Consider the following 115,343-nt stretch of genomic DNA (forward strand, 5'->3'; position numbering starts at 1 on the left):
GTGGTTCGTTCTGGTTTAAAGCAACCAACCATGTTTATCAGTCGTGAAGCTAAGTGGATGAAGATGGAAGGGTGGTCGAAAGAGGATATAGATAAAACTCAAATAACTATGAGATCGGTTTACAAGAAACTGCCGAAAGACGGTTACTTAGTTTTGATACCTGGCACTTTTCACGTAAACTTTTCCGATGCGCCACTTTACTCACCACTGATGTCGTGGGCAGGCCTAACCGGACCAATCGATGGAGATCGGGCAAACAATATCATTAATTCTTACACATTGGCGTTCTTTGATAAGTACCTAAAGGATCTACCATCAAAACTGCTTGATGGACCACCAAAACAATATCCTGAAGTGCACTTTGAAAAACGGTGATCCTAGGTGGCACTAGGAAAATATAAGTCAATTATAATAAAGAATATGTACGCACGCTCGACTAAAAACGGAGAAACGCATGTCTGGTAAATGTGGTTCAGACTGATGGCGGGCGGGCTGTTAAGCAGGATAGTTATAAACATCCTAATAAGATATTGATGTGTGTAACCGTTTAAAGATTGATAGGTGGTTCTGTTTCATAAGATGGAAAAGTACATTTAATTTTAGGTGTAACCTCCAATATGATGATTTGGGGTGATGACGAATGAATGCTGGTCTAGTTATGGCTGCATGTGTTTTAATTGGTGGTGCGATTGGATATTTTACTGGAAATTATGAAGTGTGGGGGGGACTCGGAGTCGCAGTAGGGTTATTAGGTATGGCTTACATTCAGATGAAGAAGAGATCGAAGAAAAAAAATGACTCAATGTGATATTTCAACAACAAGTCCCTAAAAAGAAAGCGTAAAATATCCCTAACTACCTTCATTTAGACTCAGCACACATTCCTTAATCCTTTCAGATTGAACCTATCAGGATACGATAGTTGAATTGCATTAGGGGCTGCCGCATGGCAGCCTTTCTCACTAACGCTGCAAGTTAGCGTGGAGTAAAATACTTTTAAGACATAACCATTGTATATCAGGCAGATTGATGATATACTATCCGAAATTCCAATATATTCCTGTTAAAGACACTGATGAGAGAGAGTAGTTGGACATTATCTTTTACAGAGAGCCCCTGTATGCTGAAAGGGGGTAAAGATGAGCCCAATGAAGATGGTCTCTGAGCTGCACTTCGAAACCGCTTTGGGAGTAGGATGTGACGAGCGCACCCGTTATAGTGCTAGGGTATATTCAATTATTTAAATTGTCGTACCTGAAAAAAGATCGATGCGTAAGCATTGGTGAACTTGGGTAGTAACACGGAGTCTAGCTCTCGTCCCTTTATGGGGGACGGGAGTTTTTTATTCTCAATTTAATAAGGGAGGTTAGTGAAATGGAACGAAAAAACATCTTTAATGAAATCGCGAAAGAGTACGAAAAGTACAGACCACCGTATCCTGAGCAACTTTTCAGAGATATTTTAGATTACACAGAATTAAAATCGAATGATGAAATACTTGAAATTGGCTGTGGTACTGGTCAAGCAACGAGAGGATTCGTGAATTTTGGATATTCCAATATAACCGCAATTGAGTTAGGCGAAAATTTGGCGGAACTTACTCGAGAGAAATTTAAGGATAGACCAAGCGTCAGAATTATTAATTCTCAGTTTGAGACTTGGAACAATGAAAATGCAAAATATAATCTGGCGATTTCAGGTACAGCGTTTCATTTCATTCAGCCGCAAGAACTCGGATACAGAAAAGTCTTCGATTTGCTTGAGAACCAAGGATCAGTCGCATTTTTTTGGACTGTCCATGTACCATCATACAATGGGCCTTATAACGAGATTCGCGAACTTTATAGAAAGTATGCTCCCCAACTCGATGATTCTCAAAACCCTTCTTTGGAACAGATTATTGAGGACAGGTCAAAATTGACTTTAAAGGACGGTTTGTTTACGGACCTCGAAGTTAAACACTATACTTGGGATCACCTCTTTACAGCCAGTGAGTATATTTCCTTGTTAAATACGAATTCCAGGCATAGATTAGTTCCAGAAGACATTCGTAATGAATTATTTAGAGAAATTAGAGAAGTAATTGAAAGTCACGGAGGAAATCTTGTAAAACCACATGCAGTTGCTTCATTCCTGGCAAAAAAGAAACCATGTTGAGGGACATTACGCTAACGGGCAGATTAGTTGAATTATTAGAGATTAATTAAAGTCCCCAAATACCACTTTTATGGTAAATTATAGTTGTGAAAAGACGGAGATTAGATACAATGGCAAAGAATAAAGAGGGGGGTTGAATTTGAACAGGTTTGTACTCTATATAACTGCTAGTATTGCATGTCTTATCATACCAATACTCGGTGTATTGTATGGAATATGGGATAGCAATCAACCTAAAATAGGACCAGTAGGAGATAGTAATGCAAATCCTACTATATTTCAATTGATACCAATTTTTACGACTTTTCTTCTAGGAATCATAAATTTACCCATTGCTATTATTCGCTATAAGAAACATAAAGAATCAAAAAGCAGAGAGAATTGAAAATGAACTTACAATAAAATTGTTCCGCTAACGGGACACGATAGTTCAAAATTAGGGAGCAGAATGCCATGGACCGGTAGCTGTTCCTTTTTTATTGAAGTAACGGGCAGCATAGAATAATAAGAAGTGCCTAGGAACTAATTGGATTACAAACACACATGATGTATATAAAAGTAATATTTGGAGGAATCGGATTTTATGGTAATAGGTCGTTTTCCTGAGCGTATTGTAGTTATTGGGGCAGGGATGGCGGGTTTGGTATGCACTTTGGAGCTTATGAAACAAGGATATAACGTGCGTTTATTAGAGGCAAATAGTCAACCGGGTGGTCGCATATACACGATGCGGGATCAATTTGCCGACGGATTGTTTTGTGAAATCGGGGCTGCCTTCATTGGAGCGCATCATTTTCTCACATTGAGTTATGCCCAGCAAGCCGGGGTTCAATTAATAAATTTACCAGTCCCCAATAGAAGTTTGTCATATATCGACGGGAGATTAATAATAGATTCTCCGGCTGAACCTGCACTATGGCCTGTTTCACTTACAGCCGAGGAAAGAATTTTAGGATATGCGGGAATGTTGGAAAAGTATCTCAGGCCGGGGCTTAAAGCGACGGGTAATCCTTTTTTGCCGGGCTGGCCCACAAAACAAGCGGCACAGCTCGATTCAATGACAATGGAAGAATATCTTAAAGGTCAAGGAGCATCTTCGGGTGCGATTAAGCTGTTTGAAATCGGATATATGCAGATGTTAGGTGATGGTATTCGTAAAGTATCTGCATTACAGCGACTGCTTGACCTAAAAATGGCCAGTTCCGAAAGAAGTGCAAAGACTATAGTAGGTGGAATGGATCAACTGCCGAAAAAGCTTGCCCTTACAATTGGCTCTAATATCAGTTATGGATGTGCTGTGACGCATATTGAACATAGTAATAAAGGAGTAACTATCCGATTTAATAATTCTGGCGAAGTTATCACTATCTGCTGTGATCGGGTCATTGTGGCCATTCCCAATACAGTCTTGCGTACAATTCATTTTTCTCCGCCACTTAGCAAAGAAAAAAATAATGTCATTCAAAATCAACTTTCAACTTCCGTTACGCGTACCGTCATACAAAGCAGAACTAGATTTTGGAACAACTTAAGTTCCTTTACTACAGTAAATACGGATCTGAAAATTGGATGGTTGCTTGATGCTACATTCACTCAAACGACATCAAGGAGGGGGTTAATTTGTTCGTACTCCTCCGGTGAATCGGCGCGAGAAATATCTAGAGCTGGTAATATTAATTCAGCTGTATCAGAAATCAAACAGGTGCTTCCTGAATTGTCGTATAATTATGAAGGTGGGACGGTCTTTTCTTGGGATCATAATCCTTACTCTCGAGGTGCGTATGCTTGGTATAAGCCGAAACAGATGATTCGAATGCTCCCAACACTGTCTGCCGAACAAGGTAGAATTTACTTTGCTGGCGATAATACAAGTCTTTTTCCCGGTTGGATTGAAGGTGCGATCTCTTCTGCGTTACGAACTGTAAATCAAATTATTGCCGGAAACAGCATATAATACGGTAATGTATGTATTAATAACTAGTACGAGACAATCGTCAGATGCGTTTCTCCATTCCTTGTTACCTTCTATCGTAGGGCATGATTCATCGTGTATAAATTCATAGACAAAAAAAGCCTAAGCATCGTACGCCTGCGCTTTGATCTACAGGACCTTGCCGGATTACGCTACAATTATGTGCAAAATTTGGTTCCCGATCAGAAAGTTGGTTTATTTTAGGATGAAGTTCAAGAGCTTATTATTTTAGAGGAAGAATGGAAAAAAGAATGGCACGAAACGGTCATAACGGTCAAAACCGCAAGGTGAAAAACATTTTGTGCATACTGATTTCATGTTTTTTTGTTTAACTTTAATATTTTTGTTTGAGCTTATCCGCACATGTTTTTTGTTGGCGTATTTCATCTATTTATCACCTCCTTGTTTTATTTAGTAAGTCCAATAAGTTGCACTGATTGGACGAGCGTTTATTTGAGATTAATATAAACTTCTATACCGCTGGGTAAAGGTTTTTTTTTAAAATGAATCAACAGTTGTTCTACTAACGGGACACGTTAGTTCAATATTGACTCTTGAAGGCAGCCGGCTTTTTGTGTCGGCTGCCTTTACTTAACTAACGGGCTGTATAGTGCAACAAACTTTATCCAATTGCGTCTTCTTAATATGGGGAAAATGTTACTGTTTTCCAAATTTTTATAAAAAAAGGAGCTATCATTAGTGAAAAAAGCATTCTTTGTTGTTTTCCTATCAATTTTTCTGTTTATTTCATCGTCAACTACTTATGCAGCAGCAATTCATATCAAGGTTGACGGTGTTGCTATTGCATCCGATGTGAAGCCCGAAAATAAGAACAAACGTATAATGGTACCTCTACGTGTTATTAGTGAAAATTTGGGAGCTACCGTTGAATGGTCCGATTCCAAGGTTATTCTCGCTAAAAGCGGTATGAAAGTAATATTAAAACTGAACAGTAGTACAGCAGAGAAGAACGGTAAAAAGATGCTACTTGATGTAAAACCATACATGAAAAACAATCGAATATTTGTTCCACTTCGTTTTATTGCAGAGACGTTTGGATCCAATATCAATTACAGCAACTTTGAAGTGACTGTCGATACTAAACCATTGTTCATAGATGATGTACAAGTAAAAGCATTGCAAGAAGAATACCATATGACTATGGGCGGTGTAGTTCAGCAAGTTTATGGTAATGCATATAACGAAACGATTTTTAATATTTTTGTAGAAAACAAAGGTGAAAAGGTTGAAACACCTGAAAACTACTCTTGGAGCCTAACCATTGACACACTTGGGTCTTATTATAAAAATGCACAATATGATTTTCTAGGCCAAAAAGGGGACAGCTTAGTTCGTTTTGATATTTATTCTTTAATTCGTACTTTTCCATCTGAACTTTTATCAGGATACCCAGAGATTTTACTTCATGACGTATCTAAAGATGAGTGGTATTTGTTTAGCGATACCGCAAGACAATCCATAAATCGGTTAATTGATACCGCTACAAAGAACGGTTTTCAGACGACTATAAGTAATACCGTTGTATAAGGGGAATCGAACGAACATGGACAAGGAAAAAAACGAGCAGAGGGTTAAGGAGATCCGGCAGCAACAGCAACCGAAGGACGGCTAAGGAAGAACTACCCCATAAAAGAAAAGAACAAACAAAAGATTCAACAAAAAACACAACGGGCAGAATCGTGGAACAAATTAGAAGGATTTTGTGCTAGGCCTATAGAATGTTTTTAATGGGTAAAAATTCCAAACATCAATAGAAAGAAGGAATGAAAGTGGGAAAGGTTGTTGGTTTTGAGTTAAATAGTCAGGATGCAGAAAAAGCATCGAAATTTTATTCTACTGTTTTTGGCTGGGAAGTTAGTGAAAACAAATGGGGCTATCGTGAAGTAACTACTGGAGGTATTTCAGGCGGAATCGCCCAAGGTCCAAATGACTACCCTCATGGAACTCGTATACAAATTGAAGTTACTTCAATTGACGAAGTCATTGCTAAGGCTAAGGACTATGGTGCATTGATTGTACGAGATAAAATGGAGTTCGACGATTTCTTTCTTGCATACTTGGTTGACCCAACAGGACTTGGGCTTGGACTTATTCAAAAAAAATAAATTTTGATTAAGCCAATGATTAACTACCGGAAAACGTTAGCCTTAATAAATAGTGGCAGTCTAAGACTTTGCTCTCATATTACAAAAGCGCCCTTGAGATGGGCGCTTTTGTGTTATGAGACGTTGTAGGTTTTGTGAATGTGTTTCCAGCCTCCGACAAGCCTGGCGACCGTTTTCATAAGGCCCGCCATCATTTGCGGTCTACCATCGGCAGCCTTATTGAAATAGCTGGCAAGTGACAACGCGGTGCAGCCTCTTTATCCGGCTCCATATTTAGCGAGATACTGCGGATACGAGTGAAGATGGACAGCCCTGGCCTTGCGCTGGGCCACCTCCCGATGCTCCGGCACCTGCTCCGCCTCGACATAATCGGCCAGCACGTCGATCACGTCGTCGAGCAGCTTCGCCCGAAAATACAGTCCCAACCGCTCGACGGCCGCAGCCCCTGCTCCTGCCAGCACTTTATCCCTCCATATTGGCCATGACGGATCATGCGTTAGTGGCCAAAGCAGTACCGAGTAGTCCATTGCCGCATCTCCCTGACCGGACAGGTCGTCCCAGTCGATGATCCGGAAGCCGTCCCTGCTACATGTCAGTACGTTGTTACCGTTCAGGTCGTTATGAACAACATCGCCAGTAGGAAGTAGAAATGCAGGTGACTGCCGGACTGTTTCCCTTAGCCTCCCGATCTCCTCCCCGAACCACGAAATCGTCTCATCTGACACGAAATCCCTGAGCAGCTCTCGCGACCCGCGGATTCCTTCGAGATCATCCGTAAACCGAGAAATGTACTCGTCCTCGAATGCCTCCGCATAAGTGCGCGTCTCCACCATAGGCAGCATACGACGAAGACGATCGTCGCGATGGAGCCTCGCGATGTTCACCATGACACCAGTTAGCACAGCCTCGGGATTCCGCGCTTCCGTAAGCGGGGTTGCATCCTCGATATATTCGAAAACAAGGCCGTACGGATACCCCGGCACGATCTCGCGATCAATCGTATGGATCAACCTGGGCGCGGTGTAGTGCTCGGCAAGAATATCGCTTACGCCCGCCCACTGACGCAGCCGCGCCGATTTGCTAGGTGGAGCCAACTTGACATGAAGCCGTGTGCGGCCGTCCGTCAAACGGATAGACAAGTTGCCGAAGCCTCCGGGGTTATATATATATGACGCCCGGATCTTATTCGGGCATATGCCAATCACATCGGCGTTCGCTGATGCCCACTCTGCAATCATTCGTTCTGCTAGTCGTACATCCATATCTACAGTTCTGCCTCCTCGCCATATTCCAGTCTATACCGGATATTTTAGCATGGAACAGATCATTAGCGTAGGTAAAGGGAGGTTAGGAGTCCGTGGTGATTATGGTTAAATGGAACTAATATAGCTGTCGGAATGACTGGCAGTCAGAGGAATCCCGAAGAACATGTGGAAAATGGTTAATTTTAGGATAATAACGCCGTAATATCAGTCTTAAGTCGGAGGTGAACGATGATGAGATCGGTATAATTAGGAAATGGGAGGAGAGTCATACCATGATTCAAGATGAGCATCTTTATAGAAAAATGGAGGTTGAAAAGATTGAATAGGCACGAAAAAAGCACGAAAGCACCAAGCCTTCTTAGCAATCGGTTTCTGCAGACGATATTATTATCAAACGTGCTCCTGCAGATCGGCATTTGGGTACGTAATTTCGCTATCCTTCTGTACGTTGCCGATAGAACAAACAATGATCCATACGCCATTTCGCTAATCAGCGTAGCAGAATTCGCACCAATTTTTGTCTTTTCGTTCATCGGAGGTACATTTGCCGACCGTTGGCGGCCAAAGCGAACGATGATCTGGTGCGATTTATTATCCGCGGTATCGGTATTCGCAGTACTTCTGACCATACATTTTGGTTCGTGGCACTCCGTCTACCTTGTCGCATTCATCTCAGCTATTCTTTCGCAGTTCTCGCAGCCTTCAAGCATGCGATTGTTTAAGTATCATGTGCCTGAAGAACAGCTTCAGCAAGGGATGGCTCTATTCCAATCTCTGATGGCCATCTTTATGGTACTTGGCCCTATGCTTGGTACTTTCATTTACAGCACATTTGGGCTTGAAACATCGATCGCTATCATGGGCGTGGTTTTTCTGCTATCCGCTCTCGTCCTTATTCGCCTGCCTGAGGATAATATGGAATCTCAAACGGTTGCTGTCAATGGGCAGTTCCGTAAAGATTTCATTGAAGGCTTCCGCTATGTTTGGCAAAGCCAAGTACTGCGTATGCTCGGACTCGCGTTTATTCTCGCCGGACTCGCTGTTGGCGTAGCCCAAGCGCTCAACCTGTTTATCGTAACGGAGCGGCTGGGCAGGAGCGAGGAGTTCCTGCAATATCTGCTGATGGTGAACGGCGCAGCCATGCTGATCGGTGGCGGGGTTGTAGCCGTCTTTGCGAAGCGGGTTCCGCCGCAGTTACTTCTTGCAATAGGCATGCTGGCAGGCGCGGTCTGCACAGTCATTGTCGGGTATTCGACGAGCGTTCCGGTCACGCTGACCGTTCAATTTCTGAATGGGCTTGTTTTCCCTTGTATTCATATCGGGATCAGCACGATGATTCTGAAATGGTCCCATGCTTCCATTGTAGGACGGGTAAATGGGGTTCTGAATCCGATGTTTGTTGGCATGATGGTCGTTTCGATGTCTTTCGCTGGCGCATTAAAGGACAGCTTTTCGCTGAGTACGATCTATAGCGGAGCAGGATTATTATTTCTTATTGGGGCACTGGTCATGGTGCCGATCATGAACCAAAAAGCGCCGGATCATGCACTTACTGCACAAGAGTCATAATGTCACGATATTTATAAGGTTTTAATGTAGAAGAACCGACCATGTAAAAAGTAGTCGATTCTTCTACATTCTTCGTGGTTAACTTCCAGCTTAATATATGTATTGAAGCCGCGGAAATCGCGGTTCTTTATTATAACGGTATAAGACCTCGACGCTTCGGCTTGCTTCCAGCAACAGTCGTCCTTTATTCATATCGCAGACCATTGGAGATCTCATCCAAACGTACCCAATCCAACACGATTAATTTTTTCTTTTCTTTTTTTAGTATTTTCATATCAGTTAACTTCTGAATAACACGGTTTAAATGGCGAGGAGTCGTGCCAATTAGGGAAGCAATCTCAGGAAAATACGGTGTGAGAATTTCTTTTCCAAACGGTTGTTGGTTGCGAGTTGTTAATAAATAGCTTGCAAATCGTTCATCAACCGAGGCTAATAAATTGATTCTTGATGCTGTCGTACATGTTTGGAGCTTATAAGAGAGATGTTTCAGAAGCTCATTCAAAAACTTATGATCCTGCATGAGCTCTGTTTCAACGGTATGTTTGTTAATGAACAGGAAGGACGTTTGTTCTACGGCTTCTACCTGAGACTGTATAACAACCTTTTGTATAAATTCAATATCACCAAAGACAGCAAGTGGGTGGCAAAATCGCAACAGTAATGACTTCCCCGTTTCTACACTTGATGATACCTTCGTTCGACCTTCCACTTGAAAATAGAGACCATCTAGTGTGTCTCCTTCTTTCAATACGACCTCATCGCACGAATAAACACGAAGTTGAAAGGGAAGAGATTCTGGCTTGGATAAGATTTGATCCAATTTATATTGGGACATATAATGTTGTATCATAGCCTGCTCTTGAATGTATTTCATCGTACTCTCCTTTTTGGGACATCTGTCCTTTTCATTATAAAGGAAACTGCTAAGATAAAAAATGAGGAGGACGATACGATGAAATTAGTATTTGATTTAGACGGAACGATTTGCTTTAGAGGCAAGCCATTAAGTGAATCAATGGTACAAGCATTAGACACCGCTGTGAAAAAAGGGCACGAAATCATTTTTGCCTCAGCCAGACCAATTCGTGATTTATTACCTGTTTTGCCGCCTCATATGCAGCGCTATTCCATGGTTGGCGGAAATGGCGCGTTTGTTGCAATAGCTGGAAATATCGTTTCTACAATTCATTTCGACCAATGGATCGCTGATACGATCATCAGTTTAATAACAGAGTACGAGGCAGGCTATTTAATTGATAGTCAATGGGACTATGCTTATTCAGGTAGTAATGAGCATCCGATTCGACGTAATGTGGACCCTGAGCAGCGAGCGAAGAATATTCATTTACATGAACTGAATGAGATTGTAAAAGTGGTTATTTTATACAGCCATCATAAAGATCAATTGCTAGAGGAACTTCAAAAACTACCGATCGTTACCTATATCCATGGTGATGAAGGGATTATTGATATTAGCCCTACAGGTGTTGATAAATGGGTGGGGCTACAGCGAATTGGTGTTGAGCCACAGCAATTTATTGCATTTGGTAACGATGCAAATGATGTATCCATGTTCAAGCATGCTCACCGCTCTATTTGTGTTGGAGAGCATGAATGTCTTTTACAATTGGCGACAGATCAGGTTAGTAATATAGAAGATCAAGTAGTAGAAAAAATAATGAAACTATTGGAAGAAACACACTAAACACAATTCAAATACATAATGAGGAGAGTGGTATAATGGATTCGTTTTTGGAAAAGCGGCATTTGTCATTACGAGAAGCTGAACGGAAAGCGGAAGAACTATTTAGAACTATCGAAGAAAAAGGTATTTTGCGGAAAGGCGTAACCGAAAAGCAGATCAATCGTGAGATCTATGATCTAGCATTCCAGATGTATGGCATTAAGAAGTACTGGCACAAACGTATTGTTCGAGCTGGGAAAAATACGTTGTATCCTTATCAAGAGAATCCTCCTGATTTAACGGTTCGTGAAGATGATATTATTTTTCTTGATTTTGGTCCGATCTTTGATGACTGGGAAGCTGATTTTGGCAGGACATTTGTGCTAGGTGAAGATCCAATCAAGATAAAGCTTTGTAATGATATCGCCCTAGCTTGGGCGGAGGGTAAGCAATATTTTGAATCTCATCCTAACATGACGGGGAGCGAGCTATTCTCGTTCGTCTCTGCACTTGCCAGAAAATATGGTTGGGAATATGGAGGACCGCACGCGGGACATCTTATTGGTGAATTTCCTCACGAACAAATTCAAGGAGATGAAGTGGAAAATTACATTCATCCCGACAACCACATTCCCATGAATGCGTCTGATCAAAACGGGTGCCCTCGAGACTGGATTCTGGAGATCCATTTCGTTGATAGGGAACTCGAAATCGGGGGATTCGTGGAACAGTTACTTACGGTCGATTAGAAGTCCAAATGCGTAATTACTAGAAATAATTCAGAGCTGGTACGCAGGTATGATACGCTAATAAAAATTATTACTAATTCGAGAGGTGATTCGAATTGAATGATTCAGTTTTAAAGTTTTATGATGAACTGGCGGAAGACTATCATCTGATATTTGTGGATTGGAATCAAGCGATTTCATCGCAAGCGAAAGTTCTTGACAGAGTCATTCAATCAAAGCTGCCTGTTGCTACTGCGCATAACATTTCATTATTGGATTGTTCGTGCGGCATTGGTACACAAGTAATCGGATTGGCGAAATACGGGTATAACGTAAGTGCGACTGACATAAGTCCTGTTTCTGTTAAAAGAGCAGAAAAAGAAGCATTAACTCACGGCGTTAATATAAACTTTGGCGTGGCAGATTTTCGCTCGTTGGATAAAGATGTATCGGGTTTATTTGATATCGTCCTGTCGGCGGATAATGCTATACCGCATCTCCTTACAGATGGAGATTTAACTAGAGCTTTTCAAAATATCCAAGCAAAGCTTAATTCGAATGGCTTGCTTATCGTTACGATAAGAGACTACGATGCATTGGTACAAGAAAAGATAACAATCACACAGCCGCGTGTTTTCGACGAGGGTAAACGGATCGTTTTTCAAGTGTGGGATTGGGCGGATGACGGTAAAACCTATACGATAAACCATTATATTATGCAGGAAGTTAACGGGAAATGGGAAACAAAACATAATAAAACGGAGTACAGGGCACTGTTGCGGGAAGATATTAATAAAGTGTTAGGTGAAACGGGTTTTACGGATATCGAGTGGCATCTCCCCGCGTATACGGGCTATTACCAACCTATTGTGACAGCTCGGAAAATGTAGAAATCTATCTGTAAGCTGGAAGATCACTGCCGAGCCACAAGCGGGCAATTCCTGATGAAATCACCTTTTAAAAAAACATATACTTTAGGCCTACACGAGCATAAATTGTGACTCTTGTAGGCTTTTTTTGTTTGCAGTCCAATATGTTGACAGGACAAGCATTGGAAAAATATAGTAATAATAAATCAAATTTACACGAGTAAATTTTTCTGAAAACCATTTGAATCAGGAGGAATGCAAATTGACAACGATTAAATCATTTAATTCTGAATGGATCCAGAAGTTTAATGATGAGGGTTATCTGTTGCTTAAGGGTGTATTGAGCGAAGATAAGGTAAGACGGTTAAATGCTGCTGTAGACGTAATATTGGATGAAGAACCTGAATCACTTTCATACAATGTGTATAACAGTGTAGAACGTCATGACGAAATTGCCTCATTAATCGATGAACCTTCGGTGCTACCTCTTATCGTTCAATTGCTCGGATATAATATTCAATTGCATATCTCTCACCTGACCGTTCGGAAGCCTAATCCTGGGGATGTTCAGACAGCGACGAATAGCTTTATAAACTGGCATCAAGACGGACCGCATCCTCAGTTTCCAAAGATCGGAGGTCTTACAGCGACTTACTATATTAAAGTCTGCTATATCCTAAGCGATATGTCCGAACCGAGCCGTGGGAATACGAAGATTATCCCGAAATCGCATAACCGAGCATACCGACCTGAATCGGACAATGTGAGAGAAACACTGACGGATGAAATTCAAATTTGCGGTGATCCAGGAGATGTATTTATTTTCCCACAGAATTTATGGCATTCAGGAGCACCGAACCATTCAACGGAAACCAGACGTCAATTGTTTCTCGGATATAGCCCCATTTGGATGCGACCTATTGATTATAAAGTTCCATCGGAACGACTGCTGAAGGATGCGAGCCCCATTCGCAAGCAGCTGCTAGGTAGCATTAGTGATAATCCGTTTAACTATTATGTACCTGACGACTCGATGGTGCCATTGAAAGAATGGTCATGGTAACAAGACAGGAAGTAGCAGATCGTGCCGGTGTATCCGTAGCCGTTGTCTCCTATGTGCTCAATGGTCGTAAAATCGTGAAGGAAGAAACCATGCGAAGGGTACAAGAAGCGATTCGAGAGTTGGGCTATCGCCCAAACCAGACAGCGCGGAGCCTGAAGACGAAGATATCACAGCAAATTGCCGTGCTGATTCATTATATCGGCAATCCGTTCGAGGCAGGCTTGTTGCTTCACATCGAAGCGACTGCCAAGCAGCATGGATATTTCGTATTCGTGCAGACGTACGATCCGAACCGAGAAGAAGAGTTGCGAGGTTTACTCATGGGCCGGGTAGACGGGGTTCTGCTACTAGGCCCATGCTTTAGCCAAGAGACATTCGAGTATTTCAATTCGCTCGAGATCCCTATTGTATCCGTGATGCAGCCTTCAACTTGGGGGGGAAAGAACGATGTTCCTTATGTTGACATGGAATGGCTGCCTGCAATGAGGAACCTTATCTCTCACTTACGACAGCAAGGGCATGAACGAATCGCCTTTATGTCTCAGGGGGGACAAAACCTTCATTACGCCGTTCGATATCACGCTTTTTGCGAAGTGATGCGGCTTGAAGGGCTAGATACTGATGCAGCTGTATCCAGATATCTGGATGGCTCAGGTCGATTCGAACAGGCGCAAGAGGTGCTTGGTCGATTACTTGACTTCGTAGAGGGAGTCCATACAGACTTCACGGCTATCGTATGCGCCAACGATTTAATGGCTGCAGGATGTCTAGCCGCATGTCGTGAACGAAATATCCGGGTACCTCAAGAGTTAGCCATTGCGGGCTGCGAGAATATCTTGATGTCATCGCAATGTTCACCACCGCTAACCGTTATCGACTATCCCCGTCAGCTAGCAGGAGAAGCGGCGATGAAGATGTTGCTTGACCGAATGAATGGCATCGAAGCAGATCCAATTCTCCTTTCAGGTAACCTTATCGTCAGAGGATCAACCCATTTGAATGAATGAAAGGGGAATACTAGCATATCTATTAAATAGATGCTTGATACTGACGGAGGTATACAGATGATGAAGTTCAGCCTATCGACGAAAGTGATGTTGATCTATGGGACCGTTTTTTTAGTGATCATCACGCTGACATTCGGGTTATCTTACACAGGAACGGTAGGTAAGCTAGAGAATGATTTGAATGATACGAACCTTGCCTTATTGAAACAAGTGGACCAAAAAATTGAAGTGACTTTTCGTCAGACAGAGAAAGATCTGCTAACACTAATGAATGATCTCGAGTTCGTTTATTTTATGTACGATAGTTATAGGGATGATGGCCAGAAGTATAGCAATTTTTATGGATTAAACACAAAGTTGAGAGATTTCATAAATACGAACCCCCAGTTCTCATCAATTTTTGTATATTCAGCGGTAAGCGGCCACTTGTTGACAGATAAAGCTTATATAAAGGATACACCTTTGATTCATAATTGGTTGGGCGATTATTTGGATATGCCCGTTTATTTGAAATGGTTAACGACACATCAGATCTCGGACGGTAACGCGAACAAAGACGTCATTACGTTGGTGAGACCCTATCCGACGATCAGTAGTCCCGAGTATCGCAAGGGAATGGTAGCGGTCAACATCAATGAAAAGGTCATCTACGATATGGTGAATGCGGTATACGAAGATCGTAAAATTGGCCATCTATTTATTATCGATAGCGATGGGAATATTGTAACCCACGATGATAAGACGCAAATCTACCGTAATATCAAAGAACTTCCTCATCTCAAAAGCGTACTTTCTAGGAAAGGCAGCGGCACCTACACCGGTGAGCTCGATGGTGTTCGTCAATCGATATTCTACCGTGACTCCAATTATACAGGTTGGAAATTGATCAGTATTATGCCGGAGTCACAAATCTATGAGCCGCTCAGGGTGACACGCAATCTGCTGATTGTACTAGCTGTAAGTATGATTTTTCTTGTACTGATCGTACTCTTCTACGTGAGTCGTTGGACTTTTAAACCGCTTCATCAATTGATTGGTAAAATATCGGGAACCTATCATTTCACCCATGCACAGGAACATAGGGATACAGGACTTACCTATCTAGAAAGCGTATTTGATCAGCTATTGCTGGATCGGGAACATCTTGAGCAACACGTCAGGGACTCGAAACCGGTTATGAAGTGGAGAGTTATGATGGACATGCTTCTCGGCTATCGAACGGATTATTGGGCCGTCCTACACCATTTGGAGTTCGTAGGTGTTCATTTATTTCCAGAAAGATATCTTGTCTGTACGGCAGAGATCAGCAAAGAGGGGATGGACTTAAGAACGCCGGATGAAACGCTATACACGTATGTATTCTGTAATGTAGCAGAGGAATTGATCAATAGTGAGAACGCAGGCATGGCGATTGATGTAGGAGGAGGGCGTGCAGCAGTCATATTTAGTTTTGCTGAAGGGAATGCGGAGCAGAATCATATGCGTGCGCTTGCGATCATGGAGCTTATCCTCGATAAGATGAAGAAGCAATTCAATCTGGTCGTGACGGTCGGCGTAGGTCGTGGTTATCGTGAGATGAAGGATATTCCCAAGTCGTATGACGAATCACAAAAGGCACTTCATTACAAAATCGTATTCGGTCCACACGCTGTCATCTCGATTGAAGAACTGCAACCCCTGGATAGTCAAGATTATTATCGACTCTTACGTATGGCGGATCGTATTACGGATGCACTGAAACTTACCGATTCGGTGAAGTTAGAAGCGTATGTACAAGAAACTTTTCGTGAGGCCATGGATCGAAATGTATCCCCTGATCTAATACGTCAGCTTTCTTTTGATCTCATCGTCAAGTCGGTGCAGTCTGTTAGTTCCACCGGGATCGATCTGAATGAATCCATGAGCCAACTGGAGAGTATGTATGAGCGAATCAACCGTAGCGGGAACTTGAAAGAGTTGGAAAGATTCGTCTTCCTATTCCTGGAGGAGATGTCTTCCAAAATCAAAGTCAAGCGAAGTCAAAGAGGAAGTAACGATACCATTGAACGCATCCTCATCTATATCGGAGACCATTTCCATGAGAACGATCTTTCTCTGGATAGGCTTGCACAAGAATTCCATTTGAGTTCGACCTATATTAGTAAACAATTTAAGGAATACACGGAAAGCAACTTTATTGATTATCTCATTGGTATACGAATAAATGCCTCCCAGAAACACTTAGCGGGTACGGATATGAAAGTAAACGAAATTGCTGAAGCCGTTGGTTATCAGAATGCGCGCAGCTTCATTCGGATATTTAAAAAGTATACAGGGATGACCCCATTAGAGTACCGCACCCAGTTACAGATGGAGAATTCGAATGAATTGAGTCTTGAATGCGATTGAACTTATAAGACATGTATAGGACATAATCCTTTTTCATGTGAGGGATTAACTTGTACATGTTTTTTTGTCCCATATCACAAGAATTGAACCCAGTATAAGAATGGTGACTGTCCAATTTGCAAGAATAGTGATCGTGTTCAGAACGTGTCTATTTCCAATCATTTGATCTCACGGTAGGATCGATTTAGCCACAAACGAAAGGATGAACCAGATGGAGGATCAACGTTCCACTTTCCGTCATCGATTCTTACGCGATCGACACTTGTACTTGATGCTGCTGCCTGTGATCTTGTTTTATCTCATATTCAAATATGCTCCAATGATCGGCGAGGTAATCGCGTTTAAAGATTATCGCTTGGGAGATGGAATATTCGGGAGCAAATGGGTGGGATTCAAACATTTCGAGAGTTTATTCGGAAGTATTGATTTCTGGCGAGTTCTAAGGAATACGTTGGTACTGAATGTATACAGTCTTGTCTTTGGCTTTCCGGTACCGATTGTATTAGCTCTTCTACTTCATGAAGTACGTAAAGAATGGTACAAGAGGACCGTACAGAACTTGCTCTATTTACCCCATTTTATATCATGGGTCGTCTTGGGGGGGATTTTCATCGCGCTTCTTTCCCCGAGTACAGGTGTCGTGAATACGGTCCTTGAGCATGTATTCGGTATGGAACCGATTTACTTTATGGCAGATTCGAGATGGTGGCCTGTTGCATACACGTTGTCCGGGATTTGGCGTGAAGCTGGCTGGGGTACCATTCTCTATTTAGCAGCTATGGCTTCGATTGATCCTCAGCTCTACGAGGCAGCTAAGATGGATGGAGCGAGTAAACTCCGCCAGATTTGGCATATTACGCTTCCAGGAATTCGAAGTACGGTTGCCATCCTTCTCGTTCTACGAATGGGCAGTATGCTCGATGTCGGATTAGAGCAGACACTCATCTTACAGAATCAGTCCGTATTGGATGTGGCCGATGTGATCAGTACCTACGTCTATCGAGTCGGTCTGCAAAATATGAATTATAGCTATACGACCGCATTAGGCTTGTTCCAATCCCTAATTAGCTTAATTCTGGTCGTCGGTGTCAATCGGTTAACCCGAGCGTTCGGGGAAAGGGGGCTCTGGTAACCCATGAGCATTCGGAATAACATCCAATCTGTCTGGTCTCGTGTAGGGACGACTGCTAATTATACCATGCTGGGTATCTTTTCACTCGCAGCCTTATATCCGTTGTGGTATGTCATCGTTTCTTCATTTAGCAGTAGTAGGGCGATAACGGCAGGTGAAGTATCTTTGTGGCCCGTTGAGTTTAACACACGGGCATATCTACGATTATTTGATGATGGTCAACTCTTCGTCTCGATGGGGAATACGATCGTCGTAACCCTTGTAGGGACGCTGTTGAATATGGTATTAACGACATTAGCAGCTTATCCGCTATCCAGAAAAAGGCTTAAAGGTCGTAATTACCTACTTATGTTTATCATTTTCACCATGTTGTTCACATCAGGTGTCATACCCAATTTTATACTCGTGAAATCGCTGGGACTCATGAATTCTTATTGGTCCTTATGGTTGCCGGCACTCCTCAGTACCTATAATATGTTCGTCATGAAAAGTTTTATGGAAGGTTTACCCGAAGAAATAGAGGAATCAGCTGCGATTGACGGAGCGGGAGACTGGCGGATTCTGGTACAGATTATTTTGCCTTTATGTAAACCCATTATGGCTGCGCTTTCCTTGTTTTATGCCGTAAGTTGGTGGAATTCCTATTTCAACGTGTTGCTATATATTACGAAGAGTAGCCTGCAGACATTAACCCTTAAGCTCTATCAGATGATTCTACAAGTGAATCAGAGTCTTTTGAATAGTGGCTCTGGAAGTGAAGGAGTCGATCAAGTCATGCTAACACCGGAAGGGATCAAAGCCGCGGCAATCGTGATTGCGGTTACTCCGATTCTCATTGTGTATCCGATTTTGCAGAAGCATTTTGTCAAAGGTGTGTTAATCGGTTCCGTGAAAGGATGATATCATCGGAACCTAGGTTCCTGATATATTTCGTAAGGACTACGACTTGAAAAGGGGATGAGAAGATTGAGAATGTCGAAGCGTATGTGGAAATCGGTTCTAGTGGTGAGTTTATGTGTCATGGTGTTGGCAGCTTGTAGTAGTAATACCACATCAGTGAAACCTTCGGAATCACCTGAAAAAACGACTCCCGCAGCTACAACGGTAGATACGAAGTCAACAGAAACGAAGAAAGAAATCAGTATTTCAGCCTTTGATCGAGGGAGTGTGCCTACGGAAGAAGGAAGCTATGAGAGCAATCGTTGGACCAAATGGATCGATGAGAATTCACCTGCTACCGTGAAATGGATTCCGGTTGACCGAGGGCAAGCACAACAGAAACTAAGCACACTTATTGCATCCGGAAGCGCACCCGATCTGATCTGGGAATACGATCGGAATTATATCGCTCAATTGGCAAATCAGGGTGCGATCCAGCCCATTGATAGTTATATCGAACAATATAGTATGACCTTGAAGAAATATTTAGAGGAACACCCTCAGTTAAAATCAGCGATGACGATTAATGGAAAAATGTATGCGGTTACAAGTGAACGAAGTATTGAATCGATTGCCAATAATGGCATGTGGATTCGGCAGGATTGGCTGGATAAGCTGCAATTGAAAGCACCAACAACGGTGGAAGAATTGATCGAGGTAGCTAAGAAGTTCAAAGACGCAGACCCGGATGGGAATGGTCAAAAGGATACTGTACCTATCGTATTTAACGGTAACGCGGTCCAAATTATGCGTGCGTTCTTCTTCACGAATGAGAACCAATGGTACTTGGAAGATGGCCAAATGAAATACGGCAGAACGTTAGATCGTTTTACGGATTCACTTGCATTCCAGAAATCATTATTTGACCAAGGACTGATTGATAAAGAGTATATCACGGATAGTAACTTCCAACATGCACGTCAACTATGGACGACGGGGAAGGCAGGGATCTATTTCGGGAATTGGAGTATGGATAATGAAATGCGTGATCTTAAGGCGAATGTTCCTGACGCCAAGTTCACTCCGCTAGAGTCTGTAGCCAGTAAATATGGTAAAAATGGTCTATATCAAGAATTGCCTTCCAATGTGTTGGTCGCATTCAATAGCAACATGGATAAGGATCGAATTGAAACAGCGGTTAAATTCCTGGATTGGATGTTGGAAAAGGGCTGGATGTCTATGAAGTTCGGTGAGGAGAATGTCCATTATAAGCTGGTGGATGGTAAAGTTCCGCAAAGGCTGGATTCAGACAAATATCGTCAGGAAGTAGCCTACGCGAACGAATATGCTATTCTGAGTCAATGGAATACCAAGCCGGAATGGATTCCCATCATGGCGGCACAAGATGCACTCTCCCAAGAAATCGCTCTTGCTAAATCTAAGGCATTAGAAGTAGCGCTTAAGAATGAATATCGAAGAGATATCGCGTTTAGCCCAGATCTTCCTGAAGTGAGTCAGCTTATTGCTACGTTTGCCCCGATTGCAACACAAATTGAAGTCAAGGTCGTGACAGGTGGAAATGCATTAAGTCCTGAAGAAGGAATGAAGCAGGTTCGCGAGGAATGGAAACGCCTTGGTGGTGAGAATGTAGAGAAGCTAGCGCAAGAATGGTATGAGAAAAATAAAGAATTCTTACAATTAAAAAAGTAATCTTAAGCGAGGATGGATTCTAAGGATTAGGCTGGGATCCATCCTCCAGCACAAGACTTCTTATACCAAAGGAGTGATATACATGGTCAGATGGAAGCCTATCCTTGCCAGTTCAACGGTGTTTATTCTCCTATTTTCCTTATTCTTTGCCTCTTTCCAAATGAGAACCCCCGAATCTACAACCTATGCAGATGATAATTCTCCTGAATTGACCGTAGGTGATTTCGAAAGTACTGACGAAGCTTGGGATTTCTTGATCGGTAGTGGGGGTGCGCTTGGCAACGGTGAATTCAGCCTTGACTCTGCGAACTTTCACACGGGGAGTTCTTCGGGGAAGCTGCAGTTAGATTTCAGTAGCAAATCAACGTATACGAACAGCTATGTCTCTTTAGAGAAGTATTTATTTAAACGTGTTCTCCCTACGAACGCGCTGGAACTTAGCTTTTGGGTGAAGACAGCGGATATGGCGAAGTTCGATCTGATATTGGTCGACAATTCGAATCAGAATCATCAACAAACGATCCTATTGGATCCAACAGCGGAGTGGCAAAAAGTGACGGTAAGCTCCTTTACATCGGGGATCAATTATACGAAGTGGGGCGGGAGCAACGATGGTGTGTGGCATGGCCCGTTAAAGAAAATGTATTACAAACTGACCAAAGCATCGATGAAATCAGGGAAAACGATGGGTTCGATCTGGTTAGATGATATTCGAGTGAAGGTCGAAACCCCTGATCTGGCAATTGCTCAGGTACAAGTTGGAAACGTCTTTGCAGGTGATCGATTAGCCGCTTTTGACATCCTCACCACAGGTAATGTGATTCATTGGAGTACGCAAAATGCGTGGGGGGAGCCGATATCTTCGGGAACCGTTCCAGTCACCGGAAGCAAACTTCGGCTAAACCTTCCGATGTCTGTAGAGGGATACTATAGATTGAAGGTAGAAGCGTATCAAGCAGAAGCCTTAGTCAAGACAACAGAAACGACATTTGCCATTCTTCCCGATTTCGATCTATCTGGTGTGACGAAGTCTCCATTTGGCATTCAAACCCATTACGGTATCAATTGGAATAAAGAATCCATTCCGCTTCTTAAATATGCTGGCACCAAAAACGTACGAGACTCCTTCTATTGGTCAGAAGTAGAAGTCAATAAAGGACAATACACGTTTTCTCCGAAGTTCACCCTTCCGATGCAATATTTCAAAGCGTTCAATATTGATCCATTCCTCGTCTTCGCGTTCAGTAATAAATATTATGATGAAGGCAAAACACCCTATACAGATGAAGCGCATACCGCATATGCGAACTATGTAAAGGCCATGCTTGGGAAGTTCGGCAATCAGATCAAGTCGGGAGAACTATGGAATGAGTTCAACTTGCCCTATTTCGGTGGCAACGGTCCTGCAGCCTCAAGAGCGGATATCTACTTTAATCTGCTAAAGAAAGGGTATGAAGCATCGAAATCGATTCGTCCAGATCTGAACGTCGTTGGTGGAGCGACAGCAGGAATTCCTGCAGACTGGCTGAAAGACGTATTTGAGCTCGGTGGTCTGGATTATATGGATTCGCTTTCTGTCCATCCCTACCGCTATCCGCAAACACCCGAAGGGTTGATCGAAGAGATTGACAGCTTGAATCAGCTTGTGCGAGATCATCATAACGGGAAGACCATCCCTCTGTGGTTCTCGGAGGTTGGTTGGCCAACGCATTTGAACCCAACGGGTGTGGATGAGAATACACAGGCTGCTTATTTGATTCGTACCTATGTGCTGAGTATCGCTGCTGGTGTAGAGAAAGTATTCTGGTACAACTTGATGGATAGTGGAACGGATAAGCTTAACAATGAACATAATTTCGGAATCATCCACAATACGGGTGATGCATTGGGATCTTATACCCCTAAACCGGCCTATGTTGCTCTTGCTACACTTACTAGGCAGCTATCGGATGCGAATGCTGTAAGTCAAGATGTAACAAATGGACTATATCACTATGAATTCGACAAAAATAACGACCGCATTCATGTCTTATGGTCCTTGGACAAAAAAGATGTCACCTTGAATACACTAGTTCCGCTTACGGTGACGGATATGATGGGGAGGAAGACCACCTATACACCGGTACAGGGGAAAATATACCTAACATTGACAGGAGAGCCCCTGTTTGTTCAAGGAGACATGGGCAGCATTATTCAAAGCAGTCCGTTATCCCTGACTAGCACGTTCTCATTTGCGAATGACCCCGTGACGGTTACGCTGCATGTCAATGACCTCGGGCAAGAAGGAGAACTTACCGCTCAGGTGAATTTTCAAGGTGTAACGAAAGAAATTTCCATCCATGCACCCGGAGATTACATCGCTCAGTTTCCGGGGGTTGAACAGATTGGCAGTAAAATGGCGACCGCAACGGTTCGATCCACGAATGGAGTGTTCGCAGGGTTATCTGGTACCACACAGATCCAACAGGCCGAGAAAGTATCATCGAAGCATGTGGTGAAGAATGGTGCTGATGTGATGGAAATAACGTTTGTGAATGAACGACCTACCAAACGTCATTTGAAACGGATCGATTGGAGCGTTGGGTCAACTACGGGTTCGGAAGCTTATAACGTCGTAATTCCTGGAAATACCGTTCATACAATAGACTTCCCTTTGACTGGAATAACAGAGGGAACACTGCAATCCTATCAATTTAAGCTGTATATGAAAGATGGGGCGGTATTGCAAAGTGATGGGAGTGTTAAGCTTGTTCCGCCTGAATCTAGAGTTCCGCTCGTATTTCGAACGGTTCACTCATTAGATGATTTACAGGATGTCGCGGGAATTGATCTAATTACGGACGTTCATTCGAGAATAGGCTCCTATAACGGTCCCGAGGATCTCAGTGGCACGGTGTGGGCTACGTATGATAATGATCATCTATACATGACAGCGAGTGTACATGACGATGTGTATTCACAGCCGAAGCAAGGTGGAGATATCTGGGCAGGGGATAGCATCCAGTTCGCTGTATCGGCAGGGATGCCGGGAGAGAATATGCAGTGGTATGAGTATGGCATGGCCTTGACATCACAAGGACCAGAGCTCTATCGGTGGATGGCCCCGCAGGGCGTTGAGCCGGGATCTATCATTAGTCCTAACTTGCAAGTAACGAGAGACGAGGCGGCAAAGAATACGATATACCAGCTAGCACTCCCATGGAGCGACTTGGCGCCAATAGTTCCGAGTGATGGGATCCTGAGTCTGTCGATTGTCGTCAATGAGAACGATGGGAATGGTCGTAAAGGGTATGTGGAGTGGGGGAGTGGTATTGGTGCAAGTAAGCAATCCTCGTTATTCAAACCCATTCAACTGCAGAATGCGAATAGCATTATTCCTTGTAAAGTGAAGGAGAGGAGTCAAGAATGAGCCTGTATAGACAATCTATCGATCATAAAGAGTTTTTATTGCGAAAAGTCATTTCACAAGAAAAGGACTACGATCCGCTGGTTCATATGCTGCTTCGACCCTTGCACACGCCAGGATATCATACAACATTAACCTTCGATGACTATCCTCTCGTTCATCCGACACATCCATCGTTGTTATATGCCGTGGGTTTGTTAAATACGGGATCTCCTGAATATGTGCAGAGGGCTTGTGATATCATTCAGAGCGTTCTTACGCTGCAAGATCGTGACCCAGATCGAGATACCTACGGCATATGGCCATGGTTCTATGAAGAGCCGCTTACACAAATGTCTCCACCTGACTGGAACTGGGCTGACTTTTGTGGGAAAGAGCTTGTGCTTGCAGCCTTGCTTCACGGTCATCGGTTGCCTGAAGACCTGAGAGAACAGATCCGTGAAGGAATAAGCTGTGCTTGTGATGCCATCATAAGACGGGATATGGGACCTCATTATACGAATATTTCGATTATGGGGGCATTTGTGACATTGATCGCCGGAGAACTGTATCGTAGGAAGGACTATGAGGATTATGCATTACAGCGATTAGAAAAGTTGAAGCAATATACAGAACGTCTAAGGACCTTCCAGGAATTTAACAGTCCACATTATTCTGTCATCGCCATCGTCGAGTTGTCCAAAATCTATACGTATGCCATGAACTCACGGGCCAAGGAAATTGCGAATGATCTGTTAGACATCGGTTGGCACATGGTAGCAGAGCATTATCACCCTAACTCCCAGCAATGGGCCGGTCCGCATAGCCGTAGTTATAGTACACTTCTGAACAATAAAATAAGATCATTCTTACAAATCGCTACGGATAATAGGTTGTTCTTTTTCTCCAATGATGACCTTGAATATGATGCGGAGTGGTATGGCAGTGGTTGCCGATGTCCGGATGGTTACTTGAATCTGTTCATGAGCAGCGCAAATACGAAGGTGCTTGAGCAGCCCTACTATCGTAATGAAGATACGGGATTCGTGAAATGGGCGAAAACGAGGATGACACCACGTTATACGATCGGGTTTTTCAAAAATGAAATTATGTGGAATCAAACACGGGGTCTCGTCGCTTATTTCGAGAATAACGGGGCAGCTACGTATTTGCAGATGCGCTGCTTACATGATGGTTATGATTACTGTTCGGGGGTACTCAGCGTTGCGGAGGAAGAGGGCCATCTTCTACTTGGTGTACGATTTCTGACGAATGGCGGAGATACTCATCCGGGTTTGGATCGTATTGAGGGTTGTATAGAGGCATCGGATTTCCGGCTTCGGATGGAATTCGGAGGTTGTTTAGATGGTGTGCACATTGTAGTGGAAGGGGCGACAGCAGAAGTAGAGATCAACGGATTACCATTACGAGTTGATAACGTATATGCTGCTTTCGACGAACTTCTGGCTATGGATAGCGGCGGCGAGCAACGAGGCTGGAATTGGGAAGTGACAGCACTGGAACAACGTATTGGGTTGGATTTTGTTATATATGCAGGTGAGCGAAGAACAATGGACTTCCATGCGTTAAATCGAGCCGCCTTTTTATTCTCATTAGCGATTGGAGAAGTGGTAGAGAATTTGCCAGATATATCGGTCATTGAAGAGGCCGGTCATGTCACAGCACGAGTTGAAACAAATCGGTGGAATCGTTTACCACATGAGATATCTATCGCAGTTAAACCGAATGATATCCATCCTGTCTAAAAAATCTAGGCATGATAAAAGAGCCTCCATGGCGTTTGCATGGGGGCTCTCCAAATCATTTGATTCTTTATGACTCATAGAAGCTCAGAGAATAACATGAGAACAAGCCCCTGCCCATACAGCGTAGGATGGCAAGGAATCTCATGATAGGCTTCAATGGAAGGCATCACCGGCGTACCTCCAGAAACATCCGTTACTACTCCGCTTGGAAGTACCTTTTGCACAATGGCCTTCAGTGCCCGAAAGGCAGAATCCTCATAAGCGTTGTCTATTAACTCTTGGTGAATAGCCTTTAGCATGCCACAGGCAATTCCAGCACTGCCCGATGTTTCTGGATAGAAGTCGGGTCGATCCATCACCGTGGCCCATAGACCGTTAGCTTGTTGAAAGTGAATCAATCCATGCATCATGGCGCGGTAGCGTTTCATTGCTTCTTGGGATAGGGTTGCAATGCCTTCCAGCTCTTGCATGATCATTGGTGTGCCCACGGCGATCCAAGCGTTCGCCCGAGTCCAACGTGCTGCGGACATGTGATCTTGCGCTATACAATTCCATCCATGAAACATGACACAGGTTTCTTTATCTTCTAGTAATTCCAAGTGAAGCTCCACCTGCCTAACAGCTTCAATAGCGTAGGAATCATCTCCCGTGACTCGTGCGAGACGAGCTAAGAAGAGTACAGCCATAAAGATCGTATCGGCCCATACCTGCTCAGGAAAGCTGACATTTTCAGTGACGGTATGCTCGAAAGCTCCTTCACGCGTACGTGGGGCTTCTGTAAGTATCCATTGTCCGACGCGCAGGGATTCCTCTAGAAATAAGGGATCGTGTGTGTATTCATAAAGTGTGGGAAAAATGGCAAAGGGGGCCACAGCATTGATAACGATTGCTTGTTCCGACGTTGGCATATTTGTGCGTGCCCATTTGATTAGATAATCGAGAACTCCCGCATCGCGCGTATTCTCATAATAAGACAGGATTGCAATGACACCTACGCCAGGAACCCAGTCCCAACGCTGAATATCCATTCCCCAATTGCCTGTGTGATCTGATACCATATAGCGATAAACTTGGTCTGCAGTATGTCGCAGAGAATCGTGAGAAATTGGTTTTGGCATTCGATTCACTCCTCCATAAACGTGAGAATGTATACATTGAATATACAATGCAAGGTGAAGTGAATCTTGGCCGATCGTCTTTTTGGCTTGGGATATTGTCTTTAATAATTTTAAATGTGGAAGGGGGACCTAACTTTGGAGATGGAGAAGCTGAGAATTGTATCTGTAGAGGATGAATTAACGAATGCAACACTCATGGATTTCCCGGTTCATTGCGTGTATCGAACAACAAGCTTAGAGCAGCCAACGTTTCACTCCCATCGTGGTTATGAGCTTTATCTATGTGTACAAGGTGAGGGCCACTTTATCGTTGGTGAACGGATGCATGTACTGGGAGCGGGGACGTTCACCGTTATTAAGCCAATGGCTTTACATCGATCTAGACCACATCAGAATGCCCCCTTTCATCGTTATATCCTAGCGGTAGAAAGGAGTTATTTAGAACAATTGGTTGTAGAAGATCAAGAATGTTGGATGACGATTAGACAATGGCTTCCGGATCGAGAAAATGATTCAATTCATTCTCATTTAAATACCCAGCAAATATTGCGATTGCAGGAAATACTAGCTCAATTAGAATGGGAAACGAAGAGGAAACAGCCTTGTTATCCGATCATTGTTAAAAGTCTGCTCTTACAACTGTTTGCACAGCTAGGCCGTTATCAGAATATATCTCCGGAAGGCGTCCAAGTTCGAAACGATGCAGAGAAACATATGGTCGAAGGTATGCTCAGCTATATGATAGAGCATTACGATGAGTCTCTCAGCGCGGAGAAATTATGTGGACATTTCCATGTGTCACGTTCCTATTTCTTTCGAATATTTAAGCAATATACAGGAGTCACAATGAATGAGTTCCTGGTCTCGATTCGAATGATGAAGGCCAAAGATCTTTTACAAGAAACGGATCTACCTATAATAGAAATTGCAGGGGACGTTGGTTTCCAAGATGTTTCTCACTTTTGCAACACATTTAAACGGTTAACCGGTATGACGCCAAGTCGCTATCGCACCCTACATACTTCCGTAATCTTGCCTAATCCTCCATCAACTAAAAGAGAGTGATATAAAGTCGAATTGTCACCGAGAAGCATGAGTATTTTTAAGGAAGAGATGAGTATTTTAATGACTCTATTGGAAAATAATGTGTTATGATTTTTTTGGTTTCAAACTCTTTACCTAATTGATAGATAGTTGAAACGAAAGGGGTGGTATGTGGGATTCAATCAGAGTTTATAAACGCTTACGTAATTGTGGAAAAGAATGAGTATGAGTTGAACTTCACTAAATTGAAGGAGGGTATGCAAAATGAGCCACTTTATGAAAAAAGCAGTTTATGTCTGTGCCCTTGTTTCCGTTTTGTTGATAGGCTCCGTTTCATCTGTACATACGGCAACGGCCGCCATTCAGCCTGAAGCTTCCCCATTGCAGGATACACCTATTTTGGCTGCGACGCCGCCAATGGGTTACAGCACTTGGAATGCCGTTCGTTTTAACGTGAACGAGGAGCTGATCCGTAATGTGGCGGACAGTATGGTGAGTAACGGTCTGCGTGACTTAGGGTACAAGTATGTCAACATTGATGACGGTTGGCAAGGCACCAGAGATGCTACTGGCAAATTAAACGCCGACTTAACAAAATTCCCAAGCGGAATGAAAGCGCTTGCGGATTATGTGCATAGCAAAGGGTTGAAGATTGGTATTTACACCGATATTGGCAAAATTGGCTGCGGAGGAAAGACGGGAAGTTACGGACATTATCAGCAGGATGTCGACCAGTTTGCAGAATGGGGATACGATTATGTCAAAGTAGATGCATGTGGTGGAGATGCGATGGGTCTCGACTTTAAGACCCAGTATCAACAATTCAAGGACGCTCTAGATAAGGCGAATCCGAAACGTGATATTTTGTTGAATATTTGCGAGTGGGGTAAGCAGCAGCCTTGGAAATGGGCCCCAAGTATTGGGCATACATGGAGGGTTGGTTACGATATCGATAATCAGGGAGACTATTGGAAGGGTGTGCTCTATGAGATCGATCAGACAACTCCGCATGCGGATGTAGCGGGTCCTGGGCATTTTAATGACCCGGACAGCTTGGAGGTTGGTGTAATAGCCGACAAATATCCCGGCCAAAAAAGCTTATCTTACGAAGAATCCAAAGCCAATTTCAGTATGTGGGCCGTACTTGCGTCTCCGCTTATGCTTGGTTTGGATGTAATCACCTTAGATGATCCGGGCTCTTACAGTAGTAAATTTGCCGATATTATTAAGAACGCCGAAGTGATAGCCGTGGATCAGGATTCTAAAGGCGTTCAAGGTATTCTAGTAAGCGACACTGGTGGACTCCAAGTTTGGGCGAAAGAATTGTCTAAGGAGGGGACACTTGCTATTGCATTATTTAACCGCACTGGTTCTGCCGCGAATATAACCGTGGACTTTGCTCAAGTTGGATTGGATGCTACCACAACGGTTCGGGACTTGTGGGAACATGTAGATAAGGGGCAATTCAGAGGCAGCTATACAGCGAATGTACCGTCACATGGTGTAGTTATGCTAAAATTAGAGGGCAAAAAAATTGGTAAACCGCAACCTCAAACGCAAACCATTCCACAATTCCAGATGAGCGCAACGGCAACGAGTGAAGAACTGGTATCCGAAAATAACGGAGCATCCATGGTGCTCGATGGAGATCCAAGTACTATTTGGCATACAAAGTGGGATTTGTCCGATCCGCTGCCGCAATCGATCACATTGAATCTTGGCGGTACTTACGACGTGAATAAAATCAAGGTTCTCCCTAGAGGAGGCGGGGGAAGTAACGGTATGATCACGGCTTACAATGTCTATGCGAGTACAGATGGCGTCCAGTACACGAAAGTCACCAATGGAACTTGGGATAAAGACGCTACGGAGAAAACAGCGGAGTTCCCGGCGACGAGAGCGTCCTTTATTAAACTGGAAGCAACCGCAGGGCAAGGCGGGTGGGCATCCGCAGCTGAAATGAATGTCTATCACAAAACCGAGGTGCCAACGCAGAACGCTATAACGACGTTATCCGCAGCAGGCACCGTTCAAACAGATAAGGAATTCACTGTACAGTTGGGTCTGGGCAGCGTCACGCAAAGCGTATATGCACAAGATATTAAGGTGGACTACGATTCGAACGTTTTTGAATTCGTCTCGGCCCGCGCTGTGAAAGACGGAATTCAACTTGTAGATACAAAGAAGAATACGCTAGGCAAACTTCGCTTTATTCTCGCAAGCGAAGGTGCTGGCAAGGCTGTGACAGGCGATGCTGATATCCTGGAATTGAAGTTCAAAGCCAAAGCTGTAGCAAAACCGACGACGGGAGCGATTGCTGTAACCGACGCAACGCTGGGCGATGCGCAAGGAACGGAAACGAAGGCGGAAGCTTCTACGGTCAACGTGAGCATTACGCTACTACCTCCAGGAATTCCAGGCGACGTCAACCATGACAATAAAATCAGCATCGGTGATCTTGGCATCGTTGCAGCGCATTACGGCAAAACATCTTCTAGCCCAGATTGGGAGCAAGTCAAGTATGCAGACGTAAATGGCGATGGCAAAATCGATATTTTAGATCTAGCCTTCTTGGCCAGAAAAATAATGGAGTAAATCCTCCAGATTGTGATCCCTAATCGATAAGGCCAACCAGCGATTGCTGGCTGGCCTTTTTACGTCTTTAGAATTTATAATTTCCGGGCCCATCGCAAAGTACCTGAATCAGCTTCGAAGTCAAGTCCCCACGTTGTGGTTTTTTTTGCGTCAAAAATTGTGGCTCATTCAACCCAGGGGGACTTGATCTCTAACGGGGAGACGATTGGATTCACTGAGAAGCATGAGTATTTTTAAGGAAGAGATGAGTATTTTAATGATTCTATTGGAAAATAGTGTGATATGATTTTTTGTGTGAAACGCAGTACCTAATTGAAAGATAGTTAAAAAACGAAAGGGGTGCTACGATACATTTTGCATTTATCCATGACCTAGATTGAAAACGCTTACTATATTGTGATTGGAATCAAGAGAGAGGGTTAGGCAAGATCTTAATTACAACGTTGGGAGAGGGTAAAGTGTTTAGAAAAACAGTAAGCATAGCATGCATATTTTCCATATTATTTGGCTCTATTTCATTAACTTCCGATACACTGGTTGAAACGGCTCATGCTGAAGATCAAATAACGAATGTGAGTATTAATGATAATGAAAAAAAACAAAGCTTCGATTCCGACTGGAAATTTAATCTGGGTGATGTCACTGGTGCGGAAACCGACAATTTTGATGATTCATCCTGGAGAACATTGGACGTTCCTCATGATTGGAGTATTGAACAGAATTTTAATAAAGACTCCTTAGCCGGCAGGGACGCAGCGTTTTTGGATGGCGGAACCGGATGGTACCGGAAATCATTCACGATGCCGGATGAAGCGAAAGACAAGAAAGTAACGATTACATTCGACGGCGTTTTTATGGACAGTACGGTGTATATAAACGGACAAGCTCTTGGCAATCGCCCGAATGGATACATTTCGTTCGAATATGATTTGACCCCTTACTTAAAATTCAACGGGGAGAAGAATGTTATTGCCGTCAAAGTCGTTAACAAGCAGCCGAGCAGCCGTTGGTACTCGGGCAGCGGGATTTACCGTCATGTATGGCTGTCGACCATGGATCAGGTTCATGTCGGGCAATGGGGCACCTCTGTCACAACCCCGCAGGTTAGCGATTCTTCAGCAGATGTAAACGTGAAAACGACGGTCATAAACGAAGCCGTTGAAAGCAAGAAAGTAACCTTAGCGACTACGATACGGGATGCTCAGGGAGTTTCGACGGCCGTATATGAAACCGAAGAAACAATCGCTGCCAAAGGGAAAATCGAATTTGATAAGACACTGACTGTGAGCAATCCGAAGCTCTGGTCCATCGATGCGCCTGTTCTTTATACGGCAGATACGGAAGTGAAAGTAGACGGGGTCGTCGTTGACACATATCAAACGTCTTTTGGGATCAGGACGTTCACATTCGATAATAACCAAGGATTTTTCCTGAACGGGAAGCATGTGAAATTGCAGGGCGTGTCCATGCATCACGATTTGGGAGCGTTAGGGGCTGCCGTTAATACCAGAGCCATGGAAAGACAGCTGGAAATCCTGAAGGCTATGGGCGTGAACGCGATTCGAACCACCCATAATCCGGCGGCGCCCGAACTGCTCGATTTGTACGATCGGATGGGATTCGTCGTCATTGAAGAAGCATTTGACGTCTGGAAACAATCGAAGAAGGAGTACGATTATGCTCGTTTCTTTGATAAGTGGGCTGAAACCGACCTCAAGGATATGGTGCGTCGTGACCGGAATCATCCTTCTATTATCGCATGGAGCCTTGGTAACGAGATTTGGGATACTACTGTAAGAGATGACGCTGTTGCAACTGTGACAGACCTAAAGAAATGGATTAAAGAATTCGATACGACAAGACCGATTACGATGGGTATTGCGCTGATGTTTGACGCTAAAACGGTAGAATTTGCGAACGAGTTAGATATTGTCGGCTACAATTACACGGAATACCTGTACGATCAGCATCACGCGGCACATCCTGGATGGAAAATCTACGGAAGCGAGACGGCCTCTGCGGTCAGATCGCGCGGCGTCTATCATCTGCCGATCGATCAGAATGTACTGACACATCCGGACCTTCAAACTTCTTCTTACGATAACAGTTGGGTCGGGTGGGGACTCAGCGCGAGAGAATCGTACAAGCTGGATGCTGATCGCGACTTTGTTGCAGGTCAATTTATTTGGACAGGCTTTGACTATCTTGGCGAACCGACACCGTATTACGACGATGGGCCTGCTAAGAGTTCGTACTTTGGAATCGTGGATACGGCGGGATTCCAGAAAGATATTTATTATTTCTATCAAAGCCGCTGGACAAGCAAGCCGATGGTGCATGTGTTGCCCCACTGGAATTGGAAAGCGGGGGACACCATACCGGTCATTGCTTATAGCAACGCGGACAGCGTTGAACTGTTCTTGAACGATCAATCTCTTGGCGAGAAAACATTTGCCCCGGGAGATTTGCAACTGCAATGGAATGTTCCGTTTACACCGGGTACCTTGAAGGCCGTTGCCAAGAAAAATGGCGTCGTTGTAGCAACGGATGAAGTGAAGACAGCAGGTGAGTCTGCCAAGGTGGTGCTGAAGCCGGATCGAACTGTCATCAAAGCAGACGGCAAAGACCTTGTCTTTATTGAAGCTGATATTGTCGATGCGAATGGCACACTGGTTCCTAATGCGGACAACTTGATTAACTTTAGCGTAACTGGCGGAACTATCGTCGGTGTGGATAACGGAAATTCCATCAGCTGGGAAAGTTATAAAGGATCAAGCCGCAAAGCGTTTAGCGGCAAGGCGTTGCTCATCGTGCAGCCGTCCAAGACCGCTGGTGAAATTGTAGTCAACGCGACAGGATACAACGTGGCACCGGATAGTACGAAAGTATTTGCAGTGTCTGATATCGATCCGAACAGTACGGATATCATCGGTATTCAACCGGTCACTGTTGAATCCAAACCGGGTATTGCTCCGGAACTGCCTTCGACCGTAACTGTGATCCAGCAAAATGGTAAACAAAGAGAGGTTCAAGTAACCTGGAATCCGGTTAATCCGGACCAATACGCGAATACAGGCAGCTTTACCGTCAGCGGCACGGTACAAGAGACATCCATCAAAGCGTCTGCCACCGTATCGATCATTGGCGTTTCAAAGGTTAACGGCTCATTCATGTTCAAAACGTCTGTAGGTATGGCACCTAATCTTCCAAGCAAGGTTGATGTGGAATATACGGACGGATCGCTTCGCTCGTCCCCAGTAACCTGGGATGCGATTGAACCATCGAAGTATGCGGCCGAAGGCGAATTTACGGTTGCAGGTAAAGTGGAAGGGACAAACCTGACCATTGGTGCGTCTGTTTTGGTGAAGTCGGCTGCACCAGCGAATGTCTCTTTGAATACGGGAGGAGAGTATCCGAAGGCAAGCGCGTCGTTTACCAATCCTTCTGATCCTGAACACTTTTTGAACGATGGTACTATTTCCTATACGGGCTCACCGAAAAACCGGTGGACGAACTGGAGCCCTACGTCTAGGGCGTCAGACTGGGTACAAATCGATTTCGGTCAAACAAAGACCATTAATCAAGTCAATATGTATGTATACATTGATGGAGGCGCAGCTCCTCCGACATCCATGAATGTACAGGTGTGGGATGGAGAGAAATGGGTCGACGTGACACATGTGACCAATGCACCAGCGGTACCTACAGACAAGAAGAATACGATCACTTTTGACCCTGTTTCTACTTCGAAGGTGAGAGTGAACATGAATAGTGTCTCTGACAAGTGTTTGGGGATTACGGAAATGGAAGTTATCGGATTAGTCCCTGTTATTGGGCATGACGCAGCATTGAAAGGAATTGAAATGAACGGTCAACCTTTTGCTGGATTCCAAGCAGACGCCCTTTCCTATGAGGTGCAATTGCCGTCAGCAGCGCTTCCGACTTTCACAGCTTCGCCGTCCGACCCATTCGCAAAAGTTACGGTCACTGACCCGAGTGGAATTCCGGGCAAGGCTACAATCGATGTGACTGCGGAGGACGGTACCAAAACGCAAACCTACACGATTCATTTAACTGTACAAGATACGACATCGCCTGTGACGACTGCTACCATTCCCCAGTCGCAGATGAAGGCAACGGCAACTAGTGAGGAATTAGTCGGTGATAATAACGGAGCATCCAACGTGCTCGATGGAAATTCCAAAACGATTTGGCATACGAAGTGGGATAAGTCTGCTCCGCTGCCGCAATCGGTCACATTGAATCTTGGCGGGTCGTACGCCGTGAATAAAATCAAGGTTCTCCCTAGACAAGGACAAGGCGCAGCGACGAACGGCATGATCACGGCCTACAATGTTTATACAAGTACGGATGGCGTCAAGTTTGAAAAAGTCGCCAATGGAACCTGGGCGAATGACACGATGGAGAAAACAGCTTCGTTCCCGGTAAAGGAAGTGGCCTTTATCAAACTGGAAGCAACCGAAGGGCAATTCGGATATGCATCTGCAGCTGAAATGAATGTCTATCGCGTTATCGAGGCGCCTATTGAGGTGCCCGTAACCGGTGTGCAGTTGGATAAACCGCAAGTCTCGCTGAAGGAAGGGCAAACAGCAGAGTTGGTTGCATCTGTGCTTCCTGAGAACGCATCGAATAAGAATGTAACTTGGTCGAGCAGCGACGATACCGTCGCCAAAGTGGAGGTCAAGGAAGGTAAAACAGTGGTAACCGCCTTGAAAGCGGGGTCGGCGGACATTACGGTCACCACGATGGCTGGCAATTTCACAGCGGTAAGCAAAATTACGGTACAGAAAGGCGATGTCTCGCCAAATGCTATAACGACGTTATCCGCAGCAGGCACCGTTCAAACAGGCGAGGAATTCACTGTACAGCTCGGTCTAAGCGGTGTCACACAAAGCGTATATGCACAAGATATTAAGATGGACTACGATTCGAACGTATTTGATTTCGTCTCGGCCCGTGTCGTGAAAGACGGAATTCAACTCGTGGATACTAAGAAGAATATACTAGGCAAACTTCGCTTTATTCTCGCAAGTGAAGGGGCCGGCAAGGCTGTGACAGGCGATGCTGATATCCTGGAACTGAAGTTCAAAGCCAAAGCTGTGACACAGCCGACGACAGGAACGATTGCTGTAACTGACGCAACGCTGGGCGATGCGCAAGGAGCGGAAACGAAGGCGCAACCTTCTACAGTCAACGTGAGTATTACGCTACTACCTCCGGGAATTCCAGGCGATGTCAACCATGACAATAAAGTAAGCATCGGTGATCTTGGCATCGTTGCAGCGCATTACGGTAAAACATCTTCCAGCCCAGATTGGGAGCAAGTCAAGCATGCAGACGTAAATGGCGATGGCAAAATCGATATTGTAGATCTTGCGTTCGTGGCTAGAAAAATTATGGAGTAAATCTTCCAGATTGTAGTATCTAACAGATCAGGCCAACCTTTGATGGTTGGCCTTTTTGTGTAACTCTAACAAAGCAACTTAGAAGACCAGCAAACTACTGGCTGCTTGTACAAGCCCGTTTGTGATCGTGTCAATGGCATCCGTTATGACTTCTTCGGATATATTTAACGATTTGATCTGCTTGATCGCCTGTTTCCCTGCATTCACCAAGTCCAGTAGCAGCAACTTTTGCTCTTCGTGTGTTGTCGCGACGTTAAGCTTGCTTTGTATTTCACCCAGCTTGCCTTCGAAAGTTTTCATAATGCTCTGGAAAATGACGGTTGGGTCTTTGCCAGCGATTAGGGTCACTTCTTTCTGGAAAATAACTTTATTCGCTCCACTAGAGGGATTGATGAGTGCCGCTTGAATCACCGCGGTTGCAGTATACGCCTCTTCAGGAAAGGAGACGACGCCATCTGATGTGATAGTGAGATGGGAGCTTCCGGATACCTTCTTCCATATTAGCGCTTGCGGCGGAATGTCAACGGAGGCTACCTTCAAGCTGTAACTGTGCTGATAGCCATCGTTGCTAACTTTAACGGATTCCTGGGCCATTAAGCGGATATAAGCAACTGTCAATGCGTGAACGGCAGGTCCGTCATATTTCAGCCGTTGCTGGAAATTCAGTAAAGTCGACTGAACATCATGAGCGGTGACGTTAAGATTTCTTAATATCGAGCTGATTTTGTAATAGCTTGTTTGACTAAGCTGATTCGTTATTGCTTTCATCAGGATGTCCGTCATTTTCTGATTGTCGCCTAGAAGACCTGACAGTTCGATGGGAGACAGTTCCGAGAGATAATATAGAACATGGCCTTCGATCCCCCTGAGATTGATGCCATCCCCGAAAATGAACGAAAGAATATCCTCCATCGTGAGGTTTGTTTCTCCACCTGCCGCAGCTATCGTATTCAATGTCCATAGAAATTCGGGATCAGACAAGATGGTTTTTAACCCGGATTCCTGTTGATCGTATGGGAGCGAACCAATCGTCACAATAATATGAAACAGTTTCCTTTTCAACTCAGCCTTGTCAACAGATGCAGGCAGCTTGAGTTTGATTTTGTTCCAGATCGGATCAATCAAGGATTGGTCGGTTATCTCGTCCAGTTCGGCAAATTCAGAACTTAGCCTGCGCACATCCTCTACATCTGCCGGATCACCTTCGTCAAGAGCGGCAAGAATTTTGTTGCTTCGTTCCAGGAACGGCATTCCCGCCTCGTAGTTTACGGTAAAGCTGCTGTTGTACCGCGTTTGATTACCGTCGTTATCTGTGACAAAGATCAGAAGGGAATGCGTACCGCTTGGCAATCTAGGAGCAATCGCGGTCAGCGTCTCAGATGCTTCGTCATAACTGAACGGCACCATCCTATTGTCGATCCCGACCATACTCAAGCTTACATTTATGCCGGAGTCTTCATCGTATACTTTGGCCGTGATCCTCGGCCAGGCCGTCGTTAAGCTATCGCCATCAGCGGGAGACACCGATTCAATAAACGGGTTTATACGATCTTGAGGGAATGTTGACACCGTAAGGGCAGGGCCATCCGTCGTCCAACTGCCATCAGAACGCTTCGCCTCCACCTTAAAGTTATATGTGGTTTTTGGCGTCAGATTCGTTGCATCGAATGAGGTTATATTTCCGTTCACATCACCCAGAAGAATGCTATTTCCATATATTCTGTAACCCAAGCTCTCTTTGGCGGGCGTCCAGGATAAACGGAGTGAAGTCGCATCGATATTCTCTGCTTTTAAGCTACTATCTTTCCATATCGAAAGCCGGACGTTGAAGCTTCCGTTGTATTCCTGCAAGATGTTCTTATCATGATCTAAGACACGAATGTTTAAGGAATGGGTACCGTTCTGCAAATTAGAGCAATACGTAAACACCATTCCATGCATATAATTCGGCTCTATAAGTTGTTGGTCATCCACCATGACAATGATCGAACCCGTATCTGCTATTGGAATCCCAAGCGCAAAGCTGATGTTCGTAAAGCTCTCGGTAATCATTGCGCCGTCTGACGGACTCACGCCGCCGATAATGGTTGTTGAATCAGCTGTTTCTCGAGTGCCTACGTGCTCGTCCGCATAGGCAAACTGGGGAACGAAAAGCATGACCAACAAGCTTACAATGAGCAAGTACGGCATTCTTAATCGAAAATTTTTCATAATTTCCTCCTTAATCTCGCGAATTTAATATTCATTTCGTGTAATAATATACCATTAAAGTTCGCGTTTTGAATAACCTTTTGTTTCAATCATGAGCCTATGTAAGATGGGGGAAGGAGTTTCATCTTTTTCCCCGACACCAGGTAGGTTAGCGCAACAATTGCTCTCCAAATACGTCAAATACTGGGAGGGATGACTGAAGGGGACATGAGAGTTGATCATGCAAAGGAGGAAACGATGACCTACACACGTTTGATTGTTTTGGTGTTAGCTTTTGAAGTACTTGTCACGGCTGTAGTCGGACTTGGCATTTATTTTGGATTTTCCGTATTTCCTTATACTCAGACACCGTTAGCGACAACGGGTACTGCTGTGCAGACATTCGGGATATCCTTAACCATCCCATTATATATGCCGTCGCTTACGGATCTGAAAATCCCATATTCGTATCTTCAGACGGGCCCACAGGCATGGGGAATCATGGCATTCCTTGTATCTGCGGCTGTCATGGGATTGCAATGTTTTGTCCGGGGCATGTACCTCGGCGGTCTGAAAGGATGGGTTCTGTACCGTAAGGTAGGCCCTCTATTTGCGTGTGGACGCAGGTATTTCGGCGATATGATCGCGTGGTCAATCTTTCAATGCGTGATAGGCGTATTGATTGTTTTCCTCGCTGCAGTCTTTTTCCCATTGGGGATCATATTGATGATTGCTTTACTGTTCTACTCGCTTACGCCATATCTGATAGTCCTCCAAAATATCTCTTTCAGTGATGCATTAGCAAAGGCGCCTCGCATGTTTCGACGCTATTTCGGCACTTTGCTACCGCTTGCGCTGTTAGCCATGCTTTGCACGATAGTTGTTAGCCTATTCCGGTCACTGCCACCCCCTTGGGGATACGTGGTACCTTTGATCGCTTACGCATGCATTGGAACCTTACTGATCGGCGGGCTTATGAGGTTGCTAGCTGGGAAGCTAACGCTGGACGGCGAACAGGTTCCAGATCTGCCATTCGGTGAGGTTCGCGATCGTAGGATAGTAAACGCTATGATTGTTCTGCTCGTGCCGGTACTCGTCTCGGCAGGTATTTTTGCAGTTTCTGGAAACCATTTAAGTGCGTTGGATTTCGGCAGCAAAAAGCGGCTCGACGGTATCTCTTTCAATACGAATTTCTCTGACGTATTCCGTGCATCGGATCAAAAGTATACGGCATACGAGTGGCAGACAAATGATTACCTTCTTGCCATAAGGCTTCCGGACTTATCCAACGAGCGGAAGCCAGAGGAACTGCGTGGGATAGCCGACATTACATGGCAGGTAAATGAGGAAATTCGCACTTCATATGGGTATTCAACTCAAATTGACGTGCAGCCGATCATGCACAAGAGCCGGATTTTGTATCGACTTGTTCGGGAGACAGCTAACGATGGCAGCTTCTACTACTCCAGTATGAGTGGCTCTGCTTCGATCCTGCCGGGAGGGGAGCGGCCGCGTGATCCAATATCCATTCAAATGATGGTTAGTGGAGACGGCAGCCACATTTTTGTCATGCAATATCCAACGCGTTTTGATATTTCATCGGTATTCCGAGTTTCGGATGACGGGCGGTATTTGATCCCGGGTACAAGTCAGATAAATCCATTTGATTTCCATACTTATTGGTTCACCGCGGAGCAGAGTGCAGAGAATCTGTTCGAATTGTTGACCGCCAAGAACAAAACCAATTACATCACGACGATGGACCGTGCTTACGTGGTGCTTGTTTGTGCTATGCAGGAAGGAGACGGGCGATTGGTCGTCAATCTGCTGGAGTCGATGCGGCAGGACGGCGTAAACGTGAAAGCTCCCGACTGGGATGCCGTGACGTGGACAGAGTACTTGCAGGGCCGATATAAAGGTGCCAGCTTGCAGAAGACTCTTGAGCTACTGACAAAAGCTGGCGTTCAAGGGAGCTATGAAGGAAAAGAACTAGTGGACAAAAGCGATGCGAAGATCGGTGTCTATCGGTTTGAGGTGCCGTTCCCGGACGGAATGCTGCCAATCACATATAAGGAATCTAAGGTAGACGGCAAACTGCTGTCCGTTAGTATTATGGACTAGATCAAAAAGTACCGCCCGAATATTCGAAATAATGGGCAAATGAAAAAGGCAGCCGGTTAAAAGCTGCCTTCTCAATTTTACATATGGACGATTGTGTATGAAAACCAAATCGTGGTTCAATCCATTTGCTTGAGGTATCAAATAGGTCACTGCGCGGTCAGGAATGCTTTTGTTTGTTGAGTGAAGCATCGAACGCATCGATAATGAAAAGGAATCTCTCGGCTTCTCGGAAGACGTGGTCTGCCAATAAGGGATGAATGATGCTTTTGATGCGGCACGCATCGATAAGATCGCGTGCTGTTTTCTTAAAATCGCGGAGTGATTTAACGGATACTCTGTTCTCGTCAAGGAATTGATCAAGTAGGGGATAGGTTTGAGATTGTGGACGCATAGAGTCGAGATCTATCGCCTGGAATAATAAAGTATCAAAATCATGGCTAAAGCTCCGTGCTTGTTCAACGAGTTGACGTTCGGACGGATCTAATAGATGCCCGATAAATTTGGCATGATCAGCCATGATGCGTAGGAAAAATACATTCTCATCAATGATTGCATCAGGCAGCGGTTCTAGATTGCCTAGATTTAATTCGGAAAGCCTATTTCTAAAGTAGTTGGCCTCCCTACTAACATGATCCACCAGTAGTGGAAAGTTCGTTCCACCAGGCAATTTGCATTGTAAAATGAGACCTAATACCTTACGCTTGAAAACCCAAATATTAGAGGCTGCCACATAGACTTCTTCATTGAATCTCCGAATCGTCAGAGGATCAGTATCGACGGTATATGCATGTGATTTATTCTCTATCCCTTCGAATACGGCGTAGAAATGGTTGGCTTCCTGAATTAATTGCGTATCATCACAACGAAAACCTAATTTAAGAAATAATGAATGTTCCTTCATAATACGTGACCAGAATCGTATTTCATCGAGGGATCGTGTTACAAAGGGATCTGGCATATATGAAATAACCTCCCACTCGCATCATCTTATTAATACTTTATGCGCGGTATTTCATATTATAATTTTTAAATTCACTACTTGTACTTTATCAAATCAAGCGAATGTCAATCACGATCAATTTACCAGACAGGTTTTGACCTCGATGATAATTTACCTTCATTTGCTTCATAAACTAATTTAGATAAATCTTCTTTTAGCATTTGCATTCGTTCAGCACCAATGATTTCAATCCAGCGCTGTTCTATCTCAGCTGTGATCTCCTCTTTTGCTTTCATTACTTGCCAGCCACGTTCGGTCAGAACAATAATTTTCCCTCTCTTATCATTGGGATGCGTTTGACGTATGACATAACCACTTTTCTCAAGATAATCCACCATTTTACTCACCGCTTGCTTGGTAATTCCTAAGTGCTCAGCTAGTTCTATGCCGGTTGCTCCATTAGGAATGATATGTTTAAACATAAAACCATGTGCAGGTCTAATATCTCCAAATCCTAACTCACTCAATCTGTTATGCAGTTCATCAATCAATGCACTGAAGGATAATGACAACAGAGATGTAAGATCGAATTCACTAAATACTGGATGATTCATACATATAACCTCCTGAAAATAAAGTCAATTAGGTTGACTTTATGTGAGTTTCATTGTACTATACGTCATGTGGTCAATCAAGTTGACTATATTGCAATTATGAAGAAATAGGGTTCAGCGAAATTAAGGAGGTATCTCGTGGCTAATATTGTAAAAATTAGAGGGAGTGTATTTGCACCCTATGCTTTGTTGGAGCCTATTCATGATCCTTCAACAGGAAATAAGTTCGAATATGCTGGTGATGCACGTGAATTTACACCATATGCTGTAAATACAATGCGGTCAAGATTAGAGCAAGAAGTGATTGTTGATTTTTATAAGCAAGAAATTTTCACATATGCAAATGCTTGTATCGTAACTGTAACAGTTACACGTCCAGATGGTTCTATTGAGCATAAAAAAGGAAAAACAAGTACAGAAAACATTGTATGTACTAATGTTGTGTGGGGCTCTGATGAAGTTTCTTTTGAGATGAGGGCAAGTGCCAGTAATCCATTAAATTCAGCGGCACCTGCAGCTGACTATTTATTAACTATACGCATTAACAAAAGTGGTGTTGCGCATATTGAAGGTTCTCATGATGGGTTCCCATGCTATGAATTTTATAAACAAACAGATTTTGGTCCATTTGAAATAATATATACACATGATTTCAGAGAAACTGGTGACACTCCAGAAGCGTTAGCAGGAGAAATGGAATATCGTTTCAAATCGACGTTATAAAATAAAATTAGAATAAAAGAGGTGTGTCTCATGACTGATACCGTTAAAATTAGAGCAAGTGTATTTATTCCAATGTCTTGGACTGAAGCTAGGAAGGATGTTCTAACGGGGAACGTAATCCAATTCTCAGGCGACTCACGTGAATTTACACCTAATGCTGTCAACACGATGCGTTCTAGAGTTGAACAAGAAGTCGTTTTAGATTTTTATAAAAAAGAAATCTTCACCTATGCGAATACTGGCATAACAACAGAAAGAGTCACAACGCCAGATGGTTCCGTTCATAAAAGAACAGGAAAAGCTAGTACTGAAGGTATTTTGTGCACAGATATTGTATGGAGTTCTGATAGTGTCAAGTTTCAAATGAGTGCAAGTGCTAGCAACCCATTAAATGAATATGCACCTCCCGTTGACTATCTATTAAATCTACATGTCAAACAAGATGGTACTGTCGAGATTCAAGGTGCACATGATGGATTCCCTTGTTTTGAATTTTATAAGCAAGTAAATTTTGGTCCGTTTGAACAACTGTATACACATGATTTCAGAGAAACGGGTGATACGCCTGAAGCTCTAGCTGGAGAAATGGAGTATAGTTTTAAAAAAATATTGTAAGGTCAATGTGTTGCCATATTGTCATCAAATAACTAACAACATGAGTGAGTAACAGGAGGAAAAAAGAATGACAACAGTTTTATTCGTAAAAGCAAACAATCGCCCAGCAAATCAAGCGGTTAGTGTAAGATTATATGAGGCATTTTTAGCGTGCTATAAAGAATCACATCCAAATGATACCGTGGTAGAGCTTGATTTATACAAGGAAGAATTGCCTTATGTAGGCGTAGATACGATTAACGGTACATTTAAGGCGAGTAGAGGACTTGATTTAACAGAAGAGGAAGCAAAGGCTGTAGCTGTTGCTGATAAATATTTAGATCAATTCCTTGCAGCTGATAAAGTTGTGTTTGGTTTCCCATTATGGAATTTAACAATCCCAGCTGTACTACACACCTACATTGATTACTTAAACCGCGCGGGCAAAACATTTAAATATACGCCAGAAGGTCCAGTAGGTCTTATTGGAAATAAGAAAATGGCCTTATTAAACGCAAGTGGCGGTGTATATTCTAAAGGACCAGCAGCTGAAGTAGAAATGGCTGTTAAATATGTAGCAAGTATGATGGGCTTCTTCGGTGTAAAAGATATCGAGAAAGTAGTCATTGAAGGTCACAACCAATTCCCTGATCAAGCAGAAGAAATTATTGCCACAGGGCTTGAAAAGGCTGTTAAAGTAGCAAGTACATTCTAATTAACAATATACTTGACACGCAATATGGCAGTACCAACACTTTTAAAGCGGTGGTACTGCTTTTTTATTCGCTTATTCTATCGATAGGAAGAAGGATTACAAGATAATGGAACGTTTATGGACCAAAAACTATATCATGCTGACAATTACTGCGTTATTACTATTTGGTGGATTTTATTTACTAATGCCAACGCTACCTATGTTTATTCAGCAATTAGGTGGGAGTGAATCTCAAGTTGGATTTATTATTGGAGTGTTTACTATATCGGCAGTCATTTTTCGTCCTATTATTGGAGGATTAATGGATCGGTATGGTCGACGGGTATTTATACTAACCGGACTACTGTTTTTTGCAATTACAATGTATTTTTATGATTGGGTAACAGGAGTTTTATTTCTAGTGATTTTACGTATCCTTCATGGAATCAGCTGGGCAGTTGCTACAACGTCAACAGGAACAGCTGTGACTGATGTTATTCCAGAGTCACGTCGTGGGGAAGGAATGGGATGGTATGGACTTGCAATGACTTTAGGTATGGCTTTAGGACCCATTCTAGGTCTTTGGGTAGCAAAATCATTTTCATTTCATTATCTATTTCTTCTATGCACAGCATTAGCAATGATTGCATTCATATGTGCACTTGGTACAAAAATACCAGCGGTTCAGAATATATCCAAACAACCATTATCATTTTTTGAAAAAACAGTCTTGCCAGCAGCTATTGTTACATTTTTTCTTTCTATTACTTTTGGTGGCATTACCACATTTTTACCCCTGTTTGCAGCAAATATCCAAGCTAATGCTGGTATTTTTTTCTTGGTTTATGCTGTCACACTTACAGTAATTAGACCGCTTGCAGGGAGGATATCTGATAAACATGGGGAAGGATCCATTATTGCCCCTGCGCTTGTTATCATGATAATCGCACTATTCGTCCTAACAATGACAACAGGGCCAGTTGGACTAATGATTGCAGCTATTTTGTACGGAATTGGATTCGGATCAGCACAACCTGCACTTCAAGTAGCAATTTTACGATTAGCACCACCAGAGAAAAGAGGTGTAGCGAACGCTACATTCTTTACTGCTTTTGATTTAGGGATTGGGTTGGGGGCTATGATTCTAGGTTTTGTGTCACAGCTCATGGGATATCAAATGCTATTTGCTGTTTGTGCTGTATCTGGGTTTATTAGTCTGTTCATTTTTATTTTGTTTGTAAAAAAGACATTAAAATAACTTGTTAATTTACGAAAAAAGCGCTATTCATATGACGGGTGTTAATAAATCAGCATGACGTGAGAACTCTGTCTGATTTACTTGAGCAAAGTGAGTGTCGTTGTTATTGCATTGTCGATAAATGATCGCTGTGGACGAGCCTTCATCATTACTGAAATTCCAATTAACGATATAATTAGTGCACGTGATACAGCCTTTGTGTCTGTGTTGGCCTCGAGCTCACCCGTTTTTACCCCTCGTTCAATGGTTTCTTGAAAAATGACTGTTAGATACATTTGATGTTCTCTGGTCAGAATTTCAAATTTCTCGTCATGAGGCGCAAGTTCGACCAAGGTATTGATACAAAAACAGCCCCGACTGCGATCTTCTGAATATTCCTCAGCAATCACGTCATTAAAAAAAGTGGAAAATGCTTCTTTTACAGAAGAATGGCTTTGAAGTTTAGCTCGTATATCGGAAGCACGGAACATCGTGTATTTACGAAGCGCGGCTTCAAACAGTTCTTTCTTATCTCCAAAGGCAGAGTATATGCTAGGACGTTGAATACCCATTCTGGCGGTTAGATCGCTAAGCGAAGTCGCTTCATACCCCTTCTCCCAAAATAGCTGCATGGCTGCATCCAATACTTTCTCTTCGTCAAATTCACGGGTTCTTGCCATGATGAATACCTCTCATTCAACTCGATTTTTTTCATTGCGCTATGATTCTGGACATGATTTGAAGTTATATTATGTACTGAATAGTATATTATAATTTTATAATTAGTCGTTCATTTTGTCAAATGAAGGCTGGATTATTCCAATGGGGTCAAAGTTAAAAAATTATCATTACTAGTGATCTCATTTTTTTGTTGACAGTTGTAAGAACCATGGGATATATTTACTTGGCTAATAACATACCGATCGGTAAGTTATGTTTTTCGCAGATCAACATGAATGGAGGGAAGGTACACAAATGGAGGAGGTTATAGAAAAAGCAGCTGTCGATACTGATTCGTCACAGCCGCAGCAGATCACGTCTAATACAGGCCGTCATGCTTCCATGTCTCGCTATATGACACTTTTATTTGCGGTTGCCTGCGGGATGTCGGTCGCCAATATCTACTTCGCCCAACCGCTACTCGACCAGCTGTCGAGTGAGTTTGGCATTGACTATTCAATGATTGGCATGGTTATTACGATCACACAGATCTTTTATGGATTGGGACTGCTGCTACTGGTACCACTTGGGGATTTATTGAACCAGCGCCGCTTGATTATCGGTCAGATGTTATTGTCCATGATAGCCCTGGTTAGCGTTGGAACTGCCCCCAACAGTACACTTCTATTTGCAGGTATGGCTTTGGTAGGAATCCTTGCCGTTGTAACTCAGACGCTTGTGGCGTTCGCGGCAACGATGGCTGCCCCGGCCGAACGTGGGCGTGTCGTTGGTATAGTAACAAGCGGGATTGTCATCGGCATACTTCTTGCGCGGTCCATTTCAGGGATATTAACAGATCTTGCGGGTTGGCGTTCCGTATATCTGGTCTCTGCTGCGTTGATGCTTGTTATGGTTTTTATGTTTTTTAAGTTATTGCCTCAAGTGGAACGCGAGGTCAAAACACTGACCTATCCTCAGCTGCTGGGATCCGTGCTTATCCTGTTTGTACAAGAACGAATGTTACGTATCCGCTCTGTTCTGGCCCTGCTTATTTTTGCCGATTTCAGCATTTTATGGACTTCGCTCGTATTGCCCCTAAGCACGCCGCCTTTCTCTCTATCGCATAGCGCGATTGGAGTATTCGGTCTTGTAGGAGTAGCTGGAGCGTTAGCTGCAGCACGAGCAGGGAAGCTGGCTGATCGAGGTTACGGACAGAGAACGACAGGCATTGCGCTGATCTTATTGTTGATTTCTTGGTTGTTCATTAGCTATACCGAACAATCACTGTTCGCATTGGTTATTGGCATTGTACTTCTCGACTTGGCAGTACAGGCTGTACATGTCACGAATCAAACGATGATCCTCCCGTTACGTGCGGAGGCGCGCAGCCGACTAACTGCTGGGTATATGGTGTTCTATTCCATTGGAAGTGCCAGCGGTTCAATCGCTTCGACCCATATCTATGCGCATTATGGTTGGGAAGGAGTATGTTTGCTGGGGGCTTCTGTCAGTGCTGTAGCGTTGCTATTCTGGGCAATGACCAGACGAGCTACGGCTGCCGAAGTCAACTAAGTTTCTATCATATGATGTTTAATAAAAAGGAGAGAGTGGCTGTGGAAATAGGGATTACTTCGTTTGTAGAAACCAAGCCGGATGTTCAGAGGGGTGAAGTGATAAGTCACGCACAGCGATTGCGTGAAGTAGTCGAGGAAATTGTTCTTGCCGATCAGGTGGGTCTTGATGTGTTCGGAGTAGGCGAGCATCATCGAAAGGATTATGCAGCTTCTTCACCAGCAGTTGTGCTATCTGCGGCGGCATCACAGACGAGCCGGATTCGGCTGACCAGTGCAGTGACGGTGCTTTCTTCAGCTGATCCGGTGCGCGTTTTTCAGGATTTCTCTACGTTGGACGGGATATCTAATGGACGTGCGGAGATTATGGCGGGCCGGGGTTCCTTTATCGAATCTTTCCCTTTGTTTGGTTATGACTTACATGACTATGATGAACTATTCGAAGAGCATTTGGAATTACTCCTGAAAATACAGAATTCCGAAAAAGTAACCTGGAAGGGCGGGCATCGGCCAGCGATTGACGATTTGGGCGTGTATCCACGGCCCGTTCAAGATCCTTTGCCGATATGGATTGGAAGTGGGGGGAATCAGGAGTCAGCAATCCGTGCCGGTCTGCTAGGACTGCCATTGATGCTGGCGATCATTGGGGGGAGTCCGATGCACTTTGAACCGCTTGTACAGCTGTATAAGAAGGCGGCAGCGCACGCTGGTCATGACGAATCGCGGCTTAAGGTTGGATCGCATTCAATAGGATTTATAGCAGAGAATACGGAACTAGCAGCAGATACATTTTTCCCATCTACCCAGGCAGGTATGAATAAGCTCGGCAAGGAGCGGGGCTGGGCGTATTATGACCGCTCTAGCTACGATGCCGCGCGCAGCTTTGAAGGCGCACTGTATGTTGGCGATCCGGACACGGTTGCCCAGAAGATTATTCACCTTCGCAAACATGTAGGCATTACACGCTTTATGATGTATGTACCGTTGAGTACGATGCCGCATGACCAAGTGATGAGAGCTATTGAGCTGCTAGGAACAGAGGTTGCACCACGGGTTCGAGAGGAAATTGCGAAGTGGGAGGCTGAGACGGGAAGTAGATCGTAATGCAACTTTGATACATAAAATGACAAGTGAGAAATAGACTTTGCCAAAAAAAGGAGCGCCTCGATACGATGGGTTGACGGGTTCGAAACCCAACACCATCAAGGAGGCGCTCTTATTATGAAGTTTAAGCAATCCAGGGCAATTGTGGTGTTTGTTGTGCACGGCTCTTAGAAATAGGCGACATCGGGTTCAGCAGTATTAGATTGTTTTGGGAATAGGAATCCTGTGGTGTAAGGTGACGATTGACCTTTGAGTCGAAAAGCTTTTTCAATTTCAACTGCAGTATGACGTGCATCTTCTACGGTTCGCCTGCCAGTAATGATGTCGTTCATCAAGTTCAAAGCCATAAAATTCGCCGCTTCTTGATCGCATTTAGCCGTAGCTTCACCAGCCGTACGGTCTGGATATAAACTACCATCAAACTGTGCTAAGTCATCAAAAAATTGAACCGGGACTTTATAATCAATGGTTTGGGCTAAATAATCAAGATGAGGGGTCGGAGTGTTATGAGGTACTGTATGAAGATGAACAACCGTCCGTTTCCAAGGACCATTATTAAACCATGTAATTTTTGTCCAGCTTGCGTCATGTGGTAAACCATATTTGTTGATTAACAAATAAACTGTTTTTTTTGGTTCCCCAGTCCATCGCTCCAAAATTTTATCTAACATCGGAGGAATAAGGGGATATTGACCATGATATTCGCTCAACCCACGATTCATTTAGAAAAGTCCCTCCCACTAACGGATGAAATATTATTTGCTGGACATCTGTCCATAGTTTCAAGATATTCTAATCTTAAATCATAGAACAGCTAAACCTTGCGATCCAAAATACGGGTAGTGGGTCGAAGCAGCTACCTGCAAACTAACTAAACTACCATCATCCTTGATATTAAATACTGAGATTGTGCCCCGATTACCATTTAGGGTGTAAAAATTGCGGCCATCTTTACTGACTCCAACATCTATTGGTATACCTGTAGGTTCGCCAACTGGTGTACTCGTGATATGCCCGAGAACCGTTAGCTTTCCGCTGTTATCTATACGGTAGGTGGATATTGTGCCACTTAAGGTATTCGAGGTATATGCAAAACGTTCATTCCTCGTAGTTGTAACCCAGCATGCTGTCTTCTGGCCGTTCGGTACAGAGCCACTGATAACATTCAGTATCCCGTTGTCACTCATAGAATATGATGACAGCGCGCTAGAAGCTACCTCCGTAACTAAAAGGATTCCTGAGGATAGGAAATAAGAGCCTAACGGCCTCGTACCATTAGAATCGTTAATGATTGGTCCTGTAACAGTACCATTTTTATTAACATGGAATACACTGAGACGGTCTGTAGTTAACTCAGTTACAACGATTTTACTGCCATCTGGAGTGAATAAAACCTGCGTCGGCTGAGCATTGATCGTACTAAGAGAATGGATGGACCCCGGAATATGAGTAAGACGTCCGTTATCTTCTATGCGAAAACCACTGATATTGGATCTAAATTGATTGGCGGCATTACCTACATTTGAAACATAAAGAAGGTCACCGAATACATCTACGCTGTTTGGCTGAGCACCTTCCGATGGCTTCACATCCGTGAGAACAAGTCCTCCGCTGTCGGTAATGATGAAGCTACTGATACTATTGCTGCCTGTATTAACTGCAAATAAGTAACGGGCATCACGGGACAAAGTTAAGGAACCTTGTGACACAAGGGGATCGATGCCATCGTTTGCTGTTGCGGGTGAAACTTTCCTTGTACCAGTACCTCTTCCATAGGTTGGGTAGGAACCCATAAAGGTAAGCATACCATTCGTGTCCCGGTCAAAAGCGATGACTTCATTCATTGCTTCCCTATTGGTCATCATGTAAACCATCCGCGGCATTTAATGACTTTCCTCCTTCGAGCAGTTCTTGGCTCCGCCTTAGATTATGTTATCGTCTAATATTATTCATCTGAGCCTAAAACAATGCCCCGCAGTAAGTCTGGATGGATATGATAGAGTTGTTACAAGTGGCGAAGAATTTGAATTGAATGGTCAGAATTTTAATTTTATTTATTATACTTAGTCTATTGATAATTGAATAACACTTATTTATGAGCAGGTTACATTAAACTAAATATGGGTGGTGATATCGAGTGGAGTACGAACAACCAAAACATTTAGTTTCTGTCTCAGCTTTTGTTAAGAATGAAAAAGGCGAGGTCTTATTACTCAGGACTCATTGGCGTTCGGATACATGGGAAATGCCAGGAGGAAACGTTGAACCTGGGGAACCATTGGACGTAGCTGTTTGTAGGGAATACCTGGAGGAAACGGGCATTGTAATACGACCTCTTGGAATTACAGGTGTGTATTATAATGCAACGAAACATGTTTTATCAGTCGTTTTTACAGCAGAGTATGTTAGTGGTGAAATAATAATTCAACCAGAAGAAATTCAAGAAGCTAGATATATTGCGTTAAACGAATCTAATATAGATCAATACATAACGCGTCCAAACCAAAAATCTCGTACACTCGATGCTATGCGAGCAACGGCTATTATTCCGTATGAAACATGGGAAGTAAGTCCTGACTATAATTTATTGTCTAGGCTAGGCTACACAGCGAGCAACCCTTGAGTCGAATCAAGGGTTATTTTTTTTCTTAAATGTTTAAAATAGATATGGAGGGGGAATGGAAATTGAGTTTTTTAACAAACTGGCTAGAACATTATGGAAATTGGGTTCTCTTTATATCTTTATTACTTGAGATGCTTGCATTACCACTTCCAGGAGAGGTATTAATGAGCTATGCCGGACTCCTTGTATTTCAAGGAAAACTCAATTGGATTCTCTCAATAATAACAGCTGGGGTCGGAGCTTCTGTTGGAATGACGATTTCTTATTGGATCGGCTTTCGGTTAGGAACTCCTTTCTTTGAAAAGTATGGAACCCGCATTCATCTGGGACCTGACAAGCTTGACAAGGTGTCACATTGGTTTCAAAAATACGGAAATAAGGTATTGATCATCGCTTATTTTATCCCCGGGGTACGCCATATAACGGGGTACTTTTCAGGTGTCACTCGTATTCCGTTTCGGATATATGCCATTTTTTCTTATATTGGGGCTTTTTTCTGGGTCAGTGTTTTTATATCACTAGGTAAAGTATTAGGCCCGAAATGGGAGCAGTATCATCACACCATAAATCGATATCTGATTATAGGCGGAATCATTGCGGCAGTTATTTTTATATTGGTTTATATATACCGGAAAAATAAGCAGCAAATCCAAGATCAGCTCATTAGCAGCCTGAATAAATGGGTACAGCGATTCCAATCCATGGGCAAGGTTAGATTTTTTGTGCTTTCTGTCTTTGCTGTATTTGTCTTGTTTATTTCTTTAATGATTGGGATAATCCAAGATTTCTTTGAGAAAGAGTTTACACAATTTGATGAGGTCACCTCTTACGTCATTCATCAGATATTCGATTCAAGTTGGACGGCTTCGATGAACAATTTCGCTTTGTTGGGTTCTTATTACGTGTATGCACCAGTAATCATCCTCACAAGTGTGTGGATATTTTTTAAGGGAAAAGACCGATTTCTTGAATTTTCTTTCTTTGCCTTTGTTATTATTGGAGGAGAAATACTCGCGGAGGGTCTGCGAATGTTGTTTCATCGAACAGGTCCTGAACCAGTAGGGCTTCAGTTTCCCTATACATTTCCAAGCGAACAAACATTAAATTCGCTTACCGTTTGTGGATTTGCAGCTTTTTTATTGGTCCGCCATTATGGTAATGTGAAAATTCGGATAACTGCTACGTTATTCGTATTCATCCTTTGTTTACTGGTAGGAATTAGCCGAATATTCTTCAATGTACAATATCCAAGCGATGTAGCAGCCGGGTATATATTTGCTGGGGCATGGCTTAGTCTAAATGTGATTTTATTTGAGATATTTCGTATATTGCGCAATAAAGAAGTACGGCTTAACACGAAGTAACCTCGGCTACGAATTGTACGGGCTGTAAATCTATTATTTAAGGCCCGCATAAGCGGGCTTTTTGACCACATCAGAAAGTATAAGTTTTCGCAAATGTAGCGAAGACTTCTTTTTGATTGGCGATAAAAACAACCGCTGAACGCGGTCGCTCATCTTCGAGAATACATCGATAGAAGTTTTTCTCATTTATGGATATAAGTTCTTATCCAAGGCCCGAGACAAGAAAATTTTTACATTCCTCTTACACTTGGTTAATGCCTCGCGAACAAGCTGTTGTCATAATAAGGTATAACATGTCGAAGGGAGCAATAACTTACATGAACGCAAAGAACATTCTTTTATCCATGCTTGCTGTAGCAACGATCGGAACAGGGATCATGATGACAGCCATTCCGCAGGCACATGCTGATCAAACCAACGTTACGTCCCAACCCAAACTAACTGGGAAGTACATACTTCAATCCCCGGATTTGTCGAAAGGCATTAAAATGGGATTTGGATCATCGCTAGTTCATTTACCAGGCGACCCTGACAATGTATTCTACACAAGCAGTGACCGTGGACCGAACGGTGAGGTTGAAATCGATGGTGAAACTAGACGTACCTTCCCGTTACCGAATTTCACGCCATCCATCTATAAAATCAAAATAGAAAAAGGTAAAATCTCCATTCTCTCGTCGATCCCTCTACAAGTCAAAGGCAAAGATCCAGTCACAGGAACCTCTAAAATCACGGGTCTACCGAATGTTATTAAACATGATGAAATCCCTTATGATACAGCAGCGACGAAAATTCTGTCCTATGACCCCTATGGCTTGGATCTTGAGGGACTAGCCTACAATTCAAAAGATGGAACGTTCTGGTTATCTGAAGAATACGGTCCAAGTATTGTACAAGTGAAGAAGGACGGGACCATCCTACAACGTCTTGTTCCGCAGGGCATGAGCGCGATGTTGCAATCTCCAGCGGTTCCGCTTAAAGAAGTACTTCCAGCGTCTTACTTGAGTCGTCGCCAAAATCGTGGCATTGAAGCAATTAGCATCACGCCGGATGGAAAATGGATGTTCGCAGCCATGCAAAGCCCGCTTCGTAATCCCGATAAAACCGTCGATAACTCTAGAAATTTACGTATCTTGAAAATCGATATGAAGACGTTAAAACCTATCGCTGAATATGCTTATGTGACGGAGGATGCCGCTAATTTCAAGGATTTGAAGCAATCCGATATTGTTATTTCTGATTTGTTCGCCGTCAATGAACATACCCTGCTCATCGATGAGCGGGATAAAAATGTCGGAACGAAAGCACAATTGAAACAAATTTATGCGACAGATCTTTCCGCTGCAACTAATATTTTGGGAAGCTATGATACGGCAGATACATCTGGGAAAACCCTTGAACAAATGAATGCGTCCGATTTAGCACAACAAGGGATTTCTACGCCGTCGAAACGATCCGTATTGGATGCGGTGAGTTTCAAATACCCTTATGAGAAAATCGAGGGGATTACGTTGCTGCATGGACGGACACTCGTCATAATCAATGATAATGATTTTGGAGTAGGAAGCACTTCGGCGGAGAATGGTACGCAGCTCTGGACATTCGAACTTCCCACTATCATAAAATAATCTACGAAGGGCCGCAAAGAGAACCCTTCAAAACAAATATAATTTCTGTGAAAAACAACCCAGTACCGCACCGGTACTGGGTTTGTTGTATAAAGGTAAAGGGGCACGTTAGTAAAACGAAACAAGGAGTAGAATGCCGCGGCAGCTGCTCCTTGTTTTATTAAGCTAGTGGGCAGGATAGCTCAATAATTTCGCGAATACTCTAGATATGGGATTATTTACAAGGTCGTGAATTCGACGTTATATGAAACCCCGAAGTGAAATTATTAAAGACATACACAACACATTTTTTTAATTGAGGTGAAGTAAGTTGAGATTTTTAATTGTAATCTTGTCCTTACAATTGCTTACAACAGGTTGCTTTAACAACAAAGACAATCAAAATGAGAAGCCATTCATATTCTCGTATAAATTAAATACAGTCGATTCTATACATCAAAAAGAGATTGACTCATGGCTACAAACAGCTAAAAATGATCCAGAAGTAAAGATACATTCATATGAAACCAAAGATGGATATAAATACAGCTATGTTAAAGGATATAAGGATGTTGAGGTTTCTTATATTTATTCAAATTATGAAGGGAAATTAAAACAAAGATTTATAAGAGGATCAAATGACGATGAAATTCTTGTTGAAGTTAAATATAATAAATCAATTTGTTGTAGCACTAATATTTATGAAACTGATGATAAAAATGATTAAGAGAAATGTAAGCTGGGCTATATGGCTTCGTATAACACCATGTTCACGCATCGGGCCATTCGGCCCTCGGTCCGGCAGGGGTTAGATGTGGGTTCAGGGATGCAATTGGCGGTTGCAGAGAAGTAGAATCAGCCGGACACATCCGCACAGACTAAGCGCATCGCGCCCGGCGACTTTGTCGCCTTAAGTCGGTGGGACGTCGTGAACACAACAACGTTATAGGAAATCCCTGCAAATCTAGAATACTAAAGATATTAGAAAGGATGAAAAGTCATTTCAGTATCAATAATTCTAAGAAATATAACAATAGATGATTATAATTCAGTCTTAAATTGGAGCAGGGATGAAGTTTTTTGTTCAGCAAACGGATGGCAGAAAGGTAAACCTCCAGAAGAAATATATAATTGGTGGACTAATTGCGTAAATAGAACAGGAGACAATTCTATTCGAATGGGAATAGAACTTAATAAGCAAATAATTGGCTACGCTGACTTAGCTGACATCAAAAACAATTCTGCTGAATTAGGCATTGCGATTGGTGAAAGTACAATGTGGGGGAAGGGAATAGGATTTAGTTCAGTTCTAGGTATGATTGAGTATGGTTCAACTAAATTAGGAATTAATACTTTTTATGCGGAAACACATGAATCGAATATCAGATCCAGAAGAATGCTTACTAAGATCGGTTTTGAAGAAGTTAGTAGAATAGGTAGTGAAGAATACCTGGGTAAGATCGACCAACTCATACAATACCATTTTAAAGTGTAGATGATTTTGATTGATGCTCATGAAGGCGGGGACTTGCTACACCCTTGGTTCGCAAGAAGAGGTAAGCAGTAAAGCGGATTCAGCTCACAACTCTGCAAGGCTAAGCTGCACTCCATTAAGCCTTTCGGGTTTGTAGATATGCGAAATATGACAAATAGAAAGAAGAGATTATCTTGAATGAAATAATGCAATTAATAGAAAAGCTCTCTTGGGATGCTCCGGATGAAGAAAAATCAAATGCTAAGAAAAAACTAAAAGAGATTAATGATAAAGACCTTCATTTTTTAGTGCAGCCCTTAACTAAAGGACATTGGGATGGAGCTGCAGAAGTAATCGTTAGCTTAGGTTATCCAAGGGTACAGACTATACTTCCAGGATTACTTGAATGGATACAAGATTTGAACTGGCCAGGTGCCATGGTAATTGCAGACTTTTTAAAAACAATTGGCAGTCCACTAATTCCTTTAATAAGAGATGTTTTGCAACAACATTCAGACGATGATATTTGGATAGGATGGATATTTTCTCAAATAATTAATGAATGGTCTACAGAATATATAAATCAATTAAAAGAAGAATTAATTCTGATTTCACAAAGAAGAGATAATGATATCGAAGCATCGAGATTATTATTGAATCACAAGTTACTATCAAAGCAAGAAATATTAGCGAAATTAGAAGAGAAGAAAAACAATACGGAACTAGAACTTCACGAACTTATTGAACAGTATCCAAATGTAGATTGCGAAAAGCTTAATCGTGAATTTCGTGATCGTATTTTCAAACCAAATTTATCTAAAGATTTTTATGAGCGCAATTCAGAGCAATTTTCTTTTTGCAATAAGACATCCTATCTGAGAGTGTACTTGGATGATATTGATAGTTTTGTCGAGGAAGTGTCATACTTCGCATAACACCATATCTACACTGCGTCGCTATTCTCCTTGGTCTGCCGAGGATTTTTCGAGGAAGAGGAATCAGCAGACAACCCTGCAAGGCAAAGTGGCGAAGCCGCCCAGTCGCTGTCGCTCCTTTAAGCCTTTCGGGTTCGTAGATACAAGAACGTTAGATGAAATACCTGAAGTTAGAAAAAATTAGTAAAGGAAAGATTAAAATGTCCTTTTCAATTGAATTGTTTAGAGAACGTATTGATCGAATAGCCAATCGGATTAAAGAGTTAGGTGGCGAGGTTCAAGAAATAATAATTAAAGATCCAACTACTGAGGATCAAATAAAATTAGTAGAGCAGAAGTTGGGTGTCTTATTGCCTGTGAGTTTCAAACATATCTTATTAAATTTCTCCGCCGAATTTAGTTTTCGTTGGTTTTTTCCTGATGATCTTAAACTTCCTAATCAGTATAGAGAAATTTTCAGTGGAAGACCTAATTGGAGCCTTAACAAAATCGTAGAAATTGATGAAGGAAGGAAAGGATGGATAGAACATGTTTTTCCTAATTCAGAAGATAAGTATGATGAAGTGTGGCATAACAAATTAGCTTTTCTGGAAGTAGGGAATGGTGATTATTTTGCATTTGATTTAAGAGAAGAAGGAAAGTTTCCAATTGTTTATTTAAGTCATGATGATGGTGAAGGGCATGGATATATAATAGGTAATGATTTCATTGAATTTATGGATAACTGGTCGAGAATTGGTTTCGTTGGATCTGAAGACTGGCAGTGGTTGCCGTTTGTTAAATCAAAAGAAAGTGGAATAGTACCTGAAAGTGATTCAGCAAATGAGTTTAGAAAATTAATAGAATTAAATCTTTAAAAGAGAAATTGAGTTTAATGTATGTCGAAGAAGTCAGGTACTTCATCTAACAACATATCTACGCAGCGTCGCTAACGCTCCTTGGTCTGCCCGAGGGTTTTCGGAGAAGATGGATCAGGCAGACAACCCTGCAAGGCTAAATGGCGAAGTCACCCTGCGCATTCGCGCCTTAAGCCTTTCTGATTCGTAGATATACAAACGTAAGATGAAATCAGCGAAAACCTTAAAGATTAATTATAAATAACTTTTCCTTGCAGGAGGCCTGTTCAATGGTAAGAAACAAATTCAAACAATGGGCTGAAAGCAGTATTGAACAGTTAAAGGAAGAATTTATTTCTACTGAATTTGTAAAGCATAAAATTGGTGAGAGTCTTGTTCCTAACCCATCGACAGGAGTAATACATGAATCAGAAAAATGTCTTGGTCAGGTTATTGTTTGGGAATCATGCCAAATGGAATATGAGGTTATAAATATTGGAACCGAAAAGATGATCCTTTGGAAGTATATCGAGGAGATATCCCCTGATACTGACTTTACTGATTTATTGAAAGAGTATTTTGAAGTATTACAAACCGGAATCAATAAAAAGAATACTCAATTATACAAATAGAGATTATTTAATGGTATATCGAATAAGTCGCTGACATCCTATAACACCGTATCTATGACGCGTCGCTTACGCTCCTTGGTCTGCAGAGGATTTTTCGGAGAAGTGATCAGAGCAGACAACCCTGCACTTCCTAACCGCGTCGTGGCCAGTCGCTACTTTCCTTTAAGGCAGTGAGGGTTCGTAGATACAAGAACATTATAAGAAATCAGCGTAAACAAATAAAAGCAGTATGGAGGATCGATCGATGATGTTTGAATACATTACGCACTATTACAATGGTGTACCATTTAGAAGTCTGTCTGCACTTTCAAAAACAGAAGCTATGAAAGTCATGGAAGAACTATGTGATGACACGCCTATCTTTGAAAGATTCAAAGAACCAGTTCAATATTGGGAGAACCGATTAGAAGCTGAGAATTGGTTACGAAACGGATTTAAAGAAAAAGGCGGAGTACCAAAAGATAAATATCCATTTTATACTGTCTTGGGGACAGCAGATTGGATAGAGAGTTACGCTTCGAGTACGGGATTAGATGTAAATTTACTACGAATTCCGTTATCTATATTTAGTGAAAAAGATGTAAGTTTTACATTACCAGATAGTATGGTTTCATTTTGGATTGGAAGAGATAAACCTGAAGAATATTACAACGCTAAATATCATGGGAGGGTTTTTACATTGTCAGAAGTAAAGTCTATGATGACGACGAATGATATAATGAATAACCTTGAATCAATGATTCCTAAAGGAACGATCCCTTATGTTGAAGCACAGATCTGGAATCATGAAATTGCAATGAATTTCTATAATAATCAAATGTTAAACCTTAAATAATTAGAGATAGGAATAGATTATGAAAGAATAGTCGATGAAGGCACTGACTTCCTAAAACACCATGTTCACGCATCGGGGGACAAGTCCCCTCGGTTCGGCAGAGGGATTTCGGGGAAGTGGATGCAGCTGGACACATCCGCACCGACTAAGCGCATAGTGCTCGGGCCTTAGGCCCTTAAGTCGGTGGGACGTCGTGAACACATAAACGTTATCGGAAATCTGCACAAATAAGGAGTTCACAATGAAGAAACTTGTTTTATCAGTTATTACAATAATTTTAACAACCATAGCAATTGTTATGTTTATATATTTTTATCCCAAGAAAGTTAATATTAATGCACAAGGTATAAAATACAGATTAGGAACTGAGCTTTTAGAGTCAGAAAAACTTGTAAATGTAAATATTGAAGGAAAGTTGTACAAAAACATCTTCGGGGAAAGAAAATTTGAAGGTACTATAGACATAGCGGGTGAAGAAATACCTGTTCCATTAGATCAGAGAAAATTAAATATACTAATTACAAATGAAGGAGCGGGTGTCATTAATTATCCGTATTTTACATATCGAAAAGATAATGGTGCAACAAATGGTTCGCATACTTACCAGTATGGAACTTTAGTGTTCAATAACGATTTCACTAATGTAACAATATTAGTTTCAGATCAAAATAAATCAAAGGATAACAGCGGTATTGGATGGAATTCGGAGAGTGGTCAAATGATAACAGCTCCAGCCAGTTGTAGAATAGAAGCAATTAGTATAACCAATGAGATAACAGAAAAATTTTTAAAAGGATTAAAATTAAAGTGAATAAAATAAGTGTTAGAACAATCAGGATGGCACAGACATCCGATAACAGCGAATTCAGGCTGCGGACCTTTCGGTCCTTGGTCTGCATGAGGTGATTCAAAGAAGTGGATCAGCAGACAATCCTGAAAGGCTAAGTCTTCGACCCAGTCGCTGGCTCTCCTATAAGCCTCTCGGAATCGAGAATACTGAGGACGTTATGCGAAACCAGTGCGAGAAAGGAAAATCAAAAATTGATTATTCTAAGACTTACTAAAGATTTATTAAAAGATATGAAAACAACTTCAATTGAAGACATGAATGTGCCTCCGCTTTTAAGTTGGCATGTAAATATCTATAACTTAAACAAACGAAAACACATCGTTTTTGTAAATGATCTAACTAGATTAACTGTAATCATTGATGGAATAAGAACAGGACAGTTAGAGCGTTTGAAAGAGAAATTCTTGGTGATTCTCCAGGAATATTTGCTCCGAGAGGGAGTTAAGGAGGATTTGATCAATACATATTTAGAGTTTGGTGCGGAAGTAGTTATTTCAAAGACAAATAGTAGAAGTGTATTAGGAACAATGAAGGAAGTTACGTTTTTTATTGATGATGATTTTAGTGACAATATTAAACGATTGAAGTGGTTGAATAGAATAATACATAAACCAATAGATTACAAGAAACCAATAGATTATTTTAAGGAATCAATTAAAGATCATATTAACTTCAACACAGTGTGAATGTAAACTCAGGAATGCACTGGTATCGGATAACACCATGTGCATGCTTCGGGGCAATCGCCCCTAGGTTCATGCACACAACAACGTTATATGAAATCCAATGCAAGTGAAATATAAAACTCAAACTAATTCAATGGAGGAGTATTCATGGAAGCTAAAATGAATCAAAGACATGGAATGTTACTGGTAGGTATGGCATGTGACGTTACGCTAGAAGACGTACAAAAAAGAGTGACAATTAATCTTGCTGAACAGTTTATGGCTAGAAAATCTGAAATAAAGAATATCATTAATACAAGAGAAGTATTTGGATTATCAACTGATCCGGAGAATTATAATCCTGAAACCGATAAATTTGAATACTTTATAGGAGTTGAGGTTTCTGCAACTACAGAATTGCCAAAAGATATGGTCTATAGAGAAGTACCAAAGCATGAGTATATTGTATTTACCTTTAAAGGACCTGCAGAAAATGCGGGTCAAGTTCACAATTACCTATATACAACATGGCTTAAAAACAATGAATACAGATTAGCAAATCAATACAACATTGAAATATATGATGAAAGATTTAAAGGGCCAGAAGCAGAAGAATCAATAACAGATATATATTTTCCTATTGTTAAGAAGTAAGGATGTGTGGGCAGATCACTGATAGCATAGGACATCACATAACACGATGCACACGCTTCGGGCCATTCGGCCCTCGGTCCGGACCGACAACCCTGCACTGCCTAACCGCGTCGCGGCCGGTCGCTATCGCTTCCTTGGACGGCAGATATGCTCTTGTACATCGAGGGTTTATTTGGTAATTTCTGCTGCGAAGTTGAGCAACTAAAATGAATATATGGAATTATTTTGCACCTTTTCATTCGTATGGTTCGTATTGGTTATAGGAGGTATGAAAAATGAAGCTCATGTTTCGAGATCGGTTCTTTAGCAGTGGGGAAACGGAGATTTTCAGCGAATCACAGAAATTGTTAGGTACAATGGATTTGCGGAGTGCATTCACGTCAACTGTGGATGTGTATGACCAGACGGGGGCGATTCGCTGCTCGGGTCGGTTTCCGATGTTGTCTAATAAATGGGAAGTAACAGGTCCGCATGGTGAGTCACTGGGCCTGCTGCGTGAGCGAATGACGTTATTCTCCAAGAAGTTTACGTATGAAACGGATGGACGGGGCGAGTATGATATCACCTCAGAGGCCTTTTCCAAGGAATATGAAATATACGATATGCAAGAGCGGCTCGTAGCGAAATTCGAGCAGACCAGCAGTTGGTTCGAATCAGGAGCGTATTGCTTGGATAACCAGTCATCCCGACTTGACGATTACGAGCTCGTGGCCGTCATTATGGGAATGCATGAAATTCAGCAGCGGCATCATCATTAAGATTAAAGAGCGGATAGAAGGCGTTCTTATATATGTGTAGACAACTCCTCATGGATTATAGCTGTGAGGAGTTTTTTTTATCATAGAGCGTCACCAACAAAGAGATAAACGTATAGCGAAACATGCACTGTTTTCCTGTGGCTTAATCGTAATGAATATTCCGTCAGGAGTAAAATAAACAGAATGAGGTGTTTTAACACCTGCGGCTTTAATTAAATCGTGAATCGTCTCCTCATTGTTTTTTGAGGCTGCTTCCTTCATTTGTTGTGCGTATCCAGGATTATAAGCAATCGTATGCAAGAGATGGGTCATTTCCGCCGCAGGTACAAGAAATTGCTGCGCAGAGTATTTGAATTGATCTACATTAGCAGGATCAGTTGAAGGCGTTGGCCTTTGATAGTAGCCAGGATAAGGATAATAATACATTGGGGGATACTCCTCTCCAAATAATCACTAGTATATGGCCCAAATAACATTATGTTCCCTTGCACGATTACGAGTTCGTGGCCGTCATTATGGGAATGCATGAAATTCAGCAGCGGCATCATCAACACTAAGATCGAAGGGCGTTCTTCCTCCATTGCGAGGGAGCGATGCCCTTATATTGTTTGAACAGCTTGGTAAAATAGTTCGGATTTCCGCATCCGATGCGCTCGGCAATTTCAGTGACGGTAAGATCGCTATCTTGCAGCAGTCGCTCGGCTGCATTCATGCGAACAAAGTTGATGTATTCGATCAGCGTCGATCCAGTCGTTTTCTTGAACGTTTTGCAGAAGTGATAAGGATTCAGGTTCACAATCGAGGCGGCTTGCTCCACCGTAATTGGCTCTTGATAATGGGAGTCGATATATAGCAGAAGCTTTTTGAACCGATCGACATTTCTCGAATGACGGTGAAAAGGAAATACATGTGACTTTTGACTATCAGCTCATGCCCGCGCTGCTTCCCTTCGAATTCTTGAATCACCTGCTCCAACACGGACTTGAACACCCCATTCGACGTATTCGTGTAGCGAAGCATAATGGGGAACAAGAGACTTCCATCCAGATAAGGCGCGATATAGACGGCATGCATCGAATCTGTTGCCTTGTTGGATTTGAGCAGGGAGGCATTAAAGACTATGGCATAGTATTCTAATGGACCTGCGCATGCACTGTATCCGACATGAAGTGCGCCTGAGGGGACGATAACGATGTCTCCAGGTTCTGCTTCAAAGGGTTTGCTGTCGATATGAAACATAGCTCGACTCTCGATCATCAGTAAAATTTCGAAATGTTCATGCCAGTGCATATATAGTGAAGGGGCACCTACATGGGAAGGCTCCTGTCGGATCCTGAAGATGTTAATCGGATAAGAGGGATCGCTAAAATAAGTGTGTTCGCGCAATTCTTGAGGATAGGTCATCGTTCAAGCTCCTTATCGCAAAATAGAACCGAAAAAGCACAAGATTGTATAGAGAATTATCAAATTCGCGGCGTTAAAATGGGTTTATGCAATTCACTATACTCAATTTAGGAGTGGTAGACAATGAAGGGAAGTAATCATTTTTTGCGTATAGGTACCTTGGTCGGCGGGCATGACGCTGTTCGTGTGATTCCGCAAATTTTACCCTATGGGTTTGAGTCCTTAGTCTTACATTCTGGCAGTCCACGGGGGACATTGATCTGGTAGAGACGGCGAAAAGAGTACGTGAGATCGTGGATGAACATGGTGTTGTAATTTCAAGTCTGTGTGTATTCGGAAATCCGCTGACAGCCGAAGGAGACAATGCCGATACGTTAGCGAGCTGGGAGCGGGTCATTGATCACGCGCATTTGTTCGGTGCCGAAGTCGTAAGCGGTTTTACAGGCAGGCTAACAGATCAACCGATTGATGCTTCCATTCCCCGCTTTCAGGTAGTGTTCAGCGAACTAGCACAACGTGCCGACGATCGCGGCGTACGGATTGCCTTTGAGAATTGCGATATGGGTGGCAACTGGTGGAAAGGCGACTGGAACATCGCACATAACCCGCAAGCTTGGGAAATGATGTTCAATGCGGTTCCGGCTGATAATATCGGTCTGGAGTGGGAGCCTTGCCACCAGATGGTAAGTTTGATTGATCCGATTCCACAGCTGCGGAAGTGGGCAGATAAAATATTCCATGTCCACGGCAAGGATGCGACCATTGCTTGGGACATCGTGAAAGAACATGGCATTCACGGTCCCAAAGAATTCGTATGGCATCGGACACCTGGATTCGGTGATACGAACTGGACAGATGTAATAACCATCTTGCGCCAAGCGGGGTATCAAGGAACGATCGATATTGAGGGTTGGCATGATCCGGTCTACCGGGATGAGCTGGAAATGACGGGACAAGTTCACGCATTACATTATTTGAAACAGTGCCGCGGCGGTTCTTTTGTGCCGAACCCGGTATAGAAGCGGGGGGTTGGGATGCAGACACAGTCCTATCGAGTCGTTGTCGCAGGTTGCGGTGGAATGTCTCACGCTTGGGTGAAGGAAGTAATGAAGCGGCCAGATGCTGAGATTGTTGCGCTGGTAGACCTCTATGCAGAGAATGCTCAGAAGATCAAGGACACGTACCAATTATCGTGCGGATTATATACGGATTTGGAGCATGCGATTACAGCATCGAAAGCCAATCTCGTGTTGGATGTAACGATACCAGACAGTCATTTTCATATCAGTACGACAGCAATGAAGCAGGGATGTTATGTTTTTGGCGAGAAGCCGATGGCGGCTTCGATGGAACAAGCGCGAGAGATCATCCAGGTGGCAGAAGTGACTGGGCGGACGTTAGCGGTGATGCAGAATCGACGGTACGATCCGAATATTCGCGCGCTGCGCGAATTGATCCGACAAGGGACAATCGGGAAGCCCGGGATGATCAATGCAGATTTCTTCTTAGGCCCTCATTTCGGTGGATTCCGCGATGTAATGGAGAGCCCCTTGATCCTAGACATGGCGATCCATACCTTCGATCAAGCACGATTTATACTCGGTGCAGACCCGGTTTCGGTGTACTGTCACGAATTCAATCCGCCAGGTTCTTGGTATCAAGGCAATGCCTCCGCCATCTGTATCTATGAAATGTCGGACGGCTCGGTGTTCTGTTACCGAGGTTCATGGTGTGCGGAAGGCGCGGCAACATCCTGGGAAGCTGATTGGCGGATTACGGGTGAGAAGGGAACTGCCATCTGGGACGGAGCGGGAACACCGTATGCCGAGGTGGTGTCTCCCGGTAATCAGGAAGGCCAGTTCATGCGGGAGATGGTCCGCGTGGAAGCACCGTTCCTGTGGGACGGAAACACGGGGCATGCAGGCTGCTTGGATGAGATGTTCCTGGCTCTGGAACACGGGCGCCGTGCCGAGACGGATTGCCGAGACAACATACATAGTATGGCGATGGTGCTGGGTGCCATAGAGAGTGCGAAGAGCGGACAGAAGATATTCTTACCACATCAGAAAGTATAAGTTTTTGGCATGCAAAAACAACTTTCTGATTGGCGATAAAACCTACCCTGCTTTCGAAGCGAGTTTTGCAAGCAAAACTTGTAGGTCACTCATCTTCGAAAGGCCGAGGGTAGAGGTTTTCTCATAAATGTAGACAACTCCTCATGGAATGAATCTGTGAGGAGTTGTGCGTTGTTTCTTATGCCCTTGTTAGAATAAGTTAATAACTCAACTTTCGGTGACATAAGAAACTTTTCGTAAAGGTAGACTAAAAACAAGTTTAGGTTATCCATAAATCTTCACCATGTGGAAAACCGTAATTAGGATGAAGTTACTCTTAAAGAAGTCTATAATAAAACTATCTCATCCAAAGGAGCGAAAAACATGCAGACCATCGCAGGAAAAGTGGCGTTAATTACAGGAGCAGGGCGTGGAATTGGACGTGCAACAGCAGTAGCTTTTGCGCAAGAAGGTATTCACGTAGGTCTTGTTGGACGTACGCTTGAAAATTTACAACAAGTAGCAGAAGAACTTAAACAGTATGATGTGAAAGTAGCAATCGCTGCAGCGAATGTAGCGGATTTAGACTCGATCACCACAGCGGTTGAATCAATTCGTGGCGAGCTTGGTGCAATCGATATTTTAGTAAACAATGCCGGCATTTCAAAATTCGGTAGCTTCATGGACTTAACCCCTGAAGAATGGACCAATATAATCGATGTCAACGTTAAAGGTGTGTACTACACAACACGTGCGGTATTACCGGAAATGATAGAACGAAACACAGGCGACATCATTAATATCTCATCAACAGCTGGTCAAAAAGGTGCTCCAATTACTAGTGCATACTCGGCTTCAAAAGCTGCTGTTATTGGGCTCAGTGAGTCTTTAATGCTTGAAGTGCGTAAGAAAAATATTCGCGTTACAACGTTAACGCCAAGTACGGTTGCAACAGATATGGCTGTTGAGCTAAACTTAACAGACGGCAATCCAGAAAAAGTGATGCAAGCAGAAGATTTAGCAGAATTAATGGTTGCACAGCTAAAACTTCATCCACGTGTTGTATTAAAACATGCTGGACTGTGGTCAACGAATCCTTAATAGAACTATTCGAATTATCAAGACGCTATCCGATGTATTTTGGATGGCGTCTTCTTTGTTTAGAATAAAAAGATTTAAAAGGGGTACTGCCAACCCGTGTTATATGGTGATTTTACTCATTATGGGTTGATTTGAAAACAATATTGATTGGGATACAAAGCCAAAGCCACTCCATTGTTGCAGGAGTGGCTTTGGCTTTATATATTGCTGTATTTTTTCTGGTCACTAGAAAAGCAGTTGCGGAAATGGTACTTCACGAAGGAAGTCCAGTCGAATTAATCTTCAAACTACATGATAAATTAAATCATCTTGTAATATATGAGAAGTTAGGATTTAGCAGAGAGTAGACCGTTGATTCCATATATTCAACCGTTTTACGTTTATACTCTTGATCGCAGCTTTCACGAATATTCCCCACGACACACCTCTATTTATAGTCGATTGTCATTGGAACGCTAGCGAATCCAATTACATAAAATATCTAGTCGATAATGGGGATGGGCAGCATGCCGGTCGATTCCAGATCTAAACATTCTCGTATATCGATTGCCCCATGCAGAGACAGCGAAATGAATGATATGGAGGGTATAGAATGGGTGATTTCCAGAAGGATCTGCAAAACTTGAAAGTCGGCCAGTTCAATTCGACGGGGATGGCGAATACGTCGGGTCAGACCGGTCCGGGGGATTCTCGGTTATGTGTTGGCATTTGCTTTTTTTGCGTCGGCTTTTGCGGCGGCGGCGGTTTTTGCGGCGGCGGTTTTTGTTCATGCAGCAACTGTTCCCGCTGCAGCAGCTGCTTCCGCTGTAGCAACTGCGTACGTTGTGGAAGTTGCGCTCGCTGCCGCTAAGTACCGAAAAGGCCGCTTGGTGATCAGTAAAAGGAATGTCCCTGCAGATGTCACGTTCTGCAGGGCAGTTCCTTTTTTAATATCAGACATGACGGACAATCCGCTCTACATAACATAAAAAAGAGGGGAAAACGAAGCCCTGCGTACAATATGGTTTTGCCTCCGGCAAAACCTAAGTTTATGCTTACGAAGTGGTTTTGCCGGAGGCAAAACCTTAAGGAGGAATAAAAACTTGAATCCTTCTATGCGTTTGAAAGTGAAAGGGGATACGTTCTTTCTCCCCGATTCGAATGGAGGCGTCTATTTTCGCAATAATACGGGTTCGTTCCGAATGGAAGGCGACATGATCGATCAATGGATCGAAAAATTGATGCCCATGTGGAGTGGAAATTATTCCATGGCCGATCTGACGGACGGGCTGCCGGAACTGTACAGGGTACGGGTTTATGAAATCGCGGAAGTACTGCTGAGTAACGGCTTTGTCCGGGATACTAGTCAAGACCATACGCACAGCCTCTTGGAAGTGATCGAACGGAAATATGCCTCACAGATCGAATTTCTGGACAGTATGGGCGGTTCGGGCGCTCACCGCTTTCAAACCTATCGGCAGGCTAATCCGATTGCGGTCGGTTCCGGTCCGATATTTGTCTCGCTAGTTGCGGCTTTGTTGGAATCTGGAATGCCCCGGTTTCGAATGTTGATCACGAACCCGGTGACTACGGATCGCCAGCGGATCTCCGAGCTAACAGCGACCGCGCGGCTATCGGACTCCGAGATCGAGATCGAGGAGATCTTTCCGTCGCATGACGGCTCCCTCGATTGGCCGGAAGTCGTACGACTGGCGGACTCCATTCTCTACGTCGCTCAGGATGACGATCCCGGAGAGCTCAGAGCGCTGCATGCTGCCTGCAAGGATGCGAAGAAGATACTGCTGCCTGCCGTCTACTTGCGGCATGCGGGCATAGTAGGGCCGTTGGTACACCCGGATTCGGACGTCTGCTTCGAATCCGCATGGCGCAGGATTCACCGAACCGCCCTTGGCGATGAGGAGCGGGCGATTGACGTCTCTAGTACGTGTGAAGCCATGCTCGCGAATGTGGTCGTATTCGAATGGCTTAAGACTGTAACGGGGACGACAGCTTCGGAATTGAACGGAAAGCTGTTTCTGCTGAATCCGGAAACATTAGAGGGCGAATGGCATTCGTTACTTCCTCATCCACTGGTCAAGGGTCTTCATCCGGCCGATCCTACAGATCTGTTCGACCTGCCGATCGATCAGCGTACGGAGAGGCAGGGAGCAGACCGTCTCCTCTCCTATTTCAATCGCTTGACTTCGGCAGAGACCGGTATTCTTCACCGTTGGGAGGAAGGGGACTCGAAGCAGCTTCCTCTCTCGCAGTGTCGCGTCCAGGCAGTCGACCCGCTGTCGGAAGGTCCCGCCGAGCTGCTGCCGCAGATCGTCTGTTCGGAAATGACGCACCATGAAGCCAGGAAGGAAGCGGGCTTGGCCGGCATCGAGTCGTACGTGTCGCGACTAGCCGGGGTTCTGAAGGCTACCAGACCTGCGCAGCCGGATTCTTCCGTAAGCCAACTCGATTCGCAGCCAGATGAATTTGTAGGGATTGGAGCGGGAGAGACAGTCGCGGAAGCGGTCTTCCGCGGACTGCGGAAATGTCTGTTCGAGGAGCTGAAAAGCCGTTCCGAATCTAATATGCCCTCCGTTTATCGAATCAAGCTTAGCAAGGTTGAGGATGATATTTGCCACTATTGCTTGCGCGCATTGACTACGATGCGGGACGCCCCGGTAATCGGACTAGGGCAAGAAGCGGCGGGTTTCCCGGTCGTCTGGGTAGGTACGAACGGGTACTGGTACGGCGGAGTCGGAGTCAACCGCACGATGGCGCTGCGAGAAGCGCTCCGACAGGCGCTGATGAAAATCCAAAACGATGCGGCGGACATCCAAGCCCAAATCCTGGAGCGCTCATCGGTCAAGGTGGAAGATGCTTTACCGCAGAATCTGACGATTCCCAGCTTCGATGAGTCGGAATACGGCATGACGCTGCAGTCCGTCCAGCAGATCCTGCAATTGAACCGTAAGCGGATCGCGGTCGTTGATTTGTCGATAGAACCGTTTATGAAAGAAGAGTTGGCAGGTGTGTTTGGCGTGTCGCTGCGAGAGGAGGAGACGCATTGAGCGCGATTGTGACGGTCATTGGGGAAGGACAGCTCGCGGATTTGGTAAGCAAGCAATTGTCTGCCGATGACCGCTATCGGCTGATTCGGCAGAAGAGCATGGAATCTGGAGAGGCGACAACGGGAGACTTGGCGTTGGTGTTGAACGATGCATGGGATCCTTCAATTCATCTTGCGGCGGAGGAGCGGTTCCGACAGTCGGGAACGCCCTGGCTACGCGGTTTTGTTGCATTCGGAGAAGGAATTGTTGGTCCGCTGGTTCGTCCGGAGGGGCAAGGATGCTCGCAATGCGCGGATACCCGGCTCCTGCTGGCAGGAAGCGACCGAAGGGAATCATGGGATCTACAGCAGAAGCTGGCATCGCATGGGGGAATCGCCAGGGACGCTTGGGCGTCACGCTCGGGAATATTGCAGGTGGCATGCCTTGTTGCGGCAGAAGCCGTGAAGATGCTAGATGGCGGGCAGCCGGAGATGGAAGGCCGGATGTACTTGATCGATCTGCGTACGTTGAAAAGCTCGTCGCACTTCTTCCTGCCTGATCCGCTATGTTCAATCTGCGGCTCGTTACCTGAAGACGATGCGGAGACGGCCCGCGTTGCGCTGCAGCCAAGCCTGAAAATCAGCGACGAAACGTATCGCAGCCGTTCAATGGATGAGCTGAAGAATGTTTTGGCCAAAGAATACCTGGATGCTAGGACCGGTTTTCTGAACGGGAAAATGGTTGACCTTGTGTCCCCATTCGCCGATGCGAGTATCAATTTGCCCTTGTTTGGCGGTGATGAGGCTTGCGCAGGTCGGACACACTGCTATGCGGATAGCGAAATGACAGCCATCCTGGAGGGATTGGAGCGTTATTGCGGTCTGTCGCCCCGCGGCAAACGATCCGTCGTTCATGATAGTTACCGCAATGTGCAGGACCAGGCACTCGATCCTCTCCGCGTAGGCGTCCATGCGAAGGAACAGTATGAACGCTCCGACTTCCCGTTCAAGCCATTCGATCCCGAGCGGCCGATCGATTGGGTATGGGGCTATTCATTCCTGCAGCAGCGTCCGATTCTCGTACCAGAACTGCTGGCTTATTACAGTTCGGGCTGCGGTCACGGATTCGTATACGAAACGTCCAATGGCTGCGCGCTGGGCGGCAGTCTGGAGGAAGCGATCTTCTATGGGATGCTGGAAGTGGTGGAGCGCGACTCCTTCCTCATGACCTGGTATGCGCGGCTGCCCCTGCCGCGCCTGGACCACCGTTCGGTCCAGGACCGGGAATTGCGATGGATGACGGATCGTTTGGAGACCGTGGCGGGCTATGAGGTGCATTTGTATAAATCGACAATGGAGCACGGTATACCGAGCGTGTGGGCGCTCGCGAAAAACAAGAAAGAGCGGGGCGTGAACCTCATTTGCGCTGCGGGCGCCCATCCGGATCCGATCCGCGCGGCGAAGAGCGCGATCCACGAGGTGGCGGGCATGCTGCTCACGGTCAGCGAGAAATTCGAGGAAAACCGTCAGCAGTATGAACGGATGCTTCACGATCCGTACCAGGTCGTTCAGATGGAGGATCACTCCATGTTGTACGGTTTGAAACAGGCGGAGGAACGGCTCGATTTTCTGCTGAATGACGATCGTCCGATGCAATCGTTCGCCGAAGCGTTTGAACCGAGGGGCTGGAACGCCGATCTGACCGATGATCTGAAGGCCATGCTGCATGTTTTTCACCAATTGAATCTTGAAGTGATCGTGGTCGACCAGACGACTCCGGAGACGCGTCGTAACGGACTACATTGTGTGAAAGTGCTCATTCCTGGCATGCTGCCGATGACGTTCGGGCAGCATCTCATCCGTTTGACGGGACTGGATAGAGTGCTCAGGGTCCCTGCGGAGCTGTCTTATTCGCTGGAGCCTTTGTCGCCCGAGCAGCTTAATCCATATCCGCACCCGTTCCCATAAATACGGCTTATGGACCGAGTGATTGAAGCCAGGGAGGAAAGCGATGAGTCAGATGAATCTGGAAGTTTTTCTTCACCGTTTGCAATATGACCCGGATAAAGTCAAGCCTTTGGATTGGGAGACAGATTGGGATGACGCGCCGCTTCCTTACAAGCTTTATCGCGGCTTGCCGATGTTTCCGCTATCCAGAGAAGTGCCGGCAACGCTCGAAGGCAGGGATACGACCGGTGTACCAAGCCTTCGCGATATCGGACATTTCCTCTACTATGTTTTTGGGCTAGCGCAATTGACCCAATCCGTTACGGAGCGGGATACATCGGAAGAATTGGGAGGCGTCTTGCAGATGTGCCGGCGCTTCGTTCCTTCCGGAGGCGGGCTATATCCGAGCGAACTGTATTTCTATTTGAAGCTTGGTGAATTGCCTGCCGGCGTATACCATTACGATGCGGCGCATCATCGGTTAGCGTTGCTACGCGAAGGGAATTATGACGAATACTTGGCGAGGTCACTCGGGAATCGCTGCGACGCGAACAGTTGCTTCGGTGCTGCCTTCGTATCTACGGTATACTGGAAGAATTTTTATAAATACAATAATTTTGCCTACCGGCTGCAGGGACTGGACGCTGGCGTTCTGATCGGACAGCTGCTCGAAGTCGCGAAACGATTCGGATTTTCGTCTGGCGTGCATTTTCAATTTCTCGATCAAGCCGTTAATCATCTGCTCGGACTATCGGAACAAGAGGAGAGCGTGTATGCGGTTATCCCCCTATCTACGGAACCGGCGTTCAGGTGGATGGCCAACGGGAACGAGGATGAGGAAACGGTTTTCGCCTCCGAGCTATGCCGGGAGTTGTCGCCAGTCAGACATGATCACTATGTCAGGTCGCAGAAGATCGTAGATTATCCGATGCTCCTTCGGATGAGCGAAGCGTCCCGACTGGATTCGACACGATTGTTTCGACAGATCCTGAAGGATGAACGAGCAATCTCGGATCAAGCGCTCGCACTGCCTCTGCCGCCTGTAGATCGCTTGTCGTATGATTTGGCGACGGTTTGCCGCAACCGGTTCTCACCCGAGACGGAATTTGTCTTGAAGCCGATTGGTCTCTCCCAACTTGCAGCTCTGCTTTCGGAAGCGACGGCTTCCTTCTCGTATCGCAACGACCTGGATGGACTACAGGAGGAGCCGGAACCCCGTGTATGCCTCTATGGCTGCTTCTACGGGGTCGAAGACGTTCCGGACGGCGCTTATCGGTACAATAGCGCCGCGCATGCGCTGCAGCCGGTTTGTCTTGGAGATCACAGGCAACGGATGCAGGAGGGAATGTCTCTTCCCAATATCAATTTGTTTCAAGTACCACTCGGCTTTCATGTGGCAGGGGAGAGGAGTTTCTTTCAATCGCAGCTCGGCAAGCGGGGATACCGCATTCTGCAAATGGAAGCCGGGATGCTCGTGCACCGATTATTGCTGGCGTCATCCGCCCTCGGGATGGGCGGGCGTCCGCTTCTCGGGTTTGACGCTAATGACAGCGATACGCTTTATCGGACGGATTCCCGGGATGAAACAGGGCTGATTTTTATACCGGTCGGTCCATATCGTCAACGATTGCGGTTGGCGGGCAGTTTGAGCCGTTAAAAAAGCTCGAGTTCAGTCAGTGATTTGGGCCATTATAGGACTCCACTAGCTTGTCGGAATTTGGAACAATCTTTGCGACTGGATATTGGAGGATGAGTAATGCAAAGGGGGGGTTCTCCTTTATGTGTTGCTCGTCCTTTTGAAAAGTGGCATTTCTGATGTCATTCCTTCATTTCCAGTGATTATCAATTGATATATCATCATGAAATAATATACTATATACATATATTCATCTTATATACTCATTTCTATACTGATAAAGGGCAGATTGCTGATTAAAGTAATCTGGCAAGGAGGGGTTTCTAATGAAAGTTAGACCATCTGTAAAACCTATTTGTGAAAAATGTAAAACCATTAAAAGAAATAGGACCGTCATGGTCATCTGCGAGAATACCAAACACAAGCAAAGACAAGGTTAATCCTCTAACTCCATGGAGCACTGTAGCATAATTTACGGTGTTCCTTTTTTTATGGACAAAATCAATGGGCAGATTAGTTGATTCCCTCTTTGACGTGTGTACTGCCGCAATTTAAAGGGTTTTAATTCATAGGTAGGAGTAAAGGATCTTGCTTCGAAACTGCAGTAGCAGCAGCGAAAAAGAGTTGAGAATAATCTCAACTCTATCATCGTCTCGGTGTAGTCTGAGGAAACCCACGACTTAAGATATTCTTTAGATTTCAGTTTACAGGTACAAGTTACTTTGATTGTTGAGCTTTGTCTGTTTGAAACGCCGATTGTACTTGACTGATCATAGTTTGAGCTTGTTTGATTTCGTTAGAAGCTTGTTTTAGAGCTTCTTCACAAAGAATTTGATTTGAAGCAGATTGCTCAATGGCTTGTGTAATAAGGTCTTTAGCGATAGATGTGACTGCTTCCGCCTTTTTCAAAGAATTTGTATCAATTTGTTGTGCCATTTTGATGTTCCTCCAGTCATATTGTATGCTAATGGTTTTCTTTCTATTTCATTGCATCCTGATTATGAGTTGCTAAAGCGAAATGTTCAAGGCCGGCTTGAGCAAACCAATTAGTTAACAAAAATAATATGGCTTGTAGGATTCAGAGACATACAAGGAAGAATAAGGATACTGTTAAACAGACAATTGTTTGAATAAAGAATCACCTCGGCCGAAAACATCAAACTCATTTTATTTTTCATACAAAAAAGGATTAAACAAATACCGCCGCTTCTGGGCGGTATTTGTTTTGTTTCAGCATGTAAGGACGATTGTAGGAACAGGATCAAAATTCTCTGATTAAAATCTTTATTTTATATTAATGGGATCTGCATATTTTCTTTATTTCAATCTAGTAATCTATCTTCTGTGAGAGGAGATAGATAGCATATGACACCACGAAGTAACTTAGATCTATACCGAAATGAAACAAGTTTGATGAGATCGAAAAGAACGAGATTCATCATTCTGGTTTCAACTTTTCTAATTGTATTGGTTACAACTATTTTTTTGATATCTCAATCTAGAACGACATTTTCACCTGAAGAGATAATCGAACCACAAAATAGAGTACCCGTGGATACGAGTAAAAAAGATGATCGTGATGTGGAAACACAAAGGAAAGTCGTTTATTTAACGTTTGACGACGGTCCAAGTAAATTAACAGCTGAATTTCTAGACTTATTGAAAGAGCATGACATCAAGGCAACTTTTTTTATGCAAGGAAGTCAATTGCAGCGTACGCAATTCCAAAGTGATGTGAGACGAGCGGTACAAGAAGGACATTATGTTGGGGCGCACAGCATGACGCATCAATATAAAAAACTATATCAAGAAAAACAATTTGTCCCTGAAATGCATGAAACATTGTCTCTTATCCATGACATTACAGGTGAAAAACCTCATTTGGTAAGACCACCGTATGGATCGGTACCAGGCTTAGCTAATAAACAAATCCGAGATCAAATCGCAAAAGCTGGGATCAAATTATGGGATTGGACGATTGATTCAAATGATTGGAGGCTTAAGGATCAGCCGAATGAAATTGTCGAAAACATCAAGAGAGGCACAAAATCGAATCTAGAAGTCGTACTCATGCATGAGAAACCTCAAACATTAGAAGCACTTCCGGATATAATCAACTTTTATAAACAGAAAGGGTACAAATTCGCTGTATATGATGAGTCTGAGCATATCCAAATGAATTTCCTGAAGGATGATCGACTGTAGATGAAAGAGATAGAAGAGAGGAACCGTTGATGAAAAAGAAAAGGAATACCATTTTGTTAGGAGTATTATTCTTGATAATCTATATGACTTATGTTATGGGGACTAACTATATTAGCAATGCAGATGATAGTTTAAGTAGCAAGAGTGAAAGTACGACCAAAGCAGGTTTCAAAATCGTGATTGATCCTGGACATGGGGGACAAGATCCCGGGGCGAAAGGTACCAGCGGTCAATATGAAAAAGACTTTACGTTGCAGCTAGCACGAAAGGTGAAAGAACTTGCAGAGAAAGAAACACAGTTACAGATATATTTGACAAGAACCGATGATCGCACGATTTCTTCGATTGATAGAGAAAGACCTAAATTTGCTAATCATCTTGGCGCGGATTTATTTATATCGATTCATGGAAACACGTATACAGACCCGAGTGTTTTCGGAACAGAAACATTCTATTATCGTGAGGAATCCCTTCCTTTTGCGACGATTATGCATAAAAATCTAGTAAATGCGACCGGATCAAAGGATCGGGGTATAAAAAAGGAAGCCTTTTTCGTTGTGAAAGAAACAGAGATGCCTGCAGTTTTGTTGGAGGTAGGTTATTTAACAAATCCAAATGAAGAGCTAAAAATGTGGAAGGATGATTATCAATATCGCGTGGCTGCATCCATTATCGATGGTATTAAAGAATATCTTAATATGAGTAAATAGTGCAAGTTAATGTATTATAAATGATCACTTTCCTGGGAATAGATAATGCGGATACCTAATTGGATTAGATTGGAGATATTAGCAGGATGAAATTCCTACATTTAACGTACGAACTTGTGTTAGGTTTTTTTCTTCTTAAAGATGGGATATTAGATCGGCATGAGTTGAAAAAAAATCGAATAAATCAATTGCAAAGTTTACTTCGGCAGAGCGAAACCTTCTCGATTAGGGAGGTCGCATATTGCTATTTGGAACCGAATGGTTCGATCAGCATACTTAAGAAAGCGAAGTATCAAAAAACAACATTGGAGGATTTCAATCTTACAGGTAAATCAGTTAATGTCCCTGTTACGCTTATTCGTGATGGGGAAGTATTGTGGGATGAGGTCAAAGACTTAGGTTTTAATGAAATATGGTTAAAGGAGCAGCTTTTATCACAACGTGTTTCAAAATACGAAGATGTTCTTATAGCCGAGTGGTTGGCGGGGGATGGGCTTTTCATACAGACCTAATCTCCATTTCTTCAACCTCATGCTTATCACTCAACTTAAAAAATCTCGATTCGTTTGCGAATCGAGATTCATTTATATACAATTAAAACCCTTTAAATTGCGGTTCTTCATTCTCCAATTGCTGTACGCGAGATGAAACTTGGTCTACAATGCTTTGTGTTGTTTTTGCCGCGTCCTCGAACATGTTTTTAGCTTCTTGGTTTTGCGTCTCCAGCGCATATGATTCTAGACAGGCTTGTGCGCTTTTCAAGCTTGCTAAGGTTGTTTTTACTTGTGATCCGACTGTCACTACATCCACCTCCTTTGTGTACATACCACAATAATCTAACCTTTTTTGAGAAATATATTCTTTTCTTGTAGCAATCCTCTTTTGTTTGCATTATCCACCTAAAACAGACAAATACTAGTTGTCGTAAATGATACGGAGTGGAGGATATTATGAAAATTAAGAAAAGGTTTTTATTGCTAATGATGATTGTCACGATTGTTCTCGTATGCTTACCCATTGCAGTGCAAGTATCGATAGCTAAAATCAAGCCAGAAGCTAAACCAAGGACTGAATTATTAACCCAAATTAGAGAGGAAGCCCCAAAACGGTTTATTCCTCCCATAAACGCACGATTAGATCATGTATGGTACGCGATTCCCGGTTATAACGGACTTGAAGTCGATGTAGAGAAAACCTATGACCTAGCCAAACATCATTCAAATGAGCCTATAAGGTACGTTTATCGGGAAGTAGTCCCGGCAATCAATCTTCATGATTTGGGGCCCAATCCGATTTACCGAGGGAATCCTAAGAAACGTATGGCTTCATTAATGATAAATGTAGCATGGGGAGATGAGTTCATTCCGGGCATATTAGACGTATTAGAAAAAGAACAAGTTCGTGCTACCTTTTTCTTTGATGGCTCCTGGTTGAGCAAGCATATCGATACGGCCAAAATAATCGCTGGAAAGGGACACGAGTTGTCTAATCATGCTTATTCACATAAGAATATGAGTCAACTTAGTAAGGGGCAAGCATTAAAAGAAATTGAGAAGACAGAGGACTTGTTAAGAAATCAGCTTGGTATAAACAACAAGTTATTTGCACCCCCATCAGGAGACTATTCGAAGGAAACAGTTAAAATTGCAGATGCTTTACATTTAAAAACGATATTATGGACGGTCGATACAGTGGATTGGAGACACCCAAGTCCTGATGCAATTATTAGTAAAATAGCGAAACACGTTGAATCAGGTTCTTTAATATTGATGCACCCGACGAATTCATCAAGCAGAGCATTAAAAGGAATGATTCAAGAAATCAAACGAAAAGGGCTAATCCTTAATACAGTCAGTGAAGTAATATCGACCCAGAGAACTCCGGATGCCAGTCCTATAATTTTGGAGGAGCCTGTCATAAGAAATCCAGTCTAAAATGTACAAAAAGTAGTCAAATTCCCAGAAGGGAACTTGGCTACTTTTTTTTGTTTTGTTACTCTAATAATCCAAGTTCTTCGTAAACCTTCATCGAAATAACCCCGTCTTGCATCAATTTATGATCCCGCTGAAATTGTTTTACGGCTATGGTTGTATCCGAGCGAAATTTCCCATTACAAACACCTCGAAAATATCCAGCACTTTTTAGACGAGATTGGACCAGTTGTACGTCACCACCTACGTCTCCTTCTGCCAATACCCTCGGATCATGATTACTATCACCCAGAACATGCCCATAAATCGTTACTTTGGTTCCGACTGGGACCATCTCAAATAATTCAATAACATCGTTGTTACGCATGCGAATACAACCGTGACTCTGATGTTGTCCGATGGAAGAGGGCCTGTTGGTTCCATGAATGCCGTAAATACCCCAAGGTACGTTTAATCCGAGCCAGCGAGGTCCAAACGAAGGGCCCCAGTCCTTTCCTTTATAAATAATCTGGTACTCTCCAACAGGCGAAGGCGTTAATGGATTTCCGACAGCTACGGTATATGTTTTGATGACTTGCCTTTGCGCACGTACGATCAGCTTGTGCCGTTGAGGATATACTTCAATGGAAAAGAATCCTTGGTCCGCGACAATCGGCAACGAAGGATCTGCATGTGCCTGATGGTGATTCATTCCGCCTGCGATAAGAATCATCACAACCACGAAAACGAAAATGGGCCTAGCCATTAATGATCACCAAAAAAACATAAGCCGGCGCGATTTCCTGGGGTTGTCCAGCCCCTGTTTGATTTCGTTCCTCTTCGTTCAATGCAGTTAGTGTAGGATCATTTAGCATGTAAGTAACTCCTTTGATTTCTGATGGAATGGTAAATTTGTGATATCCAGGAAATAAATATATGAAATGAAGTTTGCTCAGAAAGAGGTCATGTTATGTATTGAAATGGCTGGTCTATAGAACGGGTTCAAGTAAAGCGAATGAAGTTATAAAAAAAGACGGGAACCAAGTAAAGGTTATCCCGTCTTTCACGTGCAAGAATTAGCGCGCATTCAGCGTTCTTTTTCCTTTCATTTTACGATTTACATTCCTGAAGTCACTTGGTTGACGTTTAATTCTATTTTTTTTGTGTTTTACGTTTTTTACCATGGCTTTAGGTCCCATGAAAGAGCTAAACAATTGAAATGTAGGAACCATTTGCTTGTACAATCCATACGCTTGTTGGAGCTGTCCCACAATTGTCATAAATCCATCCATTCCACCTATTCGTTCAAAGGTTGACATAGGTTGACTAGAAATTGGTTGAGATTGGGATTCGTCATCCGGATTTAGGGGAAAATCACTATCAGAAGCTGGATATCTTTTGGAGATATCATTTTTTCCCATCAATGATCACCTTTCTTACCTAGAATAATATTCAAAATGTGCATGAGTTATGCTAGTATATTCCGGATATTTCTCGTCGGTATAGTTACATAACTAAAGAATATTTGATAAATCGTAGTATTTTATTCGTTCCCATAAGAATCGCTATTAATAATTAATCTATAAATAGGGTGAAGCTGTTCGTTGGAATAAAGTCGGTTTCAATGGTTAAAATAACTAAAATTGGAATTCGGCAAGGTGGAATATCATGAAGGATGTGTTAAGTAAGTTCTTTTCAAACAACCGGACAGAAGAAAAACCACAAATGAAAATAAGTGTGTATTCTTCTTTAGATCAAAATATGGAATATATTAAAAATCAGCTCTTTCATGCAAGTGACTTGAAATGGCGAAGCATTAGCTTTAATCAATCTAAGGGTCTCATTGTTTTCTTAGAATCCTTGGCGGATCTACAGAAAATTCAACAAGAGATCATCAAGCCTTTAGAGGGAAAAAGTCAAGGAAACGTGGATGAAGTCGTGACTTCTGTGGGGATCACGAAACACTCAGATCTGAGCGAGGTGCCTCACGCCTTAATTCAAGGGAATTGTATATTGTTATTTGAAGGTTCAACAGAAATTTTTATTGTCGATGTAGCTACAGTGAATATACGAAATATTTCGGAGCCAGCGAACGAAGGGATTATTCGCGGCGCGCATGATGGTTTTATAGAGCACCTCATGACGAATCTTTATCTGGTTCGGAAGCGCGTCGAGAATCCGAATCTGGTCGTTCGTTATTATCAGAGCGGAAAGGCAACCAAAACAAAATTAGCTCTGCTCTATATGCAGAATCTGGCGAATCCGGATCTGATCAAAGAAGTAGATCAAAGAATCAATTCCATTTCGTTGGACATGACACTCTCTTCAGGTTTCATTGCCGAAATGATGGAAGATAACCCTTCTTCCATATTTCCGCAAATCTTACTTACAGAAAGACCGGATCGGACGGCAGCTCATCTTATGGAAGGGCGTGTCGTTATTTTAGCAGATGGAGACCCGTCTGCGCTGATTTTACCGGTGACTTTCTTTGCCTTTTATCAAAGCCCTGACGATTATCATAGCAGGTGGATTGCCGGATCGTTTGTTCGTCTGATTCGTTTGGTGAGCTTTATCATCGCATCACTTATACCTGCTTTATATATAGCGATTATTGGCTTCCACCCTGAAATTCTTCCCGAAAATTTGATTTTTTCCGTGAAGAGCAGTATAGACAAGGTTCCATTTCCGCCTATTGTGGAGGCTCTTATTATGCAGCTTACCTTAGAAGTACTGCGTGAAGCAGGGGTTCGTCTGCCGAGCCGTGTAGGTCAAACCATCGGTATTGTTGGCGGTTTGGTCATTGGCGAATCAGTCGTGCGTGCCGGATTGATATCCTATCCCATGGTTATCGTCGTCGCCTTAACGGCTATTTCCTCTTTTGTCGCACCGTCTAATGAGATAAGTACAGCAACACGAATTCTAGGCTTCCCGCTCATGATCCTGGCTGCGTTGTTTGGTTTGATCGGGATTACATTCGGCATGTTTTTCATCTTGATTCACTTATGTAAATTAGAGTGCCTTGGTACACCCTATTTTGCACCTGTCATGCCTCTTCGAATGAAAGATATGAAGGATACATTTGTGCGTTTCCCGATATGGAGTCTGAATCAACGCCCTCATGATCCGCATCCCCAAAAGTATGTTCAAGAAAGAAATTCAAGAGGGTGGAAACAGGATGATCCCGGAAAAGAGTAGAATTACGCAAGGTCAGCTCATGTTTTTTATCATACAGTCTCAAGTGGGTGTTGGTATATTAACACTTCCTCATAAATTGCAAGAAAGCGCCAAGGGAGGAGGGTGGATTTCTGTCCTCATCGCAGGATTGGCCGTACAAGTTATTATTTTGATTCTATGGGCTCTTTGCAGACGATTTCCTTCCGATACAATATACGGTTTCTTGCCGAAGATTACCGGGAAGTTTCTTGGGAATCTGCTTTGCTTTCTTTATATTGGCTATTTTCTGTTCTCTGCAGGAACGGTTCTGGCCAAGTTTGCCGATGTCGTGGGAAGGTGGGTGCTGTCAGCAACGCCTAGATGGGCATTATTAATTCTCGCCCTTCTCACTTGTATGTACTTGGCTAAAGAAAACCTTCGGGTGATTGCCAGGCTGTTCGTTATCTCTTCATTAACGATCATTGTAATGGTGGCATTATCCTTATGCGGTTATGTCAATGCGAACTTCACTTATATTTTTCCTATATCCGAAGCGGGATGGGGGAATATCATCAAATCTGCGAATGAGGCATTATTTCCTTTAGTCGGGTATGAAGCTATATTGGTGCTTTATCCTTTGGTTGAAGGGAAGAGCGGCGGAAAATTAAAGGCAGCTTCTTTAGGTAATATGATGATTACACTTTTTTACACCTTTGAGGTGTTTACCAGTTTAGTCATTTTCAGCCCGGCGGTCATGCCCGCGGTTTCAGAACCTCTCCTCTACATGTTGAAAGGTTTTTCTTTTCAGATCATCCAACGGATCGATTTGATCTTTTTGTCGTTATGGATCTTTGTCGTTAGCACCGCCATGGTTTCTTGGATATATATGGCATCCGTTGGGTTGGGTCACTTCTTTCACCGTGGCGAACATAAAAAGGCCGTCCCTTATGCCATATGCATACTCTTTATTCTGGCTATGATTGCACAAGAACCATCGGTCTCTGACTTCTACGATCAAGTAATTAAGATTTCTCATTATACATTTGTGGTTGGACTTCCTTTGATCCTGCTTTGTATTGCGTACTTTATGAGAAAAAGGGGGACGTAAGTCAGATGAAAAGGATCTGCTTCTTATGTGTGGTTATGTCTCTCCTCCTATTTATAGCTGGTTGCTGGGATCAAGATCTATTAAAGGATGCTCGTCTGCTCTATGGAGGAGGGTTTGATTTCGCACCGAATGGTAAGCTTCGAGTCACTTTTGTCATTCAGGACGTGCCAGCAGGTGAACAACAAAGTCCTAAAAACGATATTATATCTGCAGAGGGCGATACACCAATGGATGCTCGCGAACATGCAGATGATCAGATATCACGGCATCTTCGTACTTATAAAAACCGATTTGTTCTCATTGGAGAAGAACTGGCCAAACAAGATATTTATCCAGTCCTCGAAGTGTTCTACCGTGATCCGAAGAGTGCCTTAAACGCTAGAATCGGAGTGGCCCAAGGGACAGCGGAAGATATACTTTCCCTTAAGAAAGTAGGGAATGTCTTGATCGCAGAAGAAATTGATGAATTAATCAAGAGCAAAGAAGAGACGACAACCGTTCCCAAGGTGACACTTGAAAAGATCTACCCTGTGATGTTGGACCCAGGGGAAGATTTTGTTCTTCCTTACCTGATGGACCAAGGGGCTCGTGTGAATGTTTCTCGTGTGGCCATGTTTCATAACAATAAGTTAACAGGTACACTGAGTCCTGAAGAATCATCAATGTACTTATTATTGAAAAACAGCAAGGGGAAAGAGACAAGATTTACCCAAAATATGAGCACGAAAGGGGAAATGAGCACGACAGAGGACAATCCTCAAAGAAGGTATGACTTTCTGACCTTTAATATAGACAAGTTAAAGCGAAAAATGAAATTAAAGATTCAATCGGGCGATCAAATTATGGTTCATCTGGAATTAAAATTGAAAGTGAGTGTAATTGAGTATCCGAAAGATCGCTTAGAAAAGAAACAAGTGGTCGCAAAATTAAATAAGGATCTTTCGAAAAAGATGACTGATCTGGCTCAAAAAACACTTGAGCACTTGCAAGAAGCCCGCTGCGATGGATTAGGTATCGGTAGACAACTGATGGCGTTCCATCCACGCGTTTGGAAACAACAGAAAGAAGAATGGGGCAGCAACTATCAGAAAGTGAAATTTGCTCCAGTGGTACAAGTGGAAATTACGACGCAAGGGATTATTAATTGACATAACCAGAAAATAAGATGAGGTCATTAAAGTCCGAGACCTTAACCACCTCATCTTTGCTACTTTTTCCACGCGCTTGAAATGGCATGCACTTTTGCGCTTTCTCCCAAGGCTGATACATGATAGATGTCCTCGATTGTTCGAAGCACATGATAATGATTAATGGATTCCGAATACTTACCAGGTTTAACCATAGGTCCAACAAATATTGTCGGAATCCGGTTAGCTTTGGAGAAATCATCCTCATCCCATGTCACGATGAGGAGACTCCGATGTGTCTTAGCCCATGCGACATAGGAGCTCAGGTTTTCTTTTAACCACTGATCCGCTTGTTGAATGGTTCCGTCGTGCATATCATTCTGATGGTTCGGGATGACGAAAGAAACCGTTGGCAGCTTGCTAAAATCTGTCGGAAATGCGGTGAAAGGCTGATTCAAACTCGCAGGAACATTATTAAATTGGACCCACGGATTATGCTTACGCGCATAGCCACCTGCAGAACATCCGGTGTATCCAGCTCTTGGCATATCTTCCGAATACCCTTTGAAGGTAAGTTTCTTCTGAATCAGCTTACTTGCTAAATTCCCGGTTGAAAAAGACTTTCCGCACCGATCATCCTTGATCCCCTGGGTTGAGCCTGAGAAAAGTGCCAAATAATTCGGTTGACTCGGATGCGTATTTCCATGCGAATTGGTGAATAATGCCCCGTTATTGATCAGTTGGTTAAAATAGGGTGCTTTCTTACTCCCCACAATTTGGTTATAAGAGTGATTCTCTTCGACGACCACCACGATATGATCGATGGTTGGCATATGGGTATTCGCCGGAATTACTGCTGCTGCTTGTGCACTTGATTCGTTAACCAAGAGAACAATTAACGTACAAGCGAATGATAGAGTTAGCATTTTTTTTAATATTTTTACGTCGAATTTCAAGCGTTCCACCTCACGAAGTTGTATGTTGACTATGTATCCCTCAGCTATATATTTGGATACCTTCAGTATAGAGGGGTATTATTAATATTAGATGAGAAAATTCGGTAATGGAAGACAAACCATGGATTTTCTTTTTTGTTTGCTCTAATTTTGCATTTCACAGCAAATTTTCATTTTGGCTTACTATACTCAGATCAGTCAGATCGTACAAATTTGATGATTTAGTTACAATCCCTGGGTCAGAAGATAATTATTTGATACCGTTTTTATTTTTTATCGGTGTATTTGTTGTCTTTTTAACCATTCAATTGTTCGTAAAGAAATATGTACCTGTTGTTTATTGGGTTGTCATTACAGCAACAAGTCTAGCGGGTACAGCTTTTTCTGACTACATGGATCGTTCATTAGGTTTAGGGTATATGAAAGGCTCTGCTATATTACTCAGCTTACTAATTATCATTTTTGTATTTTGGTATTTTACTGAGCCATCATTAGACGTCAATCATATAGCTACAAAACGAGTTGAGGTTCTTTATTGGATTGCTATTTTAGTGTCTAATACATTAGGAACAGCGGCAGGAGATTTCCTATCGCATAAGGCTGAAGGCGTTGGGAAATTAGCCGGTGGAGGAAGTTTCCTAGAAGAAGGATTAGGACTTACGATTGCTCAAGGAGCCATGATAACAGGTGGTCTAATTATATTAGTTCTTTTAGCGTATTGGTTTAGTAATATTAATCGTGTCGTTTTATTCTGGTTAGCATTCATATTGACGCGTCCTTTTGGGGCGACATTTGGTGATTACTTGATTAAGCCGAATGAAAAAGGTGGACTAGGTTTAGAGAATGGTACTGTGATCGCCTCTGCCATTTTACTAGGTATCCTTGTAGTCTGTATTATTATTCAGTACGTAGCACAGAAAAAAGCGGGTACCACATCTGACCTCATGAATAAAGATTTAGCTTCTTAATGATAAGTTCAACAAGACAGTAAAACGCGAAAAAACGTATATTAAAGGTCACCTTCACAAAAAACCGGTTTCCCCGTTCGCTCTGGGAATCCGGCTTTTTTTATCAGTATAGAGTAGGAATTGGATGACAGGATACAGCGTCAACAAATCTTGGGTCAATGCCATAAAACATCCAGAATGCCCCATTCCATCGATAACCTGAAACTTCACCATACTCAACGCGAGTTGGGTAAAACCAGAAGCGTTCCCCATTCTTTAGCCAGACATAAGTGTATTGATATAAGCAGTCGACCATATAAGATACAGCGGGTTTTTCTGGGATGAATGTAGGGGGAGGAGACTGTGGCAGTGCGGTTGATCCTTGAGATCCCGGCGGTGGCATAAATGCCATTTGACTTCACTCCTTATCAATGGGGTATTCGTCTATCCTGCATATATATGTGGGTAAAGAACTAAATGACTGTACAGATGCCTAATCCGTGGAGGTACTGTGCACACTACAATATAGGAGAGGGTATACCAACAAGAGGAGATGCGAATATGAAAAAGTTTGGTTGCTTATGGTTATTTTTGTTCTTGATTACGATCCAGACACAAATGGTAGAGGTGTCAGCAAGTACAGTAAACGCCGATCCAATAGATCCTTCGATACTGAACTCACTTCGCCATGGTGGATATGTCCTTTATGTTAGACATGGAGAAGCTACAATAGGAGCGGACCAACCGCATATCATATACGGAGATTGCGCAACCCAAAGAAATCTTTCGGAGGAAGGCAGACAACAATCTGTGTCGTTCGGGGCTGCTCTTCGAAGATTGCATATTCCCGTTCATTATCCGGTTACAGCAAGTCCTTTTTGTCGAACAAGAGAAACAGCAGAACTGGCTTTTGGGAAACAGAATATTCAAGTTGACCCGTACTGGATTAAAATTTATCAATTAGGTGCTCACGTACCGCCTGCTAACCAGGCTAATACTTTAACAGAACTGACTACTGAGTTAGAGAAGGTACCGGTATCTGGGACAAATACCGTAATTGTGGCACACGGATTTCCTCAAGGAATAGGGTTGGGAGAAATTCCGTATTTAGGCACCGTTGTCGTGAAACCAAAGGGTCGAGGGAACGGATACGATATTGTAGATCGAATTTCATTAGAAGAGTTTACGGGTTCACCTTAAAAGAAACACCTGCTGCTAAACTTTCTCTTTATTTCTTCACTATTTTTCATTGTCTCATTCCTGTGCTCTCGATTGAAACCTTCACGTTAACGTTCCCAAGTTTGATCGAATTGCATGGCTTGATGTTTTGTCGATAACAACCAAGTTTTATATTGTAAATGTCGACTCCTTGCTTGTTTGCTGCATCGAACGTCTCGCGGATCTCATTTTGGATGGCTGTTTCAGCTTTGCTAGCGATTTCTGCAATCGTCAAGTTTTCTTTTTGAACACGAATGAATCCTTTTATTTTGATTGTATAGTCCGCGATAATGAAATCGCCTTCGCGGCGGAATTTTTGTTCTATTTTCGGCTCTCTTAACGATAAGATGGTCGTATTTTCTTTGCTATCTCCCATGACAAGATTTGCATTTTTTGCATGTGGATCGAGCCAGCGCATCCCTTTTATTTGCGACTCGGTAAATGATTTGGGGTCCTTTCCTTGCGTGATTGCGACGCCGCCTTTCAAAACCGTTACTTTCTCCTTCTCTCCACCTTTTGTCCACATTTCGCTTATTCCGATTTTCGGAATTACGACCGTTTCCCAGTTCTCACCTAGGGAGCGGAATACGTGCTGTAATCTTTTTGGTGCGAGAAGCGATTGCATGTTATACGTTAATTTTGGCTGATACGTCAGTGTTGCCATAGAAGAGCTGCCGGTAATGGGCTTTGTGTTCAGCACCTTCTCCAGCGGTTCGTCTGTGATATAGACCCACGCAGTGTACCGCGCTTCTCTTGAATGAAAATAATCGTCTTTTAATGTGCGCAACCCTTGACTTAGCGCATTGTCCGTTAGAATAATTGCCTTATTTTGCGACCACACCAATTTGACTTGGCTTATTTTTTCAATTTCATCCATTGCCATCGCCAACGAAGGCGCTGTTGCTTTACCGATGACAATCGGATTTGGAGGTGGAGAGTTGCCTTTTTGTTTCGCCATTGCGGACGGTTCGTTGATTTGCACGTTAACGATGTATGCGCCATTTTGATAATCAATTCCGAGCTCATTCACAAAAAGATAGTACTGCACATCTTTTACATCCCAACAGCCCGCAAGCAACATTGTACCAAGCAAGCAGAAGGTTACAGCTGCGATTTTCACGTGGAATCCTCCGGTCGTTTAGTCTCATCTTCTGTGTGTAAATTTTTCGGTCGCGTGGGATTGTTTACCGTAAACGGTTTAAAGACGCCTTTGAAAAAGTCGGACTTAATGGGCGGAGAAATAGGCGACAAGTAGGGCACACCAAACGATTGTTTGCTACCTAGAAGCGCGACGATCAAACAAAAAGACATAAAAAAACCAAACATCCCTAAAAGGGATGACAAGATAAACACAAACATCCGAATGATGGGTACGACAGAACTGATTGTTGTGTTGATGAGTGTATAGCCGGCTATGACAGAAACCGCCGTTGCAAGCATGACGGTTGGCGAGGTTAGTCCGGCTTCGATCGTAGCGGTACTCAAAATGAGCCCTCCGACAACCGTGACGGTCGGTCCAACCGTTTTGGGCAGTTTGATCCCCGCTTCTTTAAATAGTTCAAACAAAATTAACGCTAAGAATCCTTCTAGAGGTAAACTGAGCGGTAGTCCCATGCGATTAGCCGTTAAAGTCGCAAGCAGCGGCATCGGAATTTGCTCAAAATGATACGTCGTAATCGCAATTAAAAATCCTGGTAAAAAAATAGACAAAACCCCTCCGCAAATGCGTAATGCGCGCTGCATGTTCACAATGGGTGCAGTGAAATAGGCATCTTCCGGTGATCTGATTAGTGAGATGAGCGTTGTGGGGGCGATTATACCAATGGATGAACCGTCGATAAGCACAAAAAAACGACCTGCATTCAAACATTCTGCGGCATAATCAGGCCGCCCTGTTGTATCAACAAGCGGTGCAAGTGGGCGGGTTTTGTCGGATATCGCCGCTTCAATGGACGTATTACCGATAACAACGTCAAGTTCAATCTTCGACAATCGATGCCGCGCTTCTTCAACGAGCTCGGTATTTGCCACATCTTCGATATAAAGGAGCGCCACTTTGGTTTGGCTTCGTTTACCAAGCTTAAACATTTCGCATTTAAATGTACTTGTCCGGATGCGTTTGCGAATGAGCGCGATATTGGTTTCGATGCTCTCGGTAAATCCGTCGCGTGCGCCCTTAATTGTCGTTTCCGTTATGGCGTCTTCCGGCTTACGCTGCGGCAACTTAGATGTGATAAAGCTTTTAATCACGTCTTGTTTTGAATCAACGACAATCAGTTCGCCATTAAAAATGGCTGTTTCAATTTCCATGATGTCTTTAACGGATTTCGATGGCAGTCGTTCGAGAGTATTGCTTATGATGAGTTCGTATATACGCTCAATGTTTGCCAGTCCACTGACATAGAGGATGATCATGCCTGGGCTTGTTTCTAAAATTTGAACGTCCGCACAGTTTGCAAAATATTCTTGTAGATATTGTCTGTCCACCTAACTTAACTCCTTCTTTTTGATTTGGCACAGGATGAACAAAAAGATCGTAAAGGCCATGTTGAGCACCAAAGCACTCAGATACATTAGCGCCGATGTTTTTTCCGAGTTAATGTTAAATCGCCCGATGCAAGACGAGAAATAGATCAGTAACGCCAAATAAGGCAGCGCTTTTTGCCCCCATAACTTTTGAAAAATATACAGCGCTAGTGATAGGCGGATAAAGATGCCGGCAAGCCATTGGTAAATTGATAAAAAATCCGTTTGTGCAATCACGTTCCCAACCGATGCGATACGCCACTGTTCAAATGCCGGAAAAGACATGCTCGCAGCTTCTGCAGGTCCAAATGTAGCGATGGCACCAACAAGCGGTCCGATCGTGAGTTCAATTAATATAAGCAAGCTTATCGCATAATGGCGTTTTTTTAATTTTCCTTTCAGGTCATCGCTAACAAATACGATAAAAATCATCCCGCTAATACCCGCTGCCGTGAAGAGTGCTGCCATACAAATGTCAGAGAATGAATGTGTCCCGATCGGTAATAAATAGTGGTAGTCTTTGACTTGAAAGTTGACGGTCATCACATAAAATCCGAAGAGGATAATGAAGGGAAGCAAAATGCCGTTCGTGATGGCAATTGTAACAATGCCTTTTTTCGCAGTAATGTATGCACATCCGACTAAAAAGGCGCTGGTAAACCAAATGGGTGTTTGTGGTAAATAGGCTGTTTTGGTCCACTGCAACGTGTCTTGCACATCAAATGAGGTCATAACGAGATAGTATACCGTATAGAAGAGCGCGGCACCGATGGCGATGGCGGTATTTGTTTTTTTCTTAATCCAGGGAACAAGAGAATCGTTGATTTTATCCATGATAAACCAGAGCAGTCCACACCAAAGGAGCATAAGTGGAAATGCAAGCAAAGCTCCGATCCATGCATCGCGCCCAGCAGCATCGAGTAGTATCGGCATGATAAGGACGTGATTGGATACACCGATGACCGTGATCCAAAGTGACGCGCTTTGCAACGGCGTTATCGTTGTTAATGGTCGGAACGTCACGAGAACACTACACCACCTTTATAGAATATGGATAGTATAGGTATTTATTAGAAATTTTACTCAAAACACCCAGAAGGTAGTTTTAACAAGTCAAAAATTTATCAGGATCAAAAGAAAACAGTCGGCTGAATACAGCCGACCGTTTTTCACGCTTATTTATTTGCTTCGTTTAAGGTACTAAGCGAATCGTTAAGTGCAGATTTGCACTTGCTAGCATCAGGGCTTCCTGAACGAGCTGCAGCTAATACCACATCAATCGTTCCATCAATTTGTACCCATGTTTTGCTATCTATTTTCCTAAGCTTAGGCTCAGCTGTGTCCCATTGATGTTCCAAATTGTCTGCGCCTTTTTTGGCCGAAGCAAAGTCATTTGAGTTTACATCGTTTAGCATATCACTTTCGATTTTAACGAAGTCTGTTAATTGTCCAGCTAATTTATTTTGTGAAGAATCGGTTTGCGATTTTCCAACGGATGTATTAGTTTGTGAAGAATCGGTTTGCGATGCTGATTTATTTGCTCCGTTAAAGGTACTAAGTGAATCGTTAAGTGCAGATTTGCATTGGCTAGCATCAGGGTTTCCTGAACGAACAGCTGCTAATACCACGTCAATCGTTCCATCAATTTGTACCCATGTGTTGCTATCAATTTTCCGAAGCTTAGGCTCAGCGGTATCCCATTGATGTTCCAAATTGTCAGCGCCTTTTTTGGCCGAAGCAAAGTCATTTGCGTTTACATTGTTTAGCATATCACTTTCAATTTTAATGAAATCAGTTAATTGTCCTGCTAATGTAGCTTGTGTAGAATCGGTTTGCGATGCAATATTATTGCTTAACCCAACATAACCGCCTATACCAACAACTAAGAAAATACACAGTACCACAATGGTTTGCACCAAAACATTTTTCTTGCTTCCAGTTGCTTGGTTTGTTTCTGCTGGTTCATTTTTTGCGGTTGTATCAAATTCTGTAGCAGCAAGAAATACGATGATCGCTAGAATAGCTGTAAGGAAAATGACACTCGTAACGGTTGTCCCCAAACCTAACCCACCATTATTTGTTGGTTGAGATAGGTAATCTCCTAATGATGCTCCGAGTGGACGAGTGAGAATATAAGCAATCCAAAACGCTAATATCCCATCGAGTTTCAGGAATTTCCATGCCAAGAATACACAAGCAATTATAATAATGACTGTTGTTCCTGTGAGAAGATAACCAAGACCGAGTTGTTCGGAGAATAAATCGCCGACTGCTGTTCCAAGTGCAAATGTGAAAAGAATGGTAAGCCAATAGAAAACTTCTCTTTTTCTTGTATAAATCGAGTGGATCGAGAGTGTTTTTTCACTAAGATACCAAAAAAGAAAAGTTAATCCTAGCAGTACAGAGAAAACGATTGTACTCGTCTCAAGAGGTATTCCGATATTGTCTGTCAGATTATCCGTTACCAACGTCCCAAATACGCTAATAAGCACAACCGTTAGCCAATAAATGCTTGGAACATATTTCGTTGCTCTGAATTGAAAGAACAATACAATGAAAAACGCTACTCCCATGATGATTGTCGTGAGCGATAATCCAAATCCGAGACTGAAATTTATGAAGTCAGCAAATGTTTCACCGACCGTTGTGCATAAAATCTTAATAATCCAAAAGAAAATAGTAACCTCAGGTACCTTGCTAAGTATAATTTTTAATTTATTTTCGTTCACTTCCATACATAACTTCCTTCCTTTGTAGTGGTTTCCCACAACTTTTTTTAATTATTCCCAAATCAATAAAAAATATCTGTTTTTAAAACACGTTAAGTGAGAGTAAATCAACATTAATATAGTAAGATTAAAATATAATGAGAAGGATACTGCATAAACTGGAATGTAAGGGCAACTGTCTTAGGCAGTTGTCTATTTCTCATGAAAATTCACGTTTGATGCTTTTTGTTGATTTAATAAGATTTTAATAATTGGTTCACAAGATTTTCAGTTTTAGTGCCTATGATTGATCTTGTAAGTCAAAAATCTTATTTTGCAGGAGGTAGAACATGAAGAAGAAATGGTTAATGCTAGGCGGCACGCTAGGGATTAGTAGCGTCATGATGATTACAACAGGAGTAAGTGCATTTGCAAGTACATCGGGGTATGACGCGTATAAATCTGCTCTGAAGAACACAAGAACGATTCAGAATGTAGCAGTGCAAGCATCCGCTTCTTTGCAGGATAATGGCAATGTTCTTGCAAGCGCGGCAGGTAACTTCAAGATCAGCCTAGACAAACAGACAGCGAGCGGTAGTGCAGATGTAAAGGCTAATGGTGCAACACAATCGGTTAACTTCTATAGACAGAAAGATCAGACCGTACTTAAATCAAGTGCAAATGACACGTATTATGTCCAACAAGAACGTGAGAAAGGAAAAAACAAGAACGAAGCAAAAGAAACGCTAGATCCGCAAATTTCGCAACAAGTTGAGACAGTTATTGATGCGCTAGTAGGGAACTTGAAGGATTATGTCGCTGTAGATGCGAAGACAGATGGTTCCAAGGAGATTACGGCTCAACTTGATAATTCACAGCTACCAACGGTTGTGAACGCGATCGCACCGATTGTGATTAAACAGGCTTCCAATCATGAGCGAGATGGGGAGAAGAAAGACAACAACGATGCGAAACAACTTCCATTTAATCGCGATCTACTTCAAGGTTCAACACCTCAATTGACGCAAGATATTAAGATTGAGAAGGTTTCCTTTAAAGCGAATATTAACGATGCTAACTATATTGAGCATCAAGAAGCTGACATCACGGTGTCCGGTAAAGATGCTAGCGGCACAGCGCATCAAGTGACTGTACACCTGCAGGCGAACCTTTCGGGTTATAACACAACAACACCAGATACGATTGATCTTTCTGGTAAAAAGGTTCAACAAATGGATAACCGTCATCATGGTAAATTTCACGATGACAATGAATAAATAAAGTAACGATATTGGATCAGCAGCAGGTAGGCTTCTACTCAGTGCCTATCTGCTGCATCACTATATGAAGGAGGAGTCATCCAGATGGAACCGATATTAGAGACGCATCAACTTACGAAAGTGTATCGTAACAGTAGAGGGATTCGAGATATCAGTCTGCAGCTGCATGCCGGTGATGTGTATGGATTACTTGGGCCGAATGGGGCAGGCAAGACAACATTCTTGAAGCTCATTACAGGATTGATCCGTGCGGATCAAGGGAAGATTACACTCTTTAATGGAGACCTAATCGATCAATTTGAAGAGGGTATGCAGCATGTTGGCTGTATGATTGAATCAGCAGATTTTCATGATTTTATAACAGCATCGCAATATTTAAAGTTGGTTGGTCGATTCTATCCGAATATTACGGATCAACGAATTACGGAGGTGTTAGAGATTGTAGGCTTGATCCAAGTTCGCAAAGATAAAATCAAAAATTATTCGACCGGCATGAAGCAGAAATTAGCGCTTGCTGCGGCTATATTGCCGAATCCGAAATTTGTTATTTTGGATGAACCTACGAATGGTCTGGACATTGAAGGCACGGTCATGTTTCGTCGGCTTATTAAACAGTTGTCTGAAGAGCATGGAACGACATTCCTTATCTCTAGTCATATGATCCATGAACTGGAGCAACTATGTAACCGAGTGGGGATCATCGTGGAGGGGCAATTGATTCAGGAAGGGTATGTATCTCACTTGCTTGCGAGTGGGCAATCGCTGGAACAATTCTATATTCATGAATTAGAATGCAGGAAAGGGGGGAAGGAAAGTGCATAAATGGAGAGCAGGATTTATCAATGAGCTATGGTTGCTCTTATACCGTAAGAAAATGATAGCATTCTTCGCATTCTCAGTCATTCTTCCGATTCTGCTAGCCGTGTCGCTTCACGCATTACAGCCTATATTGGGACTTGTAGCGGTTAGCCAATCCTTTCCGATTCAGATGTTAAGTATTTATACGGTGGTATGGATTCCCCTCTTCATCTTAACCATGACGGCCGATCTATTCCCAAGTGAAGTGGCTACACGAACCTTGAAGCTTGCTTTCCTACGGCCTAATACGAGATTTCAAGTGTTCTGTGCGAAGGTTGCAGCACTCGCTGTGGGGATTGGTGCGTTACTAGTATTACTAGGCGTGGTTACGTTGATTTGTAATGTATTTGCAGGTACTGCTCTTAGTTTCACAGAGGGAATGGGCGTATTTAAGGCCTATGTTGCTGCTTTCGTTGCGATGGTCGCGCTATCTGCAGTCTTTGTTTTTGTATCTCAATTTTTCAAAAGTGCGAGTGGGTTTATGGTGTCAGCTATTGTACTCTATGTGGCACTTAAAATTTCACCATTTCTATTGAGTGCCATGTCTACATTCTCACCTGCTTCCTATACCGACTGGCATATGCTATGGATCAGCCATACCGTCGCTGTAAGTAAGTTATGGTCTACTTCACTTTATTTGTTATCCAGCTGTGTGTTGTTTTTTACACTAGGTTACTATATATTTGATCGAAAAGAAGTGTAAACGGGGAATCTACCGATGTCGATTCGTATTAAGTTATTGCTCTCGTATGCAGCCATGCTAATTATTCCATTGGTTATCACATTCTTCACAGCTATACTCTTGACTGTCGTATTTCGTGGTGATCTTCAGACCATCCGTGAGCAATATGGAGCAGGTGCCCATCGCATGTTCGAAGATCAACATGTGGAAGGCATATTGAAGGAGATGAAACGATCGGTTGAGAAGAATCCTTCCATTCTGTTCGACTCGAGTTACTTGTCTGATCTGGATCAAGAGCTGCTACGGACTAAATCCAATTTGATTGTACGTAAAGATCAACGCATTATCTATTCATCACCTTCATTACAACAGACGGATATTCTAGAGCATTTGCCGGCATATGAAGGATCAGGACATGTGGAAAGAGATGAAGTAGAACATATTGGCAAGGAGCTCATTTCGTTCGGACATTTTGACTTTAGATTCGCTGACCAAATACCCGGTAGTGTCATCGTTGTGACCAACGTGAATCCCGTCGTTAATTTCGCGCAGAAATTTTTCCCAATCCTCTTTATCACCAGTATTATTATTCTGATTCTGACGAATACCTTATTGACGTATTTCGTATCTAGAAGTATCATTCGACCTCTTCAGAAGCTGAAGAATGCTATGAAACGTATTGAAGCAGGCGATTTGGAATTTCAAGTTGAACCGACGAGCAGGGATGAGATCGGGGAGCTCAGTGTCGCATTTGAACAAATGCGAAATCAGCTGCAGCTTTCAATTCATACGCAAATCCAATATGAAGAGAATCGGAAAGAGCTCATCTCGAACATTTCCCATGATCTTCGAACCCCTTTAACTGCAATCAGAGGGTATATTGATGGTCTGGGAGACGGAATTGCAGATACACCGATGAAAAGACAGAAATATATCGATATCATATCTTCCAAAGCAGAAGAGATGGACCACTTGATCGATGAACTATTCTTATATTCAAAACTGGATTTGAACCGATTGCCATTTCAATTTGAAATCGTTGATTTTCACGCATTTTTATTAGATTTATCGGAAGAACTCGAATTTGATCTCGGCAAACAAGGTGTCCATTATTCATCGAATATTACATTAGCACCGGAGACGTATGTGTTGATCGATCGAGACAAACTTAAGCGGGTATTCGCGAATATTATTGATAATGGATTAAAATATATGGACAAACCGGAGAAGACGATTCATTTACAGGCTTATCTGACAAAAGACGACGTTGTTATTCAGATGACGGATAATGGGCAGGGAATAGAACCGGACGCACTGCCGCATGTATTCGAACGGTTTTACCGTGCGGATCTGTCTCGGAATAGTAACTCGGGGGGAAGCGGGCTCGGCCTCGCGATTACCAAACAAATTATGGATGGTCATGATGGCACGATTCAAGCAAATAGTACGGTTGGTGAGAGTACGTGTATTACATTGACCTTACCACGCCGAAATCAAAAAGTTGGTGACCAACAATGAAACAAATTCTAATTGTAGAAGACGAGAAAATCATTGCGGAGCTGGAAAGAGATTATTTAGAGGCGAATGGTTTTACCGTAGATATCGCGACGGATGGTGAGTCGGGGTTAAAGCTAGGGATGAGCGGGGAGTACGATTTAATTATTTTGGATTTGATGCTTCCAAGAATCAATGGTTTTGATGTCTGTAGACAAATACGCGAGAAGCATAATGTACCTATTCTAATGGTTACTGCGAAGAAAGAAGATATCGATGTGATACGTGGTTTAGGTCTTGGAGCAGATGACTATATTACCAAGCCATTCAAACCGGGTGAATTGGTTGCACGTGTGAAAGCTCATTTAGCTAGGTACGAGCGACTGATTGGCAGTAAGGAAAAAAAAGAAGAGATCCGGATTCACGGCCTTTTGATTGATTATGGGTCACGAAGAGTTTTCGTTCATGATCAAGAGGTGATCCTCACGACGAAGGAGTTCGATTTACTATATTTTCTAGCCGTAAATCCCAACCGTGTATTCAGCAAGGATCAATTGTTCGAGAAATTATGGGGAATGGATGCGCTAGGTGATTCACAGACAGTAACTGTCCATATCAGGAAACTAAGAGAGAAGATTGAGATAGATGCATCTAAATCCCAATACATCGAGACATTATGGGGCGCAGGGTATCGATTTCGATTATAAGGAGAATCAGGCGAGAAGAGTTAGGCACGGCTGCACAAAGCAGCGTAAGCGTGTGCTTAACTTTTCTCGCCATTTACATGTTGGATACTTTGTTTATTTTCCTCTAAAGGCTCCTGGCGTCATGCCTTCTCGGGAACGGAACCTATTGGTAAAATGACTGACATCCGAGAAACCGCAGTATTCAGCTATTTTGGCGATCGAATAAGTAGTTGAGGATAACAGTTCCTTCGAGTGATCCAGTCTGAGATTGATTAAAAACTGATGCGGGGGACCTCCGAAACGCTCACGAAAAACGGTTCTAAATCGAGAAGGGGAAAGGTTTGTGCGCTTAGCCAAGTCTTGTATACACAGTGTTTCGGCAAGATGAACCGAAAAATAAGACGGAATCCAATCCAGATCATGAGGATGGCTCGAACCGAGGTTGGCAGGATTAGAGTGGTCTTGAATGATGAGATGGAGCAGCTGGGCGGCAATTGCTTGTGTCTTTAGCTTAGATAAAGGATTTGGTTCAAGCCAGCTTCCTATCATTTCCATGAGCAAATTGCGATAAAGATATGGTTTGCTGGGCTCTAGCAGAACAGGGATGGATAAACCTTCGAAGTCATTAAGTCTAGGCTGCATGAGATGCTGAAATGCATGTACATCGATCTGTCCAGGTTTCGTTGGAAAGCTTTTGTCTCTGTCAGCATGGAAGAAAAAGTCCATATGAGCAAATGGTGTTTCATTATCAGAAACGGCTTTCAAATCATGCACAGTACCGGGTTGAAGCAGACAGAATTGTCCTTCTTGAAGCTGATATGTTGTTCCATCGGCGACGACCGTTAGTTCTCCTTTTTGTATATAGATAAACAAATAATCAAGAAGTTTCCGGAAAGGAGAATAATAGGCGTTACGTACCGCGAAATCGCTCTCTCTTATGTAAGGGACAATGGGATGGGTACAAGAAAATGAAAACAGATTCATGATATTCACCTATATGAGGTAGTTTAAAAAGTCATCATTTGATCACGAAGTCATTCAAGAAGCATAACCGACATCGAATCTTGCGTTCACCTTCGAAGTCCGGTACTCATTTAGGTTTCGCCTAAACTCCGTTCCTCCTTCTTCAGGTTCTCGCAACCTTCTCGGTGCTGAAATGCCGACTTTTTGAACACTCACTATAAATTTAGTCGTTTTATACAAGTAACGCGATTATGGCATACAAAGACCAAACTGTCAAAATCTCTTACAATTTAGCTATGTAATGCATGATGGATTGTAAAAGGAGAGAGCGGAATGAGCATATTAAACAACCTGCCTAATTTGGACGAAGCGTATCATCTACCAGAAGAGCAAATCCTTCATTATCAGCGCGATGGGCATACAATTGTAAGAGGACTGGCGAAACACGATGAAGTGTCCATCTATCGCGAGATCATCAGTGAGATGGTACAAGAACATAACTACCATACAAAACCGGTGCATGAAAGGGACACGTATGGCAAAGCCTTTATTCAGATCGAAAACTTATGGACAATGAGCGATTCCGTTAAAAAATTTGTTATGGCGCGCCGTTTTGCAAAAGTAGCCGCTGATCTGATGGGAGTACCGTCAGTAAGAATTTATCATGATCAAGCATTATTCAAAGAGCCTGGGGGCGGACATACGCCATGGCATCAGGATCAAGTTTATTGGCCATTGGATACCGACAAAACAATAACCTTATGGATGCCTCTTGTCCCCGTTTCGGAGGAAGTCGGATCTATGACCTTTGCTTCCGCTTCCCATCTCAATGGCTATATCACGAAGCAGGGGATTTCTGATGAGTCACATCGCACTTTGAAGGACTACATTGAGGGTAAAGGGTTAGAACAAGTAAGATACGGCGCTATGGCAGCTGGAGACGCTACTTTTCATGCTGGTTGGACCCTCCACAGCGCTCCCGGTAACCCAACGGATCGCATGCGCGAAGTGATGACTATCATCTATATTGCGGATGGACTTCCTATTGCTGAACCGGATAGCAATTCACGAAGAAGTGACTTAGCAAGGTGGTTTCCAGGACTTAAACCGGGTGATGTCGCCGCAAGTCCGATTAATCCTATTGTCTATCCGTAGTACGCTATATTTGTGTTGTACGGCTCCCAGAATGGGCATGTATGCAAGAGATGTCTATGGGGAGCCGGAAGAACACGTTTTTTTCAAAAGTTTACATATGAGGATCAAGAAAACTTATTAATAAAGCAGGTATTTCTGCCGAAGATCTTCCCGATGGAGAACATTGGAATCCTCGCGGATATAATGACATACATAAGATCGGCGCCAGCGTTCTTTGCTCCTGTTCTTGTTCGAAGAGTGTATCAGCAATTCACTGAAGAAGAGAATATCACCTTTCTCCATGATCACTGGAATTTGTTGGCTCGTATCTATACCCTCAGTCTCCTCCGTCCACGATTCATGCTCCTCCAAGTTTTTGACGGCGCCGTGCGGCAGTAAGCCAAGCTTGTGGGTGCCTGGAATGACCCATAAACATCCGTTCTCTTCGTCAACCAAATCCTCCATTGCGGTCCATGCGGCAATCATTGTCATCGGGTCGTTCTTAATGTAGTAATAATCCTGATGCGATGCCTGTCCGGAAGCTCCTGGTTCTTTATAGAAATACATGCTTTGAACGCATACGGCCTCTTTGCCCATCAATTGGGCCAGACCGCCGCGAATTACTGGAAGCTTCATCAATTGACGAGAGAAACTATCATGCTTGTGGGGATTGAACAGCCGCACAGCATATTTCTTGCTTTCTTCGCAAGCCGCCCATTCCGGCATTGGAGTCTGGTTGCGAATATCATAGATGTGTCCATTAAAGGCATCTGCTAAATCACTGGAACATCCTCCCTTGAGTAATATATATCCATTTTCTCTGAAAAAATCGATTTGTTCCTCATTGAACGGCTTTAATAGCGGAGGTGTTATTATACTCATATCGAATTCTCCTTTTCTTCGTGAGCATTGTTTTGCTATTCAGCTTACCTTGTAATCTTACGTACAACAATGCCTCAAATTTGCAATATTGTATCTGAAATTGATATGTTTATGAAAAGAGAATATAGTGGAGATGAATGGAGGTTTGTAAGCATGATGCCGGTATCTTTGTCACTTCCGTTCGATTCTTTACGAAATGCGTATGCTGGATCCATTGTATATCCGCCCGGCGGTCGCTATGGGCCCCGAATTCAGCAGGATCTTCAGCTTGTTCTGTTATACACAGGAGAGATGACTGTCACTATCGACGGACGTTCCCTACATGTACTACCTGGTCATGTCGTTCTTTTGAAGCCGGGTCACGAGGAATTGTTTACGTTCTCGAAAACCGAAGAAACCTGGCACCGTTGGATCTCTGTGCATGTCTCATCGCTATCGGAAGAGATGAGGAATACGCTGCATCAGCTCCCAGAACTGCTTCCGCTCACGGAAGAGATGAACAAGCTGACCGATCTTATGCTCAGTATGCTGCGGCATGTGCCCCCCAATGATGCAACGATCCTCAGTCTAGGACTCGCAGCGTTACACCTTTATCCGACTGAAACGAGACGACTCCTTTTGCAGCGGGAGAAACATCCAGCCCTTTATACTGCGCTAGCATGGATCAATGAGCATTATTCAGACGAAATTACGCTACATGATTTGGCCGGTCAAGCTGGTGTTTCGTCGGAGCATTTGATTCGGTTGTTTAAACAGCATGAACATACGACTCCAATGCAATACTTATGGGCCTATCGAGCGAACCGGGCAGTGGAGCTGCTCACGAATACCGGATTAACCGTCTCCGAGATTGCTGAGCGCTGCGGTTTTAAAACATCCAATCATTTTGCCCGATTGATCAAGCAATACAAAGGACGAACCGCTTCAGAAATCCGGCAAGTATCCTGGAGCGGGCTGCCTCAAATGACAAAGCGTGAACCTAACGGTTAAGGAATCCATGAGACGAATAGGATAGTGGGAAAATAAGATGCTATAGCAATTGGCGCGTCGGATCTGCATTGACTATGACATTAATGTCAGGGTGTACAATGTAGATATCGAATGAAAAGGATGGTGAACCAAATGGAACATCAAAGTCATATCGTACTTGGTATATCCGGAAGTCTGCGCAAGCAGTCCTCCAATACTTTGTTGCTCTCGTCCATCGGGGGAATAATGCCAGCCGGTATAGAGTTTCGTACGTATCAAGGGCTTGCGGCTTTACCGCATTTCAGTCCAGACTTAGATGGTGATGAAGCCGAATCGCATGAAGCTGTGCGCGAATGGCGGGAGGAATTACGAGCAGTAGATGCAGTTGTGATCTGTACACCGGAATATGCGCGAGGTGTCCCAGGTTCGCTCAAGAATGCGCTGGACTGGGTCGTATCTTCGGGAGAATTCATAGACATGCCGACGGCGGTTATAAGCGCGTCTCCTCATCCGGATGGCGGTGCAACGGCACAACAATCGCTGATTGCGACTCTAAAGATGATGAGCGCCTCTATCCCGGACGAAGCAACGCTAGCCGTTCCTTTCGTCAGTAAGATGTTCCGGCCGAACGGTAGTGTGGCGGACAATAAGAACATGTCATCAATACACACCTTGGTTCAGGCGCTGACGCAGGCCATTTCGGATAAACAATGACAGGACACATTAAACGAAATAATCCTCAAAAGAAGGAGCAAATAATGAATAAACACGTATCGGGGTTTGAGCAAAATGAAACATCTGCTGATAAGAAGGTTACCTGGCTGGAACTATTTTATGATCTACTTTTTGTAGCGGCAGTTTCTAAAGCAAGTCATGTCTTGTTACATGTCGAAAATGGCTCAATTCCAATAGAGTACTTAACGAAATTCGTCCTAATATTTGTTCCGATCTGGTGGGCTTGGGTAGGGCAATCGCTGTTTGTAAATCGGTATGGACAAGATATCTTATCTCACCGAATATTTCTGATACTACAATTATTTTTTGTATTAATAATGACGGCCAGCCTATCGGTTGATTTTGATCAATACTATGTTTCATTTTTAATAGGCTATGTGGGTCTAAGAGCTATGACGGCCATTCAATATCTTGCGGTACATAAGAAAGAAGAAGCATATAGAAAGAACACTGCCCGCTATTTAGGGAGTCGCTTTTGGATTGGTTTGGTGATATCTTCTTTATCACTATTCTTTGACTCGTGGATTCGTTATGCAGTGTTGTACGCGGGAATTGCTGTAGACATATTGCTCCCAATAATCGGTCGGCAATACTTGGTGAGAAGCCCAATAAATACTCACCATCTATTAGAACGCTTCTCACTGTTTACACTTATTCTTCTTGGCGAATCAGTAATCAGTATACTAGCCGTATTGCAGTCTAGCCACTGGATGTGGCAATCTATTTTATTTGCGTCATTAACTTTTATATTAATTATTGCGATGTGGTGGCAATATTTTGACAACGTCGAGAAGAAAGTCAACAAAACAATTGAGACTGCAGGGCAAACTATTATTTATGGTCATTTATTCATTTTTTTATCGATGTGTATGATCGCAGCTTCGATTCAATTGTTATTTCTGAACCAATTGAATTATTCATTTATGTTATTTTTTATTTTTGGATCTGTATTGCTCTACTTTTTTTCAACCTCGTTGGTTTTTCATAAATTTCGACATATCCATCAAAGATTAGGGATAGCACACTTAGCGTTCTTATTAGGGTTACTAGGAGTCTTTTTTACAGTGGATTTGATATTCCTACTTCCCAATTACATAATCATTGGAGAAGTGATGGTGTTCTTTGTTGTATATGCTAAATTAACGACGTGACCTTAATAGGAAATTATTAAGATTATCGCTATACTAGGTTGAGAGGTGATTATCCATGATAAAAGGGTTGTTCGAAACTCATATCAACGTATCTGATTTAGGAAGGTCATCAGAGTTCTACGAGAATACATTAGGGTTGACATTGGCTTATGAGGACTCAAGACGGGTCCGTTTCTATTGGCTGGGTGAACGTGGAAAGGCAATGCTAGGATTGTGGGAGAAAGAACCTTCCGAGATCATTCGCCAGCACTATGCTTTTGAAACATCAATTGAAAATATGAAATGCATTGTTCCTTGGCTTAAAGAGAGAGGACTTAAAGTCCGCAACTTTTTGGACGATGGTACTGAAAATCCGTTTGTATTCGGTTGGATGCCCGCTGTTTCCATATATTTTTCTGATCCAGACGGACATTCATTAGAGTTTATATCCATGTTGCCTGATGAACCTCAGCCTGAATTGGGCGTAGTCGCATGGCAAGAATGGGAAAAGAGCCACGGAAGAAGCATTAAGATACAGAAGTGATTGAAATGAAGTAATGAGGAATCGAGAACTTTGAATGCACATATGCTTTTTTGAAGTCGCCAAATGGGCGGCTTTTATGTTTTAAGGAATAGTTTATGAATCTTTCTAACTATTTTGTAATGATAATCAAACCGTTTACAGTCTTCTTTCGTTTCCTTTTATAGTAGCGGTAAAAATCATGTATAAAATGGAGGAAGAATTATGAAGAAGGTCGTGTTCCTATCAGCTCTACTACTCTCTGTCATTACTACTGCCGGTGTGTCAGCCTATGCCAAAGTGGACAATAAGCCGGCGTCCCAGACGACACCAATTTCTAGCAAAAGTGATCATGTCATCCGGGTGTACGGACCTGGCGGGCCACTTGAACCGATCAAGGAAGCTGCTGAACATTTTTCAGCTAAAACAGGGATCAAGGTGGAAGTAACAGCCGGACCAGAGGGCAAATGGATTGGCCAGGCAAAGAAAGATGCAGATATTATTTTCGGTGGCTCTGAGTATATGCTGCAGGACTTCATCTTTAACCACCCTGAAATGATCGACACGAAATCACGAACGGAGCTTTACACGCGTGCTGCAGGAATCTTGGTGAGGAAAGGAAATCCTAAGAAGATTGAAAGCCTTGAGGATTTAACGAAGAATGGAGTAAAAATACTCGATGTGAATGGGGCTGGCCAGCTTGGCCTGTGGGAAGATCTAGCAGGCAGAAAAGGGCTGATCGGAGGCATCTTCCAAAATATTAACCTTTCTGTAAAATCAAGTAGCGAAGCCATTGAACAATGGAAATCAAATTCCAGCTTGGACGCCTGGATTACTTATGAATCATGGCATTACCGGCTCCAGGATGTGACCGATCTGGTCGAACTGCCCGAAGAAGAGAAGCTCTATCGTGGAACACCGATCTCCCTGACAAAAATCACCGATCAGAAAAAAGAGGCACAGCAATTTATTGATTTTTTAAGATCGGAAGAATCTCACCAAATCTTTCAAAAATGGGGCTGGAAATAAGGACGAGCCTTAAATCATAATAACAGGACTGTTCAAAAGAACACCCACGTAATCGAGATTCTGTTCATATGGGTATTAGGCGCAGCTTATGGCTGCGCCTTTTCGTTTTTTACACAATAATTACGAAAAACATTCCGATTTTTCACTTAGGTTTAAATAGTTCACTTTACTGAAATTCATCAGCCATGATATGAATCATATTGCATACGGATTGTGACATCAAAATTTAAAATTCAAGAATGGAGGGTGAATGACATTAGAAAGCAGTTGATTAACCGAAGATTTACTGTCCTGTTAGCTGTTTCTGCACTGATTTTTTCGCTTTGTGCACCTTTTCTCCAAAGAACTGCAAACGCTTCTTCTTACACGGCCATCGTAAACCCGGACAAGCAGTATCAAACCTGGGAAGGCTGGGGTACGTCATTAGCTTGGTTTGCGAACCGGATCGGAGGCGCATTGGATGCAACACGCAACTGGTATGCAGATCAATTATTTGATGTAAACCAAGGTTTAGGCTTTAATATTGTTCGTTACAATATCGGTGGCGGTGAAAATCCACAGCATCATTTTTTGGAACTTCGTGCAGCCGTGCCAGGATTTAAGGCAAGCTCTACGGCGGACTATGACTGGAGCAGCGATGCAAATCAACGTTGGATGCTCCAAGCCGCCAAAGCAAGAAATACTCCTGAGCATTTTATCGCCGAAGCCTTTGCAAACTCGCCTCCTTGGTGGATGACGAATAGCGGCAGTGTTACAGGTCCAGTATTACCATTGACGGATAACCTGAAAGGTGATATGTTCGATGATTTCGCGGATTATTTGACTACTGTCGTTCAACATTTTAAGGACAATGAAGGGATTACATTCAGAACACTTTCTCCGATCAACGAACCGGACGGGCTCTGGGTGTACAGCAACCGTCAAGAGGGAGCCTTCTACTCGCAGTACAGCAGAGGAACGATTATCCAACACGTACATGATGCATTAGTGCAAAAAGGTCTGCCAACAACCCAAAGCTCTGCGGATTCGAACGCCGTTTTTCTAGCGAGAGACACGATCAATGCCTATACAGATATAACCAAGTCTATGATAAGTCAGTATAATGTCCATACGTATTACGGGAACGATTCGGAACGCAAACAAGTCTTCTATGCCGCGGGCAACAAACCGATTTGGATGTCTGAGCACGGCGATGGTGAAGCGAACGGGATCGAAATGTCAAGATCCATCGTATCAGACATCAAGTACATGAAAAATTCCGCATGGGTTTATTGGCAAGCCGTAGAGGAAAATGCCGCTCCTGGGTGGGGTATGATTGAAACCGATCTAAACGACGCAAATAACAATGCTTTTACACCTCATGTTAAACAAAAGTTTTGGTCCATGGCTCAATGGAGCAAGTTCATTCGTCCAGGGTATAGAATCATCGATATCGAAGATGGTGATTCCGTTGCGGCATATGATGCAGCTTCACAAAAACTAGTCATCGTTACGGTTAACGATCGCAGCTCGTCCAACAATGTTACTTATGATCTGTCTAAATTCGGTGATATTACCGGGGGAGTAACAGCGTATCGCACCGTAGCTCCATCCACCGGTGTAACGCCAGAAAACTTCGCAAATATCAATGTGGTAATGAACAACAAGTCGTTCCAGAATACAGTGCCTGCTTATTCCGTAACTACTTATGTCGTCGATGGTGTAAACCTTAAAAATCACACGTCTAGTGCGGCAATTGATACAGCTGCGTACTACAAAATTGTGAATAAAAATTCCGGAAAAGTACTGGATGTCAAGGGTGCCTATCTTGACGATAGCACGAGTGTCATTCAATACGGAGATAACGGCGGAGCCAATCAGCAATGGCAATTTGTAGATATGGGCAGAGGCATTTATAAAATCAAAAACCGTAATAGCGTTAAAATGCTAGAAATTCAAGGTGAATCGACGTCAGACGGAGCACAGGCTGTCCAGTACCACGATACGGAATGGCGGGGTGTCAATCAAGAATGGAAGCTCATTGACGCAGGTGGAGGTTACTACTCCATTGTGAATATCAATAGCGATAAAGTACTTGATGTCAAAGGTGAATCTACATCCGATTCAGCTTCAATTATCCAATACACCGGGCGTGGTTCATCTAATCAGCTCTGGAAATTGGTGAAAGTGAATTAAAAAGCAAAGGCTTATTCCAACTTGAACCATGAGTAGGAATGAGCTTTTTTGCATGTTCAAATTCAGCTAGATTTGTTGAAGAATATCATGGGTAACCAGACAATGAATGTCGTCCCTTCGTTCTCCTTGGATGACACTTCAATTGAGCCGGCATGTTCTTCGATGATCCATTTGGCAATGGAGAGCCCAAGTCCGTACCCCGAAGTCTTACCTCGGGAAATATCCGCTCTGTAGAAGCGCTCAAACATCCTGGAGAGCTCATCCGAACTCATGCCTATTCCCGTATCCGAAATGCGGATTCCAACATTGCCATCCTTTTGAAGGCTACTTAATTCGACGCATCCAGAGGACGTGTATTTGAATGCATTATCGATCAGAATGAGCAATAGTTGTTGCAAATAATCTGAATCTCCATGGATTTGAACAGGTAAGAGATCATCTATATTCTCAACTCGCCATTCAACAGTCCGCGGGAGCAAATTCGCCTTCCGAACGATTTCGGTAACAACGGAATAGATAGACACAGTTTTTTTATCCATGACAATACCGGAATCGCCTCTAGCCAGGGTCAATAAATCGTTAATAAGTCGGGTCATACGTTCGGCTTCTGAGTTCATATCGTAAATTGCCTCCAGAGACAAGTCCATATGATGCGGCTCTAAACGATGATTCGGATTTGAGGCAATGGTGCTCCAAAGCTTCTTTAATAAGTCGCCGTTACCTCGGATCGTAGTAAGCGGTGTACGAAGCTCATGTGATGCATCGGCTACGAACCGACGCTGTACGTCGTAGGCTTCGTTTAAGTCCTGATAAGCCTCCTGCAGTCGGACAAGCATGCTATTAAGCGTATCGGTTAGAAGTCCAATTTCATCGTTAGGCACATCTCTTGGGATTCTCTTTTTCAGATCGTCCCCGCTCTCAATCCGCTTGGAGGCATGGATGACATTGTGTAAAGGCTTCAGCGCTCGTTTAGTTACCAATAAGCCCAATAGAAAGGCGATGGCCAGCACCGTGATCGATGATAACACCAAAATCCACTGCAGATTCTGGAGAATTTTAGCTTCTTTTCCTGTATAGATTCCAACCTGTAGAAGTCCAACTAAGCTGTGGTCATTGAGTAATATTGGAATGTTGAGGAGAGTGAATGGATCTCCATTTATACTGATCTTGCTGTAATTTTCTTTAAGGTCTAATCTTGGTTCTGGATACTGAAGCTTAATGCCTGCTTCTACGAGGTTTCTGGAGTAGCGGACTTGCTGATTGATATAATCTACGACTTGGATAATGACTTGATTATTAACAATGCTCGGGGAGATACTGATTTGAAGGTTATTCCAGAAATCTAATGATGGAGCGATATGAATACCCATCGCGGTTTTATTTATGGTAGATACAATGTCCTGATTTGTTTTGTATCTGACGTAGCTGTAAAGTGCTGTGCTAAAAATAATTAGAATCAATGTGATGAGACACATATACCAAAGCGTAATACGCAACCGGATCGTCAAAAAATCTCCTCCTAAATTACGATGAACAGAATATCCTGATTTTGGTATATATTCCTTAAAGTAATATGAAATTTAGTTAAAAAGAAACTAAATTTGGGGCAGGATAACGTAAAAAATGTAAAATGAAATTGGCTGACGAGCAAAGTCGAAGTCTTAAAATCAATGGTGTCTTCATCGAAGAGTTAGTTGAAATGAAATAGCGAGTATGATAAGATTACGCTAATTCTGATGATTGGAGTTGAAGAGGATAATGTAGAATTTCTTGCTGAAGTTTAAAGAATAAAACAAGTTCTTTTTGCGCTGTTTTTATTCTTTATTGGCAAGAAAGTTACCTTATTCTTTTCACTCTAAAAATATATCCTTATCTGACTCTGCGTAGGGTTGGATTTACCTTATTTTTTGAGCTGCAAGAAAGGTTAACTTTCTTGCAGCTCTTTTTTTATTTGAGAACAAAGGAGGCTTCTGAAATGGCATTGATCAAGGTAACGAATATGACGTTTGCCTATGACGGCAGCTACGACAACATTTTTGAGGATGTAAGCTTACAGATCGATACCAACTGGAAATTGGGCTTTACGGGGAGGAACGGCCGGGGTAAAACGACGTTTCTGAATCTGCTGCTCGGCAAGTACGAATATAGCGGAACGATTTCCTCTAACGTTAGTTTCGAGTACTTCCCGTACCATGTCGACCACAAGGAGAAACTTACATTCGAGGTAATCGACGACATCTTTCCGGACTATGAGCACTGGCAACTCATGCGCGAATTTTCGTTGCTGAAGTTGTCAGAAGATGTGTTGTACCGACCATTCGACTCGTTATCTAATGGAGAACAGACGAAGGTAATGCTGGCAGTCTTGTTCTTGAAGGAAAACAGCTTTTTGCTTATCGACGAACCGACTAATCATCTGGATCTGCATGCTCGAAAGCTGGTAAGTGATTATTTGAATGGCAAGAGCGGTTTTATATTGGTGTCACACGATCGGGCGTTTCTCGACAATTGTGTGGACCACATTATTTCGATCAATAAGACCAATATCGAAATCCAGAAAGGAAATTTTTCAGACTGGTGGGAGATGAAACAACGACAGGACAATTTCGAACTAGCTGAGAACGATAAGCTGAGGAAGGATATTAAGCGGCTGTCCGAAGCGGCTAAGCGAACGAGCAACTGGTCGCACGAAGTAGAAAAAACGAAAAACGGCACCCGTAACTCCGGCTCCAAGGTCGACAAAGGGTACATCGGTCATAAGGCCGCCAAAATGATGAAGCGGTCCAAGTCGATCGAGCAAAGACAGCAATCCGCGATCGAGGACAGATCCCAGCTTCTGAAAAATGTCGATAGCTCGGAAAGTCTGAAAATCTCGCAAATGACTTATCATAAACACCAATTGGTCGAGCTTGACCGTGTTTCAATTCATTATGGTGACAAGAACGTTTGCCGCGACATCAGCTTTACGGTTGAGCAAGGGGACCGCATCGTACTCTCAGGTCCGAACGGCTCGGGCAAATCCAGTTTGCTCAAGCTGATCTGCGGCGAGGAGATACCTTATTCCGGCGTGTTTCGAAAAGGGAGCCAGTTGAAAATTTCCTACGTTTCACAAGACACCTCGCAGTTGCAGGGCAATTTGACGGAATTCGCCAGATCCAGCGAGATTGACGAGAGCTTGTTCAAAGCGATTTTGAGAAAACTCGATTTTTCGCGCCTGCAATTCGAAAAGGACATTGCTTCTTATAGCGGCGGTCAGAAGAAGAAGGTTCTGATCGCGAAAAGCCTCTGCGAAAATGCTCATTTGCATGTTTGGGACGAACCGCTCAATTTTATCGACGTCATTTCAAGGATGCAAATCGAAGAGCTGCTGCTAGAGCATTCGCCGACGATCCTTTTCGTGGAGCACGATAGCGAGTTTTGCAACCATATCGCAACAAAAATGGTGGAACTGAACGTTTAACTCATTTCTAGGGGGATGAAAGTGATGATCATTGAGCTTGAGATTGTAGATGATACTGTGAACCAGTTCCTTCCGGCTGACCCGGTTCACAAAATAATAGATCTGTTGCCGGAGGTTTACCAATCTATCGACAGATGCACGTAGCGATTCTATCCGCAAACGCATCGTGTTTTTCCTGCGTAATTGGTTAATGATGCATTAAAGCTACGGATGACGGTTGCTTTTTTGCATTTTCTCCGGCGGTAAGGAGAACACATGAAACCAACCTCGAAATATGAAACGATTAAGCAAATCTTGTCCGACTTCAAGCAGCCTGCGTATCGGTACGGGCAAATAATGGACGCTATTTTCAATCAAAAAATTGCTGAATACGAACGGATCACCATACTTCCTAAATTCTTGCGAGAAGAGTTGGTCCAAAAGCTTGGTCCGCACGTCTCCAGCGTTATGCCAGTAAAGGAAATCACTTCGCAACAAGTCAGCAAGGTGCTGTTTGCCATCGATGGTGGCGAACGCGTAGAGGCCGTACGACTTACCTATGAACGGGGGTGGAAATCGTATTGTATTTCCACGCAGTGCGGCTGCGGCTTCGGGTGTCGCTTTTGCGCCACGGGTACTATCGGCTTGAAACGTAATTTGACCGCCGACGAAATTACCGACCAATTGCTTCACTTTCACTTGAACGGCCACGCCTTGGACAGTGTGTCCTTCATGGGCATGGGGGAGGCGCTCGCCAACCCGCACCTTTTCGATGCACTGGCGATTTTGACCAACCCGCATTTATTCGGTTTAGGACATCGAAGAATTACGATATCCACCATCGGCCTGTTGTCGGGAATTGATCGATTGACGCGGGAATTTCCACAGTTGAATCTAACCTTCTCGCTGCATTCGCCGTTCGACGATCAACGGAGCGAACTGATGCCTATTAATAAGCAGTTTCCGCTTCGCGACGTGCTGAATGCATTGGATCGCCATATCCAGCATACGGGGAGAAAGGTGTATATCGCGTATATTCTTCTTCGAGGGTTCAACGACTCGACGGAGCATGCGGAAGCGGTTGCCGCTCTGTTGAGGAGAAGGGGATCTTGGGAACATCTCTACCACGTGAACCTCATTCCTTACAATTCGACAGAAGTGACGCCTCAAAGTTACTTGCCAACTGACCCCGAAAGGATCAAAACGTTCGTTCGGACGTTGAAGCAAAATGGTGTGAACGTTACGGTCCGAACTCAATTCGGATCGGACATTCATGCGGCATGCGGTCAGTTATACCGAACCGAATAGTCGACGTTTGAAGGCACACGCATTAGAATTAGTAGAATTAATTATACGAAGAATAGTGGGTTAATCGATACACATTGTTGACAATCGAAGTCAATTATCGAGTGACAAGAACATATTGCAGGGAGAAGGTGACGTTGATAAACTTGGCCACTAGTAGAAAACTTGTACTAAAGTTTCCAGGTAGAATATGACGTTACACACAAAGGGCACCCGATCGGGTGTCCTTAATTCTGACTTTACTTGACGAGTTTGATGATTCATCATTCAAAAAGTTGAATAAAACAAGTGAGGGAAGCAGGTTTGAAGCAATCTATATCTCAAAGAGTATACTGTTAGGACAATGCCTTAACATGGTGGCAGGATGCTATTAAAAAATTTTAGTTTCAATTCCGAGTATTCTGATGTACAATTACCTATATAAAATTTTTGGAGATTTCGTACATAGAAGTTTTAGGAAGGGTTGGGCATCATGATCTCTTTATCGAATATTAACGTGACATTTGAATCTAGCTCTCAGACGGTGACAGCCGTTCAGGATGTCGATCTGCAGGTTGATGCCGGCGACGTATATGGCATCGTAGGCTACAGCGGAGCCGGGAAGAGTACTCTGGTTCGTGTCATTAATCTACTGCAGCGTCCAACATCGGGAAGCGTAGAAGTGAACGGCCAGGATTTACTGGCCTTGCTTCCTAAAAAGCTGCGCGCCGCCAGGAAGAAGATCGGGATGATCTTCCAACATTTTAACCTCATGAATTCCAGAACGATCTATGATAATGTGGATTACCCTCTAAAAAGCTCCAAGCTATCCAAGCGTGAAAGAGCCCAGAAGGTCAATGACTTGCTCGAGCTGGTAGGTTTATCGGATAAACGGAATGCATACCCCTCTCAATTGTCAGGTGGGCAGAAGCAGCGGGTAGCCATTGCCAGAGCGCTGGCGAATGATCCAGAAATTCTATTATGTGACGAAGCGACCAGTGCGCTGGATCCCAAAACAACGTTATCCATCCTGAAATTGTTGAAGAAGTTGAATCAAGACCTCGGCCTGACGATTGTGATTATTACGCATGAAATGCAGGTGGTGAAAGAAATATGCAACAGAGTGGCCGTGATGGAAGCCGGTCGTATCATTGAACAGGGCGATATCGTCTCAATCTTCAGCAGTCCGCAAAATGCGCTAACCCGTGATTTCATCAATACGGCGACACATGTAGAGCAGACGCTGGAGAAGCTCGCGCTGCATCCGTCATTGGTTCATCTGAAGGACAACGATATCTTGTGCAAGATTTCTTATGTTGGCGATAGTACAAGCGAGCCGGTCATTTCGGCGCTTACCGCCCGATATCGCGTGACAACCAATCTGATATTCGCGAATGTGGAAATCTTACAACAGACGCCGATCGGCAATCTGATCGTTGTCATGTCGGGCGCCGCCAGCGATCTGGAAGCAGCGCTGCAGTATTTGCAATCCATTCAGGTGGCGGTTGAAATGATCGACTCCCGTTATTTGCAGAACAGTAAAGTAGGTGATCCGGTATGAGCGAATTTTTCATGACATATTTCCCGAATATATGGAGTTCAAGAGAGGATATCCTCTTGAGCACCTATGAGACGATTTATATGGTGGCTGTGACCTCGATATTTTCCGTGCTATTCGGCATTTTGTTTGGCGTTACCCTGGTTGTGGTAGATAAGGGAGGTATTCTGGAGAATAGGCCGATCTATAGTGTCGTGGAAAAAATCATTAACTTGTTCCGATCCATTCCGTTTATTATTCTCATCGCCGTTGTCGTTCCTCTTACCCGTCTTATCGTTGGGACATCGATCGGCATGCATGCCGCTATCGTGCCTTTGGTCATTGGAATCGTACCTTTCTATGCTAGACAGATACAAAATGCGCTGGTAGAAGTGGATCCAGGGATTATTGAAGCGGCGCAATCCATGGGGTCGGGGCCGATTGAGATTATTTTCCGAGTCTATCTGAAAGAGGGCTTGGCAGGGATTATCCGCGCTTCTTCGGTTACGATCATTAACCTGATCGGACTGACGACGATGGCGGGTGCCATTGGCTCGGGAGGATTAGGCAGTCTGGCGATAAATAAGGGGTATAACCGATTTCAGACGGATGTCACACTTGTAGCAACGATTTTGATCCTGATTCTGGTGTTTGTATGCCAATTCATCGGTGATTATTTCACCAAGAAGACAATGCGTTAACATCAGACTTTAACGGTTAATACAGTATGCTGCCTTCGGGTACGTGCTGAATTAAATATACAATACTATACAAAAAGGACTGAAGAACAATGGCAAAAGTAGAAAGTTTTCAATTGGACCATACGATCGTAAAGGCACCTTATGTCAGAGCGGCAGGGGTCGAGCATGACGAGAAAGGCAGCACCGTACAAAAATACGACCTGCGCTTCCTGCAACCGAATCAAGATGCGATACCGACAGCTGCGCTTCATACGCTTGAACATCTGTTGGCTACATATATGAGGGATGAGATTCAAGGCATCATCGATATTTCACCTATGGGATGTAGAACGGGATATTATCTGATTCTCTGGAATGAGCGTGATCCGGAAGAGATCGCATCCGCACTAGAGAGAACGTTGAAGCGCGTACTCGAAACGACAGTGGTTCCAGCGGTATCCGCGCTAGAATGCGGCAATTACAAGGATCATTCGCTATTTTCGGCACAAGAATATGCGAAGATTGTACTCGATGCCGGTATTAGCAGAGACCCATTTGAGAGAGTCTTGTAATAGACGATGATGACGCTGGATTTATCGCATCTAACGGCGGTTGTCACTGGCGGCCATTCAGGCATAGGGCAAGGGATCGTGCTAATATTGCTGCAGAGTGGAGCCAAGGTAATCTCTGCCGATCTCGTCTATACAGATGATTATAAGGATATCGACGGGCGCTTGTCCGAGAGCAGACTGGATTTGTCCCGATCAGACGATATCTATCGCTGGTCTGATCACATCCTCGAGCAATCAGGTGTTCCGGATATCGTCGTGAATTGCGCCGGTATTTCCACGATGGATTATGTAATTGACAGTAAGCTGGAAGATTGGGAAAAGGTATTCTCTATCAATTCAACCGGACTCTATCTGGTATCCAAAATTTTCGCGAAAGCGATGGTCGAGGCCGGGAAGCCGGGGAGAATCATACAGATGGCTTCACAAGCCGGAAAGAACGGTTATCGGGCTATGGGTGGATATTGCGCGTCCAAGCATGCCGTTCTTGGATTAACGAAAGTCATGGCGATTGAACTGGCGCGGCATAACATTCTGGTCAATGCGGTATGTCCAGGTATTGTGGAGACGCCGATGAAGCATCGGGAGCGTATTGAAGGTGGACTCATCCGCGGAATGACCGCAGAGGAGATCTATGCAGAGGATTGTTCTCAGGTTCCGCTGGGAAGGACCGCCGAGGTTCAGGACATTGCGAATGTCGTGTTGTTCCTGGCTAGTTCATTATCTTCCTATATGACAGGACAGGCCATTAATGTAACCGGCGGCATGACGATGCATTAATCCAAAGATATTTTATTGAATTGAGGGGGGCGAAAGCATATGAATATCAAGAAATTATGGGGCGGATTAGCGCTTGGATTAACACTGACACTGGTGGTTGCAGGCTGTGGAAGCAAATCATCGGGTGACAGCGAGAAAATCGTCATCGGTTCCATGGGCTCTGATGCCCAGATTTGGAAGCATATCGCGCAGTCTCAGGCGGCTAAGGATGCCAAGCTCAATATTGAAGTCAAGGAGATCGATGGGGGCGTCGTGACGAATAACGCTACCAAAGAGGGAGAGGTTGACGTGAACGCCTTCCAATCCTGGGGGTACTTGGTCAGCTACAATAAAGAAAGCAATGCCAATCTTGTAGCGGTGGCGACCACGTATCTTGAGCCGATGGGGATTTATTCTCAGAAGATCAAGAATATCAATGATGTGCCGGACGGCGCACTCGTCGCCCTGGCAGATAATCCGGCAAATACAGCCAGAGGATTAAAACTGTTGCAGGCATCCGGACTCATCAAGTTAAAGGACGGTTTCAATGAGGGAATAGGTTCAGTGAACGATATCGCTGAGAATCCCAAAAATCTAAAATTCAAGTTGATCGATGATACGACCGGGCCTCGCGTGATTCAAGATGTGGATCTAGTATTGATCGGTAATACGATCGCGATGGAAGGCGGACTGAACGTATTGAAGGACTCCTTATTCCATGAGGAAGTTTCTGTCGATACCAAAAGCAGCATCAACGTGCTTGTGACTAGCTCCGATAAAAAGGACAATCCTGGCATCTTGAAATTAGGCGAATTATATCATAACGAAGATACGCAAAAATATATCGAACAAGAATTCGGCGGCACGAAAGTACCTGTCAGTAAGCCGATTTCATTCCTGGAAGAATAGAGAGGCAGATTATGAGAATTGCAATTATCACTGCCATGGAAGAGGAAATGGCTCCATTTCGTAGTGAATCACGAATTACGTCAAGATCACAGGTGGGCAAGGTCATCGTTGAAGAAGCGATCTACCGGGATCAACCTCTGATTCTGGTAGAGAGCGGCATCGGCAAAGTCAATGCAGCCGTTGCGGTTACGCTGCTCATTGAACGGTATCAACCGGATTTGATCATCAATGCTGGATCATCGGGTGCATTTGCCGAAGGGTTAAAAGTAGGTGACGTCGTTGTCGCTACACAGTACAGATATGGCGATGTTGATGCGACCTGCTTTGGATATGA

The 115,343-nt window shown here is 43.3% G+C and carries 103 protein-coding genes, 1 pseudogene and 1 other annotated feature (2 of these 105 cut by a window edge); of the genes and pseudogenes, 79 read left to right on the top strand and 25 right to left on the bottom strand.

The features are described 5' to 3' along the window. From AC3WU2_RS04795 to AC3WU2_RS04825, 7 genes are all read left to right on the top strand, one after another. Positions 1–375 carry the 3' end of an alpha/beta hydrolase family protein gene (locus tag AC3WU2_RS04795; RefSeq protein ID WP_492451750.1) on the top strand. The gene continues 1,080 nt to the left of window position 1, outside the view, so 375 of the gene's 1,455 nt are visible here — the last part of the coding sequence; its start codon lies off the left edge, out of view; the stop codon is at positions 373–375. 265 nt (positions 376–640) lie between these two features. After that, positions 641–808 (top strand): hypothetical protein, encoded by a 168-nt coding sequence (locus tag AC3WU2_RS04800; RefSeq protein ID WP_492451752.1) that lies wholly within the window; start codon positions 641–643, stop codon positions 806–808. Between the two features lie 254 nt (positions 809–1,062). Then, positions 1,063–1,324: a binding site (T-box leader), on the top strand. A 49-nt stretch (positions 1,325–1,373) separates the two neighbouring features. After that, positions 1,374–2,156 carry a class I SAM-dependent DNA methyltransferase gene (locus AC3WU2_RS04805; protein ID WP_492451754.1) on the top strand — a complete coding sequence of 261 codons (783 nt, stop codon included), beginning with the start codon at positions 1,374–1,376 and terminating at the stop codon, positions 2,154–2,156. 139 nt (positions 2,157–2,295) lie between these two features. Further along, on the top strand, positions 2,296–2,541 hold the full coding sequence (locus AC3WU2_RS04810; protein ID WP_492451756.1) for a hypothetical protein: 246 nt from the start codon (positions 2,296–2,298) through the stop codon (positions 2,539–2,541). Positions 2,542–2,739: 198 nt separating this feature from the next. Beyond that, positions 2,740–4,110 (top strand): flavin monoamine oxidase family protein, encoded by a 1,371-nt coding sequence (locus AC3WU2_RS04815; RefSeq protein WP_492451758.1) that lies wholly within the window; start codon positions 2,740–2,742, stop codon positions 4,108–4,110. 717 nt (positions 4,111–4,827) lie between these two features. Next, positions 4,828–5,676 (top strand): copper amine oxidase N-terminal domain-containing protein, encoded by an 849-nt coding sequence (locus AC3WU2_RS04820; protein ID WP_492451760.1) that lies wholly within the window; start codon positions 4,828–4,830, stop codon positions 5,674–5,676. A gap of 242 nt (positions 5,677–5,918) precedes the next feature. After that, positions 5,919–6,254, top strand: coding sequence for a VOC family protein (locus AC3WU2_RS04825; RefSeq protein WP_492451762.1), 336 nt, complete (start codon positions 5,919–5,921; stop codon positions 6,252–6,254). A 257-nt stretch (positions 6,255–6,511) separates the two neighbouring features. Here the strand turns inward: AC3WU2_RS04825 and AC3WU2_RS04830 are convergent, their stop codons facing one another. After that, entirely contained in the window at positions 6,512–7,516 is a 1,005-nt protein-coding gene (locus AC3WU2_RS04830; RefSeq protein ID WP_492451764.1) for a phosphotransferase, read from the bottom strand. A 321-nt stretch (positions 7,517–7,837) separates the two neighbouring features. Between AC3WU2_RS04830 and AC3WU2_RS04835 the strand changes: the two genes are divergently transcribed. Next, positions 7,838–9,088, top strand: coding sequence for an MFS transporter (locus AC3WU2_RS04835; protein WP_492451766.1), 1,251 nt, complete (start codon positions 7,838–7,840; stop codon positions 9,086–9,088). Between the two features lie 184 nt (positions 9,089–9,272). On the opposite strand, the gene AC3WU2_RS04840 is transcribed toward AC3WU2_RS04835, so the two are convergent. Next, on the bottom strand, positions 9,273–9,962 hold the full coding sequence (locus tag AC3WU2_RS04840; protein ID WP_492451767.1) for a Crp/Fnr family transcriptional regulator: 690 nt from the start codon (positions 9,960–9,962) through the stop codon (positions 9,273–9,275). A 78-nt stretch (positions 9,963–10,040) separates the two neighbouring features. Here AC3WU2_RS04840 and AC3WU2_RS04845 point away from each other — a divergent pair, with 78 nt between their 5' ends. The 11 genes from AC3WU2_RS04845 to AC3WU2_RS04895 all read left to right on the top strand — a co-directional run bounded on the left by AC3WU2_RS04845 (position 10,041) and on the right by AC3WU2_RS04895 (position 25,699). Then, positions 10,041–10,793 (top strand): HAD-IIB family hydrolase, encoded by a 753-nt coding sequence (locus AC3WU2_RS04845; protein ID WP_492451769.1) that lies wholly within the window; start codon positions 10,041–10,043, stop codon positions 10,791–10,793. 35 nt (positions 10,794–10,828) lie between these two features. Continuing rightward, positions 10,829–11,521, top strand: coding sequence for a M24 family metallopeptidase (locus AC3WU2_RS04850; protein ID WP_492451771.1), 693 nt, complete (start codon positions 10,829–10,831; stop codon positions 11,519–11,521). 95 nt (positions 11,522–11,616) lie between these two features. Next, positions 11,617–12,390 (top strand): class I SAM-dependent DNA methyltransferase, encoded by a 774-nt coding sequence (locus AC3WU2_RS04855; RefSeq protein ID WP_492451773.1) that lies wholly within the window; start codon positions 11,617–11,619, stop codon positions 12,388–12,390. Positions 12,391–12,631: 241 nt separating this feature from the next. Further along, entirely contained in the window at positions 12,632–13,432 is an 801-nt protein-coding gene (locus AC3WU2_RS04860; RefSeq protein WP_492451775.1) for a phytanoyl-CoA dioxygenase family protein, read from the top strand. Then, entirely contained in the window at positions 13,420–14,439 is a 1,020-nt protein-coding gene (locus tag AC3WU2_RS04865; RefSeq protein ID WP_492451777.1) for a LacI family DNA-binding transcriptional regulator, read from the top strand. The genes AC3WU2_RS04860 and AC3WU2_RS04865 overlap by 13 nt, the downstream gene beginning before the upstream one ends. 57 nt (positions 14,440–14,496) lie before the next feature. Further along, a complete protein-coding gene (locus AC3WU2_RS04870) occupies positions 14,497–16,827 on the top strand; it encodes a cache domain-containing protein (RefSeq protein WP_492451779.1) in 2,331 nt (776 codons plus the stop codon). Between the two features lie 211 nt (positions 16,828–17,038). Continuing rightward, positions 17,039–17,959, top strand: coding sequence for an ABC transporter permease (locus tag AC3WU2_RS04875; protein WP_492451781.1), 921 nt, complete (start codon positions 17,039–17,041; stop codon positions 17,957–17,959). Between the two features lie 3 nt (positions 17,960–17,962). Then, positions 17,963–18,859 carry a carbohydrate ABC transporter permease gene (locus tag AC3WU2_RS04880; protein ID WP_379346336.1) on the top strand — a complete coding sequence of 299 codons (897 nt, stop codon included), beginning with the start codon at positions 17,963–17,965 and terminating at the stop codon, positions 18,857–18,859. Between the two features lie 72 nt (positions 18,860–18,931). Next, positions 18,932–20,548, top strand: coding sequence for an extracellular solute-binding protein (locus AC3WU2_RS04885; RefSeq protein ID WP_492451783.1), 1,617 nt, complete (start codon positions 18,932–18,934; stop codon positions 20,546–20,548). Between the two features lie 82 nt (positions 20,549–20,630). Next, a complete protein-coding gene (locus AC3WU2_RS04890) occupies positions 20,631–23,957 on the top strand; it encodes a sugar-binding protein (protein ID WP_492451785.1) in 3,327 nt (1,108 codons plus the stop codon). Then, positions 23,954–25,699, top strand: coding sequence for a DUF8769 domain-containing protein (locus AC3WU2_RS04895; protein WP_492451787.1), 1,746 nt, complete (start codon positions 23,954–23,956; stop codon positions 25,697–25,699). Before AC3WU2_RS04890 ends, AC3WU2_RS04895 begins: the two co-directional genes overlap by 4 nt. A 74-nt stretch (positions 25,700–25,773) precedes the next feature. Here AC3WU2_RS04895 and AC3WU2_RS04900 read toward each other — a convergent pair whose 3' ends face one another. After that, entirely contained in the window at positions 25,774–26,817 is a 1,044-nt protein-coding gene (locus AC3WU2_RS04900; RefSeq protein WP_492451789.1) for a glycoside hydrolase family 88/105 protein, read from the bottom strand. A gap of 141 nt (positions 26,818–26,958) precedes the next feature. Between AC3WU2_RS04900 and AC3WU2_RS04905 the strand changes: the two genes are divergently transcribed. From AC3WU2_RS04905 to AC3WU2_RS04915, 3 genes are all read left to right on the top strand, one after another. Continuing rightward, entirely contained in the window at positions 26,959–27,882 is a 924-nt protein-coding gene (locus AC3WU2_RS04905) for a helix-turn-helix domain-containing protein (protein ID WP_492451791.1), read from the top strand. A 243-nt stretch (positions 27,883–28,125) separates the two neighbouring features. Continuing rightward, a complete protein-coding gene (locus AC3WU2_RS04910) occupies positions 28,126–30,456 on the top strand; it encodes a discoidin domain-containing protein (RefSeq protein ID WP_492451793.1) in 2,331 nt (776 codons plus the stop codon). Positions 30,457–30,914: 458 nt separating this feature from the next. Further along, complete coding sequence (locus tag AC3WU2_RS04915; RefSeq protein WP_492451795.1) at positions 30,915–35,882, top strand: discoidin domain-containing protein; 4,968 nt, start codon at positions 30,915–30,917, stop codon at positions 35,880–35,882. 78 nt (positions 35,883–35,960) lie between these two features. Here AC3WU2_RS04915 and AC3WU2_RS04920 read toward each other — a convergent pair whose 3' ends face one another. Next, positions 35,961–38,093 carry a fibronectin type III domain-containing protein gene (locus AC3WU2_RS04920; RefSeq protein WP_492451797.1) on the bottom strand — a complete coding sequence of 711 codons (2,133 nt, stop codon included), beginning with the start codon at positions 38,091–38,093 and terminating at the stop codon, positions 35,961–35,963. A gap of 237 nt (positions 38,094–38,330) precedes the next feature. Here AC3WU2_RS04920 and AC3WU2_RS04925 point away from each other — a divergent pair, with 237 nt between their 5' ends. Next, the gene (locus AC3WU2_RS04925) at positions 38,331–40,193 is read left to right on the top strand and encodes a hypothetical protein (RefSeq protein ID WP_492451799.1); all 1,863 of its coding nucleotides are present in this window, start codon (positions 38,331–38,333) and stop codon (positions 40,191–40,193) included. A gap of 157 nt (positions 40,194–40,350) precedes the next feature. Here the strand turns inward: AC3WU2_RS04925 and AC3WU2_RS04930 are convergent, their stop codons facing one another. Continuing rightward, the gene (locus AC3WU2_RS04930) at positions 40,351–41,151 is read right to left on the bottom strand and encodes a DUF2935 domain-containing protein (protein WP_492451801.1); all 801 of its coding nucleotides are present in this window, start codon (positions 41,149–41,151) and stop codon (positions 40,351–40,353) included. Between the two features lie 122 nt (positions 41,152–41,273). Then, a complete protein-coding gene (locus AC3WU2_RS04935) occupies positions 41,274–41,747 on the bottom strand; it encodes a MarR family winged helix-turn-helix transcriptional regulator (RefSeq protein ID WP_492451803.1) in 474 nt (157 codons plus the stop codon). A gap of 138 nt (positions 41,748–41,885) precedes the next feature. On the opposite strand from AC3WU2_RS04935, the gene AC3WU2_RS04940 reads away from it, so the two are divergent. The 4 genes from AC3WU2_RS04940 (at position 41,886) to AC3WU2_RS04955 (ending at position 45,016) form a co-directional block, all read left to right on the top strand. Next, complete coding sequence (locus AC3WU2_RS04940) at positions 41,886–42,470, top strand: DUF3238 domain-containing protein (RefSeq protein WP_492451805.1); 585 nt, start codon at positions 41,886–41,888, stop codon at positions 42,468–42,470. A 30-nt stretch (positions 42,471–42,500) separates the two neighbouring features. Further along, a complete protein-coding gene (locus AC3WU2_RS04945) occupies positions 42,501–43,085 on the top strand; it encodes a DUF3238 domain-containing protein (RefSeq protein WP_492451807.1) in 585 nt (194 codons plus the stop codon). A 67-nt stretch (positions 43,086–43,152) separates the two neighbouring features. Continuing rightward, positions 43,153–43,779 (top strand): FMN-dependent NADH-azoreductase, encoded by a 627-nt coding sequence (locus tag AC3WU2_RS04950; RefSeq protein WP_492451809.1) that lies wholly within the window; start codon positions 43,153–43,155, stop codon positions 43,777–43,779. A gap of 103 nt (positions 43,780–43,882) precedes the next feature. After that, positions 43,883–45,016 (top strand): MFS transporter, encoded by a 1,134-nt coding sequence (locus tag AC3WU2_RS04955; RefSeq protein ID WP_492452191.1) that lies wholly within the window; start codon positions 43,883–43,885, stop codon positions 45,014–45,016. 77 nt (positions 45,017–45,093) lie between these two features. On the opposite strand, the gene AC3WU2_RS04960 is transcribed toward AC3WU2_RS04955, so the two are convergent. Then, positions 45,094–45,675 (bottom strand): TetR/AcrR family transcriptional regulator, encoded by a 582-nt coding sequence (locus AC3WU2_RS04960; protein ID WP_492451811.1) that lies wholly within the window; start codon positions 45,673–45,675, stop codon positions 45,094–45,096. Between the two features lie 295 nt (positions 45,676–45,970). Here AC3WU2_RS04960 and AC3WU2_RS04965 point away from each other — a divergent pair, with 295 nt between their 5' ends. After that, the gene (locus AC3WU2_RS04965) at positions 45,971–47,227 is read left to right on the top strand and encodes an MFS transporter (protein WP_492451813.1); all 1,257 of its coding nucleotides are present in this window, start codon (positions 45,971–45,973) and stop codon (positions 47,225–47,227) included. Between the two features lie 41 nt (positions 47,228–47,268). Then, positions 47,269–48,330: an LLM class flavin-dependent oxidoreductase gene (locus tag AC3WU2_RS04970; RefSeq protein ID WP_492451815.1), complete on the top strand. Its 1,062-nt coding sequence runs from the start codon at positions 47,269–47,271 to the stop codon at positions 48,328–48,330. 167 nt (positions 48,331–48,497) lie between these two features. Here AC3WU2_RS04970 and AC3WU2_RS04975 read toward each other — a convergent pair whose 3' ends face one another. Together AC3WU2_RS04975 and AC3WU2_RS04980 are read right to left on the bottom strand one after the other, a co-directional pair. After that, positions 48,498–49,052, bottom strand: coding sequence for a hypothetical protein (locus AC3WU2_RS04975; protein ID WP_492451816.1), 555 nt, complete (start codon positions 49,050–49,052; stop codon positions 48,498–48,500). A gap of 81 nt (positions 49,053–49,133) precedes the next feature. Then, positions 49,134–50,213 (bottom strand): lactonase family protein, encoded by a 1,080-nt coding sequence (locus AC3WU2_RS04980; RefSeq protein WP_492451818.1) that lies wholly within the window; start codon positions 50,211–50,213, stop codon positions 49,134–49,136. A 254-nt stretch (positions 50,214–50,467) separates the two neighbouring features. Here AC3WU2_RS04980 and AC3WU2_RS04985 point away from each other — a divergent pair, with 254 nt between their 5' ends. The 13 genes from AC3WU2_RS04985 (at position 50,468) to AC3WU2_RS05045 (ending at position 61,563) form a co-directional block, all read left to right on the top strand. Beyond that, positions 50,468–50,953 (top strand): NUDIX hydrolase, encoded by a 486-nt coding sequence (locus tag AC3WU2_RS04985; RefSeq protein WP_492451820.1) that lies wholly within the window; start codon positions 50,468–50,470, stop codon positions 50,951–50,953. A 62-nt stretch (positions 50,954–51,015) separates the two neighbouring features. After that, positions 51,016–52,317: a bifunctional DedA family/phosphatase PAP2 family protein gene (locus tag AC3WU2_RS04990; protein WP_492451822.1), complete on the top strand. Its 1,302-nt coding sequence runs from the start codon at positions 51,016–51,018 to the stop codon at positions 52,315–52,317. Between the two features lie 317 nt (positions 52,318–52,634). After that, positions 52,635–53,945, top strand: coding sequence for an esterase-like activity of phytase family protein (locus tag AC3WU2_RS04995; protein ID WP_492451824.1), 1,311 nt, complete (start codon positions 52,635–52,637; stop codon positions 53,943–53,945). Positions 53,946–54,255: 310 nt separating this feature from the next. Further along, on the top strand, positions 54,256–54,651 hold the full coding sequence (locus AC3WU2_RS05000) for a hypothetical protein (RefSeq protein ID WP_492451826.1): 396 nt from the start codon (positions 54,256–54,258) through the stop codon (positions 54,649–54,651). 288 nt (positions 54,652–54,939) lie between these two features. Next, positions 54,940–55,419: a GNAT family N-acetyltransferase gene (locus tag AC3WU2_RS05005; RefSeq protein ID WP_492452193.1), complete on the top strand. Its 480-nt coding sequence runs from the start codon at positions 54,940–54,942 to the stop codon at positions 55,417–55,419. A gap of 173 nt (positions 55,420–55,592) precedes the next feature. Continuing rightward, positions 55,593–56,333: a DUF5071 domain-containing protein gene (locus AC3WU2_RS05010; protein ID WP_492451828.1), complete on the top strand. Its 741-nt coding sequence runs from the start codon at positions 55,593–55,595 to the stop codon at positions 56,331–56,333. A gap of 155 nt (positions 56,334–56,488) precedes the next feature. Then, the gene (locus tag AC3WU2_RS05015; protein WP_492451830.1) at positions 56,489–57,190 is read left to right on the top strand and encodes an SMI1/KNR4 family protein; all 702 of its coding nucleotides are present in this window, start codon (positions 56,489–56,491) and stop codon (positions 57,188–57,190) included. Positions 57,191–57,459: 269 nt separating this feature from the next. Then, positions 57,460–57,801: an immunity protein TriTu family protein gene (locus AC3WU2_RS05020; RefSeq protein WP_492451832.1), complete on the top strand. Its 342-nt coding sequence runs from the start codon at positions 57,460–57,462 to the stop codon at positions 57,799–57,801. Between the two features lie 244 nt (positions 57,802–58,045). Further along, complete coding sequence (locus AC3WU2_RS05025) at positions 58,046–58,636, top strand: hypothetical protein (RefSeq protein ID WP_492451834.1); 591 nt, start codon at positions 58,046–58,048, stop codon at positions 58,634–58,636. Positions 58,637–58,877: 241 nt separating this feature from the next. Beyond that, positions 58,878–59,447, top strand: a complete 570-nt coding sequence (locus AC3WU2_RS05030; protein WP_492451836.1) for a hypothetical protein — start codon at positions 58,878–58,880, stop codon at positions 59,445–59,447. Positions 59,448–59,677: 230 nt separating this feature from the next. Beyond that, on the top strand, positions 59,678–60,172 hold the full coding sequence (locus AC3WU2_RS05035) for a DUF6933 domain-containing protein (protein WP_492451838.1): 495 nt from the start codon (positions 59,678–59,680) through the stop codon (positions 60,170–60,172). A 147-nt stretch (positions 60,173–60,319) separates the two neighbouring features. Continuing rightward, a complete protein-coding gene (locus AC3WU2_RS05040; protein ID WP_492451840.1) occupies positions 60,320–60,805 on the top strand; it encodes a GyrI-like domain-containing protein in 486 nt (161 codons plus the stop codon). Between the two features lie 275 nt (positions 60,806–61,080). After that, positions 61,081–61,563, top strand: a complete 483-nt coding sequence (locus AC3WU2_RS05045; protein ID WP_492451842.1) for an LURP-one-related family protein — start codon at positions 61,081–61,083, stop codon at positions 61,561–61,563. Between the two features lie 90 nt (positions 61,564–61,653). Here AC3WU2_RS05045 and AC3WU2_RS05050 read toward each other — a convergent pair whose 3' ends face one another. The 3 genes from AC3WU2_RS05050 to AC3WU2_RS05060 all read right to left on the bottom strand — a co-directional run bounded on the left by AC3WU2_RS05050 (position 61,654) and on the right by AC3WU2_RS05060 (position 62,967). Further along, entirely contained in the window at positions 61,654–61,989 is a 336-nt protein-coding gene (locus tag AC3WU2_RS05050; protein WP_492451844.1) for a YuzC family spore coat inner layer protein, read from the bottom strand. Between the two features lie 127 nt (positions 61,990–62,116). Then, positions 62,117–62,380, bottom strand: coding sequence for a helix-turn-helix domain-containing protein (locus AC3WU2_RS05055; protein ID WP_492451846.1), 264 nt, complete (start codon positions 62,378–62,380; stop codon positions 62,117–62,119). Continuing rightward, positions 62,356–62,967 carry an AraC family ligand binding domain-containing protein gene (locus AC3WU2_RS05060; protein WP_492451848.1) on the bottom strand — a complete coding sequence of 204 codons (612 nt, stop codon included), beginning with the start codon at positions 62,965–62,967 and terminating at the stop codon, positions 62,356–62,358. Before AC3WU2_RS05060 ends, AC3WU2_RS05055 begins: the two co-directional genes overlap by 25 nt. Before the next feature lie 293 nt (positions 62,968–63,260). Between AC3WU2_RS05060 and AC3WU2_RS05065 the strand changes: the two genes are divergently transcribed. The 4 genes from AC3WU2_RS05065 to AC3WU2_RS05080 all read left to right on the top strand — a co-directional run bounded on the left by AC3WU2_RS05065 (position 63,261) and on the right by AC3WU2_RS05080 (position 66,972). Then, positions 63,261–63,986, top strand: coding sequence for a sugar phosphate isomerase/epimerase family protein (locus tag AC3WU2_RS05065; protein WP_492451850.1), 726 nt, complete (start codon positions 63,261–63,263; stop codon positions 63,984–63,986). A 15-nt stretch (positions 63,987–64,001) separates the two neighbouring features. After that, entirely contained in the window at positions 64,002–65,042 is a 1,041-nt protein-coding gene (locus AC3WU2_RS05070; protein WP_492451853.1) for a Gfo/Idh/MocA family protein, read from the top strand. A gap of 363 nt (positions 65,043–65,405) precedes the next feature. Then, positions 65,406–66,122 (top strand): 3-ketoacyl-ACP reductase, encoded by a 717-nt coding sequence (locus tag AC3WU2_RS05075; RefSeq protein WP_018759383.1) that lies wholly within the window; start codon positions 65,406–65,408, stop codon positions 66,120–66,122. A gap of 652 nt (positions 66,123–66,774) precedes the next feature. Beyond that, a complete protein-coding gene (locus AC3WU2_RS05080; RefSeq protein WP_492452195.1) occupies positions 66,775–66,972 on the top strand; it encodes a hypothetical protein in 198 nt (65 codons plus the stop codon). Here the strand turns inward: AC3WU2_RS05080 and AC3WU2_RS05085 are convergent. Then, positions 66,889–67,062, bottom strand: coding sequence for a hypothetical protein (locus AC3WU2_RS05085; RefSeq protein WP_492452213.1), 174 nt, complete (start codon positions 67,060–67,062; stop codon positions 66,889–66,891). The genes AC3WU2_RS05080 and AC3WU2_RS05085 overlap by 84 nt on opposite strands. Before the next feature lie 142 nt (positions 67,063–67,204). Between AC3WU2_RS05085 and AC3WU2_RS05090 the strand changes: the two genes are divergently transcribed. From AC3WU2_RS05090 to rpmJ, 4 genes are all read left to right on the top strand, one after another. After that, entirely contained in the window at positions 67,205–69,166 is a 1,962-nt protein-coding gene (locus AC3WU2_RS05090; protein ID WP_492451855.1) for a putative thiazole-containing bacteriocin maturation protein, read from the top strand. After that, positions 69,163–71,112: a TOMM precursor leader peptide-binding protein gene (locus AC3WU2_RS05095; protein WP_492451857.1), complete on the top strand. Its 1,950-nt coding sequence runs from the start codon at positions 69,163–69,165 to the stop codon at positions 71,110–71,112. The genes AC3WU2_RS05090 and AC3WU2_RS05095 overlap by 4 nt, the downstream gene beginning before the upstream one ends. A 43-nt stretch (positions 71,113–71,155) precedes the next feature. Then, a complete protein-coding gene (locus tag AC3WU2_RS05100) occupies positions 71,156–72,748 on the top strand; it encodes a SagB family peptide dehydrogenase (RefSeq protein ID WP_492451859.1) in 1,593 nt (530 codons plus the stop codon). 305 nt (positions 72,749–73,053) lie between these two features. Continuing rightward, on the top strand, positions 73,054–73,167 hold the full coding sequence (gene rpmJ / locus AC3WU2_RS05105) for a 50S ribosomal protein L36 (RefSeq protein ID WP_492451861.1): 114 nt from the start codon (positions 73,054–73,056) through the stop codon (positions 73,165–73,167). A gap of 277 nt (positions 73,168–73,444) precedes the next feature. On the opposite strand, the gene AC3WU2_RS05110 is transcribed toward rpmJ, so the two are convergent. Further along, complete coding sequence (locus AC3WU2_RS05110) at positions 73,445–73,663, bottom strand: hypothetical protein (protein ID WP_492451863.1); 219 nt, start codon at positions 73,661–73,663, stop codon at positions 73,445–73,447. A gap of 477 nt (positions 73,664–74,140) precedes the next feature. On the opposite strand from AC3WU2_RS05110, the gene AC3WU2_RS05115 reads away from it, so the two are divergent. The 3 genes and pseudogenes from AC3WU2_RS05115 to AC3WU2_RS05125 form a co-directional block, all read left to right on the top strand. Continuing rightward, entirely contained in the window at positions 74,141–74,932 is a 792-nt protein-coding gene (locus tag AC3WU2_RS05115) for a polysaccharide deacetylase family protein (RefSeq protein WP_492452197.1), read from the top strand. Positions 74,933–74,961: 29 nt separating this feature from the next. Beyond that, positions 74,962–75,642 carry an N-acetylmuramoyl-L-alanine amidase family protein gene (locus tag AC3WU2_RS05120; protein WP_492451865.1) on the top strand — a complete coding sequence of 227 codons (681 nt, stop codon included), beginning with the start codon at positions 74,962–74,964 and terminating at the stop codon, positions 75,640–75,642. 131 nt (positions 75,643–75,773) lie between these two features. Continuing rightward, positions 75,774–76,154, top strand: a pseudogene (locus AC3WU2_RS05125) (DUF421 domain-containing protein); the annotation flags it as partial. Between the two features lie 82 nt (positions 76,155–76,236). Here the strand turns inward: AC3WU2_RS05125 and AC3WU2_RS05130 are convergent. Beyond that, the gene (locus tag AC3WU2_RS05130) at positions 76,237–76,443 is read right to left on the bottom strand and encodes a DUF1657 domain-containing protein (RefSeq protein ID WP_492451867.1); all 207 of its coding nucleotides are present in this window, start codon (positions 76,441–76,443) and stop codon (positions 76,237–76,239) included. A gap of 149 nt (positions 76,444–76,592) precedes the next feature. Here AC3WU2_RS05130 and AC3WU2_RS05135 point away from each other — a divergent pair, with 149 nt between their 5' ends. Then, positions 76,593–77,576 (top strand): polysaccharide deacetylase family protein, encoded by a 984-nt coding sequence (locus AC3WU2_RS05135; RefSeq protein WP_492451869.1) that lies wholly within the window; start codon positions 76,593–76,595, stop codon positions 77,574–77,576. Between the two features lie 58 nt (positions 77,577–77,634). Here AC3WU2_RS05135 and AC3WU2_RS05140 read toward each other — a convergent pair whose 3' ends face one another. Together AC3WU2_RS05140 and AC3WU2_RS05145 are read right to left on the bottom strand one after the other, a co-directional pair. Further along, on the bottom strand, positions 77,635–78,285 hold the full coding sequence (locus AC3WU2_RS05140; RefSeq protein WP_492452199.1) for a L,D-transpeptidase family protein: 651 nt from the start codon (positions 78,283–78,285) through the stop codon (positions 77,635–77,637). A gap of 343 nt (positions 78,286–78,628) precedes the next feature. Next, entirely contained in the window at positions 78,629–78,973 is a 345-nt protein-coding gene (locus tag AC3WU2_RS05145; RefSeq protein ID WP_492451871.1) for a hypothetical protein, read from the bottom strand. Between the two features lie 247 nt (positions 78,974–79,220). On the opposite strand from AC3WU2_RS05145, the gene AC3WU2_RS05150 reads away from it, so the two are divergent. Genes AC3WU2_RS05150 through AC3WU2_RS05160 form a run of 3 tightly spaced genes read left to right on the top strand, consistent with a single transcriptional unit; the run spans position 79,221 to position 82,961 of the window. Continuing rightward, on the top strand, positions 79,221–80,747 hold the full coding sequence (locus tag AC3WU2_RS05150) for a spore germination protein (RefSeq protein ID WP_492451873.1): 1,527 nt from the start codon (positions 79,221–79,223) through the stop codon (positions 80,745–80,747). Beyond that, positions 80,728–81,813: a GerAB/ArcD/ProY family transporter gene (locus tag AC3WU2_RS05155; RefSeq protein ID WP_492451875.1), complete on the top strand. Its 1,086-nt coding sequence runs from the start codon at positions 80,728–80,730 to the stop codon at positions 81,811–81,813. Before AC3WU2_RS05150 ends, AC3WU2_RS05155 begins: the two co-directional genes overlap by 20 nt. Positions 81,814–81,818: 5 nt before the next feature. Further along, positions 81,819–82,961, top strand: a complete 1,143-nt coding sequence (locus tag AC3WU2_RS05160) for a Ger(x)C family spore germination protein (protein ID WP_492451877.1) — start codon at positions 81,819–81,821, stop codon at positions 82,959–82,961. A 59-nt stretch (positions 82,962–83,020) separates the two neighbouring features. Here the strand turns inward: AC3WU2_RS05160 and AC3WU2_RS05165 are convergent, their stop codons facing one another. Then, positions 83,021–83,896, bottom strand: a complete 876-nt coding sequence (locus tag AC3WU2_RS05165; protein ID WP_492451879.1) for an alkaline phosphatase family protein — start codon at positions 83,894–83,896, stop codon at positions 83,021–83,023. A 107-nt stretch (positions 83,897–84,003) separates the two neighbouring features. On the opposite strand from AC3WU2_RS05165, the gene AC3WU2_RS05170 reads away from it, so the two are divergent. Then, a complete protein-coding gene (locus AC3WU2_RS05170) occupies positions 84,004–84,864 on the top strand; it encodes a COG4705 family protein (protein ID WP_492451881.1) in 861 nt (286 codons plus the stop codon). Positions 84,865–85,404: 540 nt separating this feature from the next. Then, positions 85,405–86,043: a histidine phosphatase family protein gene (locus AC3WU2_RS05175; protein ID WP_492451883.1), complete on the top strand. Its 639-nt coding sequence runs from the start codon at positions 85,405–85,407 to the stop codon at positions 86,041–86,043. A gap of 46 nt (positions 86,044–86,089) precedes the next feature. Here the strand turns inward: AC3WU2_RS05175 and AC3WU2_RS05180 are convergent, their stop codons facing one another. The 4 genes from AC3WU2_RS05180 to AC3WU2_RS05195 all read right to left on the bottom strand — a co-directional run bounded on the left by AC3WU2_RS05180 (position 86,090) and on the right by AC3WU2_RS05195 (position 91,322). Then, positions 86,090–87,181, bottom strand: coding sequence for a Ger(x)C family spore germination protein (locus AC3WU2_RS05180; RefSeq protein ID WP_492451885.1), 1,092 nt, complete (start codon positions 87,179–87,181; stop codon positions 86,090–86,092). Further along, positions 87,178–88,548: a spore germination protein gene (locus AC3WU2_RS05185; RefSeq protein ID WP_492451887.1), complete on the bottom strand. Its 1,371-nt coding sequence runs from the start codon at positions 88,546–88,548 to the stop codon at positions 87,178–87,180. The genes AC3WU2_RS05180 and AC3WU2_RS05185 overlap by 4 nt, the downstream gene beginning before the upstream one ends. Next, the gene (locus tag AC3WU2_RS05190) at positions 88,549–89,610 is read right to left on the bottom strand and encodes a GerAB/ArcD/ProY family transporter (protein WP_492451889.1); all 1,062 of its coding nucleotides are present in this window, start codon (positions 89,608–89,610) and stop codon (positions 88,549–88,551) included. Between the two features lie 152 nt (positions 89,611–89,762). Next, the gene (locus AC3WU2_RS05195) at positions 89,763–91,322 is read right to left on the bottom strand and encodes a COG4705 family protein (protein ID WP_492451891.1); all 1,560 of its coding nucleotides are present in this window, start codon (positions 91,320–91,322) and stop codon (positions 89,763–89,765) included. Positions 91,323–91,645: 323 nt separating this feature from the next. On the opposite strand from AC3WU2_RS05195, the gene AC3WU2_RS05200 reads away from it, so the two are divergent. The 5 genes from AC3WU2_RS05200 to AC3WU2_RS05220 all read left to right on the top strand — a co-directional run bounded on the left by AC3WU2_RS05200 (position 91,646) and on the right by AC3WU2_RS05220 (position 96,316). Continuing rightward, positions 91,646–92,572: a hypothetical protein gene (locus AC3WU2_RS05200; protein ID WP_492451893.1), complete on the top strand. Its 927-nt coding sequence runs from the start codon at positions 91,646–91,648 to the stop codon at positions 92,570–92,572. Positions 92,573–92,659: 87 nt separating this feature from the next. Further along, positions 92,660–93,397: an ABC transporter ATP-binding protein gene (locus tag AC3WU2_RS05205; RefSeq protein WP_492451895.1), complete on the top strand. Its 738-nt coding sequence runs from the start codon at positions 92,660–92,662 to the stop codon at positions 93,395–93,397. Further along, positions 93,390–94,136, top strand: coding sequence for a DUF2705 family protein (locus tag AC3WU2_RS05210; RefSeq protein ID WP_492451897.1), 747 nt, complete (start codon positions 93,390–93,392; stop codon positions 94,134–94,136). The genes AC3WU2_RS05205 and AC3WU2_RS05210 overlap by 8 nt, the downstream gene beginning before the upstream one ends. A 15-nt stretch (positions 94,137–94,151) precedes the next feature. Next, on the top strand, positions 94,152–95,633 hold the full coding sequence (locus tag AC3WU2_RS05215) for a sensor histidine kinase (RefSeq protein WP_492451899.1): 1,482 nt from the start codon (positions 94,152–94,154) through the stop codon (positions 95,631–95,633). Then, entirely contained in the window at positions 95,630–96,316 is a 687-nt protein-coding gene (locus tag AC3WU2_RS05220) for a response regulator transcription factor (protein ID WP_018758974.1), read from the top strand. Before AC3WU2_RS05215 ends, AC3WU2_RS05220 begins: the two co-directional genes overlap by 4 nt. 93 nt (positions 96,317–96,409) lie before the next feature. Here AC3WU2_RS05220 and AC3WU2_RS05225 read toward each other — a convergent pair whose 3' ends face one another. Then, positions 96,410–97,279 carry an AraC family transcriptional regulator gene (locus tag AC3WU2_RS05225; RefSeq protein ID WP_492451902.1) on the bottom strand — a complete coding sequence of 290 codons (870 nt, stop codon included), beginning with the start codon at positions 97,277–97,279 and terminating at the stop codon, positions 96,410–96,412. 312 nt (positions 97,280–97,591) lie between these two features. Between AC3WU2_RS05225 and AC3WU2_RS05230 the strand changes: the two genes are divergently transcribed. Beyond that, on the top strand, positions 97,592–98,413 hold the full coding sequence (locus tag AC3WU2_RS05230) for a phytanoyl-CoA dioxygenase family protein (protein ID WP_492451904.1): 822 nt from the start codon (positions 97,592–97,594) through the stop codon (positions 98,411–98,413). 117 nt (positions 98,414–98,530) lie between these two features. Here the strand turns inward: AC3WU2_RS05230 and AC3WU2_RS05235 are convergent, their stop codons facing one another. Beyond that, positions 98,531–99,274: a phytanoyl-CoA dioxygenase family protein gene (locus tag AC3WU2_RS05235; RefSeq protein WP_492451906.1), complete on the bottom strand. Its 744-nt coding sequence runs from the start codon at positions 99,272–99,274 to the stop codon at positions 98,531–98,533. Positions 99,275–99,427: 153 nt separating this feature from the next. Between AC3WU2_RS05235 and AC3WU2_RS05240 the strand changes: the two genes are divergently transcribed. From AC3WU2_RS05240 to AC3WU2_RS05265, 6 genes are all read left to right on the top strand, one after another. After that, entirely contained in the window at positions 99,428–100,264 is an 837-nt protein-coding gene (locus tag AC3WU2_RS05240; RefSeq protein ID WP_492451908.1) for a helix-turn-helix transcriptional regulator, read from the top strand. Between the two features lie 132 nt (positions 100,265–100,396). After that, a complete protein-coding gene (locus AC3WU2_RS05245) occupies positions 100,397–100,957 on the top strand; it encodes an NADPH-dependent FMN reductase (RefSeq protein ID WP_492451910.1) in 561 nt (186 codons plus the stop codon). Positions 100,958–101,001: 44 nt separating this feature from the next. Then, complete coding sequence (locus AC3WU2_RS05250) at positions 101,002–102,129, top strand: low temperature requirement protein A (RefSeq protein ID WP_492451912.1); 1,128 nt, start codon at positions 101,002–101,004, stop codon at positions 102,127–102,129. A 55-nt stretch (positions 102,130–102,184) separates the two neighbouring features. Next, positions 102,185–102,652 carry a VOC family protein gene (locus AC3WU2_RS05255; protein WP_492451914.1) on the top strand — a complete coding sequence of 156 codons (468 nt, stop codon included), beginning with the start codon at positions 102,185–102,187 and terminating at the stop codon, positions 102,650–102,652. A gap of 201 nt (positions 102,653–102,853) precedes the next feature. Then, on the top strand, positions 102,854–103,657 hold the full coding sequence (locus tag AC3WU2_RS05260; RefSeq protein WP_492451916.1) for an extracellular solute-binding protein: 804 nt from the start codon (positions 102,854–102,856) through the stop codon (positions 103,655–103,657). A gap of 246 nt (positions 103,658–103,903) precedes the next feature. Continuing rightward, on the top strand, positions 103,904–105,832 hold the full coding sequence (locus AC3WU2_RS05265; protein ID WP_492451918.1) for an RICIN domain-containing protein: 1,929 nt from the start codon (positions 103,904–103,906) through the stop codon (positions 105,830–105,832). 62 nt (positions 105,833–105,894) lie between these two features. Here AC3WU2_RS05265 and AC3WU2_RS05270 read toward each other — a convergent pair whose 3' ends face one another. Next, the gene (locus AC3WU2_RS05270) at positions 105,895–107,340 is read right to left on the bottom strand and encodes a sensor histidine kinase (protein WP_492451920.1); all 1,446 of its coding nucleotides are present in this window, start codon (positions 107,338–107,340) and stop codon (positions 105,895–105,897) included. Positions 107,341–107,807: 467 nt separating this feature from the next. On the opposite strand from AC3WU2_RS05270, the gene AC3WU2_RS05275 reads away from it, so the two are divergent. The 8 genes from AC3WU2_RS05275 to AC3WU2_RS05310 all read left to right on the top strand — a co-directional run. Beyond that, positions 107,808–109,292: an Lsa family ABC-F type ribosomal protection protein gene (locus AC3WU2_RS05275; protein WP_492451923.1), complete on the top strand. Its 1,485-nt coding sequence runs from the start codon at positions 107,808–107,810 to the stop codon at positions 109,290–109,292. Between the two features lie 255 nt (positions 109,293–109,547). Further along, a complete protein-coding gene (locus tag AC3WU2_RS05280; protein ID WP_492451925.1) occupies positions 109,548–110,579 on the top strand; it encodes a Cfr family 23S rRNA (adenine(2503)-C(8))-methyltransferase in 1,032 nt (343 codons plus the stop codon). Between the two features lie 469 nt (positions 110,580–111,048). Beyond that, positions 111,049–112,116, top strand: coding sequence for a methionine ABC transporter ATP-binding protein (locus AC3WU2_RS05285; RefSeq protein WP_492451927.1), 1,068 nt, complete (start codon positions 111,049–111,051; stop codon positions 112,114–112,116). Positions 112,117–112,172: 56 nt separating this feature from the next. Further along, complete coding sequence (locus AC3WU2_RS05290) at positions 112,173–112,793, top strand: methionine ABC transporter permease (protein WP_492451929.1); 621 nt, start codon at positions 112,173–112,175, stop codon at positions 112,791–112,793. An 89-nt stretch (positions 112,794–112,882) separates the two neighbouring features. Next, positions 112,883–113,344: an S-ribosylhomocysteine lyase gene (locus tag AC3WU2_RS05295; RefSeq protein ID WP_379346498.1), complete on the top strand. Its 462-nt coding sequence runs from the start codon at positions 112,883–112,885 to the stop codon at positions 113,342–113,344. Between the two features lie 6 nt (positions 113,345–113,350). Further along, positions 113,351–114,121, top strand: a complete 771-nt coding sequence (locus AC3WU2_RS05300; RefSeq protein ID WP_492451931.1) for an SDR family NAD(P)-dependent oxidoreductase — start codon at positions 113,351–113,353, stop codon at positions 114,119–114,121. A 39-nt stretch (positions 114,122–114,160) separates the two neighbouring features. Beyond that, positions 114,161–115,009, top strand: a complete 849-nt coding sequence (locus AC3WU2_RS05305) for a MetQ/NlpA family ABC transporter substrate-binding protein (protein WP_492451933.1) — start codon at positions 114,161–114,163, stop codon at positions 115,007–115,009. Between the two features lie 11 nt (positions 115,010–115,020). After that, a protein-coding gene (locus AC3WU2_RS05310) for a 5'-methylthioadenosine/adenosylhomocysteine nucleosidase (protein ID WP_492451936.1) crosses the window boundary here: on the top strand, positions 115,021–115,343 show its 5' end (the start). 394 nt of this gene lie beyond the right edge of the window; only the first 323 of its 717 coding nucleotides appear in the window; the start codon lies at positions 115,021–115,023; the stop codon falls past the right edge of the window.

It is taken from the genome of Paenibacillus sp. EB106-05-06-XG162 (assembly GCF_058791655.1).

Excerpts from the sequence above, each read along its gene's own strand:
- AC3WU2_RS04800 (WP_492451752.1), top strand. The coding sequence starts at position 641 with ATGAATGCTGGTCTAGTTATGGCTGCATGTGTTTTAATTGGTGGTGCG.
- AC3WU2_RS04805 (WP_492451754.1), top strand. The coding sequence starts at position 1,374 with ATGGAACGAAAAAACATCTTTAATGAAATCGCGAAAGAGTACGAAAAG.
- AC3WU2_RS04815 (WP_492451758.1), top strand. The coding sequence starts at position 2,740 with ATGGTAATAGGTCGTTTTCCTGAGCGTATTGTAGTTATTGGGGCAGGG.
- AC3WU2_RS04830 (WP_492451764.1), bottom strand. The coding sequence starts at position 7,516 with ATGGATGTACGACTAGCAGAACGAATGATTGCAGAGTGGGCATCAGCG.
- AC3WU2_RS04840 (WP_492451767.1), bottom strand. The coding sequence starts at position 9,962 with ATGAAATACATTCAAGAGCAGGCTATGATACAACATTATATGTCCCAA.
- AC3WU2_RS04845 (WP_492451769.1), top strand. The coding sequence starts at position 10,041 with ATGAAATTAGTATTTGATTTAGACGGAACGATTTGCTTTAGAGGCAAG.
- AC3WU2_RS04850 (WP_492451771.1), top strand. The coding sequence starts at position 10,829 with ATGGATTCGTTTTTGGAAAAGCGGCATTTGTCATTACGAGAAGCTGAA.
- AC3WU2_RS04865 (WP_492451777.1), top strand. The coding sequence starts at position 13,420 with ATGGTCATGGTAACAAGACAGGAAGTAGCAGATCGTGCCGGTGTATCC.
- AC3WU2_RS04870 (WP_492451779.1), top strand. The coding sequence starts at position 14,497 with ATGATGAAGTTCAGCCTATCGACGAAAGTGATGTTGATCTATGGGACC.
- AC3WU2_RS04875 (WP_492451781.1), top strand. The coding sequence starts at position 17,039 with ATGGAGGATCAACGTTCCACTTTCCGTCATCGATTCTTACGCGATCGA.
- AC3WU2_RS04880 (WP_379346336.1), top strand. The coding sequence starts at position 17,963 with ATGAGCATTCGGAATAACATCCAATCTGTCTGGTCTCGTGTAGGGACG.
- AC3WU2_RS04885 (WP_492451783.1), top strand. The coding sequence starts at position 18,932 with ATGTCGAAGCGTATGTGGAAATCGGTTCTAGTGGTGAGTTTATGTGTC.
- AC3WU2_RS04890 (WP_492451785.1), top strand. The coding sequence starts at position 20,631 with ATGGTCAGATGGAAGCCTATCCTTGCCAGTTCAACGGTGTTTATTCTC.
- AC3WU2_RS04895 (WP_492451787.1), top strand. The coding sequence starts at position 23,954 with ATGAGCCTGTATAGACAATCTATCGATCATAAAGAGTTTTTATTGCGA.
- AC3WU2_RS04900 (WP_492451789.1), bottom strand. The coding sequence starts at position 26,817 with ATGCCAAAACCAATTTCTCACGATTCTCTGCGACATACTGCAGACCAA.
- AC3WU2_RS04905 (WP_492451791.1), top strand. The coding sequence starts at position 26,959 with ATGGAGAAGCTGAGAATTGTATCTGTAGAGGATGAATTAACGAATGCA.
- AC3WU2_RS04910 (WP_492451793.1), top strand. The coding sequence starts at position 28,126 with ATGAGCCACTTTATGAAAAAAGCAGTTTATGTCTGTGCCCTTGTTTCC.
- AC3WU2_RS04920 (WP_492451797.1), bottom strand. The coding sequence starts at position 38,093 with ATGAAAAATTTTCGATTAAGAATGCCGTACTTGCTCATTGTAAGCTTG.
- AC3WU2_RS04925 (WP_492451799.1), top strand. The coding sequence starts at position 38,331 with ATGACCTACACACGTTTGATTGTTTTGGTGTTAGCTTTTGAAGTACTT.
- AC3WU2_RS04930 (WP_492451801.1), bottom strand. The coding sequence starts at position 41,151 with ATGCCAGATCCCTTTGTAACACGATCCCTCGATGAAATACGATTCTGG.
- AC3WU2_RS04935 (WP_492451803.1), bottom strand. The coding sequence starts at position 41,747 with ATGAATCATCCAGTATTTAGTGAATTCGATCTTACATCTCTGTTGTCA.
- AC3WU2_RS04945 (WP_492451807.1), top strand. The coding sequence starts at position 42,501 with ATGACTGATACCGTTAAAATTAGAGCAAGTGTATTTATTCCAATGTCT.
- AC3WU2_RS04950 (WP_492451809.1), top strand. The coding sequence starts at position 43,153 with ATGACAACAGTTTTATTCGTAAAAGCAAACAATCGCCCAGCAAATCAA.
- AC3WU2_RS04960 (WP_492451811.1), bottom strand. The coding sequence starts at position 45,675 with ATGGCAAGAACCCGTGAATTTGACGAAGAGAAAGTATTGGATGCAGCC.
- AC3WU2_RS04965 (WP_492451813.1), top strand. The coding sequence starts at position 45,971 with ATGGAGGAGGTTATAGAAAAAGCAGCTGTCGATACTGATTCGTCACAG.
- AC3WU2_RS04975 (WP_492451816.1), bottom strand. The coding sequence starts at position 49,052 with ATGAATCGTGGGTTGAGCGAATATCATGGTCAATATCCCCTTATTCCT.
- AC3WU2_RS04980 (WP_492451818.1), bottom strand. The coding sequence starts at position 50,213 with ATGCCGCGGATGGTTTACATGATGACCAATAGGGAAGCAATGAATGAA.
- AC3WU2_RS04995 (WP_492451824.1), top strand. The coding sequence starts at position 52,635 with ATGAACGCAAAGAACATTCTTTTATCCATGCTTGCTGTAGCAACGATC.
- AC3WU2_RS05015 (WP_492451830.1), top strand. The coding sequence starts at position 56,489 with ATGAAATACCTGAAGTTAGAAAAAATTAGTAAAGGAAAGATTAAAATG.
- AC3WU2_RS05020 (WP_492451832.1), top strand. The coding sequence starts at position 57,460 with ATGGTAAGAAACAAATTCAAACAATGGGCTGAAAGCAGTATTGAACAG.
- AC3WU2_RS05025 (WP_492451834.1), top strand. The coding sequence starts at position 58,046 with ATGATGTTTGAATACATTACGCACTATTACAATGGTGTACCATTTAGA.
- AC3WU2_RS05030 (WP_492451836.1), top strand. The coding sequence starts at position 58,878 with ATGAAGAAACTTGTTTTATCAGTTATTACAATAATTTTAACAACCATA.
- AC3WU2_RS05040 (WP_492451840.1), top strand. The coding sequence starts at position 60,320 with ATGGAAGCTAAAATGAATCAAAGACATGGAATGTTACTGGTAGGTATG.
- AC3WU2_RS05045 (WP_492451842.1), top strand. The coding sequence starts at position 61,081 with ATGAAGCTCATGTTTCGAGATCGGTTCTTTAGCAGTGGGGAAACGGAG.
- AC3WU2_RS05050 (WP_492451844.1), bottom strand. The coding sequence starts at position 61,989 with ATGTATTATTATCCTTATCCTGGCTACTATCAAAGGCCAACGCCTTCA.
- AC3WU2_RS05060 (WP_492451848.1), bottom strand. The coding sequence starts at position 62,967 with ATGACCTATCCTCAAGAATTGCGCGAACACACTTATTTTAGCGATCCC.
- AC3WU2_RS05070 (WP_492451853.1), top strand. The coding sequence starts at position 64,002 with ATGCAGACACAGTCCTATCGAGTCGTTGTCGCAGGTTGCGGTGGAATG.
- AC3WU2_RS05075 (WP_018759383.1), top strand. The coding sequence starts at position 65,406 with ATGCAGACCATCGCAGGAAAAGTGGCGTTAATTACAGGAGCAGGGCGT.
- AC3WU2_RS05080 (WP_492452195.1), top strand. The coding sequence starts at position 66,775 with ATGGCGAATACGTCGGGTCAGACCGGTCCGGGGGATTCTCGGTTATGT.
- AC3WU2_RS05085 (WP_492452213.1), bottom strand. The coding sequence starts at position 67,062 with ATGTCTGATATTAAAAAAGGAACTGCCCTGCAGAACGTGACATCTGCA.
- AC3WU2_RS05100 (WP_492451859.1), top strand. The coding sequence starts at position 71,156 with ATGAGTCAGATGAATCTGGAAGTTTTTCTTCACCGTTTGCAATATGAC.
- rpmJ (WP_492451861.1), top strand. The coding sequence starts at position 73,054 with ATGAAAGTTAGACCATCTGTAAAACCTATTTGTGAAAAATGTAAAACC.
- AC3WU2_RS05110 (WP_492451863.1), bottom strand. The coding sequence starts at position 73,663 with ATGGCACAACAAATTGATACAAATTCTTTGAAAAAGGCGGAAGCAGTC.
- AC3WU2_RS05115 (WP_492452197.1), top strand. The coding sequence starts at position 74,141 with ATGAGATCGAAAAGAACGAGATTCATCATTCTGGTTTCAACTTTTCTA.
- AC3WU2_RS05120 (WP_492451865.1), top strand. The coding sequence starts at position 74,962 with ATGAAAAAGAAAAGGAATACCATTTTGTTAGGAGTATTATTCTTGATA.
- AC3WU2_RS05135 (WP_492451869.1), top strand. The coding sequence starts at position 76,593 with ATGAAAATTAAGAAAAGGTTTTTATTGCTAATGATGATTGTCACGATT.
- AC3WU2_RS05140 (WP_492452199.1), bottom strand. The coding sequence starts at position 78,285 with ATGATTCTTATCGCAGGCGGAATGAATCACCATCAGGCACATGCAGAT.
- AC3WU2_RS05145 (WP_492451871.1), bottom strand. The coding sequence starts at position 78,973 with ATGGGAAAAAATGATATCTCCAAAAGATATCCAGCTTCTGATAGTGAT.
- AC3WU2_RS05150 (WP_492451873.1), top strand. The coding sequence starts at position 79,221 with ATGAAGGATGTGTTAAGTAAGTTCTTTTCAAACAACCGGACAGAAGAA.
- AC3WU2_RS05155 (WP_492451875.1), top strand. The coding sequence starts at position 80,728 with ATGATCCCGGAAAAGAGTAGAATTACGCAAGGTCAGCTCATGTTTTTT.
- AC3WU2_RS05160 (WP_492451877.1), top strand. The coding sequence starts at position 81,819 with ATGAAAAGGATCTGCTTCTTATGTGTGGTTATGTCTCTCCTCCTATTT.
- AC3WU2_RS05170 (WP_492451881.1), top strand. The coding sequence starts at position 84,004 with ATGGAAGACAAACCATGGATTTTCTTTTTTGTTTGCTCTAATTTTGCA.
- AC3WU2_RS05175 (WP_492451883.1), top strand. The coding sequence starts at position 85,405 with ATGAAAAAGTTTGGTTGCTTATGGTTATTTTTGTTCTTGATTACGATC.
- AC3WU2_RS05195 (WP_492451891.1), bottom strand. The coding sequence starts at position 91,322 with ATGGAAGTGAACGAAAATAAATTAAAAATTATACTTAGCAAGGTACCT.
- AC3WU2_RS05200 (WP_492451893.1), top strand. The coding sequence starts at position 91,646 with ATGAAGAAGAAATGGTTAATGCTAGGCGGCACGCTAGGGATTAGTAGC.
- AC3WU2_RS05205 (WP_492451895.1), top strand. The coding sequence starts at position 92,660 with ATGGAACCGATATTAGAGACGCATCAACTTACGAAAGTGTATCGTAAC.
- AC3WU2_RS05215 (WP_492451899.1), top strand. The coding sequence starts at position 94,152 with ATGTCGATTCGTATTAAGTTATTGCTCTCGTATGCAGCCATGCTAATT.
- AC3WU2_RS05220 (WP_018758974.1), top strand. The coding sequence starts at position 95,630 with ATGAAACAAATTCTAATTGTAGAAGACGAGAAAATCATTGCGGAGCTG.
- AC3WU2_RS05225 (WP_492451902.1), bottom strand. The coding sequence starts at position 97,279 with ATGAATCTGTTTTCATTTTCTTGTACCCATCCCATTGTCCCTTACATA.
- AC3WU2_RS05230 (WP_492451904.1), top strand. The coding sequence starts at position 97,592 with ATGAGCATATTAAACAACCTGCCTAATTTGGACGAAGCGTATCATCTA.
- AC3WU2_RS05235 (WP_492451906.1), bottom strand. The coding sequence starts at position 99,274 with ATGAGTATAATAACACCTCCGCTATTAAAGCCGTTCAATGAGGAACAA.
- AC3WU2_RS05240 (WP_492451908.1), top strand. The coding sequence starts at position 99,428 with ATGATGCCGGTATCTTTGTCACTTCCGTTCGATTCTTTACGAAATGCG.
- AC3WU2_RS05245 (WP_492451910.1), top strand. The coding sequence starts at position 100,397 with ATGGAACATCAAAGTCATATCGTACTTGGTATATCCGGAAGTCTGCGC.
- AC3WU2_RS05250 (WP_492451912.1), top strand. The coding sequence starts at position 101,002 with ATGAATAAACACGTATCGGGGTTTGAGCAAAATGAAACATCTGCTGAT.
- AC3WU2_RS05255 (WP_492451914.1), top strand. The coding sequence starts at position 102,185 with ATGATAAAAGGGTTGTTCGAAACTCATATCAACGTATCTGATTTAGGA.
- AC3WU2_RS05260 (WP_492451916.1), top strand. The coding sequence starts at position 102,854 with ATGAAGAAGGTCGTGTTCCTATCAGCTCTACTACTCTCTGTCATTACT.
- AC3WU2_RS05275 (WP_492451923.1), top strand. The coding sequence starts at position 107,808 with ATGGCATTGATCAAGGTAACGAATATGACGTTTGCCTATGACGGCAGC.
- AC3WU2_RS05280 (WP_492451925.1), top strand. The coding sequence starts at position 109,548 with ATGAAACCAACCTCGAAATATGAAACGATTAAGCAAATCTTGTCCGAC.
- AC3WU2_RS05285 (WP_492451927.1), top strand. The coding sequence starts at position 111,049 with ATGATCTCTTTATCGAATATTAACGTGACATTTGAATCTAGCTCTCAG.
- AC3WU2_RS05295 (WP_379346498.1), top strand. The coding sequence starts at position 112,883 with ATGGCAAAAGTAGAAAGTTTTCAATTGGACCATACGATCGTAAAGGCA.
- AC3WU2_RS05300 (WP_492451931.1), top strand. The coding sequence starts at position 113,351 with ATGATGACGCTGGATTTATCGCATCTAACGGCGGTTGTCACTGGCGGC.
- AC3WU2_RS05305 (WP_492451933.1), top strand. The coding sequence starts at position 114,161 with ATGAATATCAAGAAATTATGGGGCGGATTAGCGCTTGGATTAACACTG.